Source organism: Rhodanobacter sp. OK091 (assembly GCF_900142825.1).
Classification (GTDB): domain Bacteria; phylum Pseudomonadota; class Gammaproteobacteria; order Xanthomonadales; family Rhodanobacteraceae; genus Rhodanobacter.
Genome location: NZ_FRCH01000001.1, coordinates 112,064 through 226,010 on the forward strand (window position 1 = coordinate 112,064; position 113,947 = coordinate 226,010).

Annotated in this window: 107 protein-coding genes and 1 pseudogene (2 of these 108 cut by a window edge); 43 read left to right on the forward strand and 65 right to left on the reverse strand. The window is 62.5% G+C overall.

Annotation, left to right across the window (positions count from 1 at the left end; genetic code table 11):
* From BUA26_RS00600 to BUA26_RS00615, 4 genes are all read right to left on the reverse strand, one after another.
* A protein-coding gene (locus BUA26_RS00600; protein WP_083572820.1) for a Dyp-type peroxidase crosses the window boundary here: on the reverse strand, positions 1–557 show its 5' portion. The gene continues 367 nt to the left of window position 1, outside the view; 557 of the gene's 924 nt are visible here — the first part of the coding sequence; it begins with the start codon at positions 555–557; its stop codon lies beyond the left edge, outside the window.
* Positions 558–605: 48 nt separating this feature from the next.
* Positions 606–1,631 carry a class A beta-lactamase gene (gene bla / locus BUA26_RS00605; RefSeq protein ID WP_343124220.1) on the reverse strand — a complete coding sequence of 342 codons (1,026 nt, stop codon included), beginning with the start codon at positions 1,629–1,631 and terminating at the stop codon, positions 606–608.
* Positions 1,632–1,680: 49 nt separating this feature from the next.
* Positions 1,681–2,085 (reverse strand): DUF779 domain-containing protein, encoded by a 405-nt coding sequence (locus BUA26_RS00610; RefSeq protein ID WP_072757013.1) that lies wholly within the window; start codon positions 2,083–2,085, stop codon positions 1,681–1,683.
* A gap of 61 nt (positions 2,086–2,146) precedes the next feature.
* Positions 2,147–3,634 (reverse strand): aldehyde dehydrogenase family protein, encoded by a 1,488-nt coding sequence (locus BUA26_RS00615; RefSeq protein WP_072757014.1) that lies wholly within the window; start codon positions 3,632–3,634, stop codon positions 2,147–2,149.
* A 297-nt stretch (positions 3,635–3,931) separates the two neighbouring features.
* On the opposite strand from BUA26_RS00615, the gene adhP reads away from it, so the two are divergent.
* Positions 3,932–4,957 carry an alcohol dehydrogenase AdhP gene (gene adhP / locus BUA26_RS00620; RefSeq protein WP_072757015.1) on the forward strand — a complete coding sequence of 342 codons (1,026 nt, stop codon included), beginning with the start codon at positions 3,932–3,934 and terminating at the stop codon, positions 4,955–4,957.
* 278 nt (positions 4,958–5,235) lie between these two features.
* Positions 5,236–5,592 carry a DUF1428 domain-containing protein gene (locus BUA26_RS00625; protein WP_072757016.1) on the forward strand — a complete coding sequence of 119 codons (357 nt, stop codon included), beginning with the start codon at positions 5,236–5,238 and terminating at the stop codon, positions 5,590–5,592.
* A 366-nt stretch (positions 5,593–5,958) separates the two neighbouring features.
* Here BUA26_RS00625 and soxR read toward each other — a convergent pair whose 3' ends face one another.
* Positions 5,959–6,438 (reverse strand): redox-sensitive transcriptional activator SoxR, encoded by a 480-nt coding sequence (gene soxR, locus BUA26_RS00630; protein ID WP_072757017.1) that lies wholly within the window; start codon positions 6,436–6,438, stop codon positions 5,959–5,961.
* Positions 6,439–6,525: 87 nt separating this feature from the next.
* Between soxR and BUA26_RS00635 the strand changes: the two genes are divergently transcribed.
* From BUA26_RS00635 to BUA26_RS00655, 5 genes are all read left to right on the forward strand, one after another.
* A complete protein-coding gene (locus tag BUA26_RS00635; protein WP_072757018.1) occupies positions 6,526–6,858 on the forward strand; it encodes an antibiotic biosynthesis monooxygenase in 333 nt (110 codons plus the stop codon).
* 103 nt (positions 6,859–6,961) lie between these two features.
* Positions 6,962–8,407 (forward strand): MFS transporter, encoded by a 1,446-nt coding sequence (locus BUA26_RS00640; protein WP_072757019.1) that lies wholly within the window; start codon positions 6,962–6,964, stop codon positions 8,405–8,407.
* The gene (locus tag BUA26_RS00645; protein WP_218587760.1) at positions 8,404–8,856 is read left to right on the forward strand and encodes a MarR family winged helix-turn-helix transcriptional regulator; all 453 of its coding nucleotides are present in this window, start codon (positions 8,404–8,406) and stop codon (positions 8,854–8,856) included. Before BUA26_RS00640 ends, BUA26_RS00645 begins: the two co-directional genes overlap by 4 nt.
* 281 nt (positions 8,857–9,137) lie before the next feature.
* The gene (locus BUA26_RS00650) at positions 9,138–9,602 is read left to right on the forward strand and encodes an NUDIX hydrolase (RefSeq protein ID WP_072757020.1); all 465 of its coding nucleotides are present in this window, start codon (positions 9,138–9,140) and stop codon (positions 9,600–9,602) included.
* A 170-nt stretch (positions 9,603–9,772) separates the two neighbouring features.
* Positions 9,773–10,366, forward strand: a complete 594-nt coding sequence (locus tag BUA26_RS00655; RefSeq protein ID WP_083572821.1) for an ester cyclase — start codon at positions 9,773–9,775, stop codon at positions 10,364–10,366.
* A 50-nt stretch (positions 10,367–10,416) separates the two neighbouring features.
* Here BUA26_RS00655 and BUA26_RS00660 read toward each other — a convergent pair whose 3' ends face one another.
* Positions 10,417–11,028 (reverse strand): TetR/AcrR family transcriptional regulator, encoded by a 612-nt coding sequence (locus BUA26_RS00660; protein ID WP_072757021.1) that lies wholly within the window; start codon positions 11,026–11,028, stop codon positions 10,417–10,419.
* A 61-nt stretch (positions 11,029–11,089) separates the two neighbouring features.
* Between BUA26_RS00660 and BUA26_RS00665 the strand changes: the two genes are divergently transcribed.
* Positions 11,090–11,494, forward strand: coding sequence for a hypothetical protein (locus tag BUA26_RS00665; protein ID WP_072757022.1), 405 nt, complete (start codon positions 11,090–11,092; stop codon positions 11,492–11,494).
* Between the two features lie 56 nt (positions 11,495–11,550).
* Here the strand turns inward: BUA26_RS00665 and BUA26_RS00670 are convergent, their stop codons facing one another.
* The gene (locus BUA26_RS00670; protein ID WP_072757023.1) at positions 11,551–12,222 is read right to left on the reverse strand and encodes a hypothetical protein; all 672 of its coding nucleotides are present in this window, start codon (positions 12,220–12,222) and stop codon (positions 11,551–11,553) included.
* Positions 12,223–12,492: 270 nt separating this feature from the next.
* Between BUA26_RS00670 and BUA26_RS00675 the strand changes: the two genes are divergently transcribed.
* From BUA26_RS00675 to BUA26_RS00700, 6 genes are all read left to right on the forward strand, one after another.
* Entirely contained in the window at positions 12,493–12,972 is a 480-nt protein-coding gene (locus BUA26_RS00675; RefSeq protein WP_072757024.1) for a VOC family protein, read from the forward strand.
* Positions 12,973–13,142: 170 nt separating this feature from the next.
* Complete coding sequence (locus tag BUA26_RS00680) at positions 13,143–13,796, forward strand: glutathione S-transferase family protein (RefSeq protein ID WP_072757025.1); 654 nt, start codon at positions 13,143–13,145, stop codon at positions 13,794–13,796.
* 420 nt (positions 13,797–14,216) lie between these two features.
* Positions 14,217–14,639, forward strand: coding sequence for a hypothetical protein (locus tag BUA26_RS00685; protein ID WP_072757026.1), 423 nt, complete (start codon positions 14,217–14,219; stop codon positions 14,637–14,639).
* Positions 14,640–14,666: 27 nt separating this feature from the next.
* Entirely contained in the window at positions 14,667–15,095 is a 429-nt protein-coding gene (locus BUA26_RS00690) for a hypothetical protein (protein ID WP_072757027.1), read from the forward strand.
* A 33-nt stretch (positions 15,096–15,128) separates the two neighbouring features.
* On the forward strand, positions 15,129–17,036 hold the full coding sequence (locus BUA26_RS00695; protein ID WP_072757028.1) for an alkaline phosphatase family protein: 1,908 nt from the start codon (positions 15,129–15,131) through the stop codon (positions 17,034–17,036).
* 360 nt (positions 17,037–17,396) lie between these two features.
* On the forward strand, positions 17,397–17,807 hold the full coding sequence (locus BUA26_RS00700; protein WP_255368224.1) for a VOC family protein: 411 nt from the start codon (positions 17,397–17,399) through the stop codon (positions 17,805–17,807).
* A 106-nt stretch (positions 17,808–17,913) separates the two neighbouring features.
* Here BUA26_RS00700 and BUA26_RS00705 read toward each other — a convergent pair whose 3' ends face one another.
* Positions 17,914–18,510, reverse strand: a complete 597-nt coding sequence (locus BUA26_RS00705; protein WP_255368107.1) for a glutathione S-transferase family protein — start codon at positions 18,508–18,510, stop codon at positions 17,914–17,916.
* A gap of 348 nt (positions 18,511–18,858) precedes the next feature.
* On the opposite strand from BUA26_RS00705, the gene BUA26_RS00710 reads away from it, so the two are divergent.
* A complete protein-coding gene (locus BUA26_RS00710; RefSeq protein ID WP_072757031.1) occupies positions 18,859–19,425 on the forward strand; it encodes a DUF1579 family protein in 567 nt (188 codons plus the stop codon).
* A gap of 194 nt (positions 19,426–19,619) precedes the next feature.
* On the opposite strand, the gene BUA26_RS00715 is transcribed toward BUA26_RS00710, so the two are convergent.
* The 5 genes from BUA26_RS00715 to BUA26_RS00735 form a co-directional block, all read right to left on the reverse strand.
* On the reverse strand, positions 19,620–20,201 hold the full coding sequence (locus tag BUA26_RS00715) for a dihydrofolate reductase family protein (RefSeq protein ID WP_072757032.1): 582 nt from the start codon (positions 20,199–20,201) through the stop codon (positions 19,620–19,622).
* Positions 20,202–20,231: 30 nt separating this feature from the next.
* Positions 20,232–20,585: a YciI family protein gene (locus BUA26_RS00720; protein ID WP_072757033.1), complete on the reverse strand. Its 354-nt coding sequence runs from the start codon at positions 20,583–20,585 to the stop codon at positions 20,232–20,234.
* Between the two features lie 555 nt (positions 20,586–21,140).
* A complete protein-coding gene (locus tag BUA26_RS00725) occupies positions 21,141–23,732 on the reverse strand; it encodes a S53 family peptidase (RefSeq protein ID WP_083572823.1) in 2,592 nt (863 codons plus the stop codon).
* Between the two features lie 54 nt (positions 23,733–23,786).
* Complete coding sequence (locus BUA26_RS00730) at positions 23,787–24,008, reverse strand: hypothetical protein (protein ID WP_143154128.1); 222 nt, start codon at positions 24,006–24,008, stop codon at positions 23,787–23,789.
* Between the two features lie 168 nt (positions 24,009–24,176).
* Positions 24,177–24,728, reverse strand: coding sequence for a YdeI/OmpD-associated family protein (locus BUA26_RS00735; RefSeq protein WP_072757036.1), 552 nt, complete (start codon positions 24,726–24,728; stop codon positions 24,177–24,179).
* Positions 24,729–24,875: 147 nt separating this feature from the next.
* Between BUA26_RS00735 and BUA26_RS00740 the strand changes: the two genes are divergently transcribed.
* Positions 24,876–25,388, forward strand: coding sequence for a discoidin domain-containing protein (locus BUA26_RS00740; RefSeq protein ID WP_072757037.1), 513 nt, complete (start codon positions 24,876–24,878; stop codon positions 25,386–25,388).
* Positions 25,389–25,569: 181 nt separating this feature from the next.
* Here BUA26_RS00740 and BUA26_RS00745 read toward each other — a convergent pair whose 3' ends face one another.
* Positions 25,570–26,619 carry a sterol desaturase family protein gene (locus BUA26_RS00745; protein WP_072757038.1) on the reverse strand — a complete coding sequence of 350 codons (1,050 nt, stop codon included), beginning with the start codon at positions 26,617–26,619 and terminating at the stop codon, positions 25,570–25,572.
* Between the two features lie 218 nt (positions 26,620–26,837).
* On the reverse strand, positions 26,838–27,833 hold the full coding sequence (locus BUA26_RS00750; RefSeq protein ID WP_218587762.1) for a sigma-70 family RNA polymerase sigma factor: 996 nt from the start codon (positions 27,831–27,833) through the stop codon (positions 26,838–26,840).
* Positions 27,834–27,976: 143 nt separating this feature from the next.
* Between BUA26_RS00750 and BUA26_RS00755 the strand changes: the two genes are divergently transcribed.
* Complete coding sequence (locus BUA26_RS00755) at positions 27,977–28,558, forward strand: dihydrofolate reductase family protein (RefSeq protein ID WP_072757039.1); 582 nt, start codon at positions 27,977–27,979, stop codon at positions 28,556–28,558.
* A 166-nt stretch (positions 28,559–28,724) separates the two neighbouring features.
* On the opposite strand, the gene BUA26_RS00760 is transcribed toward BUA26_RS00755, so the two are convergent.
* The 4 genes from BUA26_RS00760 to BUA26_RS00775 all read right to left on the reverse strand — a co-directional run bounded on the left by BUA26_RS00760 (position 28,725) and on the right by BUA26_RS00775 (position 31,119).
* Positions 28,725–29,147 (reverse strand): YybH family protein, encoded by a 423-nt coding sequence (locus BUA26_RS00760; RefSeq protein ID WP_083572939.1) that lies wholly within the window; start codon positions 29,145–29,147, stop codon positions 28,725–28,727.
* A 358-nt stretch (positions 29,148–29,505) separates the two neighbouring features.
* Positions 29,506–30,054 carry a DUF922 domain-containing protein gene (locus tag BUA26_RS00765; protein ID WP_072757041.1) on the reverse strand — a complete coding sequence of 183 codons (549 nt, stop codon included), beginning with the start codon at positions 30,052–30,054 and terminating at the stop codon, positions 29,506–29,508.
* 180 nt (positions 30,055–30,234) lie between these two features.
* Positions 30,235–30,501 (reverse strand): XAC0095 family protein, encoded by a 267-nt coding sequence (locus tag BUA26_RS00770; RefSeq protein ID WP_143154129.1) that lies wholly within the window; start codon positions 30,499–30,501, stop codon positions 30,235–30,237.
* A gap of 192 nt (positions 30,502–30,693) precedes the next feature.
* Positions 30,694–31,119, reverse strand: a complete 426-nt coding sequence (locus tag BUA26_RS00775) for a hypothetical protein (RefSeq protein ID WP_072757043.1) — start codon at positions 31,117–31,119, stop codon at positions 30,694–30,696.
* Positions 31,120–31,394: 275 nt separating this feature from the next.
* Between BUA26_RS00775 and BUA26_RS00780 the strand changes: the two genes are divergently transcribed.
* On the forward strand, positions 31,395–31,715 hold the full coding sequence (locus tag BUA26_RS00780) for a helix-turn-helix domain-containing protein (RefSeq protein WP_072757044.1): 321 nt from the start codon (positions 31,395–31,397) through the stop codon (positions 31,713–31,715).
* Between the two features lie 122 nt (positions 31,716–31,837).
* Here the strand turns inward: BUA26_RS00780 and BUA26_RS00785 are convergent, their stop codons facing one another.
* From BUA26_RS00785 to BUA26_RS00800, 4 genes are all read right to left on the reverse strand, one after another.
* Positions 31,838–33,187, reverse strand: a complete 1,350-nt coding sequence (locus tag BUA26_RS00785) for a 3-keto-alpha-glucoside-1,2-lyase-like domain-containing protein (RefSeq protein WP_143154130.1) — start codon at positions 33,185–33,187, stop codon at positions 31,838–31,840.
* Positions 33,188–33,432: 245 nt separating this feature from the next.
* Positions 33,433–33,780, reverse strand: a complete 348-nt coding sequence (locus BUA26_RS00790; RefSeq protein ID WP_072757046.1) for a DoxX family protein — start codon at positions 33,778–33,780, stop codon at positions 33,433–33,435.
* Between the two features lie 116 nt (positions 33,781–33,896).
* Positions 33,897–34,526, reverse strand: a complete 630-nt coding sequence (locus BUA26_RS00795) for an NAD(P)-dependent oxidoreductase (RefSeq protein ID WP_072757047.1) — start codon at positions 34,524–34,526, stop codon at positions 33,897–33,899.
* A 140-nt stretch (positions 34,527–34,666) separates the two neighbouring features.
* The gene (locus BUA26_RS00800; protein ID WP_072757048.1) at positions 34,667–35,539 is read right to left on the reverse strand and encodes an NmrA family NAD(P)-binding protein; all 873 of its coding nucleotides are present in this window, start codon (positions 35,537–35,539) and stop codon (positions 34,667–34,669) included.
* Between the two features lie 180 nt (positions 35,540–35,719).
* Here BUA26_RS00800 and BUA26_RS00805 point away from each other — a divergent pair, with 180 nt between their 5' ends.
* Positions 35,720–36,109, forward strand: coding sequence for a winged helix-turn-helix transcriptional regulator (locus BUA26_RS00805; RefSeq protein ID WP_343124221.1), 390 nt, complete (start codon positions 35,720–35,722; stop codon positions 36,107–36,109).
* Between the two features lie 110 nt (positions 36,110–36,219).
* Here the strand turns inward: BUA26_RS00805 and BUA26_RS00810 are convergent, their stop codons facing one another.
* Positions 36,220–37,071: a LysR family transcriptional regulator gene (locus BUA26_RS00810; protein WP_072757050.1), complete on the reverse strand. Its 852-nt coding sequence runs from the start codon at positions 37,069–37,071 to the stop codon at positions 36,220–36,222.
* A gap of 155 nt (positions 37,072–37,226) precedes the next feature.
* Between BUA26_RS00810 and BUA26_RS00815 the strand changes: the two genes are divergently transcribed.
* A complete protein-coding gene (locus BUA26_RS00815) occupies positions 37,227–38,228 on the forward strand; it encodes a zinc-dependent alcohol dehydrogenase family protein (RefSeq protein ID WP_072757051.1) in 1,002 nt (333 codons plus the stop codon).
* An 89-nt stretch (positions 38,229–38,317) separates the two neighbouring features.
* Positions 38,318–38,620 (forward strand): tautomerase family protein, encoded by a 303-nt coding sequence (locus tag BUA26_RS00820; protein ID WP_072757052.1) that lies wholly within the window; start codon positions 38,318–38,320, stop codon positions 38,618–38,620.
* Between the two features lie 439 nt (positions 38,621–39,059).
* Here BUA26_RS00820 and BUA26_RS00825 read toward each other — a convergent pair whose 3' ends face one another.
* The 3 genes from BUA26_RS00825 to BUA26_RS00835 all read right to left on the reverse strand — a co-directional run bounded on the left by BUA26_RS00825 (position 39,060) and on the right by BUA26_RS00835 (position 41,346).
* Positions 39,060–39,887, reverse strand: coding sequence for an alpha/beta fold hydrolase (locus tag BUA26_RS00825; RefSeq protein WP_072757053.1), 828 nt, complete (start codon positions 39,885–39,887; stop codon positions 39,060–39,062).
* Positions 39,888–40,133: 246 nt separating this feature from the next.
* Positions 40,134–40,424 (reverse strand): muconolactone Delta-isomerase family protein, encoded by a 291-nt coding sequence (locus BUA26_RS00830; protein ID WP_072757054.1) that lies wholly within the window; start codon positions 40,422–40,424, stop codon positions 40,134–40,136.
* Positions 40,425–40,527: 103 nt separating this feature from the next.
* Positions 40,528–41,346, reverse strand: a complete 819-nt coding sequence (locus tag BUA26_RS00835; RefSeq protein WP_072757055.1) for an oxidoreductase — start codon at positions 41,344–41,346, stop codon at positions 40,528–40,530.
* Positions 41,347–41,443: 97 nt separating this feature from the next.
* Between BUA26_RS00835 and BUA26_RS00840 the strand changes: the two genes are divergently transcribed.
* Together BUA26_RS00840 and BUA26_RS19955 are read left to right on the forward strand one after the other, a co-directional pair.
* Positions 41,444–42,346 carry a LysR family transcriptional regulator gene (locus BUA26_RS00840; protein WP_072757056.1) on the forward strand — a complete coding sequence of 301 codons (903 nt, stop codon included), beginning with the start codon at positions 41,444–41,446 and terminating at the stop codon, positions 42,344–42,346.
* Between the two features lie 23 nt (positions 42,347–42,369).
* Positions 42,370–42,507: pseudogene (locus BUA26_RS19955) on the forward strand (transposase); the annotation flags it as partial.
* A 917-nt stretch (positions 42,508–43,424) separates the two neighbouring features.
* On the opposite strand, the gene BUA26_RS00850 reads toward BUA26_RS19955, so the two are convergent.
* Together BUA26_RS00850 and BUA26_RS00855 are read right to left on the reverse strand one after the other, a co-directional pair.
* Positions 43,425–44,564, reverse strand: coding sequence for a YncE family protein (locus BUA26_RS00850; RefSeq protein ID WP_178368509.1), 1,140 nt, complete (start codon positions 44,562–44,564; stop codon positions 43,425–43,427).
* A gap of 491 nt (positions 44,565–45,055) precedes the next feature.
* Positions 45,056–46,282 carry an SGNH/GDSL hydrolase family protein gene (locus tag BUA26_RS00855; protein WP_072757059.1) on the reverse strand — a complete coding sequence of 409 codons (1,227 nt, stop codon included), beginning with the start codon at positions 46,280–46,282 and terminating at the stop codon, positions 45,056–45,058.
* Positions 46,283–46,593: 311 nt separating this feature from the next.
* Between BUA26_RS00855 and BUA26_RS00860 the strand changes: the two genes are divergently transcribed.
* Positions 46,594–47,964: a glycoside hydrolase family 27 protein gene (locus BUA26_RS00860; protein ID WP_218587763.1), complete on the forward strand. Its 1,371-nt coding sequence runs from the start codon at positions 46,594–46,596 to the stop codon at positions 47,962–47,964.
* A 277-nt stretch (positions 47,965–48,241) separates the two neighbouring features.
* Here the strand turns inward: BUA26_RS00860 and BUA26_RS00865 are convergent, their stop codons facing one another.
* The 7 genes from BUA26_RS00865 to BUA26_RS00895 form a co-directional block, all read right to left on the reverse strand.
* Positions 48,242–49,792 carry an alpha-N-arabinofuranosidase gene (locus tag BUA26_RS00865; protein WP_072757061.1) on the reverse strand — a complete coding sequence of 517 codons (1,551 nt, stop codon included), beginning with the start codon at positions 49,790–49,792 and terminating at the stop codon, positions 48,242–48,244.
* Between the two features lie 94 nt (positions 49,793–49,886).
* Complete coding sequence (locus BUA26_RS00870) at positions 49,887–52,307, reverse strand: glycoside hydrolase family 31 protein (protein WP_072757063.1); 2,421 nt, start codon at positions 52,305–52,307, stop codon at positions 49,887–49,889.
* Positions 52,304–52,474, reverse strand: a complete 171-nt coding sequence (locus BUA26_RS20375; protein WP_178368510.1) for a hypothetical protein — start codon at positions 52,472–52,474, stop codon at positions 52,304–52,306. Before BUA26_RS20375 ends, BUA26_RS00870 begins: the two co-directional genes overlap by 4 nt.
* A gap of 635 nt (positions 52,475–53,109) precedes the next feature.
* Positions 53,110–53,586, reverse strand: a complete 477-nt coding sequence (locus tag BUA26_RS00880) for a DUF4262 domain-containing protein (RefSeq protein ID WP_072757066.1) — start codon at positions 53,584–53,586, stop codon at positions 53,110–53,112.
* 224 nt (positions 53,587–53,810) lie between these two features.
* On the reverse strand, positions 53,811–54,554 hold the full coding sequence (locus BUA26_RS00885) for a hypothetical protein (RefSeq protein ID WP_143154132.1): 744 nt from the start codon (positions 54,552–54,554) through the stop codon (positions 53,811–53,813).
* A gap of 153 nt (positions 54,555–54,707) precedes the next feature.
* Entirely contained in the window at positions 54,708–55,058 is a 351-nt protein-coding gene (locus tag BUA26_RS00890) for an HVO_A0114 family putative DNA-binding protein (protein WP_072757070.1), read from the reverse strand.
* Positions 55,055–55,420, reverse strand: coding sequence for a toxin-antitoxin system TumE family protein (locus tag BUA26_RS00895; RefSeq protein WP_072757072.1), 366 nt, complete (start codon positions 55,418–55,420; stop codon positions 55,055–55,057). The genes BUA26_RS00890 and BUA26_RS00895 overlap by 4 nt, the downstream gene beginning before the upstream one ends.
* A gap of 203 nt (positions 55,421–55,623) precedes the next feature.
* Here BUA26_RS00895 and BUA26_RS00900 point away from each other — a divergent pair, with 203 nt between their 5' ends.
* A complete protein-coding gene (locus BUA26_RS00900; RefSeq protein WP_255368108.1) occupies positions 55,624–55,881 on the forward strand; it encodes a hypothetical protein in 258 nt (85 codons plus the stop codon).
* Positions 55,882–56,155: 274 nt separating this feature from the next.
* Here the strand turns inward: BUA26_RS00900 and BUA26_RS19960 are convergent, their stop codons facing one another.
* Both BUA26_RS19960 and BUA26_RS19610 read right to left on the reverse strand, forming a co-directional pair.
* On the reverse strand, positions 56,156–56,452 hold the full coding sequence (locus BUA26_RS19960) for a hypothetical protein (protein ID WP_143154133.1): 297 nt from the start codon (positions 56,450–56,452) through the stop codon (positions 56,156–56,158).
* Positions 56,453–56,577: 125 nt separating this feature from the next.
* A complete protein-coding gene (locus BUA26_RS19610) occupies positions 56,578–61,260 on the reverse strand; it encodes an RHS repeat-associated core domain-containing protein (RefSeq protein WP_083572825.1) in 4,683 nt (1,560 codons plus the stop codon).
* 493 nt (positions 61,261–61,753) lie between these two features.
* Between BUA26_RS19610 and BUA26_RS00920 the strand changes: the two genes are divergently transcribed.
* Entirely contained in the window at positions 61,754–62,128 is a 375-nt protein-coding gene (locus tag BUA26_RS00920) for a DUF6572 domain-containing protein (RefSeq protein WP_072757077.1), read from the forward strand.
* Positions 62,129–62,269: 141 nt separating this feature from the next.
* On the opposite strand, the gene BUA26_RS00925 is transcribed toward BUA26_RS00920, so the two are convergent.
* The 7 genes from BUA26_RS00925 to BUA26_RS00950 all read right to left on the reverse strand — a co-directional run bounded on the left by BUA26_RS00925 (position 62,270) and on the right by BUA26_RS00950 (position 70,625).
* Entirely contained in the window at positions 62,270–62,941 is a 672-nt protein-coding gene (locus BUA26_RS00925; RefSeq protein WP_072757079.1) for an XAC0095 family protein, read from the reverse strand.
* Positions 62,942–63,296: 355 nt separating this feature from the next.
* Entirely contained in the window at positions 63,297–63,764 is a 468-nt protein-coding gene (locus BUA26_RS00930) for an RDD family protein (RefSeq protein ID WP_083572826.1), read from the reverse strand.
* Between the two features lie 137 nt (positions 63,765–63,901).
* The gene (locus BUA26_RS00935) at positions 63,902–64,315 is read right to left on the reverse strand and encodes a hypothetical protein (RefSeq protein ID WP_072757081.1); all 414 of its coding nucleotides are present in this window, start codon (positions 64,313–64,315) and stop codon (positions 63,902–63,904) included.
* 143 nt (positions 64,316–64,458) lie between these two features.
* Entirely contained in the window at positions 64,459–65,004 is a 546-nt protein-coding gene (locus BUA26_RS19965) for a hypothetical protein (RefSeq protein ID WP_143154134.1), read from the reverse strand.
* A 365-nt stretch (positions 65,005–65,369) separates the two neighbouring features.
* The gene (locus BUA26_RS00940; RefSeq protein WP_072757083.1) at positions 65,370–67,097 is read right to left on the reverse strand and encodes a P-loop NTPase fold protein; all 1,728 of its coding nucleotides are present in this window, start codon (positions 67,095–67,097) and stop codon (positions 65,370–65,372) included.
* Positions 67,098–67,258: 161 nt separating this feature from the next.
* Complete coding sequence (gene hutU, locus BUA26_RS00945; protein WP_072757085.1) at positions 67,259–68,929, reverse strand: urocanate hydratase; 1,671 nt, start codon at positions 68,927–68,929, stop codon at positions 67,259–67,261.
* A 58-nt stretch (positions 68,930–68,987) separates the two neighbouring features.
* On the reverse strand, positions 68,988–70,625 hold the full coding sequence (locus BUA26_RS00950; protein WP_072757087.1) for a tetratricopeptide repeat protein: 1,638 nt from the start codon (positions 70,623–70,625) through the stop codon (positions 68,988–68,990).
* Between the two features lie 275 nt (positions 70,626–70,900).
* Between BUA26_RS00950 and BUA26_RS00955 the strand changes: the two genes are divergently transcribed.
* From BUA26_RS00955 to BUA26_RS00965, 3 genes are all read left to right on the forward strand, one after another.
* Positions 70,901–71,269: a response regulator gene (locus tag BUA26_RS00955; protein WP_178368511.1), complete on the forward strand. Its 369-nt coding sequence runs from the start codon at positions 70,901–70,903 to the stop codon at positions 71,267–71,269.
* Positions 71,270–72,072: 803 nt separating this feature from the next.
* A complete protein-coding gene (locus BUA26_RS00960) occupies positions 72,073–73,161 on the forward strand; it encodes a catalase family peroxidase (RefSeq protein ID WP_072757091.1) in 1,089 nt (362 codons plus the stop codon).
* The gene (locus tag BUA26_RS00965; RefSeq protein WP_083572827.1) at positions 73,158–73,775 is read left to right on the forward strand and encodes a cytochrome b; all 618 of its coding nucleotides are present in this window, start codon (positions 73,158–73,160) and stop codon (positions 73,773–73,775) included. The genes BUA26_RS00960 and BUA26_RS00965 overlap by 4 nt, the downstream gene beginning before the upstream one ends.
* Positions 73,776–73,864: 89 nt before the next feature.
* Here the strand turns inward: BUA26_RS00965 and BUA26_RS00970 are convergent, their stop codons facing one another.
* Positions 73,865–75,172, reverse strand: coding sequence for a PAS domain-containing sensor histidine kinase (locus tag BUA26_RS00970; RefSeq protein ID WP_072757093.1), 1,308 nt, complete (start codon positions 75,170–75,172; stop codon positions 73,865–73,867).
* Positions 75,173–75,276: 104 nt separating this feature from the next.
* On the opposite strand from BUA26_RS00970, the gene BUA26_RS00975 reads away from it, so the two are divergent.
* The 6 genes from BUA26_RS00975 (at position 75,277) to BUA26_RS01000 (ending at position 80,947) form a co-directional block, all read left to right on the forward strand.
* Positions 75,277–75,669: a response regulator gene (locus BUA26_RS00975; RefSeq protein ID WP_072757095.1), complete on the forward strand. Its 393-nt coding sequence runs from the start codon at positions 75,277–75,279 to the stop codon at positions 75,667–75,669.
* A gap of 207 nt (positions 75,670–75,876) precedes the next feature.
* Complete coding sequence (locus BUA26_RS00980) at positions 75,877–76,440, forward strand: hypothetical protein (protein WP_083572829.1); 564 nt, start codon at positions 75,877–75,879, stop codon at positions 76,438–76,440.
* A 181-nt stretch (positions 76,441–76,621) separates the two neighbouring features.
* On the forward strand, positions 76,622–78,127 hold the full coding sequence (locus tag BUA26_RS00985; protein WP_072757097.1) for a DNA-3-methyladenine glycosylase 2: 1,506 nt from the start codon (positions 76,622–76,624) through the stop codon (positions 78,125–78,127).
* A complete protein-coding gene (locus tag BUA26_RS00990) occupies positions 78,124–78,672 on the forward strand; it encodes a methylated-DNA--[protein]-cysteine S-methyltransferase (RefSeq protein ID WP_072757099.1) in 549 nt (182 codons plus the stop codon). Before BUA26_RS00985 ends, BUA26_RS00990 begins: the two co-directional genes overlap by 4 nt.
* A gap of 300 nt (positions 78,673–78,972) precedes the next feature.
* Positions 78,973–79,554: a TetR/AcrR family transcriptional regulator gene (locus BUA26_RS00995; RefSeq protein WP_072757101.1), complete on the forward strand. Its 582-nt coding sequence runs from the start codon at positions 78,973–78,975 to the stop codon at positions 79,552–79,554.
* On the forward strand, positions 79,538–80,947 hold the full coding sequence (locus tag BUA26_RS01000; protein ID WP_072757103.1) for a nitrilase-related carbon-nitrogen hydrolase: 1,410 nt from the start codon (positions 79,538–79,540) through the stop codon (positions 80,945–80,947). Before BUA26_RS00995 ends, BUA26_RS01000 begins: the two co-directional genes overlap by 17 nt.
* A 12-nt stretch (positions 80,948–80,959) precedes the next feature.
* Here BUA26_RS01000 and BUA26_RS01005 read toward each other — a convergent pair whose 3' ends face one another.
* Complete coding sequence (locus BUA26_RS01005; protein ID WP_072759902.1) at positions 80,960–81,355, reverse strand: hypothetical protein; 396 nt, start codon at positions 81,353–81,355, stop codon at positions 80,960–80,962.
* Positions 81,356–81,405: 50 nt separating this feature from the next.
* Here BUA26_RS01005 and BUA26_RS01010 point away from each other — a divergent pair, with 50 nt between their 5' ends.
* Complete coding sequence (locus tag BUA26_RS01010) at positions 81,406–82,686, forward strand: alkaline phosphatase family protein (protein ID WP_072757105.1); 1,281 nt, start codon at positions 81,406–81,408, stop codon at positions 82,684–82,686.
* A gap of 74 nt (positions 82,687–82,760) precedes the next feature.
* On the opposite strand, the gene BUA26_RS01015 is transcribed toward BUA26_RS01010, so the two are convergent.
* Together BUA26_RS01015 and BUA26_RS01020 are read right to left on the reverse strand one after the other, a co-directional pair.
* Positions 82,761–84,047, reverse strand: a complete 1,287-nt coding sequence (locus BUA26_RS01015; protein ID WP_255368109.1) for an MFS transporter — start codon at positions 84,045–84,047, stop codon at positions 82,761–82,763.
* Between the two features lie 49 nt (positions 84,048–84,096).
* Positions 84,097–85,092 carry an alpha/beta fold hydrolase gene (locus BUA26_RS01020; RefSeq protein ID WP_218587764.1) on the reverse strand — a complete coding sequence of 332 codons (996 nt, stop codon included), beginning with the start codon at positions 85,090–85,092 and terminating at the stop codon, positions 84,097–84,099.
* A gap of 145 nt (positions 85,093–85,237) precedes the next feature.
* Here BUA26_RS01020 and gcvA point away from each other — a divergent pair, with 145 nt between their 5' ends.
* Entirely contained in the window at positions 85,238–86,113 is an 876-nt protein-coding gene (gene gcvA, locus BUA26_RS01025) for a transcriptional regulator GcvA (protein WP_072757107.1), read from the forward strand.
* A 25-nt stretch (positions 86,114–86,138) separates the two neighbouring features.
* Here gcvA and BUA26_RS01030 read toward each other — a convergent pair whose 3' ends face one another.
* The 4 genes from BUA26_RS01030 to BUA26_RS01045 all read right to left on the reverse strand — a co-directional run bounded on the left by BUA26_RS01030 (position 86,139) and on the right by BUA26_RS01045 (position 92,785).
* The gene (locus BUA26_RS01030; protein WP_083572831.1) at positions 86,139–89,153 is read right to left on the reverse strand and encodes a glycoside hydrolase domain-containing protein; all 3,015 of its coding nucleotides are present in this window, start codon (positions 89,151–89,153) and stop codon (positions 86,139–86,141) included.
* 101 nt (positions 89,154–89,254) lie between these two features.
* Positions 89,255–90,256, reverse strand: coding sequence for a DMT family transporter (locus BUA26_RS01035; RefSeq protein ID WP_072757109.1), 1,002 nt, complete (start codon positions 90,254–90,256; stop codon positions 89,255–89,257).
* A gap of 943 nt (positions 90,257–91,199) precedes the next feature.
* Positions 91,200–91,637, reverse strand: coding sequence for a GlcG/HbpS family heme-binding protein (locus tag BUA26_RS01040; protein ID WP_072757112.1), 438 nt, complete (start codon positions 91,635–91,637; stop codon positions 91,200–91,202).
* Positions 91,634–92,785, reverse strand: a complete 1,152-nt coding sequence (locus BUA26_RS01045) for an aldo/keto reductase (protein WP_072757114.1) — start codon at positions 92,783–92,785, stop codon at positions 91,634–91,636. Before BUA26_RS01045 ends, BUA26_RS01040 begins: the two co-directional genes overlap by 4 nt.
* A gap of 97 nt (positions 92,786–92,882) precedes the next feature.
* Between BUA26_RS01045 and BUA26_RS01050 the strand changes: the two genes are divergently transcribed.
* Both BUA26_RS01050 and BUA26_RS01055 read left to right on the forward strand, forming a co-directional pair.
* Complete coding sequence (locus tag BUA26_RS01050; RefSeq protein WP_072757116.1) at positions 92,883–93,818, forward strand: LysR family transcriptional regulator; 936 nt, start codon at positions 92,883–92,885, stop codon at positions 93,816–93,818.
* Positions 93,819–94,010: 192 nt separating this feature from the next.
* Positions 94,011–95,813 (forward strand): sensor domain-containing diguanylate cyclase, encoded by a 1,803-nt coding sequence (locus BUA26_RS01055; RefSeq protein ID WP_072757118.1) that lies wholly within the window; start codon positions 94,011–94,013, stop codon positions 95,811–95,813.
* 45 nt (positions 95,814–95,858) lie between these two features.
* Here the strand turns inward: BUA26_RS01055 and BUA26_RS01060 are convergent, their stop codons facing one another.
* Both BUA26_RS01060 and BUA26_RS01065 read right to left on the reverse strand, forming a co-directional pair.
* A complete protein-coding gene (locus tag BUA26_RS01060) occupies positions 95,859–97,235 on the reverse strand; it encodes a HAMP domain-containing sensor histidine kinase (protein ID WP_072757120.1) in 1,377 nt (458 codons plus the stop codon).
* Positions 97,232–97,918: a response regulator gene (locus tag BUA26_RS01065; protein WP_072759909.1), complete on the reverse strand. Its 687-nt coding sequence runs from the start codon at positions 97,916–97,918 to the stop codon at positions 97,232–97,234. The genes BUA26_RS01060 and BUA26_RS01065 overlap by 4 nt, the downstream gene beginning before the upstream one ends.
* A gap of 440 nt (positions 97,919–98,358) precedes the next feature.
* On the opposite strand from BUA26_RS01065, the gene BUA26_RS01070 reads away from it, so the two are divergent.
* Positions 98,359–98,865, forward strand: a complete 507-nt coding sequence (locus BUA26_RS01070) for a Spy/CpxP family protein refolding chaperone (RefSeq protein WP_072757122.1) — start codon at positions 98,359–98,361, stop codon at positions 98,863–98,865.
* Positions 98,866–99,026: 161 nt separating this feature from the next.
* Here the strand turns inward: BUA26_RS01070 and BUA26_RS01075 are convergent, their stop codons facing one another.
* Positions 99,027–99,194, reverse strand: a complete 168-nt coding sequence (locus BUA26_RS01075) for a YXWGXW repeat-containing protein (RefSeq protein ID WP_178368512.1) — start codon at positions 99,192–99,194, stop codon at positions 99,027–99,029.
* 109 nt (positions 99,195–99,303) lie between these two features.
* Positions 99,304–100,674, reverse strand: coding sequence for a formimidoylglutamate deiminase (locus tag BUA26_RS01080; protein WP_072757126.1), 1,371 nt, complete (start codon positions 100,672–100,674; stop codon positions 99,304–99,306).
* A gap of 90 nt (positions 100,675–100,764) precedes the next feature.
* On the opposite strand from BUA26_RS01080, the gene BUA26_RS01085 reads away from it, so the two are divergent.
* The 3 genes from BUA26_RS01085 to hutI all read left to right on the forward strand — a co-directional run bounded on the left by BUA26_RS01085 (position 100,765) and on the right by hutI (position 105,270).
* Positions 100,765–102,324, forward strand: a complete 1,560-nt coding sequence (locus tag BUA26_RS01085) for a bifunctional GNAT family N-acetyltransferase/carbon-nitrogen hydrolase family protein (protein WP_072759911.1) — start codon at positions 100,765–100,767, stop codon at positions 102,322–102,324.
* Positions 102,325–102,503: 179 nt separating this feature from the next.
* On the forward strand, positions 102,504–103,982 hold the full coding sequence (locus BUA26_RS01090) for a chloride channel protein (protein ID WP_072757128.1): 1,479 nt from the start codon (positions 102,504–102,506) through the stop codon (positions 103,980–103,982).
* 25 nt (positions 103,983–104,007) lie between these two features.
* Positions 104,008–105,270 carry an imidazolonepropionase gene (gene hutI, locus BUA26_RS01095; protein ID WP_072757130.1) on the forward strand — a complete coding sequence of 421 codons (1,263 nt, stop codon included), beginning with the start codon at positions 104,008–104,010 and terminating at the stop codon, positions 105,268–105,270.
* On the opposite strand, the gene lpxK is transcribed toward hutI, so the two are convergent.
* From lpxK to BUA26_RS01135, 8 genes are all read right to left on the reverse strand, one after another.
* Entirely contained in the window at positions 105,207–106,208 is a 1,002-nt protein-coding gene (lpxK, locus tag BUA26_RS01100) for a tetraacyldisaccharide 4'-kinase (protein ID WP_072757132.1), read from the reverse strand. The genes hutI and lpxK overlap by 64 nt on opposite strands.
* A 9-nt stretch (positions 106,209–106,217) precedes the next feature.
* Positions 106,218–108,008: a lipid A export permease/ATP-binding protein MsbA gene (gene msbA, locus BUA26_RS01105; RefSeq protein ID WP_072757134.1), complete on the reverse strand. Its 1,791-nt coding sequence runs from the start codon at positions 108,006–108,008 to the stop codon at positions 106,218–106,220.
* Entirely contained in the window at positions 108,005–108,436 is a 432-nt protein-coding gene (locus BUA26_RS01110; protein ID WP_072757135.1) for an ExbD/TolR family protein, read from the reverse strand. The genes msbA and BUA26_RS01110 overlap by 4 nt, the downstream gene beginning before the upstream one ends.
* A gap of 10 nt (positions 108,437–108,446) precedes the next feature.
* Positions 108,447–109,112 (reverse strand): MotA/TolQ/ExbB proton channel family protein, encoded by a 666-nt coding sequence (locus BUA26_RS01115; RefSeq protein ID WP_255368111.1) that lies wholly within the window; start codon positions 109,110–109,112, stop codon positions 108,447–108,449.
* 87 nt (positions 109,113–109,199) lie between these two features.
* Complete coding sequence (locus BUA26_RS01120) at positions 109,200–111,494, reverse strand: DNA internalization-related competence protein ComEC/Rec2 (RefSeq protein WP_072759914.1); 2,295 nt, start codon at positions 111,492–111,494, stop codon at positions 109,200–109,202.
* A gap of 168 nt (positions 111,495–111,662) precedes the next feature.
* A complete protein-coding gene (gene lolD / locus BUA26_RS01125; protein ID WP_255368112.1) occupies positions 111,663–112,391 on the reverse strand; it encodes a lipoprotein-releasing ABC transporter ATP-binding protein LolD in 729 nt (242 codons plus the stop codon).
* On the reverse strand, positions 112,384–113,625 hold the full coding sequence (locus tag BUA26_RS01130; RefSeq protein WP_072757139.1) for a lipoprotein-releasing ABC transporter permease subunit: 1,242 nt from the start codon (positions 113,623–113,625) through the stop codon (positions 112,384–112,386). Before BUA26_RS01130 ends, lolD begins: the two co-directional genes overlap by 8 nt.
* Positions 113,626–113,736: 111 nt before the next feature.
* Positions 113,737–113,947, reverse strand: partial view of a protein YgfX gene (locus BUA26_RS01135; RefSeq protein ID WP_072757141.1) — the 3' end only. It continues 227 nt past the right edge of the window; only the last 211 of its 438 coding nucleotides appear in the window; its start codon lies off the right edge, out of view; the stop codon is at positions 113,737–113,739.

The following is a 113,947-nucleotide window of genomic DNA, read 5'->3' on the forward strand; positions in this document are numbered from 1 at the left end:
AGATCGTGAAGGTACTTCTGCGTAATCACATAACTTCCACCGGCGAAGGCAGTGTCTTCGTCGCCGATGATCGCAGCGTCGATGGCGTCCTGATCCACGGGATTCTCGGTGCCGTCGACAAAGCCGAGTAGATCGCGTTCGTCGAAGTATTTGAAGCCGTGCACTTCGTCTGCCGTAGCGACGCCATCGCCGAGGCGGGACATGATCTGCGTCGCCAGCTCGAAGCACAGATCCATGCGCGTGGCGCGGATATGGAAAAGCATATCGCCTGGCGTGGAAACGGCGTGGTGCTGTCCCTTGATCTCGCGGAACGGATGCAGATCGCGGGGCCTCGGTTGCCCGAAAAGCCGGTCCCACGCGCCGGACCCGAAGGCCATGATGCAAGACAGGCGTCCGTCGGGATCGCGAAAACCCACCGCGCGCAAAAGAGACGCCAGGTCGCCACAAAGCGCCCGCACTGCCTCTTCGTGCTGAGGTCCGGGATTCAACGTCACCACGAGAAAAATGGCGGCGCTCGTAAGCTTGGCGACAACGGGTTGCGGAACGACGGAAGACACTAGCTACCCCTTATCAATGGTTTTGCCCAGTATGACTGGGCTCTTTCTTCAAAGGTGAAATGACGTTGCCGCGGCACGGGCAATATCCGCGAACAGCGCGTTACGCTCCGCTTCCGACGCGGATGAGTCAGTCAGGAAGGCGGCAACGATCACCGTGTGACCGTTCGGCCCACTGAGAATGCCGATGTCGTTGAACGAAGCCATCCTGCCATCCAGTGAATAGGACGTGCCTGTCTTGTCGGCGAGACCAACTCCCCGCGGCACCCCGGCCCTCAAACGGTTGGGAATGGTTTGCGCGGCCATCAGGTCGAGCAGATGCTGCGTGGAAGCCGGCGTCAACAGCTCATTGCCGTGAAGCTTGCGCAGGAACATGACAGCGGCATCCGGCGTGCTTCGATTGTAGGGAGCGGCAAGAAACGCCTTGAAGCCGCGACGGTGGCGTTCTAGCGATGCCTGCGCGGATTCCTTCGCAGGTACCTCCTGCCCGGGTCCCAGGTTCTGAAATATCCGCCCTACTCCGGCCTCGTCCAGATCGACCCGCATCCCATCGATGCCATGCACGCGTAGAAACGCGGTCACCACCTGCGGACCACCGACGACTTTCACCAACGCATCCACAGCCGTGTTGTCGCTTTCGCTGACCGCGGCCTTCAACAGCTGTTCCACCGTGAACGTCATCCGCTCGCCACGGAAATGCGCACCGATGGATGGCACGGCCGAGCCACTCAGCACGTCCGCGCGGGTCAGCGTCACCTGTTGTTGCAGCGAGAGCTTCCCTTCATCGATGCGCCAAAGCACCGCGGCGGCCACCGGCGCCTTGAACACGCTCATCATCGGAAAGGCCTGACCGCCATTGACACTGGCTTCGGCACCGCTTTGCAGATCGAGCACGGCGACACCGAGCGTTCCCGGACGCGCGCGCCGAGCCAGCGCGTCGAGTGTCTGCTGCAGCCTGACATCCGGCGTTTTCGCCGCGGCAGCATCGAGCGCTTTCGCGGATGGCGCCACGCAGGCGAACGAAAGCGCGAATACCGCCGCAGCCATGATGGAGCAACGAGTACGAGAACGATGCATGGGACGCTTCCTGGTCGAAGAGGGAAACCGACGGCAATCTGGCACACGATTATGGCGAAGTCGTGGCCTGTCGCTGGCCGGGAGCCGGTTCCGCCGCAGCGAGCGCCGCGGCTTCCGCATCGTCGAACAGGCGCGAACGGGCGATGAAACGCACGCCGTCCACCGCTTCGAGCGAGAAGCTGTCACCGCCGCCGTCGACGACGTCGATGCATAACTGGCAACGCGCCACGTACCGGAAATGCGCCACAGCGACATGGAACGGACAGCCGTCTATCACGCCCAGCAGCACGTCCTGCTGGCCGACGCGAAAATCCGCGGCGCGGAAGCACATCGGCGCGCTGCCCTCGCAACAGCCACCGGAGAGATGAAAGATCAACTCGCCATGTTGCGCGCGCAACTGCCGCAGCAGTTCGAGCGCTCTGTCGGTGAAGACGACCCGGTCGGGCAACACCATGTTCTCCAGGAAGGTCCGGCCCAGCCGCCGCGGCCGGACCGGTATGTGAGTGGTGAACCTCTCAGAACAGCCCGGCGGCGTGCGTGTCGTAGCTGACCAGCAGGTTCTTGGTCTGCTGGTAGTGCTCGAGAATCATCTTGTGCGTCTCGCGGCCGAAGCCCGACAGCTTGTAGCCGCCAAAGGCGGCATGCGCCGGATACTGGTGATAGCAGTTGGTCCACACGCGACCGGCCTCGATGGCGCGGCCGACGCGATAAGTGTTATGCACGCTGCGCGACCACACGCCTGCGCCGAGGCCATACACGGTGTCGTTGCCGATCGCGATGGCATCGTCCAGATCCTTGAAGCGGGTCACCGAAAGCACCGGTCCGAAGATTTCCTCCTGGAAAATACGCATGCTGTTGTCGCCGGAAAACACCGTCGGCTGCATGAAGAAACCCTTGTCCAACCTGCCGCCGAGCTGCGCCCGTGCGCCACCGGTGAGGCACTTGGCACCTTCCTGCCGGCCGATGTCGACGTAGCCGAGGATCTTCTCCAGCTGCCCGGCCGAGCACTGCGGTCCCATCTGCGTGGTCGGGTCCAGCGGATCGCCGACCTTGATCTTCGCCACGCGGGCCACGGCGCGTTCGACGAACTCGTCGAAGATCGAATCCTGCACCAGTGCGCGCGAGGGGCATGTGCACACCTCGCCCTTGTTGAAGGCGAACAGCGCAAAGCCTTCCATCGCCTTGTCGAGGAAGTCGTCTTCATGGTCCATGACGTCGGCGAAGAAGATGTTCGGCGACTTGCCGCCCAGTTCCATGGTCTGCGGAATGATGGTCTCGGCGGCGTATTGCATGATCTGCCGGCCGGTGGTGGTTTCGCCGGTGAAGGAAATCTTGGCGATACGCGGGCTGCGCGCCAGCGGCGTGCCGACCTCCGAACCATGCCCGAACACCACGTTGAGCACGCCCGGCGGCAGCAGGTCGCCGATCAGATCCATCAGCACGGCGAGACTCATCGGCGTATCCGACGCCGGTTTGATCACGACACAGTTGCCCGCCGCCAGCGCCGGCGCCATTTTCCAGGCGGCCATCAGCAGCGGGAAGTTCCACGGAATGATCTGGCCGACCACGCCCATCGGTTCCTTGAAATGGTAGGCGATGGTGTCGTGGTCGATTTCCCCGATGCTGCCCTCCTCCGCGCGGATGCAGCCGGCGAAGTAGCGGAAATGGTCGGCCGCCAGCGGGATGTCGGCGTTGAGCGTTTCGCGGATGGGCTTGCCGTTGTCGCGGGTTTCGACCCGCGCCAGCAACACCACGTTGGCCGTGATGCGGTCGGCGATGCGATTGAGGATGGCGGCGCGGTCGGCGGGCGAAGTGCGGGCCCAGCCTTTCCGCGCGGCGTGCGCGGCGTCCAGCGCGCGCTCGACATCGTCTGCGTCCGAGCGCGCGATCTCGCACAGCACGCTGCCGTCGATAGGGCTGATGTCGGTGAAGTAGCGTCCCTTCGCCGGCGCCTTCCACTCGCCGCCAATGAAGTTGCGGCGGGCTGCTTTAGCGCTTCGTATGCCATGGTCGTACTCCGAATCGGTCGGGGGGAAAACAAGCTGCGGCGTGACGGAGCTCCCGCGACTGGGATCGCTCCCTCAGCCTCTCTCGCAGATTCCGAGCGTGCGACGGGTCGGCGACACAGACATTGATCAGGGTCAAGTTCGGAGGCGCATCGATGCAGCCGGCGCCCGACGCTTCGATACGAATCATGTCGATCGCGTTACAACGAGCCGGTAGTTGACCCAAATCATCTTGAGCGGCCGCCTCGCCGCATAACCTCGCACAGACATCTGGTCTGCAACGAGGGACGCTCCATGGCAAAGACGATGAAAGCGGCGGTCGTCAGGGAATTCGGCAAACCCCTGAGCATCGAGGAAGTGGCTGTTCCGATTCCCGGGCCCGGCGAGGTGCTGGTGAAGATCGTGGCTACCGGGGTGTGCCATACCGATCTGCACGCGGCCGATGGCGACTGGCCGGTGAAGCCGACGGTGCCGTTCATTCCCGGACACGAAGGCGCCGGCATCGTCGCGGCAGTAGGCCCTGGAGTGACCCACCTCAAGCGAGGCGACGCGGTAGGCATCGCATGGCTGCACGACGCCTGCGGCGGCTGCGAGTACTGCGTCACCGGTTGGGAGACGCTGTGCGAAAGCCAGCACGACAGCGGCTACAGCGTGAACGGCAGCTTCGCCGAATACGCCATAGGCGCAGCCGACTACGTTGCCAGGCTGCCCCACAACGTCGACTTCGCGCAGATGGCGCCCATCCTCTGCGCCGGCGTCACCACGTACAAGGGCATCAAAGAGACCGAGGCCCGGCCCGGCGAATGGATCGCGATCTCCGGCATCGGCGGCCTCGGCCATGTCGCCATCCAGTACGCCAAGGCCATGGGCCTGCACGTGGTAGCCCTGGACGTCAGTCAGCAGAAGCTCGATCTGGCACGGCAGCTGGGCGCCGATGCGGCCTTCAACGCCCTCGATAGCGATGTCGCCGGCCAGGTCATCGAGGCCACCCGCGGCGGCGCGCATGGCGTACTGGTGACAGCCGTCTCCCCGCCGGCCTTCTCGCAGGCGCTGCGCCTGGTCAGGCGCAAGGGAACCGTGGCCCTGGTGGGTCTGCCACCGGGCGATTTCGCCACGCCGATTTTCGACGTGGTGCTCAAGCGGATCACCTTGCGCGGCTCCATCGTCGGCACCCGCAAAGACCTGGCCGAGGCAGTGGCGTTCGCCGCCGAAGGCAAGGTGCGCGCACACATCCACCACGCCCGCCTGGAAGACATCAATACCGTGTTCGCCAATCTCAAGGCCGGCACGGTCGACGGGCGAATCGTGATCACGCTTTGAAATTTTCGGCATGCCTTGTCCATGGGCAGGCCGAAGCTCGATGCGAAGAAGGAGGCTCGGGCGATCGAGCCTTTCACGGCGCGTGAACAACATCAGCGCACGCACCGGGCGGGATGCTTCGCTGGTACGGCAAGGACGTTCGTCAAGCGGTGGCTGTGTCATGCCCCTGAGCGGCCTGATCCGGCCCAGGCCAATCCTGATGTCGATTCCGCCCATCTCCGTTCGTCGCATACAGGAACGCGGCCATCCTGTCCGCCCACCCCACCGAGGAGATAGCCATGTCCTATATCGATGGTTTCGTGATCGCCGTGCCCAACGCCAATCGCGAGCAGTTCATCAAGCACGCCAAGACCTTTGATGCCATGTTTCTGGAGTACGGCGCCACCCGCGTGATGGAGTGCTGGGGCGACAACGTGCCCGAAGGCAAGCTCACCGATTTCCGCCGCGCCGTGCAGGCAAAAGAAGACGAGTCCGTGGTGTTCTCGTGGGCCGAATGGCCCGACAAGGCCACCCATGATGCCGGCATGGAGAAATTCATGAAGGATCCCCGCATGGCGGCCGCAAGCGACATGCCCTTCGACGGCAAGCGCATGATCTTCGGCGGCTTCGCACCGGTGATCAGCCTGGGGGCGTAGCCAAACCGGGGCGACGCCCTACCTGTTCGCCGCGCCACGATCGCCCGTGACTTCCGCATGCAGCCGGCGGGAGGGAAGATGGGTCGCATAAAAAAAGGCGCCCTTTCGGGCGCCTCCGGCTCAGGGGCGTGAGCTCACCATCACCCGTCCTTGTTGCTCCCACCGAACCTCCGATGTCTGCACCGCTAACATCCTGTCGGCTCGTTATGGCTGTGGGCAGCTAAAAAATACGCCACTGGCATCCCACCCGACACTGGCATTTCCTACAGTAGCCGTCTCCATGGCGTCGTGCCTTCGGTACTGGCTTGGTCACCAAGCGCCACCCAAACCCGGGCCAGCTCATCCGCCCCGGTATCCCGTGGGCACTCAATTGAGGGATCGGCGACCGACCCACAAGCGCTGGGGACCCGCCCCCTGCCCGGCAAGCTTGTCGTAGGGATTGCGCAGCCGGCAGCGATCGATCGACAGGCAACCGCAGCCGATGCAGTCATCGAGGGTGTCGCGCAGCTTCTTGAGCTGCGCCATGCGCTCGTCAAGATCGGCGCGCCACGCGGCGGACAATCGCGCCCAATCGGCGCGGGTCGGCGCGGCCGTGGCAGGCAATGTCGCCAGCGCCGCAGCGATGTCGGTCAATGCAATGCCTACTCGCTGGGCCACGCGGATGAATGCCACGCGCCTCAGCACGTCTCGCGCATAGCGTCGCTGATTGCCCTGCGTGCGATCACTGCTGATCAGCCCCTTGGTTTCGTAGAAATGCAGGGCCGACACCGACACGCCGGCGCGTCGCGCCACTTCGCCTACCGAGAGAGTCGGAGAGATTCCGGCCTGTTCCAGTCTGGTTTTCATGCATCACCTCTTGACCTCAACTTTACATGAGGTTTTACAGTGCATGCCCATCCCGGTTCAAACCCACGCTTCGCAGGAGCCTCCACCATGACCACCCCAGCCAGCCACGCCGCGTCGATCTTCCGCATCGACCGCTTCGTCGTCCCCGCCGAAGCCTTGCCCGCCTTCATGGAACGGCTGCGCTTCACCCAGAAAACTCTGGATACCGTGCCCGGCTGCAAGCAGAACCTGGTGCTGAAACAGGACGGCAGCCCGGGCGTGTTCAACATCATCACTCTGGTCGAATGGAGCGACGCGGAGGCAGTCACCGCCGCCAAGGCCACCATGCAGGCGAAGTACACCGAAGAAGGTTTCGACCCTGCAGCGTTCATCCAGAAGCTGGGTGTGCAAGCGGATATGGGCGTCTATCGCGACGCTTGACGATCGCCCGCGACAACGCGGTCGATCCTTTTCTTCGGTCGGCGCAGACGCCTCAGCATGGATAGTTGTTGACGTACAATAATTGTATTCATACAATCATTTCATGAAAACGACTCATGCGCCCGCAAGACAGCTCAAGCCGCACCCAAGCCTGATCCTCGCCATTTGCTGCCTCAGCCTGCTGATGGTTGCGATGGATGTCACGATCGTCAACGTCGCGCTCCCCTCGATTCACCACGACCTGAGCGCATCGATTTCCGGACTGCAGTGGGTGATCGATGCCTACACGATGGTGGTGGCCAGCTTGTTGATGATGGCCGGCTCCATGGCAGATCGCTTCGGGCGCCGACGCGTCTTCCTGATCGGCATGGGCGTCTTCATGCTCGGTTCGCTGCTGTGCAGCCTGGCTACCAACATCCACGGTCTGATCGCCTTCCGCGTGTTGCAGGCCTTGGGGGCCACCATGCTGAACCCGGTGGCGATGTCCATCATCGTCAATACCTTTCATGAACCGAAGGCACGCGCCCGCGCGATCGGCATATGGGGTGCCGTGGCCGGCGTCTCGATGGCGTTGGGGCCGCTGATCGGCGGTGCCCTCACGCAAAGCATCGGCTGGCGTTCGATCTTCTGGGTCAATCTGCCGATCGGCGCGGCAGCGATGGTGCTGGCAACGCTCTATATACCCGAGTCGAAAGCGGCGCAGCCGCGACGGGTGGACCCGGTCGGGCAGACGTTGGTCTTTGTCGCACTCGCCATGCTGACTTACGCCGTTATCGAAGGGCCGCATATCGGCTGGAATACGCCGATCATCGCCGGTGCGTTTACGTTGGTCGTACTCGCCATCGTGTCCTTGCTGGTCTACGAGCCGCGACGGGATGAGCCGCTGATCGACCTGCGATTCTTCCGCAGCACCCCTTTCAGCAGCGCCACCGTGATCGCCATCTGCAGCTTCTCGGCCTTCTCCGGCTTTCTATTCCTCAATACCCTCTACTTGCAGGAAGTGCGTGGCTACTCCGCGTTTCAAACCGGGTTGTGTACGCTGCCGATGGCTCTTGCAACCATCCTTTGTTCACCTCTTTCCGGAAGGCTGGTCGGTACCCATGGCACGCGGCCCTCGTTGTTGATCTCCGGTACGGCGACCACCATCAGCGCGTTAATGCTCACGCCATTGACCGCAACGACGCCGCTGGGTGTGCTGCTGGTGAGCTACGTGATCTTCGGCATCGGTTTTGGCATGGTGAACGCGCCCATCACCAACACCGCCGTTTCAGGCATGCCGAAGGCGCAAGCCGGGCTGGCCGCTGCAGTGGCATCCACCAGCCGACAAATCGGTGCATCCCTTGGCGTGGCGATTGCCGGTACCATTGCCGGAGCCCGGGGCGTGCTGCACAACTTCCCTCAAGCAACGCATCCGTTCTGGTGGCTGGTCGGCGGCGGCGGTGTAGCAGTGGTTTTTCTGGGCTGGCTTTCCAGCACATCCTGGGCTCATGGCACCCGGCGCCACGCTGCGCATCTGCTGGAAGAGGTGCCCACGGGAGCGGCGGTGTGAAAAAGGCAGTACCGAAACAGAGTGACACCGATTTCATCTGGCAAACCCTGGTCGCCTGGGTGATGGACAGCCGCGGCGACTGGCGCCGCAAGGTCACCGACGCCACCGGATTGCCCTTCAGCCGGATACGCGCACTCAAGCGCCTGGGCGCCGGCCCGATGACGCTCAAGGATCTCGCGGACGCCATGTCCACAGACGCCCCAGCTGCGACCGTCGCCATCAACGATCTGGAAAACCGCGGCCTGGTCGAACGTTACCCTCATCCTGAAAACCGGCGTGCGAAGCTGGTGGCGATCACGGCCGCGGGCCGTAGCGTCGTCACCACTACACACCGGGTTATCGAAACAACCCCCTCTGCCCTGCAGAATTTGTCGACCACGGATATCAAGACCTTGCGAAACATTCTGGACAAGATCGTGGCGCATCAGGAATCTCGAGCCGAAGACTGACCGAAGTTCGAAAAAACCGGACAGAGTGGACTGGCCAGGATTTGACGGACATCTTCGACGCCACCCTCTGGAGGTCGGCGCTACGCGCGTGATGAAGTGCTGATGCGATGGCGTACCCGACGGCAGCACATGACTCTCGGCGCCTTCGCGCAGGTGGTCAGCCGACCGGCGTAGTCGTGAGATCAGGCAATTGCAGGCGCTTCCGACCTCATCGGCTTTGCTCGCGGATCGCCAGGTTTGGTGCTATTGCTGCCGTGCCCACTTCGCTATTGGGAAAAGAGATGCCGGACCTTCCCTTGCGCTGCTCCATGGTTTCGGTGGTGGTCGTCAGGGGCGCCGGCGAGAACGCCCGTACTCTGCTCGCGCATCGGGCCGTAGCGCACCTGCAAGGGCTGTGGACTTACGTGGCCGGACACATCGAGCCAGGCGAAAAAGCCTGGCAGACCGCCCTGCGCGAACTGCACGAGGAAACCGGCCTGCAGGCCACTGCCCTGTATTCGGTCGACCGTTGCGAAATTTTCTACGACGTGCGCGACGAGTGCATCGCCATCGTGCCGGCCTTTGTCGCCTTCGTGGATACCGCCGCCGAGGTCCGCCTGAACCACGAACACGACGACCACGCATGGATGACGTTCGCCGAAGCGATCGCGCGGCTTCCCTTCAGTGGGCAACGCGACATATACGCCGACGTCCATCGCGAGTTCGTACTGCGGCCACCGCCGGATGCACTGCGCATGCCCTGCTGACACCCGGCAGGCTTGTTTGGCAAGTGGCTCTGACCCAGATGTTCGCGCAGACATTTCAGACCTGGATATTTACGAGCGCTGCACACGTCTGGTGAAAACATCGCTCTGTTAAGGTCCGAACTGGTTGTCCCAGCGCGGCGCGTTTCACGGTCGACAAAGAGGAACGAATCATGACGAAGCAAACACGCACACCGTCGCTTGCGCTTGGCGCCGGCCTTGCCGCTGGACTTCTGATCTCGGTAATCCCTGGCACAGCCGCCGCGCAAAATAGCTGGCCAGGCAGCAAGGTTGGCGAGCCGACGCCCACGGTAGCGGGCATGCCGCCGGAACTGGCCAAGAACCTGGCCAACTTCGACGACCTCGACTTCCACGTTTACACCGGGCAGCAATGGGAAAACCTTCATAAGAGCCACGGTCAAAACATCGTTGTGCACTACCCGGATGGCCACACCACCAGGGGCATCCCGGATCACATCAAAGAACTGAAGTTCATGTGGACCTTCGCGCCGGACAATCGCATTACCGAGCACCCCGTGCGGTTCGGCACGGCGGACGCCCAGTGGACAGCCGTCATGGGATTCCTCGACGGTACCTTTACCAAGCCCATGGTCATGGCGAACGGCACCGTGATTCAGCCCACCGGCAAGGCGTACCACCTCCCGATGGCGACCCTGGGGCATTGGAACAAGCAAGGTGTCATGGCCGAGGAATATCTGTTCTGGGATAACGCCACACTCATGAAGCAAATCGGGGTTGGCAAGTAAACCCGGGCCATCTCACTCCGACCCAGATATTCGGTCAGTTCCCGTTCTTCTCAGCCCGCCCTTCGCACCGCGTCCTCGGCGGCCGCCTCGATCAGCTTGCGCACGGCGGCCTTGCGGCGCTTGCCGACCGTCAGCTGGGTGAATACTGCGAGACTGGTGAGCACGAAGAGCATGTCGACCAGGTCGGCCGAGGCGCGGATACGCACCGCCCCCCGCTCGACCAGCCGCCTCACCACGACCGACATCGTCTCGCGCCGCCGTTCGTTGCGGGCGCCAAGGCTCTCTGCAAAATCGGCGTCGCCCGAGGCAGCCCCATGCAGGCTGGCCATCGACCCCAGGTCGAGACCCCAGAAGTCGCAGAAGATCCCAATCAGCCGGCGCAGGCTCGCCATGGGATCGGGATCGGCCAATGCCGCGCCGATGCGATGCAACCCGCCACGCGTTGCCAGCTCGTCAAACACTGCCTCAAGCAGGGCACGGCGCGAGCCGAGCTGGTTGTAGACGGTCAGCCGGCTCACTCCGGCTGCATTGGCCACCGACTCCAGTGAAAACCCCGCCACGCCAGCCTCACGCAGCAGCGCGGCGGCTGCCGTCACGATGCGCGCACGAGTCTGCTCCGCCGCCTCTGCTCGCGCAGCGCCGCGATAGGTCCGCGCGGTCATCTTGTGCACCTCGATAATTCACTATACATTTCGTATACCCAATATCCGATGTGAGGCCGTCATGCAAACCCTGCTGGTTGTTCTCATTGTGCTGCACGTATTGACCGGCGTGTTCTGGGCCGGCTCGACCTTCGTCCTGGCGCGCACCGGGGGCGCCAGCGCGGAACACCTGGCCTTTCCGCAGTTCGGCGCCGCCATCGCCACCATGCTGATGGGTATCGCCGTCTGGGCGCTCGCGCTGCGCACCGTCCCGCCGATCCCGTCGCTCCACGTGCTCGGTGCCGGCGTGATCTGCGCCGTGCTCGCCGCGGTGGTACAGGCGCTGGCCCTGCCGGCAGTGCGGCAGCTGCGGACGCGCAGCCCGGATGAGATCGCGCCACGCCGCCGCATCGCCATCCATCAGCGTATCGCTGGCGTACTGCTGATGATCACCGTAGTGAGCATGGCGTTGTGGGGACATATTTGAAGAGATGTTTATAGCGAACAAATGAACCTGAGCCACCCCCTTTCCCCGACCTATCCCTAGTTGTCGTGTGCCGCATGCATGCGACGGATGCGCACCGTGCTTCCGCCTTCGTAGATCACGACGTAGGTGGAGCCTTCATGCGTCTGCTGCGTCACGTGCACGGGGTCGGCCTCGATGGCTTTCTGCAGAGCGTCCTGGTGAAACGCCGCCAGATCGCCTTCCGGAATCAGTATCAGGGGTGGGCTGATCTGCTGGAAGCTGCTGAAGTGGCTGCTGCACCCGGCTGTTGTGTTGAACAAGCCCTGGCCGCAGCCCACGGCGGATACTTCCGGCAGGCGCTTGAGCCAGATGAAATACTTGTTCTCGTGGGTGATCCAGACGCGATTGTGTCGAGCATCGTTGCCGCCGATATCGTCCGACTTCCAGAAGCGGACCAGCGAAGCCTGGTGGCAGTCGGCTGATGCGCATTCCTGCAGCACCAGATATTCGTTGTCCTGCAGACGTATGGGCTCGATGCTGAGGATGTCGTCCTTCACCAGCGCCTGTGCCGGGAACACCACCGCAGGCATGCGCGGATCGACCTTGAAGTCGCCGGAGATCAGATAGCCGCCGTGTTGCGACGAGTACGCCGGCGCGGTGACCTTGACCGCAGGCAAAGTGGTTTGCGCCCGGGCGACGAGACTCGCCAGGGCCAGGCTACCTAGCCATAGGGTGCATGCGGATTTCATCGGGCCTCCTAGCCATGGACGAAACAGCCGCCGCTATGGCACATGGCGGCGAATGACGTTGCCATCGTAGCAAACACCTATTGCCACAGAATGGCTACCCATGAACCCGGTCCGATGAGCGGAACGCGTGTTCGCCCAGAACAGCCCTTCGACATTGCCGCCCGCAACTTAATTCACCCACTCCTTTCAGGCGTGTCGATCTGCGCACCCGTCGTTCGTCGAAGAGAATGAAGGGCACATCCCCGCTGCCCTGAACTCAGGAGAATCCACATGGCCAGCAAGAACACGATTTGCCTTTGGTATGACGGCACCGCGCTGGACGCCGCTACTTTTTACGCCAAGACGTTCCCGGATAGCGCCGTGGGCGCCGTCCATCGTGCACCGGGTGACTATCCCGCGGGCAAGCAGGGCAACGTGCTGACGGTGGAGTTCACGGTCATGGGCATCCCGTGCCTGGGCCTGAACGGTGGCCCCGGGGTTCCGCACACCGATGCGTTCTCGTTCCAGGTGGCGACCGACGACCAGGCCGAAACCGACCGCCTGTGGAACGCGATCATCGGCAACGGTGGCCAGGCAAGCGTCTGCGGCTGGTGCAAGGACCGCTGGGGCCTGTCGTGGCAGATCACCCCGCGCGCCCTGGTCGCAGCGGTCACCGATTCGGATCCTGTCGCGGCCAAGCGCGCATTCGACGCCATGATGAAGATGACGAAGATCGACATCGCCGCGATCGAGGCCGCCCGCCACGGCTGAGGAAGCCGAAGGACATACCGGCGATGGCTTGGCCACGCCGGGCAGCGCTTCGACTCCGCACGCGGCGCGGGCTACGCTCAGCGCGAACGGTTCGTGAGTCGGGTTATCCAAGTCAGTGCCATCCACTCCCTTTTTTTTCATGACGCCATGCCATCCCCTGGAGCCTTCCCATGACCCCCACCATCACTGCTTTTGAACGGTCGCCCGATCGCGGCAAAGGACTCGCGCGCGACATGCGCGTTCGCTGGGCGCTTGAAGAAGCGGGCCAGCCTTACGAGGTTCGTCTTGTTTCATTCAGTGCGATGAAAGAACCCGCGCATCGGGCGCTTCATCCTTTCGGGCAGATACCCACCTATGAGGAAGGCGATCTCGCCCTGTTCGAGTCGGGGTCCATCGTGTTCCATATCGCGGAGCGCCATGCAGGCCTGCTGCCGGACGATGCGAATGCCCGGGCGCGTGCGATCACATGGATGTTTGCCTCGGTCAACACGATAGAGCCACCTATCCTCGATCTCCAAACCGCCAAGTTTCAGGAGGGCGACAAGCCCTGGGCCGAGCAGCGCCTGCCTCTTGTCCTGGATCGCATCCGTCACCGGCTGGGCGACCTTTCCGTTCGTCTCGGCGATGCCGAATGGCTCGATGGTGCGTTCAGCGCGGGCGACCTCATGATGATAGGCGTGCTGCTCAGATTGAGAGCATCGGGCCTGCTGGACGAATACCCGAACCTCGCCGCCTATGTCGCCCGCGGCGAAGCTCGGCCCGCGTACAAGCGCGCCTTCGCCGCGCAATTGGCGGTGTTCACTAGCCAGGCTCAGGTCGGCTGATAGAGACACAAGGCACATCCAAACCATGATCCCGGCGTCCAGCGACACCATCGCAGACGCCGGGAAGTGAGACGGGAATCTCATTTTCACAACGTGGTCCGCATTACGGTCCGCAGCACGACATCACGCTTTAGGGGAAGCGTATGCAAGGGATCTGCAGACCTCCGTATTACCCGCTTGCGACAGGCGATCTGCCTGGCCCGCCGACACCCGCACCCCCTCGTTGAACCCGCTGCCTCACTGATCTGCCCAAGGCGGATTGCGCCCGCACGTCATGCGGTCGCCAAACGAACCATGTATCTGGACTGACAGGTCCGATCGTCCGGGGGTCCGACAGCACGCGAACAGGCCTGCGCATGAAACGCGGCGGCAGTGCCCGGGTTCGCCATTTCTCGACCATCACCAACATCAGGGGAACACATGACCACCAACGTGAACATTCAAAACGGCTTCAGTGCGGGGCTGACTCTCGACTCGTCGGTGCAACCGACCCTCGACGGCAGCTACTGGGGCATCAGCTCCAATGTCGCCAACGGAAACCAGCTGACGCAGGTCCTGTGGATGAACCGGGACGAAGGCATCACCAAGGGTGATACCTGGATTTTCACCACCAGCTTCCAGTTGGCAGGCATCACGATCCAACTGCAGGAATCGCTCACCGGCACAACCTTCAGCAGCGACATCCAGATCCAGATCATGGCGGGCACCCAAAGCAGTGGCTGGAGCGACGCGAACACCTCGCTGCAGTTCAAGGGCAACGACGGCAACCTGTATCAGATCGATGGCAGCTTCTTCCCCAACGGCACCTACGACGACGTGACCTACACCCTCCTCAACGTCTGACCTTTCTTTCCGCAAGGACCACATACCATGCCTACCAATGTCTATGTCCAGAACGAATTGCCCGTCAGCGTGACCGTCGATACGTCGGTGACGCCGGCACTCAGCGACAAATACTGGTCCAATCCGTCAGACCCTGTCAGCGCGCCCCCGGGCCAACCGGTCGAAATATGCTGGATGGATCGCGATATCGGCATCACCAACGGGGACACCTGGGTATTCACCTCCGCCGCGAGCGTCGGCGGAAGTCCCGTACAGATGCAGGAACAGGTCACCGGCACGGCGGTCAGCAGCATCATCGCCATCCAGGTCACCGCGGCCGGCCGAAGCACCGGCTGGCAAGACGAAGGTGCGGCCCTCACGTTCACCGCGGCCGACAACAACACCTATCAGGTCGTCGGCAAATTCGTCTCCGCCTCTACCTACGACAACGTGATCTATACCGCCATCAAGCTGTGACCCCTCACGGCGCCGAGCAAGGAGCACGAAGCGATGCCATCGAACATCTACGTCCAGAACAATCTGTCTTCGACACTGTCCGTCAGCACGGCGGTGTCGCCCGCACTCAGCAGCGACTACTGGTCCGACCCCACCCAGGCCGTGAATGCCCCCAATGGCGCGCAGACGGAAGCCTACTGGGTGGATCGCAACGAAGGCATCACCAACCACGACATCTGGATATTCACCTCCACCATCACGGTGGGCGGATCCACGGCCTTGTTGCAGGTCCAGCTCACCGGCACCTTCGCCAGCAGCGACATTGCCGTGCAGATCAGTGTCGGTAGCCAGAACACCGGCTGGCAAGCCAGCAACACGGCGCTGACCTTCACCGGATCCGACACCAATACCTACCGCATCACCGCCAGCTACGTCGCGGACGGCACCTACAACGACGTGGTCTATGCCGTCACCCTGGTTTCGCAGAACGCCATCCTGCCGCAGATCGACCACGTCGTCGTGCTGATGAACGAGAACCGCTCGCTCGACAACCTGCTCGGCTGGATCTACAGCGGCAGCAACTCGCCATCGCAGTTCCTGCCGGCGGACTCGCCGCAAAGCTACGACGGCCTCGCCGCCAATACCTATTCCAACAGCGACCCCAACGTGAATGGCGGACAGCCGGTGTATGCCAGCAACGGCACCACGTCGTGGAGCGAAGGCAGCACCACGATATCGGAGTGGTTCGTACCCAGCCCCGATCCGGGCGAGGAGTTCGATCACGTCACCACGCAAGTGTTCAATGGCCAGTCCAGCGCGAACATGAGCGGGTTCCTGACCGACTACCTCACCCAGTACAACGGCACCAGCGCCGAACAGATCATGCAGTCGTACAGCACCACGCAGTTGCCGATCATCAGCACGCTCGCGCAATCGTTCGCCGTTTCCGATGCATGGTTCGCCTCCGTGCCCACCCAGACCTGGCCCAATCGCGGTTTTGTCCAGACCGGCTCGTCGGATGGCTATACCAACAACGACTACTACATGCCCTGGGACATCAACACCGTCTTCGACGTATTCACCAACCAGAATCTGTCCTGGGCGGTCTACAACGATGGCACCTTGCAGTCGCTGACCAAGACGATGTTTCTGACCAAGTACTTGGGCAACGAAACCAATTTCCTCGGCATCAGCGAGTTCCAGGCCGCGTGCGCCCAACCTGCCAGCGCACCGGCAAACCAGAAGCTGCCGAGCTTCAGTTTCGTGGAGCCCAACTTCGGCGTCTCCGGCAACGACGAGAGCTACCATCCACCGCATGACGTCCGCCCTGGCGAGCAGTTCCTGGCGACCATCTACAACGCCATAGCCGGAAGCCCGTACCGGGACAGTATCTTGTTCATCGTGCTGTTCGACGAACACGGCGGCACCTATGACCACGTGCCGCCACCGAACGGCTCGAAACCGCCGTATCCGGACCCGGTCGCCACCGACGGTTCGAATTTCACCTTCGACCGCTTTGGCGTGCGTATCCCGGCGATCGTGATCTCGTCGTGGGTGACTCCGGGTACCGTGTTCCGCAGCAACACCAGCGTGCCACTGGACCACACCAGCGTGCTGGCCACCCTGCGCGACTGGCTGGGCCTGTCGGACGCGTTCAACAACATGCTGTCCAGTCCACGCATCGCCGCCGCCCCCAATCTCGCCTACGTTCTGACCGAGCCTACGGCGCAATCTTGGCCGACCCTGCCCACCCCGCCAGCGAGCATGCTGTCCATCCCGGAGCCCGGCGACGACGAACCGCTGAACGATGTGCAGAAAGGCATCCTGATCGGTGCCGCGGGACTGGCCAGCGGCAGGCCATTCACCGAGGAGGAGAGCCGACAGGCGCTCGTCCGGCTGAAGACCCACGGCGATGGCCGCTCGTGGCTGATGGCGCTGCACTTGAAACAGCCTCTGAAATAACACCGGCACAACCCGTCGGCGCGCATGGGTCGCCGACGGGTTGGCCGCCGTGAATAGTCTCAACCTAAAACATGGCGGTCGGGTCCGGTCGCAACTGCAAACCGACCGCCCCTCGGCGGCGCAAACCTGTCGTGCGGGCAGTGCCCGCTGCACCGTCGGAGGAACCGGCAGTCATGCGAAGTTCCGGCGGGCCTGCCTGGTTGCCCGATGCGCGACTGACTTCCGCTGCTGTAACAGAGCGGATTTCAGAATATTCGTTCGCCCTGTCGAAAACGCCGGATGCCATTCGTCGCACCAGAGGCAACACCCGTCCCTGCTCCACCCTCTCAACCCAGCTGAAGGATATCCCCCGTGCCGCGAATGATTTTTGTGAACCTTCCTGTCGGCAATCTCGACGCGTCCATGGACTTCTACAAATCCATCGGCTTCGAGATCAACCCGCACTTCTCCGACGAAACGGCCGCATGCATGGTGTGGAGCGAAGCCATCCACGTCATGCTTCTCACGCATGCCAAGTGGCGCACCTTCACGAATCGCCCGCTCCCACCCGCAGGCTCGAGCGAAGTCATGCTGGCGATCTCGCACGTCGAGCGCGAAGCAGTCGACGCCATGAGCAAGGCGGCGGCGGCCAACGGCGGAACAGCCGATATCAACCCCGTGCAGGACCTTGGCTTTCTGTACAGCCGCAGCGTGGCCGACCCCGATGGGCATGTCTGGGAGGCCGTGTGGATGGACCCGGCGGCGATTCCCTCGGGCGATCAGCCAGGCTGAGCAAGCCAACCGCCGATCAAGCTGCGGAAGCGGCAAAGTAACCAAAGGGGGCATGGCTCATCTGCCAAAAATGAGCCAGCCCCCTTTTCGTTTTCCCACCTCAAACTCAGGCGGCGACCGGTGTGTTGCGCGCGTAGTCCGTCATCTGGCTGCGCAAGGCCGCCTGGAATGCCGGCCGCGCCTCGCAGCGCCTGACGTAGGCATCGAGCGGCGGAAAGCCGGCCACCAGATCCGTATGCCGGATGAACCTCAGTACGGTGGTCATCAGAACGTCGGCCGCCGTGAAATGGCCCAGCAGATAATCGCGACCGTCGAGCCATTGGGAAAGCGCCGTCAATCGAGCCTTCACCTCGTCGACCGCCCCGGCGCGCCGCAGGTTTGCCCATGCTTCGCCCTGGTGCAGCTGATCCAGCACAAAAAGATTCCACAGCGGCGGCTCGACGGTATTGAGCGCCGTGAACATCCAGGTGAGCGTCTCGGCACGCTGGCCGGCAGGCATCAGCGCATCGCACTGTTCGGCAATGGCATAGACGATGGCACCCGATTCGATCAACGTTCCGTCGCGGGATTCGAGAACCGGCACCATGCCGAAAGGATGTTTGCGCCGATAGGCCTCGGAGCTGCGCTCCTCGGTGTCGATCCACCGGCTCTCATAGGCAAGCCCCGCTTCTTCGAGCGCCCAGCGCACGCGCAGATCGCGCACAAGCCCTTGGGCAAAAGGCGGCACCCAGCTGAAACCCCACACAGCAATCTTTTCCATCTCGCTTCTCCTCGCGTTCACGTCTGTCGATGCCGGTGCTCCCCGGCGCGTTGGTTGGTGATCGTGAGAAAGATTGCGACCGGGCCATCGCAAGGTGGGAGTGACAAGTGTGGCGCGATTGAATGGGGATCACGGCCGCAGTGCATGCGCTCGCAGCGGGTGACTCCGTCGGCGCATGGAAGCGGGTCGCCTTGCGCGACCATTATCGGGATCGCCATGACCTCACAGGTTATTGAGCGTCTGCGGCCGGCCAACCATCCTTGGTGCTTCTTGAACAGTCGGAATAGTCAAATGAACAAATGTTCCATCGCGGCATGGGGATGGGTGCTGGCGATCGCCATGTCGCTCGCTGCGGGATCGGCCACCGCCGGAACCGCCACTTTGGCGGCAACGCCGCACATCGGTCCGCCGTACGCGCAGCTCGCCACCTTGTCCGGACATTGGACCGTGCGGCAATCGATATGGACCGATCCGAAGACACCGCCTGCCATCGACCATGGCACCGCCACCTATACGATGGTGCTCGGCGGCCACCACCTGAGGCAGGATCTCCGCATCGCGTCGAGCAAGCCCTTCGAAGGCTTGGGCTACATCGGCTACGACGACGCCACCGGCAAGTACTACAGTAGCTGGATGGACACCAATTTCTCCGGAATCATCCTCGCGCACGGCGACTACGACGCGGCGAGCCGCACCTACACCTTCACTGGCGAGATGCCCAGCAACAGTGGCGCGCCAGTACCGACGCGCCAAGTCTTGCGCATCGCCGACAACGGCCACTTCGTCTACGAGTACTACGAGACCCGCGACGGCAAGGAAGCCCTCGCCGTCAGCCTGCAATACACGCGAGTGGACTGAAGGAAGCCTGTTTTGCGGAGTCCGCAAAAGAGGCGGAGGTCATTAGTCGAATTCAACTTCCTCCGCCCTCTATCGGGCTTGCGATGAGCCGTGGGGACTCGGTCTTCCACACGGCATCAGTCGCCTCAGGCACATCTTTCATGGCTGCTGGATGACGGCGTTCCGGTATTCACTGGCGATGTCGCGTCGTCGAGCTATCCGGCCTTCAAAGGTCCGGCGACCTTGTACGTACTGAGGATGACGCCGGACGGCGTTGCTTGCGTGCTGACGAGCTCGAACGAGCGTGCCGGGGTTCCTTCCGCAAAGAAGCGGTTCCCCGTGCCCAACAGGACTGGAGAGACGATCAGCACCACTTCATCCGCAAGGCCGTGTTCGAGCACCGTCGACGTCAGCGTGGAGCTGCCCGAGAGGACGAGGCCCGGGCCATCCTGCGACTTGATGCGGCGAATGCCCTCGACGAGGTCCGGTCCAAGGGCCTCGAACGGGCCCCATTCGAGACTTTCCGGACGATGGGTAGCGACATACTTCGTCGCGGCATTGAGGCGGTCCCCCATCGGACTGCTCGGCGCCTTTGGCCAGAAGCCCGACCAGAGATCGTAGGTGCGACGGCCAAGCAGCAGATCGAAGCTCTCGCCGTGCGCGGCCAACACCGCGTCCCGGCCGACGGGGGTCCGATAGGGCGCGGTCCAGTCGCTGTAGGGAAAATCGTCGCCATCGTCGGAGTGCTGTATCACGCCGTCCAGCGAGATGTGCTCCATGATTTTCAGCTTTCTCATCTGAGTCTCCGTATTCCGTGGTTAGAGTTTCTATTCCGTTGGCATGGCAAGGAACTCGCGCACCTCGACCGGTGCGCGGCAGGCGACCACGGCTTTGCTTCCCCACGCCAGGGCTTCATCCATGTTGGCTGCGTCGAGTATCCAGAAGCCGCCAATGTGTTCCTTGGACTCAATGTAGGGTCCATCGGTGATGACCACCTTTCCATCGGCCTGTTTGCGCAACGACTTCGCTCGGGGCGCCGATTGCAGCCCGCCGGCGAAGAACCAGGCACCGGCAGCCACCATTTCGTCATTGAGCGCCTGGATGTCGCGGACCATCGCATCGTCTTCAAGAGACGCGTCGTAGTTGTCGGGGTGGTGGATCGCAACCAGATATTGCGGCATAGCTCTTCTCCCATGATCTGCATGGCTGGCTGATCGCCGGCCTTCCCTACAGCGACGAACAGCTCGAACCGATTTCGACAACCGTTCGAAAATTTTTGGCTCGACCCGAGCTTTTGCCTGGAAGCATAAGTGGCCCTTCTCGCTTGCCTCCAGGCATAGGGAGACTTCCGCCACTCTCTGCGATGGGCAATCCGTCTTGTGCAAGCAGCTCGCTCCACGTCGCGGATGCCCCAAAAGAGGAACGGAAAAATTTACCGAATTTAATCGCTTCCGTCCCCTTGTCGCGCACCGACGTGAGCGAACACAGGAGACGTGCGTCTAGAAGTAACGGAACAGTCGACGAGACGGCATCACGCTCGGCGCTTCATTGATCAAAGCCTATGAGCGGTGCTCTTGCGAGTGCATTCTCAGCCGTTGCTAGGCGCGAGCTTGCGGCCTGATGGGGCGCGAGGTCTTCACACGGAAACGCCCCGGTCTTCACCGGGGCGTGCCGTTTTCTGGATGGCTCGGGCGGAGCGGACGAAGTATTCCGGCTATGCGCCGTTGCCGATCACGCTAGTTCCAGGGATTGGCAGGCTGGTCGTTGATCGCCGTCCAAAACCGCGTGGTGCCGGCAGGGATCGCGCCGTAGCCCCAATAGCTCCAGCCGCCGCCGCCGTCGTGGAACTCCGCCATCCGCCAACCGCTGCCGAAGGTGGCGGAGCATTTGCCGTCCGCCACCGTGCGGCTGGTCAGCTGCGATCCCTGTACCGCCCCAGTGAACGCCAAATTGCCGCTTGCCCAGCCATCGGAGGAATCGGTGGTGATGCCTGCAGGAAGCGCGCTCCCGGTCACGTCGATGCACAGGATGGGCAAAGACGCGCTGGGAGGTGTATCCCCGTTGTACGGATTGGTGGTGCTGTCGCGCCCGACATGAATCACCGTGGATGTTCTCCCCGTCCAGGTCATCGCTTTTCCAGTCGTCGTATTCCACGGGTTGGCCGGCTGGTCGTTGATGGCGACCCAGAAACGGCCCAGCCCGCCGGGAGTCTTGCCGTAGCTCCAATAACTCCAGCCGCCGCCACCATCATGGAACTCGGCCATGCGCCAGCCGCTGCCGAAGGCGCTGGCACACTTGCCGTCCGCCACCGCCCGGCTGGTCAGCTGCGATCCCGGCGTCGCCCCGGTGAACGCGACCGTACCGCCCGTCCAGCCATCGTAGTAATCGGTGGTGATGCCGGCGGGCAGTGCGTTGCTGCCGACGCTCACGCACATGATGGGCAGCGCCGTGCCGGTCGCGGTATCCCCGCTGTAGGGATTGGTGGTGCTGTCGTTGCCTACATGGACCAGGCCCGCCGTGTTGGCCGGAAAGAAGCTGGTCCAAGTCATGCCCAGATGGGTAGCGCCGCCGGAGCCACCCGAAATGAAGCCCGGATTGGCGGCGATGAAAGCCTTGGCGGCCTGGATGTCGAAGCTGCCCCAACCCGTCGCATCGTCGCGCCCCGCGGCGGCCGCGTAATGGCCATTGCTGCCGGTCGTCACGTCGTGGAAAGGAAACGTGCTGGCATAAGCGTAAAGCGATGGCGGGGCGAAACCCAGCGCATTGCTGTTGGCCGTCTCCAGCCGCGCCCAGGCACCCACGAACAACGGCGAAGCCAGGCTGGTGCCGCCATTGGTGTAGTAGCCCGACGAGGGAATTCCCGATCCGGAGCTGGCTGTGAAGTAGGCGACGATCGGCGTATTCGTCCAGTCCGCGTCGAAGGCGAGATCCGGCAATTGGCGATAGGAACCAGACACCGCACTCTGCCAAGTGGGCTTGGCTTCATGCGCGCTGATGCCGCCGCCGCTGTACGCCCAGGACGACTCGGAGATGTAGCCGTCCGCGGTGCTGGTGTTCAAGGTCGTGCCGCCAACCGTCACGACATAGGGCGAAGAAGCCGGATACCCGACGCCCAGGGTGGTGCCGTAGCTGCCGTTGCTGGAAGCGCCGCAGGAATAGGCGCCGTTGTCGCCACTGGCCGCGGAAAAAGTCTGGCCCTGGGCGATGCCCAGCTCAAACGCGGAGTCCGCCCAGCCGGTGCTGGAGTCTTCGCAGCCAGGCCAGCCCCACGACATGTTAGTGACCCTGGCTGCGTTGTCGCTGACCACCCGGTTGATCGTCTGCAACATCAGGCCTTGGTCTTCGGCGCCGCCCGCCGTATAGAAGATCAGTTTCTGCACGCCGCCGCTGATGCCGACGATGGCTTGCGCATCCATGCCCCACTCGCCCTGACCGGAATCGTCGCCATTGTCGCCGCCGAGGATCACCACCTGGGTCGGCACGGCGGCAAGGCCCTGGCCGCTCTCCATCTGCGCCAGGTCGTTGACCGAATTGGTCATGCTGCCCCAGCCAATGATGGCTGCGGTCGTATTGGTCGCGGCGGCTGCGCTGCCCGCGTCGTACACGGTGGCGAATTCCTGGGGATAGTAGCCATGCGCATTAGGATTGCCGTCGGGGCTGGTGACGATGTGGTAGCCCGGGCGCGGGTTCGAAGTCGCTACGGGCTGCATCCGGCCATGCCAGGACAACGTCTGCGCATGATCGAGCGTTTGCAGGCCAAGTACGCGGTCGACCGTATCGCTCAGCGCGGTGGGCACTTGTACATCGAGGATGTTGGCGATGCCGGCGCGTCCATCGCGACTGAAGTGGCCGATCTGCGTGCGGAACGCCGAGCGCGCATTGCCGACGGTGCCGTCTGCAGTGACCAGCATGCGGTTCGGCGCGATCCTAACGTTTGTGTAGCCCTGTTGCCGCAGGTAGTCCACCACCGCCTGGGCCTGTTGCTCGGTCGGCGCAAATGTGGCCGTGGTTTGCGCACTACTGAGGAACTGGTGATAAGCCGGACTGCCCGGGCGATGCAGCTCGCGAATGAAGCTGTCCAGCACATCCTTGCTGCGCAATTTCAGTGTCACCGTGATCGAGACCGACTCCTGGTCCGCCGCCAGGCCGCCGAAGGCGGCATTGCCGGTCGCGGCGACGCGCGTTTGCGTCGTCGCCCATGCGGCAGTGTTCGGCGCCTGCGCCGACACCTCGTACGTCACGGTTTGCGTACCGAGCGCAAGTATCAGCGCGACCGCCAATCGCGATCGTACCGAAGCGGGTGGCAAGGCAAGTTTTAATCTATTCATGGCCAAATACTCCCTTATTTGCGAATAATCGGATGGCGACTTTGCGTCGCCCACTTATTGCTGTCGAACATCGCTCACGGCGCCTTGCGGCAACGATTTTCCGTATGAGAGGCCGATGTTCTCGCCGAACAGATGCGTACCCAGCTGCTGGATGTCCTGATCCACTTTGATCAACTTCTTGTATTCGTCTTCCGGGGTGACCGACTGTGCGTGACACAGCGCCCCGAACGAGAACAGCAGCATTGCCGACAGGCAGATCCCTTGCCAAACACGCATCCATGTTCCCCTTTACCTGGCATTGCGCTCAGGTTGTGGGTCGGAGATTCCGACTCAGGTGGATCCATTGTCAACGAGCAAGTTCTTGCGGGCCGTCTGAGGCCGGAACTAGAACGTATACGGTGGGACTGATCCGCGCCTCGCCAAGCGCAACGCCCCTGTTCTGCCCTACTCCGCCGCTTCGGGCGCGCCCATGCTGCCCTTGCTGTACATCCCGGAGCGATCGAAACAGCAGGCATTGCGCTTGCCGCATGCGAGCTTGTCGCAAGCGGTGGCGATGCGCTTGCCGCGCGTCTCGGCCTTCTTGCCGGAGGTGATCCAGTGGATCCAGTCGCGTCGCGCCACCGGCGTGATGTCGGCCCATGTCGCCTTGGCGTCCGCGTTGGACGCCAGCGCCTTGCGCAGGTCGGCGGGCACCTTGGGTTCGGGCTCCTTCTCCACCGGCGCGATCTCCAGCGCGACGCTGTCGCCCGCAGCGACCCCGGCGGCCTCGCGCAAGGCCTGGTCGATCTTGAGCCAGTGACTGCCCTGGCCATCCGGTTCCAGCGTGGCCTGGAAGGGCTGGTCTTCAAAGCTGCCCTCGACGGTAACCATGCTTCGCGTCGGCAGCTTCGCGCTCGCGACCACGGGCAGCACCAGGAAGGTCCACGCCGCGCCCTTGGGCGTTGCGGGTCGCGACAGCTTCGCCTTGAACTTGATCATTGCGGTAGGTTTGACCATGGCGGAACGTTAGCACCGGTCGTCGTGATCGCCGAAACTGGGACGGAGCGAGCTACTCCTGTTTTGGCGACTGGGTGGGTACACCGTGCATCGAGCAGCGCTTACCATGCAGCATCCCTCGTCCCCTTGTTTCGCAGGAGTCTTTCGATGAAGCCGTTCTCTCACCTCGTGCTTGCCGGGCTGCTCGTCCTTGCCGCCGGCACACTCGCTGCCCAGACGATCGACGACGCCGCGCAGGGGCGGACGGATCTCGCCCTGGGCAAGCCAGTCGTCGGCGCCCCGATCTGCAAGCCAGGCGAAGAAGCGAGCAAGGCGGTGAATGGCAAGATTGCCAGCAAGACCCAGGACAAGTTCTGCACCCAGCAACGGCCCGGCTGGTTGCGGGTAGACCTGCAGCGGCCGACCGCAGTGAGCGGTTTCACGATCAAGCACGCCGGTGCCGGCGGCGAACCGGTCTCGATGAACACGCGCGCGTTCAAGCTGCGCGTGTCCCCTGACGGGAAGGCCTGGAAAACGGTGGTCACCGAGGACCGCAACACGGCCAGCGTGACCCAGCATCGCATCGCGACCCAGCAGGTGCGCTACGTGGAACTGGATGTGAGCGAACCGACCCAGACCGATGATCCGGCCACCCGCATCTACGAGCTGGAAGTCTGGTAGCCACGGATCGATCGTCGACGCCGGCCGCGTGGCGTAGCGTCGGTACCGGGCGGCTCGATGCACGCCGGCGGGATCGGATCCAAAGTCGTCGTTCCCATCGGCCGGCCACCGCGATGACTTGCCCATGGGGAGCACGCGATGCCCATGACACGGTTGCTCGGCGGGTCGGTGCGCCGGCCGATCAGGCCGCCGGCGAGGTGCCTGAGGTCAGCTCGTCGATGGCCAGCGGATCGGCCGGCTGCGCCATGGACGCCGCCTCGAGCAACGCCTGCTTGGCGGCTTTAGCGGTCTTGTGGTTGCCGTCGTGGCTCCAGCCTGGCGGCATTACCAGGTAGAGCAGCTTGTTGCGCAGGCCGGGCGCCTTCCATACATCCTTGCCCAGCAGATAGAACTCGCCCAAGTAGGCGTCGAGCACGCTATAGGGCTTCACCGGCCGGGTGATCCCGTATTCGATCCGGATATCGTCGCGCTGCTCCAGGTAGGTACCGAACACGCGGTCCCAGATGCTGAGCAGATTGCAGAAGTTGGTATCCATGTAGAGCACGTTGCGCGCATGGTGCACGCGGTGGTGCGAGGGGGTGAGGATGATCCGGTTCAGCACGCCCAGTCGGCCGTCCTTGAGCACGTTCTCGCCCAGGTGGATGAACTGGCCCCAGAAGCCGTCGATGATCATGATCAGGATCAGCAGCGGCGGGCTCACACCCAGCACCATGCAGATGCTGGTGCGCACGAAGTCGGCGTAGACGCCTTCCAGAAAGATATGCGCGTAGTTCACCGACAGGTTCATCGCCACTGGCGCGTGATGCGTCGAATGCAGGCACCACAGCAGCCGGACCTTGTGCGCAAGAAAATGGTAGACGAAGTGCGACAGCTCCCAGGCAACATAGCCGTAAAGCAGTCCATACCAAGTCAGTCCGGCCTGAAACAGCGCGAAGCGCTGGAACAGCCCGATGCACAGACCGACCATGGCGATGGTGATGAAATTGCCGATGAAGCGGTTGAGCACCATCAGCAGCAACGGAACCTGATAGTCCTCGCGCTTGAACGTTTTGATCGCGACGCTGCGCAGCAGCTCGAACACCAGCAGCGGCGGGATCAGCGGACTGAGCAGGTTGCCGAAACCGTCCACGGTGAGCAGCGCGCGGTAGTCGCCCTTGGCAAGCATTTCCAGCAACGGCCCCAGGCCGAAGAACTGGATCAGCTGGTCATGCATCCACTCCAGTACACCCATCGCAGCCTCGCTTACCAACGGTCTGGATTTCGCTCATCGAACGGGACGCCAAGCGAAGAGCCGGACACCGCTGCAAGTTCCACGGATAGGATTTATCACGATCTAATTTCAGCGACAAGTTGCGCTGCAATAGCGGCCGGAGGCGCGCTCAAGGGACAAAGTGGCTACTTCTTCGCCCCCAAAATGGTCTCTGACACCTCTTCCATAAGGCGATCAGCCTAGTCATCCACGGGGTCCGGCAGCGAGCGAGGCAGGCCGAACCACGGGAGCAAGCTGTTTTCGAAGCGGACCATGGCGCTGATGTGGTCGCCGGCGAGCGTCAGGACGAAGAGGCCGACTCCGTGGCTGATGCCGGCGGGACCGCGCAGATATACCCCGAAGGCCGGCTGCCCGTTGGCGCGCGTCGGCACGAGCCGGAACCGCCGACCTGCGGCGAAGAACAGTCTGCAGAACTGGGCGACGACGTCTCGACCTTGGTATTCGAGGGGCATCGGTGGCATCGACATGAAGACATCGTCGGTCAGCAAAGCCACCAGCGCATCGACGTCGGCGGACTCGTAGGCGCTGACGAACTTCGCCACGATCGCATCCTCGGCCGCCGGTTCGCGGCCCGCGTCGACCGGCATCCGGTGGCGCTGCAGGCCGGCGCGGGCCCGCTTGAGGGCACTCTTGATCGAGTCGACCGTCGTGTCCAGCATGTCGGCTACTTCCTGCGCATGAAACCCGAGGACGTCGCGCAGAATCAGCACCGCGAGCTGGCGCGGGGGCAGGCCCTGCAACGCCGTCACGAAGGCCAGCGAGATGGATTCGGTCCGCTCGTAGCGAGCCTCCGGGCCGAGTGACACGGCCTCATCGAGCAACACATCGGGATACGGCTCGAGCCAGACGATTTCGCCGAGCCGGGTCGGCTCGGGCGGTTGGACTCCCGGGACGTCCCACTCCTTGGCCGGGCGTCGGCTCGCCGCGCGCAGCAGGCTCAGACACCCGTTGGTGGCGATCTTGTAAAGCCAGGTGCGCAGCGACGCGCGTCCATCGAATCCGTCGAGACCGCGCCACGCCGACACCATGGTGTCCTGCAGCGCATCCTCGGCGTCCTGCAACGATCCGAGTATCCGGTAGCAATGCACCTGCAGCTCGCGGCGGAATGGCTCGGTTATCGCCCGGAACGCTTCACCGTCCCCGGCCCGCGCCTTCGACATCAGGTCGGCTGCCATCAACTTCACCTCTCCGCTCATCACTCACGTTCCCATATGGACGCCGGCCGCACATGAAAGGGGGCGCTCGCCGAGCGCCCCCTTTTCCAAGGCTGCGGCATCTACCCCAGTGATAGCAACACCATCAACCAAGGAGCTAGAAAATGGGAAAGATCATCATCACTACGAACATGACGCTCGATGGCGTAGTCCAGGACCCGGACGGCAAGGAGGACACCGCATTTGGCGGCTGGTTCCGCCAGTACGTGGGTCAGGACTTCGATGCGTGGAGCGAACGCGAGATCGACGAAGCGATGCGTGCCAGCGCTCTGCTTCTGGGCAGGCACAGCGATGCGTGGTTCGCCACCCGGATGCCGACAGCTTGGTCCGCCGAATGGGCGGCCAGGGTCACCAGCCTGCCCAAATACGTGGTGTCCTCGACCCTCGGCCATGCCGAATTGAGCAACGCGACGGTGCTCAGTGGCGATGTCGTGAAACAGGTTTCCGAGCTGAAGCGGAAGCTGGACGGCGACATCCTCGTCTACGGCAGCGGCCAGCTCGTCCGCACGCTGATGGCACAAGGCTTGGCCGATGAACTCCGGCTGGTGGTGTTCCCCGTCGTGCTCGGCACCGGCAAGCGGCTGTTCGACGAGGCCGGCAACACGAAGCCGATGCGCCTGATCAACACCGAGCAGCCCGGCGACAGCCTGGTCTTCTGTTCCTACGAATTCCTGCCTGCCGCGTAGTCATTCCCCGGTGGGGCCCGGTCGACAAGGCCGGGCCCCATGACTCCGGCGGGTTACACCTAACGCATCCACAATCCCCGAATGCAACGCAGAACCGCGACTCGCGATCGGGCCTTCACGGCCTTAACTCAACTGTCCGCGAAAACGGGGTAGAACCCACGCTGCACTAACCGCGCAAGATCGGCTCCCCGGTCCGCGGGTTTGTGAGGGTCACATTCTCGAGCGCTCGAATGCGCCAGATCTCGTTCTGCCTCGTCAGTACCGCGAGGATCAGCGTATCTACCTTATGCGGTCCAGCCGGGTGAGCGGCGCCGGCCGCCAGGCGACTCCAGAAATGGATGACCACCGCTCCGTCAGCGATGTGGACGACATCGATCAGCTCATTTTTCAGCGTAGAGTCGCGATAGATTGTTTCGTGGATGGGCGCGTGGAGCGCCACGATCTCATTGATACCTTGGACATAGTGCCCAAAGCGATTTACGAACGTAGCGTCCTCATCGAACAAGCTGCCGAGGGCAGCCATGTCGTGAGCGTTCCAAGCAGCTTGGAATGCAGCAGGCGCATCTTCTGGTCTTTTCATTTCAGTCATAGAGGTTATGGTCATAAGTCTCTTGGATGACCACGGCGCCTAACTCCAGAAATTCCATTGCGCGATCTCACTTAGTGTGGCCGCTCGCGTCAAGTAGCCCGCGCAGATCGCCGCCATGGCCAACAAAACTCGCCTCATGCCTGCATCCTTATTGGCCGTTGTCGCTGATCAAAACAACTCTGCAGGTCAGAGCCACCTCGTTCACGAGCGCGGCAGCATGGTGAGCGGATAGATCGGCTCCATGAGCCTTCCCCTTCGTGTTGCACCCTACTGGGCCAGCCTGCCATCCAAAGGGGGACATAAGCAATCACTCGAATTCAACTACCTCCATCGCCTTATCCGATAAGGCCTCTTTTCCTCACCAGCTCAGCGCCACACCTTCCGTTGCTCCGTGCCCTGTGCGCTCGTCCAGTTCGGCACTGGCCGTATCGGCCTTCCCCGTGATCGCCCTCCCCTCTGTCTGCATGTAAGCGTCGAGGCCACTGCAGGAGACGTCGCTGTGATGCTTTCGCATCAACACGACCAGCTTTCGGGCCTCGTCGCGGGCTATCTGTGCATGCTCTCCCTCATGGTGATGTATCGCCCGATCGAACGCGCGCCACTTGGCCATCATGGCTGCAGACGTGCTGGATGGTGGCGTCCATGCTGGCAATGTGGTTGTGATGATCAGCACTACCTTCGGATCGACCAATTTGCAGCGACCGTCAACGAGCTTTACGCCGAAACTCCATTTCAGCTCCGGCGAGGTATAACCCCAGTAACGGCCATGCTCACCCAGGTAGCCCTTCGCGTTCATCTGCGCAACCAGCTCTGGCTCGCTTCGACCCTCGATCACGTAGTAGCGGACATCTTCCAAGACGACCGGGTCTGGGATAGTCGGCGGCAGCGGTGGCGCTGTGGCGAACATACGCACGTTTCCAGGTTATCGAGACACGGTGCTCCAAGCACATAGCATTCCAACGCGTACTGCCGCGCCCTGCAAACGCATTGGCACTGTCCGCGGACAAAGAACACTGTCCGTGCGGACGCCAATCCGAGGCCAGTTAAGAGCTGATCCGGATCGAGCGAAGCCCTGCTCTGCTTGGCGTTATCCGTGCGCCCCGCCCTCGCCCGGCGTCGGCGGCACGCTCTCACGCACTACGTCGGTCAAGGCCTCGTCGAGACGGTCGAAGCAGAGGAACAGCATGTGGGGTGAGAGCTGGAGCGGATCGGGGTGGGCGTCGAGGCGCGCGGTGAGCTCGGCCAGAAAGCGGATCTCGTCGCGGGTGTTGCACAGTCGCTCGTACGCCGGTTCGGGGAGCTGGTAGTGCAACTCGCGTGCTGATGAAGCGGTAGAGGAAGATTGACCTGCCATGGCGACTCTCCTACGTGTGAGTAAATCCTCGCAGGGACGTTCGAGGCGTCACCGTGAGGTGTGGGGAGGCTAGAAGCCGCACGTAGACGGCCGGCCAAGAATGCCCTCGCCGTCAGCCTGCAATACACGCGGGTGGATTGAAGGAAGTCTGTTTTGGGGACTCTCCAAAAAGGATGGAGTCCTCTTACGACATCAATGACTCACCTCGGGCCACTCGCCGACGGATCGCGCCCAGGTCGCGTAGCGGCTGGCAATGTCGCCGGCCACGCGCCGGTTGTTGAGCAAGCCGGCGGCATTCGTCGCCAGTTCGCGCCAGCGCTCGATGGCGTGCAGTTGCCCATGGAAATGCCAGACCACGTCGGTCAGCACGGTCGCGGGCAGCTCCGCCTGCGGATGTCCCAACGCCACGCCCAGCACGTGCGCCATGCCTTGCAAGCCATGCAGGCACTCCAAGGCCTGCGCCTCGGCGCCGCTCTGGATCGCCGACAGACGTCGCGGGCAGAAACGGGACAAGCCCGCATCGGCCAGGACGCGCGTGCCGCCGCCCAGCAGATGGTCAAGCAGTTCATTGAGGCCGGTGGTGGCGAACTGGTCGCCGCCGAAAATTTCGTCGCTCACGCCCGGCGCCGTAGCCTCGCTCGAAGATGCTTCTGCTTCGCACATAGAACCTCCATTCCCTTGTTTGCCGTGACATCCAAACTCCTATCCCAGGCGGCGACCACCTGCGAATGCGCACGGACGCTGCAGCTACCCGGCCTGCCGGCCATCGGCCGCCACTTCCCTTTCGTGGCACGGAACCGTAGGGCCTTGCGAAGGATACTACGAAACTCGTAGTATCCTTCGCAAGGGAAAGTTACGAATCTCGTAGTCACTTCTGCTACCTGGTTCGGGCGATGCCTCGAAAAACAGATATCCGACAGACATTCCAGCGCCGCCTCAAGGAAGCGCGTGAGCGGAAACAACTGTCACAAAAGGACTTGGGCATCCAGGCAGGATTGGACCAATTTGTGGCCAGCACACGCATCAATCGTTACGAGCTAGGTGTCCATGAACCGGACATGGCAACGATCGAGCGGATGGCACAGACCCTGGACGTGCCCGTTTCTTATCTGTTCGCCGACGACGAACGCCTGGCCCGAATGATCCTCGCTTTCAGCCAGCTATCCGTCACCGACAAAGATCGGCTGTTGAAAGACATCGAGCCGAAATCGTAAGGGAGCCAGGCGGAGCAGAACTGAAACTCTGAAAAAGGTGTCAGGGATCGACCTTCCAAGGCATTGTCCCCGTTCAAAGGTGTCCGTCAAACCCGGGCCATCTCACCCTGACACCTTTTCTACTAGCAGCAGGGAGCGACAACATTGGCGCGCTTGCCTGCGGCCCGGCACTGCCGAGTGCGGGACCGGGCACTAACAGGGCCATCGCGGCCATGCATCGCTTGTGCATCAGAACACCCAGTAACATGTGCCCGTGCATCACGCCCATCAATCTGATCAATGCCATCCACATTAGCCAAGCGCATCTTCAAACCCCATCCGAAATGTTGCGCACCGCCCCCGAAGTTATCGTCAAGCGCCACAACGATATGATTGGCGCCTTTGCGAAGTGGCAGATCGAACGAGCCGTTCGTCAGTGATAGGCGTCCGTCAGGTTCTTTGCTAGCGCCCTCGATGCCGTATAGATTTTTGTTCGCGAACACAAGCTTGCCGTTTACAAAGACCCAGACTTCCCGCGTCCAGCCAATGTCGACATGCTTGATCTGGGCGTGGTCAGCGTTGATCGTGGTCTTCAACCAAATGCCGATGATGGCGTGCCCGGTCTGTGCATCGCCATACCATCGCGTTAAATTGACCAAGCCACCCGGGTCTAGCGCGATGGGCTTCCACGACGCTGCCTCTTTTGGCACAGACGAATAAACGGGATCGATGCCGGTGTTTTCCTGAAACGTGGCATCCATCCGACTGGGCATGACGAACGGCTTCGAAGCGAGCCAGTGGCGAACGTATCGGAGGTCACTCTTCGCGGGATCGCTGGAAGCCGCTGCAGGCAAGCCATCAACGACATTGGGAGCGATGCTCAGGTGTGCATAGGACGCAGGTCCATGCAATCTGATCGAGCCGTCGGGGAAGCCGCCGACCAGCGTTCCGACCGCCAGCGTTGGCGAACGCGCACCGTTGATGAAAACACTCATGCGCGCGCCGGAGAGCACCAGCTTTACATGATTCCAGCCATCAGGATCAATGGGCGCGTGCGTTTGATACTGCCCGTACAAATCCCATTCGAACAAATGATGCGCTGTAGGCATGTATTGGATACATTCGTCCGAGACAGCACAGTCCGCGCTGGGTCGAAAATACAACGCGTCTGCTTCGTCATCATGCTGGCGAAAGGTGATGCCGGTAATTCGCCCTCCTACAAATTTTGTGTCGAATTCGATCGTGCCATTGCTGAAGTTGGTGTTCTTCAGCTCCGCATAGCCCTTGTTGACGACGAGGACATCCTGCTTGGCCTGATCGTGCTGAAACGACACATCCCCTTTCGTCCGCCATTGCGCAGGTGCCATCGATATCTGGGTTAATTCGAACGCAAGGACGGGCTGTGAGAGCCCGATGATGGAAGCAAAAAATAGCGAGCTCCGTAGCCAATAGAGAACCTTTGCCAAATTTGCGTACTTGGATATCGTAGACACGTGTTCTTCCTTTCGCTTCGCGCGGCATTGGGCAACGCCGTATTGACCATGCCCTGTTCGCTCTACTGAAATGATCCGAAATGGATCACGATGTTTTAAAGCGGCGTCCTATGAGGCCGAAGCCACGTTAAGCAGCCACCGACCCGATAAGGTTTGGATAGAACGTGCGGCGTCCCGGGCAGTCCGATTGAAGACCACCATGATCTATATGCCGGGTACCGCCTGTACTGATCGATCGCTGGCAACTACACCCGCTTGCGCCAACTCATCCAGCCGACCACAACTGCCCATGTCGCCGCGACGAGTGGCGGCACAGCGTGCCCGTATTCGCCGTGGATGATGACGGTCGCGAGGGCGGCACACATGACAACGCAGCCGAGCGCCGCGCCCAACAGGCGACTCCGCGCCCGGAGAAGCAGAATGGCGGCAGTGAGTTCCAGCGATCCGGTCACGAAATGGAACCAGTGCGGGTACCCCCACTTCAGGTATTCCGTGTAGATGGATCCCGGGGCGATGATGTTGCTGAGGGAACCCACGACGAAGAAGGCGGCAAGAGCCAAGGGCAGGATTCGACGCCAGGAGATTTTGGACATTGGTGCGATCTCGGATGATGAGTTTACTGCCGAGGAATCGTGTGACCGCCTGCCTCCGAGCTGGCTGATTTCCGACGAATGCCGCGGCTGGAAAAGGTGACCCACGCGACCACTCCTCACCACAGGAGTAAGGGTGTGCGCTTCAACCAGGTGTCAGTCGCCAGTTGCTCCACCACGAACCGAGCGACATCGGCGCGTGCGATCTTCCCGCCGTTGACGCCGGCGAGGTCAACGACGGCCCTGAGGCTTCCGCGAGCGGGGTCGTCGGTGAGCCTGCCGGGCCGGACGATGACCCAATCGAGTGCGCTGGCGCGAATCGCGTCTTCCTGACGCTGCTTGTCCTTGTAGGCATGGCGAAGCAGCAAGGGCATGAAGATCCGGTCGAATACGAAGCCGCCGTGGCCGCGGCTGTCCCCGACCCCCAGGGCGGAGATGCAGACCAGGCGGCGCACACCGCTGCGCCCCATCGCCAGGACCAGCGCGTTCGTCGCTTCGGTCAGCAAGCTGACCTCGCTGAAAGGGCTAAGGCCCGTCCCCAGCGAGCTGACGACGGCATCGCAGCCCTCCAGGGCGCGCATTAGAGCGCCTACGTCGCGAACATCGCCCTCGACGATGTCTGCTCCCGGGAGATCGGGGGCGCTCGCCTTCGAGCGAACCATCGCCACGACCGAATGGCCCTTCTCCAGGGCGTCGTGAACGATCAGCCGCCCGGTTCCGCCCGTTGCACCCAAAACAAGAACCTTCATATTCGACCTCGACCTTTGTTGGTATGAACGCCGCCATTCACAGGGAAAAGGGCTGTTCCGGCCTCTCTGCCGGAATCGCGACGGAATGCGAATTGCCGGAGTGGATTCCGAAACTCGTACCCCATCGCCGATCCGCGGACTTACGCCGTAGCGGCCTTCTGGGCCGCCGCGAAGACATCACGGGCGGACGTGGTGCCAGGGACATGCTCCGTACCCTCGACCCCGAGAGCCATCCAGCCTGCGTTGACGGCGTCGAACATCGCTTCGGCCGATCCGGTCTGGCCCTTCGGAATGCCGAGCTGCTCGAACGCTTCCGGCCACCCGGCACGCGGGATAGCGAAAGCCTTGACGTCGACCTTCAAGACTTCACCCAACTGTGTCGCCACTTCATCCGCGCTGACCATCGAACCGAGCTCGATGACCCGTTGCCCCGACCACGCCGGCCCGGTCAGAAGCGCTGCGATCTCGGCGCCGACATCGTCGGTCGCGACCATGGCCGATTTCTGATCTGTCGGGTTGTAGTAGACGGGGAGCGTGCCGCCCTGAGCGACATGCAAGCCGTAGAGGAAGTTTTCGAAAAATCCGCCGGCGCGCACATAGGCGATCGGCAACGGCAGGCCGCGAAATCCCTGCTCCAGAAGCGACAGGGCCGTGATCATCCCCAGCCCGCTGGTTCTGTTCGCACCCATGGATGAAAGCGCTACCACCCGCGGCGGAGCTGCCTTGGCCAGCGCACGGACGTAGCTTGCAATCACCGCCTTCGCTTCTTTGTAGTCGGGCGAAGGCGCCCATACCGGTGGCAACATCACAAACGCGCCTTCGACATCTTTAAGCGCCATCTCGATGGCCATCGAATCATTCCAGTCGCCGTCGACCAGCTGCACGCCTTCGTCGGCCCATTTCGCCGCGTTTTCGCGATTCCGCACGAGCGCGCGTACTTCTTTGCCTTGCGCCAACAGATGTTTTGCCGTGGCGCCGCCAACTTTTCCCGTAATTCCCATGACTAAAAACATGAGCGTTCTCCTGATCTGTGAGATTTCTGTATGTAAAGGCCAACTAACAGGCCTGGGGAGGTCTACTATAGAGACCGCCTTCGCGTGTCGTAAGGAGGCAGTTTTTTGTAACCAGCAGATTTCGAGGAATTCCGCATGAGCAACGCATCGAGCGCCATCGAAAGATTCAGCCGATATCCGATGGGCGAGTCCCAGTCCGTCTGCTGCCCCGTGCGCGACGTGCTCGACCGTATCGGCGACAAATGGAGCATGCTCATGATCATGGCTCTCGCGACGCGACCGCACCGCTTCAGCGAGCTTCACCGCGCTGTCCATGACATTTCCAAGCGCATGCTCACCCAGACCTTGCGCGATCTGGAGCGCGATGGACTGATCACCCGCCATGTCTTTCCGACCAAGCCGCCGGGCGTTGAATATCGTCTGGCCCCGCTGGGCCACTCGCTGCTGGACCCGATGGCGGGCCTCATCGATTGGGCGGATCGTTGCTATGGCGACATCCACGCCGCACGCGCCCGCTTCGACGGTACGCATGGTGATGCCCCACGTCAGGCTTTTTCTAATCGATCGTAGGTGCGCCTGACAGCATCAACCGGCAAGGGTGACCCACTCGAACCGGCACGCCGATCAGACGTCCACCAAATCCCGGCAACTCCGGAGGCGATAGGTCGGCCGTAGCGGTGCTAATTTGCCAGGCGCTCGACGACCATATCCAGCAGTACGCGAAGCCTTTTCAAGCCGCGTAGATCGCGGTGATACCCGACCCATGTATCCCGGGATGGCGGCTCTTCACCCAAGTCAACCAGCGCTAGGCTATCAAGGCTGCTAGCCAAGGGAATGGGCAAGACGGCTAGTCCCGCCCCATGTGTGCAAAGTTGTGCCTGCACGTCGCGGTTGTTGCTTCGAAAGGTGACGGTGGCGTTGGGTAGCATTCGTTTCAGCCAGCCGGCATCCGGCATCGCCGAGAATGCCGTGTCCATCGTCACCAGCGTGGAACCGGTCCCGTCACCCGCCTTTGGGTGATCCGCGCCTTTCGCCATGTATAGACCGTAACGTATACGCATGAGCTTTCGGGAGACTACATCGGGCTCGTCAAAGGGTCTGATGCGGAAGGCCATGTCCGCTTCGCGTCGGGACAAGCTGTAGAACCGCGCGTCTGTCAGAAGTTCGATCGTGACATTCGGATTTGCCCGAGCATATTCGGCGAAGACGGGTGTTAGTAGGTGTGTGCCGAACCAGTCTGATGAAGTGATTCGTAACATTCCCTCTAGCCGTTGACCTTGGCCGGCAAGTTGCCGTTGAAATGCGAGCGCCTCCTCCTCGATGCGCTCCGCGTGCACCAGCACGCTGCTTCCCTCGTCGGTAAGCACAAACCCTTCGCTCGTCCGCTGGAAGAGTTTCTGTCCGACTGACTCCTCAAGAACATTGAGACGTCGGCCCATGGTCGGTTGGGTCTGCCCCAACTTACGGGCAGCAGCGCCTAGCGTCCCCTCGCGGGCAATAGCGAGAAAAACTCTTACATCGCTCCACTCCATTCGATAGCTCCTGGTGGTGGCGCTCGGACACTGCTTGTGTCTTCGCCGATAGCGCATGCATTTTTGCATGCACGACGTGCAATCTCTTTGGTTTTCATGCGTACACCACGGGTATAGCTTGAAGCCTCACCTCATCGCCAACTTAGGATTTCGACGTGAATCAAGCTAACTCCATGAAAGCCGCAGTTCTTGAAACTCATGGCGGTCCATTCCGGTACGCAACGGTTGCTCGTCCTGTTCCCGGGCAAGGCCAGGTGCTGGTGCGTATTGCCGCCAGCGGAATAAATCCCCTGGATCTGAAGATTCGCAGCGGCGAAGCCACCCATGCGAAGCAGGCGCTCCCAGCCGTTCTTGGCATTGATCTGGCGGGTGTGGTTGTGTCCGTTGGACCGGGCGTGATCTCTTTTAGCAAGGGCGATGAAGTATTCGGTATGACCGGCGGCGTTGCGGGCGTTCAAGGTTCGCTTGCAGAGTATGCGGCCGTCGATGCGGACCTGCTTGCGATCAAGCCGGGAAATTTCAGCATGCGTGAGGCCGCCGCGCTTCCTCTCGTGTTCATCACTGCATATGAGGGCCTCATAGACCGCGCCAACGTCCGTTCCGGTCAGACCGTGCTGGTGCAAGGCGGCGGCGGTGGAATTGGCCATGTAGCTATTCAGCTTGCCGTGGCGAAAGGCGCGAAGGTCTTTGCCACAGGCTCCGGGAGCCAGTCTGATTTCATCCAGAGTCTCGGTGCAACTCCCATCAACTATCAAACCACCTCGGTCGAGAAATACGTGGCCGAGCACACGGGTGGCAGAGGGTTCGACGTGGTGTACGACACGGTCGGCGGAGCGAGCCTGGATGCGTCATTCAAGGCTGTCGCGCAATTTGGTCACGTGGTGAGTGCGCTTGGTTGGGGCACGCACTCTTTGGCTCCGCTCTCATTCAGGGCCGCAAGCTATTCAGGCGTGTTTACGTTGTTGCCGTTGATCACCGGTGTAGGGAGAGCGCATCACGGAGAAATTCTACGTGAGGCCACGCGTTTGGCCGAATCGGGCGCCCTCCTTCCACAACTGGATTCGCGGCGGTTCGGTCTGCAATCGGTTGCCGACGCGCACGCTCTACTGGCAGGCCGGAAGACACTTGGAAAACTCGTGGTGGATGTCAGCGCGTAGTAGCGCAGTCGAGCACGCGATCTAACGGAGTGGCCTCCGCCGCCCCAACCCATGGTGACTTCGGTCGCCCATTACCAGAGGAAACTACCATGCCTTTTGTTAACGTAAAACTCGTGGACGGCGTCTTCACTAGCGAAGAAAAGCACGCGATGGCGAAAGAGCTCACCGACGTGATGGTGAAGTACGAGGGATCCGAAGCATTCCGGGAGGTCGTGTGGGTGCTGATTGAAGAGCTTCACACCGACGGCTGGCACATCGGTGGCCGCCCATTTGCCGGCCCGAAATCGCTCATGGAGAGCCTCGGAAATTCGAAGAAGGTCTTCGAGATGATCGACGGTGCCCCGGCGAGCCGCGAGGAGTTCGCCGCCATCATGCCCGCTCACACCAAGTAAGTCGTTGCGAGTTACGGCGCCAAGCGCATTGGCTTGGCACCGCGTCGATCGAGCCGTCAGAAGCTTCGAAATTGGCGAAATAGTGTCTTTGAGGAAGCATTCTGACGACTTATTTCCACATGACGTTGACGCTGCGGCAGATGGCCGAACTGCCGACACCGCGCGTCCGCGAGTCGATCGAACAGGCGCTTCGCGCGATCGCCGCATGATGCGGCGACGCCATCTACCCGCCTTCGCCGCGCTTTCTCTCGACAGGCGAACGGCACCAATGTCGCACATGAAGCGAGCACCGGCTTCCATTCGAACCGGAACAGCTGCGGCATCGACACCATGCATCTGAAAGACCTTTTGGCCAGATCAAGGCCGTCGTAGTCTTCACGATGGACGCTGCCGCTCGGAGCGCCGCATCGAACGCATCTGTCATCCGACCCGGCGCGGACTACGCCTTGAAGAAGGCCAGCAGATCCGCGTTGATAACGTCCGGGTTCGTGGCGCACATGCCATGCGGATAGCCATCGTAAAGCTTCAACGTGGAGTTCTTGACCAGTTTTGCGGACAGAACGCCGGCATCCTGGTACGGCACGATCTGGTCGTCGGTGCCATGCATCACCAAGGTTGGCACGTCGATCTTCTTCAAGTCTTCGGTAAAGTCCGTCTCGGAAAAGGCCTTGACGCCCAGGTAGTGCGCCTGGATCGAGCCCATCATGCCCTGCAGCCACCAGTGCTCGCGAATCCCTTCCGAGACCTTGGCGTTGGGCCGGTTGAATCCGTAGAAGGGCATCGTGAGGTCTTTGTAGAACTGCGGACGGTTGGTTGCCACACCGGCGCGGATGCTGTCGAAAACGTCCAGCGGCAGGCCACCGGGATTGGCCGCGGTCTTCAGCATCAGCGGAGGTACCGCGCTGATCAGCACGGCCTTGGCGACACGCTTGGCGCCGTGCCGGGCAATGTAGTGCGCCACTTCGCCTCCCCCGGTGGAGTGGCCGACGTGGATCGCGCGGTGGAGATCCAGATGCTCGGTCACTGCCGCCAAGTCGTCGGCGTAGTGGTCCATGTCGTGGCCGGTGGAGATCTGGCTGGAACGACCGTGGCCGCGGCGATCATGCGCGATCACGCGGTATCCCTGTTGGAGGAAGAACAGCATCTGGCCGTCCCAATCGTCTGCGCTCAGCGGCCAGCCGTGCGAGAAGACGATCGGTTGGGCGGCCTTGTCGCCCCAGTCCTTGTAGAAGATCTCGTTTCCGTCTTTAGTCTTGATCGAGCTCATTGCGTGATTACCTCTCTGGTTTGATGGGTGAGAATCCGCGCCATCGAGCACGGTGGCACGACATGAGCATGATCCTTTGTGTGTTGTCGAAACCCTTGCCGATAACCTCACTGACAGCCTGGAGCCGCGCCGCCGTTGATGAAGAATCGTCGAGACGTGGGGAATGTAGTGGGCGTCCTGCCGGCTTCGATGTTCGATGTCTTCGGGAGGGAGCAGGATCAACCTGTTCAGGTGTCCGAAGAGGCGCTATCCGGCCGCAAAGCCGCGGTAGGGCACCAGTGGCACGATGGAGACCGCCTCTTGCATGCCCAAACCAAACAACGGAAGCCTGCCCAGGGCAGACTTTACGCCGTCTTCGGATTCGACTTCGAGCAAGAGGCATGCACCCCCCACATCGCCACGGTGCCAGATGTGGCGTACGACGCCTTCGCCATAGAGTTTGCGAACGGCGGCGGTTTCGGCTGCGAGCCTCTCGGGGCTGTATTCGGATTCCGGGAATACTTCGCTGCGTCGGCGGGTTATCACGATGTACTGCATTTGATTGCTCCTGGTGTGTTGCCTCGATGGCAAGTCGAGCTTCGAACGCACCTGCCACGTTGACTACGCATGTCGGCTATCGCAGGTAGAACGCAGGCAAGCCTCAGGATTCGAACGAGGTTGCGGTGGCCAACTCGCGCCACGCCGCCATGTCGGCTCTTACTTTCGCGATCTTTTCATCAATCCTGGCAAAGGCATCGGCGCCCAGCGGCAGCCGCAATGGAGGGGCCTCGGATTCCGCCGCCTGGATGATCACCTGCACAGCCTTCGCCGGATCGCCGGGCTGGCTACCATCGCGGCTTCCGACGTTCGCGCGTGTCATGCCGGCGGTCGACGCGTAGTCCTCGATCACGCGCTCGGCTTTGGACATGGATTGCGACGACAGGAATTCGGTGCGGAAGTAGCCGGGCTCGACGATCATCACGCGAATGCCGAAAGGCTTCACCTCCAGGGCAAGCGCTTCGGACATGCCTTCGACCGCAAACTTGGTCGCGTTGTAGATCCCGAACCCGGCCGAACCCGCCATGCCGCCAACCGACGAGAAGTTGATGATCAGGCCGGAACGCTGCTCTCTGAGGGAGGGTAGAACTGCTTGGATGACGTTCAGCGTTCCAAACACATTCGTTGCGAACACATGTCGCGCTTCATCCGGTGAAACCTCCTCGACCGCTCCGACCATGCCGAAACCGGCATTGTTGACCACGACATCGATTGGCCCGACGGTCTCGATGATATCGAGGACGACTGCATGCACATCTTCCGGGTTCGTCACGTCGAGCTTGAATACGGTCAGATTGGGGTGGCGAAGATCGCTGAGGCCGTTGCGTGTCGTGCCAGACACACAATGTCCATTCTTCAGAAGCTCTTCCGACAATTGTTTCCCGAAGCCTCTGGAAATTCCGGTTACCATCCAATGGGACATGGTTTAGTTCCTCGGCAATGATCTAGTGCGACAATCCTAGGATTGCCCACACGCACCGTCCAATTAACTTTTACCGGCTCTGTGATTAGATAAATTTATGAGCCCGATCGACATCAAGCACCTTCGCTATTTTGTCGGCGTCGCCGACGAATTGCATTTCGGACGCGCGGCAGCAAAGCTCATGGTGACGCAGCCAGCGTTAAGCCAGCAGATCGCGGCGCTGGAAGCCATTCTGGGTGTGCAGCTTCTGATCCGTGATCGCAGAGGCGTCGTACTGACGGCCGCAGGAGAGGTCTTTCGAGGACAAGCGATCGAGGTCTTGGCCCAGATGGAAACGATGGTGGAGGTCACGCGCCGCACCGCGTTTCAAAACGAACAGCGGATCGCGATCGCCATGGTCGAATACACCGACCTGCCCTTTATCGTGCCGGCGTTGACGCAACTGCAGAAGCTCTATCCCAACCTCAAGATCAGCCGCAAGGAAATGGTATCAACGCAGCAAATCAAGGCCCTCATCGCCCATCAGATCGACATTGGCATAGGCGTGCTGTTGGCGAATGAAAATCAGGCGGCGAAGATTTCGACTCGATTTGTCATCGACGGACGATGGCTATTGGCCGTGCCGAGCATGCATCGGCTGGCTCAGGCCAAGGTTATTCATCTCACCGATCTCGTAGACGAAAACCTGATCATCTTTTCCCGCAATGTTAACGAGCCGCTCTACGATGCTGTTCTCGCGAGCTTTCAAGGCGCCAAGATTGAGCCAAACTTCGTTTACGAGACCACTCAAGCGCAGATCGGGCTGCGCATCGTCAAGGATAGTGGCGGGCTGATGCTCGGCGCCGATTACGTGTTGAGAGAGAGGCACGATGGCATCGTCTATGTCCCGATCGAAGGGCTCCCGGATTTGAAAGTGCATATCTTTTGGCGGGAGCAGGAAAGCTCCGGTCTCGTCCTGGACTTCGTGGAGTTTCTGGCCGAGGCGGCGCTGCAAGAGTGAAGTCACACGGCGCTTCGCCTGTGATGTATTCAGGGCTCGCCGACAGCGAGGTGACATCAGCAACGCTGAAGCAGGTCGAAGGCGGTCGGCAAGTCAAGGATGTGTGCCGCGAGCTGGGCATTTCTGACGCCACGTACTACGTCGAAGAATCGAAGAATGGTGTCAGGGACCATTCGGGCGACTTGGTAGACGATCAAAATTTGTCCCTGACACCTTTTCCCCTGCTGGCTAGCCTCTCCGAGCTGACCATTGCTCGCATAGCGAGAGCTCAGCCTCACCCGTTCTTCGGGCAACAACCGTGTCCGCGTCAGCACGTCCTTGTGCCGCTGCCCCGACTCCCCAAGACCTCCCTTGACCGAACAGCCCGCCGGCGAACGGCTTAACTACTGCGTTGTAACCCGCGTCAGGCGAGTGATATAGGGCAAAGACCACCGAGCCTTCCCAGGGATACCAGCCAGTCACACCGAAGGGCACCGTGCCTGCATACCCGATATATCCCGGAACGCCACCGGGGTGGACCGGTTCTAGTTCATAGCAACCGTTTGGTCGCTCTCCGGCCGTCGTCGGGCCATAGGCATCGTCCAACCTTTCCACCGTCCGGCGGTCTAGCGCTTGAGCAAAGAGCACGACATGGCCACGTACCACGACGTTTGGGCTCGTCGCAGATGCACACAAGCCGCGGCAAATGAGTATCTCGTATGTCCCCGGAATCGGCGGTTCGGATAGCTGCACCGCTTCAGTACGACTCGTCCCGGCCGACCCCAGGATTCCGAGCGCGAGCGCAAGAAGACGCATCCACGGTCGACTTGTTAGGTCATTTGCGACAACTTTCATATGTGGCACCCCTCAGCCAACTTTGACCACGGACGCCTTGCCCCGGTCGATGACGTTCGCCACGTTGCAGATCTGCATGGCATCCTGGATTGATTGCTTCTCTACTGACGTGTCGAGCAGTAGCCGCTCGCATCGAGCTGATTTCGGTACGATCCCTGGGTGGTCCACTGCATTAATGACCGAACTCCAGATATCGATGACTCATCGCCAATCGGCAGACGGAAGCGCTTGAGCTTCCATCTCTCTACGGCGGCGTCCGCAACATGACTATCTGATTGGAGTCATACAAGGTCGCTACCAAAGTATGTCCATCCGGGAGAAAGGTCAGTTCGCGTGGAAACCCCGGCGCCTTGACAACCAGTTGCTTAAGGGGAGCGCTCGCATCGACATTCGCCAGCCCGACTATTTCGCCATCGCTACCCTGACCGAAGCGCGCTGACAAGGCCACCCACACCTGCTTGTCATCCGGGCGTACCGCGACCCCAACCGGACTGGTGCCGATGGCGTAACGCATCGACTTCGGATGCTTGTTGCCGGCGAGCCATTCACGAGCATCAATATCAAACAGAGCATTCTCACCGCGTGCGCTTACCCATAATTGGCTTCCGTCTGGCGATACCGCAACCCGAACCGGGTTACAGCCGGCGGCCAGCGCGGCGATCGGCACACGACGTGGATCAGTGATTGCCTTGGCGATATCAATGCGTAACAGCAGACCGAAGGGATGCTTGCGAGAGCTGCCCTGCTCGTCTGCACAGGAACTCGGCATGCTTTCCGGGCCACGCTGGCTGGTGGCGTAGAGCCACTTTCCATCCGGCGACAAAGCTAGGCCAACTGGACTGGCCACTACCGCAACGCTTCCAACCAGCTGGCCCATCACAGATGCGGGGGTCTCGCTCTGCCCCAGATCGAACACGTCGATGCGCGCCTTGTTTTCATCGCTGACGAAGACATGCCGATTGTCAGGAGCTATGGCCGCATAAACTGCACCGGCACCCGAACCATCGTCGAGTTCACCGAGCACGGCACCTTCGGCATCCTGTTCAAGCTTTGCCACACTCAGCACGCTGGTGGACCGCCCACCTGTCACCACCAACAAACGACCATCGGGAGACAACGCTTCGCCAAAGGCGTAATGCGGAAGCGCCACAACATGATCAACCACGAATACGCCATCATGATTCCTCATGGCCACCACTGCCCCGTGTTTGGCCTGCTCAACTGAAACGAATAACCAGCAGTTGTCAGCAGTAGGCAGAGCGGAAAAAGGGTGCCCTGGCATCGCCGTCGTCATGTCCCGCGTGGGGGCAGCGCACTCCGCCGCCTCGACGTTGAAAGCGAGCGCCAGAATTAGAAGACATAGCACGCGAACTAAAAGAATCATCCCTCTCTCCATAGCCTAAATGGGCCTGCGAATGCTCGCGAGCTTAGCCTTAAAAATGGGCAGGCTGTTCAATGGACTGAGAGATGGGCAGTATCGCCCCAGGGGGCGACGCAGAGGCAAGTGACGATGCTACGGCGCAAGCCGAGGCGAGTCAGATCCCGATAAGCCGGTGGAGATTCTGCGAAACCCGACCTTGCCACCCTACCGAGTCCCACCGCACCCCTCATCCAAGTCTGCGAACGTACGAGGAGCTGGATTTCGACAGGCAGGCTACGAGGGGCCGAGCGCTTTCGTCGTTTACGCTCCAACCTATCCTTGGCTCAGCGATGGCCTGAGCTGGAGCATGCCACCGGAACCCGCTCTTCGATCCTGGTTCGACATGTCTCAGCTATACGATCCGCTCCCTTTCCTGCGAAGCAAGAGAGGAAGCGGATCCAGCGAGCCGAGACTCAACGCTGATCAGCCCGCCTGGAGAGGGAGCATTCCGCCGCCTACGGCTTATCAGCGAACAAGCTCAAATCCACCGCATTGGCCATGGCCCGATAGCCCGCACTGTTGGGATGCAGGTGATCGCCACTGTCATAGGCGGCAAGCATTTTTTCCGGCGCAGCCGGATCGCGGACCGCCTTGTCGAAATCCATCACGCCATCGAACGCGCCGGGGCTGCGGATCCATGCATTCACCTGCTGGCGAGTCTTCTCGCCGGCCACGCTGTGATACGGCCAGCCGCTGCCGCCGTAAGGCGTCAGAGTGGCACCGTAAACCTTCACGTGCCTGGCGTGCGCGCGAGCGATCAATGTTTTCATGCCGTCGATCAGCTGCTGGGCTACGACCTTGTCCTTCAATTCCCAGGCGTAGCCCGAACCACCGATGTCATTGATGCCTTCCAGCAACACGATCCAGCGCACGCCGGGCTTGTCCAGCGCATCGCGATCGAAGCGTGCCGGCGCGCTGGGGCCGTAGTCGTCGTGCAGGATGCGATTGCCGCCAATGCCGGCGTTCGCGACCCCGATCGACTTGAGTTTCGCATCGGCCTGCAGGCGCGCGGCAAGGTAATCCGGCCAGCGCTCGTTCGCATTCTCCTTGGAGCCCACGCCGTCGGTGATGGAGTCGCCAAAGGCAACGAGCGTGTGCTTGGTCGCAGGGCCGGCTACTTCCACGTCGGTGAGGAAGAAGCGGTTGCCGCTGACCTCGTCTCGCGGGTACTGCACGGCGGCAGTGGCGTCGCCGGTTTCGGTGATGTAGGCGGTGGCAAGGGCGGCGTTGTGGATGGTCGATGCGTGGTATCGCGCGTCGGCCGGCACGTAGATGCTCACTGCGAGCTTCTGCAACGCCTTCACGTCCATCGTCACCGGGTCGCTCAGCACGCTTTCGCCCTTGGTGATGGTCACGATGGGCTTGCCGTTGAACAGCAGTGCGTGATCGCTGCCCGGCACCGCATCCGCTTCCTCGGCGCCAAGCGCCACATGCACCGGGCCCAGCGTGATGGGCACACTGCCGAACAGATTGGAAAGACGGACACGTACCTCCGAACCGCCCACGCTCGTGCGTACGATCTGCCGCACGGTTTGCGCATTCAAGGCGGGGCCGGCAATATCCGGCGTCGCCGTCCATGTATCCACCCATGCATGACGATCCGCGCCGGTGGCGGTCATCGCGCAAGTCGCGACTATGCAAACCGATCCGGCGAACATCCATTTCAATACCCGTTGACGCATGCCGCTTCTCCCATGTGGTCTTTGCCGCGGAACGTATAGCAAAAATCCCATTAACTTAATCGGGATCGGTGATTACAAAATTTATCAGGCAAGCGATGCCCGTAGCGTGGGCAACCATCGGAGACAGGCTTTGTTGAAGGTACCAATTTTCATAATCTCCACTGGCATTCTTCGCAATGCCAATCATGATGGATCGAACGGTAGAGTGATTTTTGTGGGACGTCCTCGAATTGACGCCTGAAGTTGGCATGCACGCATGTCCCGCCACCTTTATCGACAGAAAGTAGCAGGGCCCAACGGGAGTGAACTTCATGCTGGAGTGGATGAGAGCCGCGTTGCTACTTGTTCTGCTGACCATGGCAGGCGCCGCTGCGGCACAGCACATCAGCCCTACACCGCCCATGGGCTGGAACAGCTGGGATGCTTACGGATTAACCATCAGTGAGCCCGACTTCAAGGCCAACGCGGTGGAGCTCGCCAAGCTGCGCGCCTATGGCTGGACCTACGCGGTGATCGATCAAGGCTGGTACATGAGCAATCCGTTCGGCGACAAACTGCAAACCCGCGGCTACACGCTGGATGCGAACGGCCTACTGATTCCGGCAATCCATCGGTTCCCCTCTTCCGCCGATGGACAAGGTTTCAAGCCGTTGGCCGATTGGGTGCATGCGCAAGGACTGAAGTTCGGCATCCACATCGTGAGGGGCATTCCGAAGCAGGCCGTGGCGGCCGATCTGCCGATCGCCGGCTCCGGGTTTCGCGCAAAGGACGCTGCCGACACGGCGGAGACCTGCCCTTGGGACGACAGCAACTACGGAGTGCGAGATACACCGGCCGGACAAGCTTATTACGATGCCATGCTGGCGTTATACGCAGCCTGGGGGGTGGACTTCCTCAAAGTCGACTGCATTGCCGACCATCCCTACAGGATCAGCGAGATCCGCCAGATCGCCGAAGCCATCAAGAAGACCGGACGACCGATCGTGCTGAGCCTATCGCCCGGTCCTACTCAGCTTTCGCATGCCACGGAGATCCGCCGATTCGGGCAGATGTGGCGCATCTCCAACGATATGTGGGATGGCTGGTCATTCGTCCATGAGCATCGTGATGACGACTTCCCCATGGGCATACGCGACGTCTTCGATCGCCTGCCGCCATGGGCCGGTCAGGCCCGCGATGGCCACTGGCCCGATGCCGACATGCTGCCGTTCGGCATGCTGGCGCCCCACCCGGGCCTGGGTGTGGCACGCCGATCGCGCTTGACCGTGGATGAGGAGCGCACGTTACTAAGCCTGCTCGCCATGGCCCGCTCGCCGCTTATCCTGGGCGCCAATCTGACGAAGCTGGACGAGACCACACGCCGACTGATCACCAACAAGGATGTCATCGCGGTCAATCAGCATAGCCACGACAACCACCCGGTCGTCCATTTGCCAAAAGGATTCGATCACGCGCGCGTCTGGGTAGCCTCCGGCAGCAGCGACGAGCGCTACCTGGCTATATTCAATCTGGATGACAAACCAGTTTCGCTGAAGGCGTCGTGGGACGGACTGGGGTTAGGCTCCGGCATGTACAGCGCCCGCGATCTATGGAGCGGCCACCCGTTTGACGCGTCCAGTCGTCTCGAGATCGACTTGCCCATGCACGGATGCGCGCTATTTGCAGTGCGGCGAATCCACTGATGTCGTCGCAGCGCGCGGTTGGTCGACAAGGATTGAGCGAGCTCTAAACCGTCCAGCTACTCAAAGCGGGGGGCGTCGGATGTGCAATGGGCCGACAAGGCGGTGTTGAAAAACGATTCGCACGGTCACTACGCCCTGGGCTTCGCTTGCCAGTATGGTGACGGCAAACCGGTGGATCCGGCGCAGGCGTGGCGTGTGCTACCGCCGGATACGGAGGGCGCACATGACGTGCTGTGCTGCTCTGGCGCATCAGGCGGAGCGTTCATGGTCCGAACGGCTATTTCTGATCGATGGCGACGACCGCAACCGACTTGGCCGGCAGGTCGAAAGTCAACCTCCCGCGCTCGCTTCGCCCCGAATAGGCGACCGGGTGGATCGTGTCCGGCGCAGCGAAATTATTGTGGGTATCCATCTTCGGCCCGGTCAGGATCTGGCCGCTCGCCGTGCCGGTCAGCCCGGTCACGACCTGCGCGGCGCGATCGGGATCGAGATTGACCAGCGCGAGGTAGAGCTTGCCGTCGGTGCTGCGCGCGGCCGCAGCATCGACCATCGGCAGGTCGTACTTGCCCTCCACATACTGGGGGCCGCTGATCGTTGCCGGGTAAGGCGTTGCGCCCTGGAACGGCACGTACATGTGGAAGACGTGATAGGTGGGCGTCAGCAACATCTTGTCGCCATCGGTCAGCACCATGGCTTGCAACACGTTGACCATTTGCGCGATCGCCGCGAGCTTCACCCGGTCGGTATGGCGGAAGAAAATGTCGAGGGTCAGCGCCGCCACTTCGGCATCGCGCAGCGTGTTCTGCTGGTAGAGGAAACCGGGATGGCTACCGGGTTCCTGGTCGTACCAGGTACCCCATTCGTCGACGTAGAGCGCGACCTTCTTGTCGGGATCATATTTGTCCATGATCGCCGAATGCTTGACGATCAGCGTGTTCATGTAACGCGCCTTGCTGAGCGTTGCCGCCCACTCGTTCTCGCTGAAGCCGGTGGCCGATCCCTTGTGCTGCCAGGAGGGGCCCGGGATGGTGTAATAGTGCAGGCTGATGGCGCCCATCTGTTTGGCCGCATCGCGCATCATCGTGTCGGTCCAGGCGTAGTCCGCGTCGCTAGGCCCCGAGGCGACCTTGACGAAGGCGGGAGCGCCCGGCGCCGGATTGACAAACGTGGCGTAACGATTGAACAGGTCGGCGGCGTAGTCGGCTTTCATGCTGCCGCCGCAGCCCCATAATTCGTTGCCGAAGCCGACATACTTCAGGTTGCTCCACGGCTTGTCGCGGCCGTTGGCGCGCCGCTCCTGCGCGAGCGCGGAATCGCCGCTGGCGGTCATGTACTGCACCCATTGCCGTCCATCATAGGCCGGCAGCGAGCCCAGGTTGAGCGAGACATAGGCTGCCGCGCCCAGCGCTTCGGTGTAGTCCATGAACTCGTTTGTGCCGAAGCTGTTGTCGTCGGTGACGCCACCCCAGTTGGTGTTGATCCCCTTGGGCCGCCTGGCGGCAGGACCGATACCGTCGCGCCAGTCGTAGGTGTCGGCGAAGCAGCCGCCGGGCCAGCGGATCGCCGGTACGCGGAGCGCCTTCAGCGCACTCATCACGTCGGTTCGATAACCGTTCCGGTTCGGAACCGACGAATGAGGGCCGACCCAGATGCCGTCATAGATGCCGCGGCCGAGATTTTCCGCGAATTGTCCCTCGACCGCGGGCTCGATGACCGAGCCGGGGTGGGCCAGGTCGATGGTCAGCGTGACGTGGGCCGGGGCGATCTGCGCGATCGCCGGTGTCGACAGGACCATGGCTGCAACAGCGGCAACAAGCGTTCGTTTCATTCTTTGATTCCTGGCTTGAGTAGAAACAGGCAGCGATTGCAGACAGGAGTCCGCCGGCCTTTGATCGGCCGGTCTGCGGACCCGTCTGCTCGGTCTACAATCCACTGCCATCTATCACGGTAACGACAGCCGAATCCGGTCCACTCCAGGCCGGCGCTCCCTGATGTTTCAGTTGATGGGCGGCATCATCCCAAGTCAGCTCGGAGAGCGAGTATTTGCCCTGCTCGTAGCCGTAGGACTTCCCGTCATCTCTGAAGAGCGTAAAGCCGCCATCCGCGCCCGGATATACCTTTACCGACACGATTCGCTGCGCTTGCTGGGCGCTGCCATCGTCCTGCCCCAGCGGCACGATGCTTCCCGCTTTTACAAACAGCGGCAGCGTATCGATGGGCGCATCCACCTCGATCGTCTGCCCACCGTGCAGGCGCTGATTCGTCCAGTAGTTGTACCAATCGCAGCCTGCCGGCAGATACACGCTTCGACGGGTGGCGCCCTGCTCTGTAACCGGAGCGACCAGGAAAGCCGGCCCATACATGTATTCATCGGGGATATCCGCAACTTTTGGATCATCCGGAAAATCCATGAACAGCGCGCGCATGTACGGCGCGCCGGTCCGGTAGCTGCGATAGGCCACCGAATACGTGTACGGCAACAGCTGGTAGCGAAGCTTCAGGTATTTCGCCAGGATCGGTTCGGCTTGCTTGCCGTAGGACCATATTTCGTTGTGATTCCTTTCCCCGTGTGCACGCATCACCGGCTGAAACACGCCCCATTCAAACCAGCGTACGAACAGTTCGGGATAGTCCTCGTAGTTTCCGATCGTATCGCGCGCGTCGGAACCGTCGATCAAAGGCCTATGTGCCTCATGGTAGTCGGCTGGGATGATCGGCGAAAAAAAACCCGCGATATCGGTGTCCCAGTATGGCAAGCCCGTCGCGGTAAAGTTGAGCCCTGCCGGAATGGATCGCTTGAGCATGTCCCAGGTCGCGAAAATATCGCTCGACCAGAAGACGGTGCCGTTGCGTTGCGCGCCCAGATAAGCCGCGCGCGCGAGAATCATCACTCTTCGGCTATTGCCGAAATCACGCCGGAATCCTTCGTACACCGAAGCGGTATGAAACAACGGATACACGTTGTAGAAGCGTGTGCCCGAGCCGATCCAGAACACGTCCTTCGCCGGATCGATGTCCGGCTCCGTTTCATCGAGCCATACATAATCGAAGCCGTACGGCTTGATGTAGCGATCGCGGATTTCTTGCCAGAACCACTTTGCCGCAGCCGGATTCGTGGTGTCGATATTCGGCCCGATGATCGCCTTGAAGCCGCCCGGGTCCGGCACGCCATCCCGCGTATGCACCAGCCAGCCCTTGCTGGCGAGCATGTCATAGAACAGCGATTCCTTTGAGAAGTGCGGCCATACGCTCAGCAGCGTGTCCACACCCATCGCATGCAAGCGGCGGTTCATGGCGGCGGGATCCGGCCAGCGCGTCGGGTCCAGGTCCAGGTTTCCTTGCTTGGTCATGTTGAGAAAATCGACCACCATCACACCCAGCGGAAGATTTTTTCGGCGGTACTCGTCGGCAACGGCCTGGATCTGCGCCTGCGTCGAGTAGATCGCCTTGCTTTGGATATAACCGTAGGCCTTCCTGGGCAGCAGGTGGGTCACACCCGTCAGCAGGCGGTAGCCTTCGTAAATCTCGTCGGCGCTGTTTCCCGCGATGACGAAATAGGAGACGCGATCACCCACTTCCGATGACCAGACGTTCTGGTCATTGAGGCCGAGCTGTATGGTTGTTTTCGAAGGGTTGTCCCAAACCAGGCCATAGCCAAGGCTCGACATCATGAAGGGAACGCAGACGTTCTCGCCGCCCAGCGCGGAATAATCGTGCCAGCAACGGATCTCATGATCGCGCAGGTCCATCCATCCCTTCTGCTGCTGCCCGAGCCCAAAGTAGTGCTCGTCGGCAGGCGAATCGAACGTGGCGGCAACGCGAAAACCCCTTGCGCCAGCGTCCGCCTGCGCTACCTCCGGCTGTTCGGGTGCCATGGTCCACGTGCGCATGCGCAACAGCGTCTTGCCCTCGGCATTGGTGATCCTCAGCGCGTCGTTGAACGTACCTCGATCATTCCATCCTCCGAAGTACTTTTCGCGCAGTTGCTGGTTCAGCGCGTCCAGGGGCATGCGCTTCGGGAGTTCGTCACGCGTAAGGTCCCCGGACGCCACTCGCACGACCATCTTCGCCGAACGAAAAACGTCGTCGCCTGCCGCATCGCGCGTATGCGCCCATCCTTGGGCCGAGGGTTTAGCCTCAAACCCGTATCCAGGCGAACTCACCACAGCCGCCCGATCTACGCTCAGCGTTACCCGCAAGACGTTCGGCGCATACGGTTCGAGTGAAATGGTTCTTCCGTCCCGCTGCAGCACGAGAGGAGCATCCCGGGCGACCGCAGTGCCGTTCAGCGACACGCTCAAGAGCAACGCGCAGAGTCCGCCCGGGAGTAGTTTCCTCATCATGCAATATCCCACCCAATCATTCGGCCGATGCCGTTTTGAAAATCCATCACGCTTGAGCTTCGCACCGAGGTTTTACCTCCGATGTTCTTCCTTCTCTCGTGCCCCGTGGGAATGCCCTGAACTGTTGCTGTGCGCTTGAAATTGACCAGGGTGGGCTGACCGAACATGTCGGCACCCGGTCAGACGCGCACCGCTCGCGGTCGACCTGCGCCAGCGGCCGATCCTTCCGGTGTCGACGGCGCTGCCGCCGCCGTCTTCGGGTTCATGCTGCGGCGATGGCTTAGAGTGTGCAATTACGATATTGCCTAGAACGACTGACGTTTCTTCATTTGCACTCGCCGCAAATGCCCCTGTGAGGTGGCCCCATTCACTCGTGCTAGCCCCGGACAGGAAACCCGGAGTAGTCCGGGCGATGTTTGACTTGTCTTGGATCAGACGTGACGGAATGACTGCCGCACTTCCCGGCAACCACATGGGCGGATGACATGGGCACTCCACACGGCGTACACCGCTTTGCTCTGCTGTTCAATGCGAACAAGGTCTACGATCGCCAGATCATCACTGGGGCCGGTACCTACCTGACTTCGACCCGGGGGAATCCGATGGTGTGTAGCGCCCGCGGTGTCTGCACGCGGAGCTCAAAAGCGGCAATTCGCGACCGGCAGTTATGGGTCGGAAGCAGACCCCGTCCTACCCTCGATAACAGCGGCTAATCGCCCTGCCCTGGGTCCGAAATCGGCCAGAAGCGGACGATCAACGCTGAAGTTAAGCGGCGGCGAAGCCGTCCGCCTTGAACAAATGGTTAGGTGCCTTCCGGTGCCTGCGCGATAACAGGTTGGGAGGCCCTGAACTCCGGTGTGGCCTGATGATGCCATGGGAACAGACCGGACCGAGACGGCCAAACAATCTGGTAGAGCGGAAAGTCATTGCCTTGGTAATACCACTGGCAATAACCAACGTGCTCGTAGTACTCAGTGAGAGGAACCTCAGCGAAACAGCACTGGTAGTTGTTGAGCAGCGCGTCGGTTGGCTGAGTGAGGTCTAGCGGCGCGCCAGACTTTGCTGCGTCAGCGGCAATGGCAAGGATCTGATGGGCCACCTGGGACGGTAGGCCAAAGATGATGAGCTCAGGATGCCCGTAGCTTTGGAACAGCCCCACAGTAAACGAGTATGCGACCTGCTCATCCTCGGCGACAATGTTGATGCAATGCCACCCGAAGTTAGCAATGTCATCAATGACCTTTTGCTCGCTTTTGTCTTCGCCGATCGTGCGAACCATGCAGTGGCACCTAACTACCTGATATACGGACCCGTGGGCCCAGTTATGCATCCCCGATCACGTTCGGTAGTTCCGACGCAAAGCCGTGATTCACTTAGAGCTTATCTGCGCTGGGTCCGGCTAACAACCGGACGTATAACCGGATCCAGCGCGCCGGCTTTGTCGCGGCATATCGAGTGCCATGCAATGTCTGCCACGGGTCGGTAGCGGGCGCCCTACCCTCACTATCCTCCAGCATGAGACGCGGGTTTTGTCATGCGGTAGATGGCTGAAGGTGGCGCGGACGGCGTGACTAGCATCACCTTGGCGTCGAACTGGTTCTTTCCGTTGATCACCAAAGTTTGAGTGAACTGGTTGAACTGATCGACCAACTTTTGAGTGCTTAACCGTGGACTGTAGACGCCTGTCGTTTGCCCCTGCTGGGAGGCCTGCCCAGCGATGGTCAGCAAGGAAAGCCCTTCGGACTTGTCACCACCCAACGGAAACTCGAATACTTCTTCTACTCCGTAGCCGTCCCGCATGCCGACGCGGTAGAGGGTGATTGTCCTGGCGCCGTTTTCCCGGCCAGTGAATGCGTAGGTCCGCCAGTGTGGACCGTCGCTAACCTCGCAGAACTCCGTTCCTCCGGCAGCCCCCTGCCTAGCAAGAGCATCCACGTCGACATTGCTCATGTCGCGCCCGTGATCCAGTTTGTAGGTTTTGATCATCACAACGGGTCTACTGCCCGCACCAGCGTCGCCACCTATCTCGTAAACGACGACGTGAGCGCCAGTTGCATCTCCCAGCTCCCGGAAGAGTTTCCACGAGTCCGGCACTCGGTAGCTAATCGGTGAATCGCCAACCGCCAGCGCACTACTCCAGCCAACGAAGAACACCAGGGCCAATAAAAGCGTTGCGCTCGTGCGCGTGATGACTTTCCAAAGCCGCATAAACATCCTTCGGTTTGTAGCTGTCTTCGACAGAATCATGGGGACGTCCAGGCCCCGGGCGGGGCGTCGAGGCTAAACATGTTCAATGTACAGGGCTTCACCTGGGTGATGCTCACTGATCGACTTTACGGCACCTGGCACTGCCTCGTGGCCATTGGGAAAAAGAGGTCAAGTTCATTGAAACCGTCGACCTCACGCTGCCTGAATCACAAATTCGCTGGCCGTGGCGACAGGCTGCACGTTACGTGGTGTGCGGCGCATCTCCACCAGCCCATAGCGCTCCATCGTCTTGAGCGTACGCGAGAGATTGCTGGGCGCACGCCCGGTGAACTCCGCGAGCTGGCTCAACGATTCGGGCTTCTGTTCCCTGATCACCCGCAGCAACGCGCGGTTGTCGTCGGACAACACTTCGGCCAGCGAACGCATGGAGGTGAACCAGACTTTCGGCTCGTTGGGGCGTGGCTGATGGTCGCCACGGGCAATGGCCAACGCCCGGGCACGTATGGCTTGCTGGGATGCGATGCCGATGACCAATTTTTTCATGACTTCGTTTTCTCGAGTACGCGGTCGACTTCGTTGAAGAAATCTTCGAGCAACTGCTGCGGGCTGGTGAATTCGTAGGGCACGCCCTTGTCGCGGACGTGACGATGGCGGTGGTCGTAGGCCAGACGCCGACCTGCATAAAGCTTGCGCTTCGGTGGCGTGACAGCATGCGCATTGTCGAAGCCGAGCAACCGCGTGCCGTAGCGATCATGCAATGTCAGCGCATAGCGTACGCCGTGAGGCACATGCTCATTCGCCTCTATACGCCACGCCTCGATCTTGATCCAGTAACCGTCGCCCTGGTCGTAGATCTCGCCGTTGAGCAACAGCAGCGTCTCCAGTCCTACGTCTTCCGTTGACATGACTATATATCATCCGATGATAACTTCAATGGAACCGGCTAGGCGTCGTGAGCGACGGATGACCGGGAAAACGAGGCCGAGTTCACTTCCGTGCCTTTACCAAGTGAACTCTGGCCCGTGTTTCCCGTTTCACCTGACCAGGATCAAGACGACCATCGCGCTGCTCGGGGAACATGCGATATCGCGACACCACAACGATATGCATGAAACGAGGTCATACGATGGAATTCCAGATCGCACTCACCGATGCCTGCCCCGGCCCCGACGTCATCCAGGACATCATGTTCGAAGTCGATCCGAGCGCGGTAGTCGATCTCGACATGAGTGGCCTGGTGATGCGGATATCCTCCTGCGTGACCGTGACGGACCTGATCGAGGTACTGCGGCGAACCGGCTGGACAGTGGCGCCGGAACAGGTGGCGCAGTTGCCGACCATATGTTGCGGTGGCTGCTCCGGATGAAGTGGATCTTGGCCGGCTGCCCTCCGGACCAAGGTCCATACGGCGTGGCGCTCCGCACGAAGAATGGTGTCAGGGAACATGAAAAGTGCACTCTGCCCCCTGTTTTGGATTTCTGTAACTGTTGACCAGAGTTCCCGCCGCGCAGTGACACCAGCGGCTGGTGAGCCAACTGCGAACCATCGCCCGGCGCTTTGCGGTCGCGCAGTGAGCGCCTAGCGTCCGTCGCTGCCTCAGCGCTTCCGAAGCAAAACCATACAAGATCTGATCTTACGGTTCATTCTTGGGCTTTCGGCCCGGTCACTTGATTTCTGGCAGCTGGATCAACTCCTCGGCTCCAAATCAACCAGAAGACAAGTCCAGCTAACGCGCCTGTGAGCGCCATCACCAATAAATCTTCAACACGTGGTTGGTTAGGTAGTCGGATGACGGTCGCCATCAAGGCACCAACTAGAAGGCCTATAAACAACGAGGACCACCATCGCACCAAGTTCTTTCTTCTCAAAAGAAAGTATGCCGGCACCCCAAAGAGTGCCATCAATCCACAAGAATAAACGTAGACGATCGCACCCATAACTACGAATATCCCGAGGTCCGCTGGTTTGGACGGCGGACTGATTGCAGTGCCGACGACCACGGGTACCAAGGGAGCGATCAAGAATCCTAAGACGGTGGTTATTCTACGTTTCATGGGCAATCCTAGTGCGTGCAGCCACATTGTTGTTTTGACTGGGCGATGATTTGGCTCATTTGGCCGCCCCAAATGTATTGGTTAGCGGCCCAGTTTGGCCCTATTCCGCCGCCGAGCGCGGACTGTGTCCAAGCATCGCCTTCACCATAGGTATGAGCCACGCCATCTGTAACCGTTCGGGCGACGTACCCAGGACCAAAGGCACTATTGGCCCCAGTGATGTTTACGACAATCGGGGCGCCCGTGTTCAGATCGCTTGTAAGGTAAGACGTCACGGGATTGTTCGGTGCGACAACGGGCACCGCGGCATTGTTGGGTGTCCCACCGGGAGTGGCGGGATTCGGATTCCCAGGCGTCGGATTGTTGATAAGGCCTTGCATGACGTCGTTTGGATCAGCACAGCCGATCGGGCGTGTGACGTCATATTTGTGATACCAAAAATCGTTCGGACCGAGACTTGCCGGAAAGGCGGACGGCGCAGGAAGTCGAAAGGCTGGCCCACCACCTGGATATGCGCACGTAACAAAGCCGCCACTTACTGAACAACCGAGCCCTGACGGGTCAATGTTGCTGAGTGGGTCGTTGTTGCCGTAGGCATAAGTACTGATCTGCCCACCAAACAACCCCATTGGATCGCTTTGCGGGAACCGTCCTGTTCCCGGCTCATAGTAACGGGCACCGTTGTACATCAACCCGGTTTCCACATCGTAGTACTGACCCGGATAACGCAAGTTGAGCACATAGCCCGTCGTTGAAGTCGGCGGCAGCTCCCCGAATGGATTGCCCTGATAGGCCCACGACCAGATCATCGTGCCCGCACTGTTGCTCACCGCCCGCGGCGTGCCCAACTCATCGGCAATCACATAGTTCACCGAGGTCACAGGTTGCCCATTTGATACGCTGAAAGTTCCTGCTGCCACAGGCACATCGCCGAGCCAAACGTAGAAGTTATCGTTGAGCACGCCTGACGTTGGCGGCAGATAGTCACCGATAAGATGGCCGGCTTCATCGTAAGCGAACAGTCGTGCGACTCCCCCTGCTGACTTGTACACCCGCTGCCCTAATGCGTTGTACAGGTAGCTGCCCACGGTAGTGCCTCCAAGCTGCGCGACCGTCATGCGATTACGACCGCTATACCCAAAACCGTAGGTACCGCTCGCGTCTGTCACCGCCGTAGTATTGGCATTCGCGTCAACCGTGCGCGCGGCATTTCCTGTGGCAATAAGCTGATGCGTTCCGGTGTTGTATTGGTATGTACCCGTGGCTGACCCGCTGCGGCTCTTGCTTAGGCGATCCCCAGTTTGGTTGTAGGTAAGGCTTTCTAGCACTGTACCGCTTGCTTCCGTGACGGCAGTCAGTCGACGCAGAGGGTCATAGCTATATGCCTCCGTCGCCGGGTTCGCCCCAGGGTTGCTGCCGATGGCCGTGATATCGCCGAGCGCGTCTCTGGCCACGTGCAGATTGAATGCCGAACTGGTCAAATCGGTGAGTCTGTAGTTTGCATCATAAGTGCGAGCCACTACTTGCCCGTTGCCCAAGGTATAGCTAGCCAATGGGCCGAACGGCAGCCAGGTCACGCTGCTCACCTGAACACCCCAATTGCTCGTAATCTGGTTAATCCGTCCGTCGGTGTCGTAAGCGTAGCTAACCGTCATGCCCGGCGGCACGGTGACGCTCGCGAGACGACCGGCGGCGGTGTAGGTGTAACTGATGGTGCCGCTCGTCCCATTCACGTTTTCGATCTTGGTGATAACGTGCCCTCGAGTGTCGTAGCAGTACGCTGTGGTGACGGTGTTTTCGAGGATGCGCGTGAGTCGACCGATCGGGTTACTGCTGTTGCAGAGGGTGATGCTGTTGGGATCGTCGTAGCTGTACGTAATGTTCTGAGTGCTATCTGGATAGCGGCTGGTGATGAGGCGATCCAAGGCGTCGTAGGTGTTGATGGCGACGACGCCCTTGGCATCCGTCTTCGTTAGGACGTTACCGGCGGCATCGAAGGTGCGACTTGTCGTGCCGGTATCCGGGCTATGCAGCGCCGTGCGGTTGCCCAGGCCGTCGTAGTCGTAGGTGGTGCTGAGGCCATCCGGATCACTGATGCCCTCCACGTGGTCGCGGGCATCGTAGGCGAACACGCTCTGGGTGTTCTTGGTGGCCGGGTCGGTGCCGTTGTAGTTGGCGATCGTGCTCTGCAGCCGATTCAGCGCATCGAAGCCCTGATGGCTCTGGATTCCCAGCGCGTCCGCGGACTGCACGAGGTTGCCGTTGGCGTCGTAGCTGCCGCTGGTGCCGGCGTTGAAGACGGTCTGGTTGAGGCCATCGACGAGTGCGGTGAGCTGGCCCAGCGTGTTGTAGGTCCGCGACAGGCTGTGCACCACGGTGCCGGAAGCCGTGCGGATCTGCTCGGCCGTCTTATTGCCCGCGGCATCCAGCGTGTAGTGGATGACGTTGCCCTGCGCATCGGTGATGTCGGTCAGGCGATGCGCGGCATCGTAGGTGTAGCTGGTCGTGATGCCGTCGGGATCGGTGATCGAGGCGATCGCACCGAACGGGGTATAGCTCAGGGTCGTGGTGGCGCCACCGACGCTGCGCGAGGCGAGCCAGCCGCGCGGGGTGTAGGTCAGATTCGTGACCACGCCGTTGGCGTCCTGGAGGCGGGTGACGCGGCCGGCGCCGTCGTATGTCAGAACAGCGGTGGTGTGGCCCAGGGCATCGGTCACCGACTGCAGGTCGCCGTGATGTGCGGTGCTGCTGTCGGTCAGGTAATACGCATAGGTGGTGACATCGGACACATCGGTGCGCGGACCGTCCACGGCAAGCAGCAAGCCCACGATCGGGCACTGGGTGGTATCGACGGCCGTACAGTAGCTGTAGGTCCAGCGGCGGACACCGGCCGGCGGCGTGCCGGTGGTGGCGCAGGTGTAACTACTGGCCTGGGCCGGATCGATCTCGCAACGTGCCAGCGGTTGGCCGAGGGTGTTGTAGACCCAGGAAGTTTTGGTGACCGCGTTGCCGCTGGCATCGAGCACCGTGCGCGTCAGTGGAACACGCAGCGTGGTGTCCCAGGTGGTGTTCGTCGTGCGCTGTGCGGTGCTTCCCGAGCCGTCGACCTGCTGATCCAGCAGACCGTTGGCGTCGTGAACCATCGTCGTGACGTTACCGTTGAAGTCGGTGGTCGACGCGGCATAGCCGTTGCTGTCGAACGTGGCCGCGGCGTTGGGTTGACCGCAGCCGGGGCCGCAAGGTGCGCTGACGGTGCTGGCGTGCATCGAGCCGTTAGGCACCACGAAACTGAAGGTCGCTTGTGCGCCGGTGGGATACGTCACCGATGTCGTGCTGTTGCTGTTGTAGACCACTTGGGTGAGGTCAACGCCGCCCGGCAAGGTCGACATCGTGGCTTGCCCAAGGCTGTTATAGCCAACGCTTGTGAGGCGGTTGCCCGACTCGTCGATGTCGCCAGTCAGCGCGTTGCGAAGGCTGGTACCGCCAGTGAGTGTGCTTTCGTTATAGACGTACTGGCGTGTCTTCGTATCGGGATACGTCACGGTGACCAGATTGCCGTTCGTGTCATAGGCATAACCAAGTACACCGCCATCGGGCTGTGTCGCGGTAGCCACGTTACCTTGTGCGTTGTAGGTGAAGCTGAGCGAACGCCCGCGTGGATCGGTCACCGTCAGCAACAGTCCGGCCGATGGCGCCATGCTCGTCGGTGTGGATGCCGTGCTGTAGGCCAAGGTGGTGACTTGGCCATGCGTGTCTGTGATCGAGAGCAGGTTGCCTTTCGCGTCGTAGGCTTCCTGATAGCGCGTTCTCGCATCGGCATACAGCCATCCGATGATCACCCCAGTTCCATTGGTTTGTGTAGTCAGGTGATCGGCGACATCAGGGTCCGTCGTCCATTGGCCATTCTGCAGAGTAAACACCACCTGCATGCCATCCGGTCGGAACACAGTCGCGATCGACGTGGTGCCGCTGCTCAGATACTCCAGGCTTCGATCGAAACTGTGCCGCCAATGAGCGCCGATGTGCGAAGTAGCCACGGCTGCATGACTGTTGTAGTAGCGATGGAAGCTCAGCGAGCCGAGATCGTTGTCCGCTTCGTCACGGTATTCGTTACCGGTACCTAGATTGATCGGATCGCCTGCGCAATGGCATGTGGGGCCATTGTTTTTGCCTGGAATATAGGGATAGGCCGTCCCATAAATACTGCCACCGCCACCGCATGTGCCCTGAAGGTAAAAACTGGCGAAATGCCCGGTCTGTGGGCCAGCACCATCGTATGAAGGAGCATATGAGCAGCCGGGGAATGCATATGCCCAATCCAGTTGATACTGTGCCCACCACTTAGCAAGCGCCGCTTCTACAGATTCCGAATATCCATCATTGTGATAGGCGTAGTCGTCGTGAAACGGAGCTCCGTAATAGCTAACTGTGCTCGACTGAAAGTTCGTGGCCGTTGTTGCCGCCGAAGGTGATAGAGGGACACCGACACCTACCGCGGTAGGCGTGCCATGCGAACTCGATGTTCTTGCCGGCCCCGGTTGTGGACTTCCATTTCCCGCGTGTTCGCCGGCAACCGATGCCGACCCGACACCACACACGCTAACGCACAACACCAGCAACACGCACCGAACGAAGTCCATTTGATTCCCCTGTGACGTGGATTGCTGTGTGGACGGAACGTCCTTTGCCATCGAAAGCTCATCCCGCGACAGGCGTTATAGCAAATCAGGGTGACGTCTGCTGCGACCTGTGTCGTATGGGTCTTCCTGCAGTACTTCGCGAGATCGCCATCTGCAGTCATTCCAGCTTAGGCCCGCGTCCTTCCGGGTATACCCAAAAAGCGATCTCATCGTCTATGAAGGGTCGCTTGGCCCAGGCGCTCATGGACGAGCCACCGGGTCAGCACCAGCAAGGCGATCAGCGCCGGAACGATGTTCAGCGATTACCGAAACCGTCAATCAGTCAGACCGGAATACGCGGTTATCCGCGCGCCCCGCCCTCGCCTGGCGTCGGCGGCACGTTCTCGCGCACCACGCCGGTCAAGACCAGGTAAGGTTGTTTGATGATATCAATGCGGGCCGAGAGGTTACCCCTGTGGGTAAGAACGCGACGAATGCGGGACTTGAATCAGGGAAGCCCACTGTCCTCAAGTCATGCACCATCGACCGCTGTTAGGCTCACGACATGAACAAGGGACAAACTTTCGTGGTGGATTTCGTCGTCAAGGGCGACTCCCCGGACGTAATGAAGATGGTTCTTGTCGAGGAGGGGGACTGGTCGGACATTGATGAGCGTCTGCGACGCCTCCAGCAGCGGATGTACGGGTGCATCGATGCAGCGATTGACGGTCAGCTGACCGAGCAATTTCCTGAAACCAAAGGAAAGAAGATCATCGTTTCAGTTGACTTCTACGATGCTCCTCAGAAGGAAGCCGCTGAGTTCTTCGACAGGTTCTCAAAACAAGTGCTCTTGATCCCGTCGTACAGCGCTGCGTTGAAGCAAAGCAAGTTCGTGAATGAAATCGCTTTTGAAGCGAATTTTGAAACACTGCCGATATAGGCCATCCATGGCCTGCCATCAGTCGTTGTCGTAGAAGTTCAGCGCGGTCGGTTTGTGTCCGAACACCGTCTCGGCGAACTTCGCGTACCCGATTTTAATTACCTCCGTTCCATCATAGGCCGCTCTGTTCCCCGTCTCCCGCTACTGATAGGTCGGAAGCTGCCGCACGATGTGTAACGTGCTGGCCATGGGCAAATGCGCGGGTAGTGCGTGGTAGGTGGCACGTTCCTCGCGCACGCCGGGTTTCGCTCCGTGCGATGGTCCCAGCCGCTGCGCATTCACGTCGCCGATGATGTCGCGCAGCTTCTGCGCATCGCGGACGATGGCATCACCCATGATCGACAGCGTGACGTCGGATAGCTCGGCGTGATCGCTGCAGGTCACCACATTGCCAAGGGCCCGCAGGCTGCTCAGCAGCAGGTTGATCTCGTCGAGCTGATCCAGGGTGACGCCGAAGAGGTAACGGTTGCCGGCCGCATCCATCACCGGCTCGGCGGCGTCCGGTTCCGCGGCTTCCGTGCAAGCCTCTGCTTGCGCGTCGGCCTCGCCTGCTGCCGCCCTTTCGCCACGCTCGGCCGGCCAGGAGAGTTCATTCAGCACCTGGGCGATCTGCTCCTCCAGCAGTTCCAGGCAGATCGCCACTTCGCCTGGACGAATCTCCGAGAACCACTCACTATCCTCGTCCGGCCTGCGCGGTCGCGCCAGATTGGTCAGGAACCCCACGTATTCGCGTAGCTGCTTCAGCCGCAGCTGGCTGTCCTCCGGCAGGAAATAGCCCATCGTTTCCAGATCATCCGAATCTAACGTCGACATGGTCGCCTCCTATTCCACGAAGTGCCCGTCCACGGCATGACGACGGACGGGGTGTCGGGAGGCTAGAAACCGCAGAGAGCCGGCGGGCGTATTCCCCTTGCGGGTGTTGTATTAGCCGCCCTCCCGACGCAGGAATCACGTCGGCTTGCACCTGCGAACAGGTACAAAAAACCCACCGGTTTGACGGAGGTGGGTACCGCTCTCTGCGGAGTTTCTAGGCTCCTTGAAATCGAGTCTGCTACGGCAGTGAAGGGGTGTCAAGAAAGCACAAGGGCTACGCCCTCGGGTAGCCTAACCCGCGAAAAATAATCGTCACCGTCTGCATGATTCAAAAAAACGAGAAACAAAGGGGGACCTACTTAACTGGGCTTCGAACGAGTACGACTTGGGTCTTTGGAATAGAGTCGTGCCAGCCCGCCTCGCCGAAGAAGGAAAGCCCATCAAACGGGATGAAGCGGCACAGCGTACGACCGACCACCTGACCAAATGACGGCTTGTCACCTTGCTGGCTAACCACCATTGTCCCGAGCACCAACTTTCCTGGCGTGCGCGCCCAGATGCCTTCGAAAAAACAGTAGTAGGCAAGCATCAACATTAGTCCGAGCATAAAGTCCGGGACCCTTCTGAGCGCAGCGACGCCAGCCTGGCCGAACAACAACCCAACCAACGCGCCGAACAGCGCCATCACTAATACCAGGCAGACATAGTCGATCAACCATGTTCCAAATCGGCGCCAATTGCCTGCCAGTTCGCGTCGCTGCTCTGCCACCGACTCGGTCAACGCGCTGTCGGGAGGCATATAAGGATTGAATTCGTTAGTCATTACGTTCCCTCTTCATGGATTTCATCGAACGGACTCAGATTAACTTCCATACATGCGATAAGCCAAAAAAGGAGACGGAGGTAATTACCGAATTTAATTAGCTCCGTCCCCTTATCTCGGTCCCGTTTCCGTGTTCTTCATCGGGTCGATGAGCTCAGGCTGATGCTCGTCAGGGAAGGGACAGGATGGCCATGCGACAGAGCGGGTGACCAGGTGGTGCTCATGAGAGCGGCGCGCTCTTTGGTGGTGAGTCGGACGCCGGCGGGATAGGAAATCTCGGCAGCTTCGGCTTTACCGCTGGCATCCAGCGCCAATACGAAGCAGACGAGCGTAGTGTGGGCGCGGTTGAACGGCTCACCGCCATAGAACCGGGGAAATTGCGAAGTGATATGGGGAGGCGTATCCGCCTCGGTACCCAGCACGTGGTCAGGTAGCTGCTTCTCGAAGTTGGACAGCAACGGCGCCTTATCGCACGAGAGAATCGGCCTGTCCCCCGCATGGACCGATAAGCAGCCAATGACGCCGAGTGTTGCAACAAGTAGTCGCTTCATCTTGTTTCCCCTATCAAGTGAATATCCAACAAGGACTAGGTAAGAGCCGGCCGCGATTTGACCGCCCTGCCCTTACCCGCTGGACGACCTGTTTTAATTAGCCACGCCACTTTAATGGCCCTTTAATGGAATATTCAGAGGCATCACCTTATCTCCAGGTCGACCGTATAGCTATTGGCTCGTGCTTTCTGAGCGTCGTTTAACTGATCCGTTAAGACGCAGATGCCGGTAAAATTATTTGACTGTGCTAAACACGTGATATGCCGAGAACGCCCCTGCATTAGCTCATTTAGAGCCACGGAATAGGCGGCCATGACCTTTTTACCCTTGATAAAATCAATCCCGACGCCGCCCAGCTCCCAGCGGCAGTTCGCCGATGAAAACCTGTCTAACAATATTTCACCTTCAAAATGTCCGCCAACCCTTTTTACTTGTTCCGCCTGTGAATAATGTCCAATATTTAAGTTGCCAGCGGGGAAATTAACTTTTGCGCATTTCAATGTTTCCATCTCCCATGCTGAGGATAAATTTACTTGTTCGACACCACCACCTCGGATAAATATACTAATATTTAGTGTCTTATGCGCGTCCTGATTTAGCTCAGGGGTTTCCCCGGAATTTTTTCCGCACCCACATATCGTGAGCATTAATGACATGTAAAAAATACATTTTAGCAAGGCAAATTTCATGACAAGCTCATTATGATCAGAAAGGAGGTTAGAGACATTTCACAAGAATGAAAATGTCTCTGACCCCTTTGTTTGTTCGCACACTCCGCAGCAATCTCGTACCCCGCATCCGCATGCCGCATCACGCCCGTCCCCGTATCGTTTCGATTTGAGCGCGCCCATTAGATCAAAGAAGCAGACATCAAAGGCTGTAAGAAAGCACTAGAAGACATTCCCTTTTTTGCCGTGAGTTTCATGCCATACAACCACGCGCAGTTCGCGGGCTACTTTTCCGAGAAACTCAAATACGCGACGCCGGATGACTGGATGGTTACCCCTACGTCTACAAGAAAGAAACGAGGCAACCCACCAAAAAAGACACCGACTTAACCTTCATCCTTGGGCAAGAAACGCGAGACACGAACCGCATTGAGATGGCTCTCAGCTGCAATCCGCCTCAACGCCTCGGAAGCAGCAGCGTAGATTTTTTGATACCGCTCATCGTCCTTGTAGCCGCCAAATTGTAAACATGCCTTGACGTAGGCGCCTAGATGCCGATCTCCTTTGATTGATATGAAGAATGTATAGTAATCATCCGATGAAGCCTGTGACATCACCTCTATTTGATCTACACCCCATCCGCTTTTTACAGAAATATCAATGATGGTTTCGCCCAAAGCCGGCAATGCCCTATCCTCGACATAAGCATGTTTAACTGCATCTTTAAACTTCTCGTCAATACTTCCGGAAAATAAATGTGCATGGCGCAAATCAAGAAGGTCTTTATTTTCTTTTTTGGCCATCTCAATCCAGCACAGCATCAACTCATCTCCAACATCGTCGCGCTCGAGCTCCCTCATCAGCTTGACCGTAGCCATGGCATTGCCAAGACTGATCCACTTTGCATCCTCCATAAAACGCTTTCGTAACGTCTCAACTAATTCTTTCTCATTATTCGAAAAAGTATCATGAAATAGCTCCCAAGCTTGGGTAAAGCTACCATCGTGATTGTTTTTTAATGCCATCTCTTGAAATGAGTCGACGACTTCAACGAAGTCTTTCTCTACAACATAACCTTGCTCTAGGAATTTGCATATATGTAGATCAAACTCATCCGATCCGCTATATCCATAATCGTACATAACCTTTTCCACGAACTTATCTTCCTTGCTTTGTTCTCCCTCCTTTCCCGCTTTCGCGATACCCCATACCGCAAACCCGTCACTTTTAACAAAATCATATGATGGAATACCCGTCCCCCGACTGTAGTAACACCACGTCAGCAAGACAGATGAGTGGATAAGTTGTCTGGTCAGCGCAATGTCTTTATCGTTCACATAGGGGAGGAGTGTTTCAATCACCCAGCGAATTCGCTGCATAATGCGAATGTTCTTGATCCCAAGGCTAATGACCTTGCCTGCGACTTCCCTGGAGTGCTTCCATTCATCAGTGAAGACCAACTTCGCGCACTCTTCTGCCGATGGCGAGAAAACAATTTCTCCATCAAAAACCTTCTCTTTCAACGCGTCTAGAGTGACCTTATCACCCTCAAGCTCGTCCATATTTAAAATAGCAGCTATCCGGCAGCCTCTCTGCTCTTTAAGCATGGACACAAGGCCTAAAATTTCCTTAAGGGGAAGCTCTGCACCTTTTCTCTCTATATCATCAAGACATATCACATAATCTTTTATTGCGAAGTAAGACAATGACCTCGCCACACTGCCCCAGACCCCAAGGAGTGGCGTCACTTGTGAAATGTTTTTTCTACTAAAATTCAGTAGTCGACGACCGGGAGCCTTGACCTCTTCGATGGAGGAAGATCGCATCACCTCTTTGGCATTTTCTGCCCACGTCAATGAGCTTGCGCCCGCATCTACATCTTTGGCGGATACGGCATTATCGAAGATGGCGGACTTCAGTTCCGCGAGATTGCTTGTTCCGAACAGAGAGACATACGAGTACTTCTTGACCAGACCTTTGGACGAAGCATCCTTGATGACTTGGTTCCAAAAATAGGTCTTACCGCTTCCCCACTGACCACTGATAGCGATGGCTTGCGGCCGGTCTAATTTCAGGAAATTCTCTACGGCAACCTGTACATCCTTCAGTGACATGTCATCCCCCTGATGATTCACGTCGGTGGTGAAAGCAGCCCTACAACCTCTTCTTGTCCTTGCGTTTGATGCGCATTGCAGATTCGGTCTTCTCATCAAGCCGCTGTCTATCGAGCATGAAAAAACAAAGGGGTCAGGTTAATTTCCCGACCCCTTCTCTTTCAAACCATCGGCAACTTCAATCCCCGCTCGTTGGCGCATTCGACAGCAATCTCATACCCCGCATCCGCATGCCGCATCACGCCAGTCCCCGGATCGTTCCACAACACCCGCGCAATCCTCTTGTCGGCGGCTTCGGTGCCGTCGCAGACGATCACGATGCCGCTGTGCTGCGAGTAGCCCATCCCTACCCCGCCGCCATGATGCAGCGACACCCACGTCGCGCCACCTGCAACATTCAGCATCGCGTTGAGCAACGGCCAGTCGGACACGGCGTCACTGCCGTCCTTCATCGCTTCGGTTTCGCGATTCGGTGACGCCACCGACCCGGAATCCAGATGATCGCGCCCGATCACCACCGGCGCCTTCAGCTCGCCGTTGCGCACCATCTCGTTGAACGCGAGCCCGAGCTTGTCACGCAACCCCAGGCCCACCCAGCAGATGCGCGCCGGCAGGCCCTGGAAGCTGATGCGCTCTTTCGCCATGTCCAGCCAGTTGTGCAGGTGGGCGTCGTCGGGGATCAGCTCCTTCACTTTCTGATCGGTCTTGTAGATGTCTTCCGGGTCGCCCGAGAGTGCAACCCATCGGAAAGGTCCGATGCCGCGGCAGAACAGCGGGCGCACGTAGGCGGGTACGAAGCCGGGGAACGCGAACGCGTTGGCGAGACCTTCGTCTTTCGCCATCTGGCGGATGTTGTTGCCGTAGTCGAAGGTGGGGATGCCTTGGGCGTGGAACGCGAGCATGGCTTCGACGTGGGTGCGCATGGAGTGCTTGGCGGCGTCGCGGGTGCCTTCCGGATCGCTCTTGCGGCGCTCCAACCACTGCTCCACCGTCCAGCCCTGCGGCAGGTAGCCGTTGACCGGGTCGTGCGCGCTGGTCTGGTCGGTGACGGCGTCGGGGCGCACGCCGCGCTTGACCAGCTCGGGCAGGATGTCGGCGGCGTTGCCCAGCAGCGCGATGGATTTCGCTTCACCTGCCTTGGTGTATTTCTCGATGCGCGCCAGCGCGTCGTCGAGGTTGCTGGCCTGCTCGTCGACGTAGCGGGTCTTGAGGCGGAAGTCGATGCGGCTCTGCTGGCATTCGATGTTGAGGCTGCACATGCCGGCCAGCGAGGCGGCCAGCGGCTGCGCCGCGCCCATGCCGCCGAGGCCGGCGGTGAGCAGCCATTTGCCTTTGAGATTGCCGCCGTAGTGCTGGCGGCCCATCTCGACGAAGGTTTCGTAGGTGCCCTGGATGATGCCTTGCGAGCCGATGTAGATCCACGAGCCGGCGGTCATCTGGCCGTACATCATCAAGCCTTTCTTATCGAGCTCGTTGAAGTGCTCCCAGGTGGCCCAGTGCGGCACCAGGTTGGAGTTGGCGATCAGCACGCGCGGCGCGTCGGCATGCGTGCGGAACACGCCGACCGGCTTGCCGGACTGCACCAGCAAGGTCTCGTCGTCGTTCAGTTCGCGCAGCGATTTCAGGATGGCGTCGAAGCACTCCCAGTTGCGCGCCGCCCGCCCGATGCCGCCGTACACCACCAGCTCGGCCGGGTTCTCCGCCACCTCGGGATCGAGGTTGTTCTGGATCATGCGGAACGGCGCTTCGGTGAGCCAGCTCTTGCAGCTCAGTTCGGTGCCGCGCGGCGCACGGATGGTGCGGGTGGTGTCGATGCGGGTGGGTGCGGTCATGGGCTAGGCCTCGGGTAGGACAGACCACGAAGTATAGGCCAGCCGCCACGCGCGCCCGTCAGCCATGCGGCGGCGCCTTGCCGGCCAGCACCTGCTTGCCGGAATGGGTCTGCAGGATCAGCGCGGAGCGCATCTGCGTGATGATCTGAGCCATCTGCGGATCGCCGCTGAAATGGGCTTCGACGTAGTCGACGGTGTCCTTCAGGCCGGCACGCGGCTGCTGTTGCTGGATGTTGGCGCGCAGTATCCAGCCGTACGGACTCTGCGGCTGCACCTTGATCAGCTGGTTGGCGACGTCCCAGCCCCCGTTCCAGTCGTGCGTCCAGTACACGAGCAGTTTGCCGAGCTCTGCCAGCGCATGCGTGTCATTCGGGTCGAGCGCAAGCATGGTGCGATAATCCTGCTCGGCATGCGCATAGTCGTTCAGCGATTCATACGCGTTGGCGCGTGCCTCGAGAAGCGTTGCATCGCCGGGCTTGGCGGCGATCAGGGTGGTGGCCTCCGCCACGGCCCACGCGGCCTCGTCGAAATCGATCAGCGCATCGATGCGGTGCAGCCGGGCGTCGTCGAACTCGGGCCCGAAACGCAGCGCCTCGGACAGATAGATCGCCGCCACCGCCGGATGCTTGCTGCCTTTCGCCGCATCGCCGGCGTCCATCAGGTCAGGGACGCTGGCGACCTCATCGAGTGCCGCCGGATACGAGGCCAGTTCGATGTTCTGCTCGCAATTGCAGTTGCTGACCTCATAAAAAGCCCGCTTCGACAACATCAGCTTCAGCGCCGGGTTGTCGCCGGCGTGAGTCTGCGCCTGCGCGGCGAGGCGGCTCATGTCATCCAGCGACCCGCCCCACTTCGGCTCCTTGGCCCATATCGCCACGCCGTAGATCGTGTAGTTGTCGGGCGCCGCAGCAATGGCGGCCGCGATGGCATCGTCGGTGTACTTGCGGCCGAAACCCAGGGCGCCGGCGTTGATCAATGCGGCATGGGCCGGCGTGACCTTGGGGTCGAGCGCGATCGCTTTACGGAGGTCGCTGTCGGCTTGAGCCAGCAGCTTGTGCATGGAGTCGATGCTGTCCTGCGGCGTGTCCTTGATGTAGTTGCTTCCCCGCGCAGCGGAGGCCATGGCCACATAGGCCACGCCGCTGGCCGCCCACGCAAATGCGCTGTTCGGCGAATCGCGCTTCCACGCGTCCAGGGTGGGACGCACGTCGAACGAGCTGTTTTCGAAACTTTCGTGATAGATGCGGTCGAGCAGGCCGGGAGAGTCCGGCTGGGTCTGCTGCGCGTGCAGCGCCGCGGCGAGGCGGCGGTCGAGTTCGGCCGACTGTCCGTGCTGGATCAGCGTCTGCGCTTCGGCAAACGACAACGGCAGCGGCTGCAGGCCATAGTGGCAATACGCCACCGCCGCGTCATGCGACCAGTGACTGCCGGGCGGGTCGGGATAGGCGATGCAACGCTGGAGCGGATCCTTGATCGCCTCGGCGCGTTTCGCCGCGGTGAGAAACGCATACGCCTCATCGCGCGTGAACATGTGGGTCTTGGGCACCGGCACCGGCGGGCGCGCATAGGGCCGCCCCGACTCGGCATGCATACGTGCGGTCAACTGCGTCATCGCCGAACGGATACCCCACCCCCATTCGACGATACCAAGCAAAACGATCGCTGCAATCAGCAGCCAACGCGGACCGGAACCCATAGCGCCTCCCCCAGGCAGATGGGTCAGACAGTATCACCGCGCTCCGCCGATGTCAGGGCGCGCCGGCATCCCGGCGAGTGCTGGCGGTGTGACGTGCATCAACCGCCGCATGCATTTCCTTCGCTTGGCCTTCGCCTCGCCTTCGCGCGGCATGGGCCGTACTGAAGCCGATCGTTGCGGTTGTCGCGGCGGCCATACCCGGAGGATCAAACGACATTGCTCACTCCCCGCGCCCCGGCATGGCTTCCCTGCAGAACCTCGAAGGATGGCAAGACATGAATGCCCTGACCCTGAAGTGGCCGCAGATCATGGTGGTTGAAGACGACATGCTGGTCTCCGAGGCGCTGGGCATTGCGCTCGAATCGAAGCATTGCCGCGTGCTGGGCCCGGTCGCCACCCTGGAGGATGCGTATGAGTTGCTGGAGGCGTCGAATCCGGATTTCGCCCTGATCGACTACCAGCTCGCCGCGATGACCACGGAAGGCCTGCTGGCCTCGCTCAACGCCAGGCATATACCGACGTGCGTGCTCACCGGTGTCCGCGCCAGTGAATTGCCGCAGGCGTATGCGAAGTGCGCCGTGCTGCAAAAGCCTTGTCGGCTGGACGCGTTGCTGCATGTGCTGAAGCAGGTCAGGCTGGGTTGATCGGGGGCTTGGGGAAATCTCGAAAAACGGGCCATTAGCTCGTCATCCCAGCGAAAGCTGGGACCCAGGGCCCTTGGGTTTCAATGAATTGAGAGTCACTGGGTCCCAGCTTTCGCTGGGATGACGGGTGGTGTTCGAGGCCACCTGCAAGCGAACCGCACGTCTGCATCGGTCCAAGAAACACCAGGTGTTCTGCGCCACAACGTCTGAACAAGCTTATGCTCGTCGCCGAGATGCCCGTTTGCTTGTGGGAGCGACTTCAGTCGCGATTGTGCAGGCCGCTGCCGCGGCCATCGCGACTGAAGTCGCTCCCACAAGACAGGCCACGGCCGGTGTGCACCTTTCTCCGGACCGCAGTGGACTTTCGGGCTATCCCAAGGCCAACCTCGAAGAATCCGTGATTTGGACCGTCATCGCAGCTTGACCCGCTTCGCTGTCGTAAAGCGCCTCGCTGGGATGACGGGTGGTGTTCGAGGCCACCTGCAAGCGAACCGTGCGTTTGCATCGGTATCCGAAACACCAGGTGTTCTGCGCCACAACGTCTGAACAAGCTTATGCTCGTCGCCGAGATGCCCTTTTGCCCGTGGGAGCGACTTCAGTCGCGACTGTGCAGGCCGCGGCCATCGCGACTGAAGTCGCTCCCACAAAATAGGCCGCCTCGTCTGCGTCGCCTGATCGGCGGTCACCTCATTTGATCGAAGCGCCGCCGCAGGTAACCGGTCGCGGCCGTACAGCGAATGAGCTGACAGGTGCGCCCTCCAGGCTTGCGCCATCCATCGTTGCCATCACACGCGGAGCTGGACATGCACGACCCCACCTCACCTCATTCGCCGCCGCGCCGGATCGGATCGTGGACACTGATCGCCACCGCCGTGGCCGTTGCCGCGGTGTCGTTCGGCTACGTCGGCGGCTGGCTGGCGCCGCACCGGCTCACGCCGGAAAAACTGGTGAATCAGCTGCAGGACAACGCGGGCACGTTTGCCGGCTATCGCCGCAACCACGCGAAGGGCGTCTGCGTGATGGGCTATTTCGACAGCAACGGCGGCGCCCAGCCGTATTCCGTAGCGCAGGTGTTCGAACCGGGCCGCACGCCGGTGGTCGGCCGCTTCGCGATCCCCGGCGGCAACCCTTACGCTCCCGACAGCAGCGTGCCGATTCGCAGCATGGCGCTGCGCTTTGCGCAGGCGAACGGACAGCAGTGGCGCACCGGCATGAACAGCATGCCGGTGTTTCCGGTCGCCACGCCGCAGGCGTTCTATGCGCAATTGCAGGCGCAGCAGCCGGACCCTGCCACCGGCAAGCCTGACCCGGCGAAGGTCGGCGCGTTCTTCGCGGCGCATCCGGAAACCGCGGCGTTTCTCGCCTGGGTGAAGACGGCGAAACCGTCCGCCAGTTTCGCGACGGAGAACTACTGGAGCCTCAACGCCTTCGTGTTCGTCGATGCGAACGGCCGACGCCAAGCGGTGCGCTGGCGCATGGTGCCGGAGGCGGCCGATGCCGGCGGCCATGCCGGCAAGGCCGGCGACGCGGACTATCTGGCGAGCGACCTGGCCGCGCGCCTGGCGCAGGGGCCGTTGCGCTGGCATCTGCAGGTGACGCTGGCGAACCCGGGCGATCCGACCAACGACGCGACGAAGACATGGCCGGACGACCGCCGCACGATCGATGCCGGCACGCTGGTGCTCGAACACACCGAGCCGCAGGACAGCGGCTCCTGCCGCGACATCAACTACGACCCGCTGGTGCTGCCGGCCGGCATCGCCGGCTCCGACGATCCGCTGCTGCCCGCCCGTTCGGCTGCCTACGCCGATTCGTACCTGCGCCGCACCAGCGAGGAAGCCCACCTGCCCGGCACGGCCGCCGCACACATGCCGCCGGAGAAGACGCGATGAAGACCGACCCGAACACGTTCACGCTGGCGGCGCGCGTGCTGCACTGGCTGATGGCGGTGTTGATCGTGGCGATGCTGTTCATCGGCGTCGGCATGGTCGCGTCGGTGTCCGAACGGCACGAATGGCTGCTCGCGATCCACAAGCCGCTCGGCATCGCGATCCTGATCCTGGCGATCGTGCGACTGGCCGTGCGCCTGCGTCATCCGCCACCGCCGTTGCCGGCGGATCTGCCGGCGATACAGAAACTGGCGGCGCTGGCATCGCACTGGCTGCTGTATTTCCTGATGCTGGCCATGCCGCTGATCGGCTGGGCGATGCTGTCGGCCGGCGGCTACCCAGTGATGCTGGGCACGTCGCTGCGGCTGCCGCCGATCTTTCCTGTCAGCCCGGTTGCGTTCGCGGTGCTGCGCCAACTGCACGGCGGGTTCGCGATGCTGCTGTTCCTGACGTTTCTGGCGCACATGGCGGCGGCGCTTTATCACGGCCTGATACGCCGCGATGGCGTGCTGCCCAGCATGCTTCGCGGCCGGAAAACGGTGCCGGCCTTGATCGGCTACACCGACCCGCCCGCGGCGGAAGGGACGAATGAGGTGGACACGGAGCGTACGGACTAGCGCTGCACGCTCGCGGCCCGCGGTGTTTCGATGCCTGGTCGGTGGTCACGCGCGCTGCGGGTCGCCTCGGCGTCCGTGCTGCCAGCTGGTCAATGCAACGACGGCAGCTTCAGCCGGGGGAACGCCAGAGTCACCGTGGAGCCCTGCCCCAGCGCGGATTCCACATCGACGAAGCCGCCGGCGTGGCGCACCACGCCGTAGACCTGGGCCAGGCCGAGGCCGGTGCCGATGCCTTCGTCCTTGGTGGTGAAGTACGGCTCGAACAGCCGCTCCCGGGTTTCCTCGCTCATGCCCGCGCCGTTGTCGGCGACCGACACGGTCACGTAATCGCCGGCCGCGCGCTGCGTGCTGGCCTGTTCGCCATCGATCAGCATTTGCCCGAAGTGGACGCGGATCGCGCCCTGGCCGTTGCAGGCATCGCGCGCATTGATGCAGAGGTTCATGAACGCCTGCTCGATGGAGTGCTTGTCGCTCAGGGTCGGCGATGCGCCGCCCGACGGGTCGATGCTGAAATCGATGGTGGCGCCGAGACTGTGGCGCACGAAATCGCCGATGCCGCCGATGATGGCCGTCAAGTCGACTTCTTCGGTCTTGTAGCGGTGCACCCGGGCAAAGGCCAGCAGGCGCTTGGCCACGACGGAGGCATGATTGACGCCGTCCATGCTGTATCCGACCAGCCGGCGCTGGGTCTCGGTGAGGTTGTGCGGATCGTCCTGGATGGTGCTGAGCGCGACGATGGCGATCTGCAGCATGTTGTTGAAGTCGTGCGAGATGCCGGCCACCAGCTGTCCGATCGCTTCGTTCTTCTGCGCCTGCCGTGCGGCATGCTCGGCTACCGCCTGAGCGGCGCTGGCAACGCCCAGGCGCACCTTCAACGACAGCTCGCGGTTGATCACCTGCTGCTGCGAGAGCCGCACGCTGGCGAGCTGGCGGGCCAGCTTGTGGTTGCGGGCGGCTATCGTCTCGCCTTCCGACTGGCTGATGCTCAGCCGGTTCTGCAGGCGTTCGCGGATCGCATCCAGCGCCTCGGTGGCCTGCACGTCCTCGGTCACGTCGCGGCTGATCGCGGCAAGGCCGTCGACCCGGCCGTCGGCATCGACGAATGGATGGACGTTGACCAGCCACCAGCATTCCTCTCCATCGGGGCCCGGCGCCATGCAGGTGAACTGCGCCGCTTGCCCGCCGCGGGCGATATCCAGCGCCGCCTCGATTTCAACGCGCACGTCTTTCGGCCAGAACGCGACCCAGGGCTTGCCCCTGGCCGCTTCGCTGTCGGCGACGCCCAGTGCGTCGCAACCGCTGCGATTGATGCGCACGACCAGCCCGCCGGTGTCGAGCTGCTGGATGCCGTCTACCGAGAATTCCGCGAGTTGCCGGTAGTGTTCGAGATCGTTCATGGTCCCGCATCCGGCTGAGATATTCGCCAGCATACGGAAATAAGCGTCACTATAGGTGCACGTTCGTGCAACTATGCTTCACTTCCCTCTCCCCGGCCCCGCCCATGACAGCCCCGCAGAGCCGGCGCATCCTCCTTGCCGAGGACGATGCGCGAGCTCGTGAAATCAGCGCTCTTGTCCTCCAGACCGAGGGGTATAGCGTCAGCATGGCGTCCAACGGCACGGAAGCGCTGGAAATGCTGATACTCGATCCCGCCGTCGAGATGCTGGTCAGCGACATCAACATGCCCGGCGGCATCGACGGCATCGAGCTGGCGCGGCGCGTGCAGCAGACCCTGGCGCCGTTGCGCATCATCCTGCTGTCGGCGTATCCGCAGGACAGCTTCACGGATTTCCCGGACAACGTCGCGTTCCTGTCGAAACCGTACGATCGCCGTGCCCTGCTGAACGCAGTAGGCACCTCGTTCCGCATGCCTGAAGACGACCCGATCAACTAGGCCGGCCACGCCCCCAGGCGACCGCTGCAGCGCCCTGCATCGATGCCCGAAAACGGCCCGGCGGGGCGGCGGGCGGAGGCGACCCGGCGGCGCTTTCCGGCCTTCCGGATTAGGCCGTTTCACCGATTGACCGGCCTCGGGGAGCAGCCCAGACTGCGCTTGGGGAACCCGGCGGTGACTGTCTCACGTCATCTTGGGGAAGCAGTCATGCATACGAGATCGATCCACCGGTTCACCGTTGCCGCGGCGCTGCTCGCTGTCATCGGCGCAGTGCAGGCAGCCGACAAGAGCACACCCAGCGACGCGCAATTGATCGCCAGCGCGATGCGCGCGGCGCCGATGCGCGTGGCGAAGGACGCGACGATCATCGCGATGGGTGCGGATGGCCAGATGCGCACGCTGCGCAAAGGCAGCAATGATTTCACGTGCATGCCGGACAACCCCGCCACACCGGGGCCGGACTCCATGTGCATGGACAAGAACGCGATGGAATGGATTAACGCGTACATGGCGCACAAGACGCCGCCGGCCGGCAAGCTCGGCCTGATGTACATGCTGGAAGGCGGCACGGATGCGAGCAACACCGATCCGTACGCGAAGAAGCCGGACAGCAGCAATCACTGGATCAAGACCGGACCGCATTTCATGATCGTGGGTGCGGACCCGGCGTTCTACGCGAGCTATCCGAAAAGCCCGAGCCCGGATACGGGTGCGCCTTACATCATGTGGGCCGGCACGCCGTACGAGCATCTGATGGCACCGATCCACTGATCGCGCGGTTCGCTCGCACGGAGTGATCGTGTGGATGGCTTTGGCTGGCCGATTGGCGCGTTACGCGCCAGTCGGCGCTTTCGTGCGCATGTGAACCTCATGCAAACGGGCCGGGGCACGGCACGGTATTGATGTCCGAAAACGGCGAGTCCGTCTGGCCGGGCGGTGCTAGCCTGCACCCATGAACGAGCTTCCCACCCTGCCCGACCCGCATATCTGCGAACAAGCCCGGCTCAGCCGCGACGCGCGTTTCGACGGGCTGTTCTTCACTGCGGTGAGCAGCACCGGTATCTACTGCCGGCCGGTGTGCCCGGCGCCGCGGCCGAAACGCGAGAACGTGCGTTATTACGCGAACGCGGCGGCGGCGGAAGCGGCCGGATTCCGGCCATGCCTGCGCTGCCGGCCGGAGCTCGCGCCGGGCAACGACCAGTGGCAACGCGGCAATCATGTGGTCGCGCGTGCGTTGAAGCTGATCGAGGCCGGCGTACTGGCGGAACAATCGCTGGACGAACTCGCGAGCCGTGTCGGCATCGGCGCGCGGCAGTTGCGCCGGCTGTTTGTGGAGCGTGTCGGCGCGCCACCGATCAGCGTGCACACGACGCGGCGTTTGCTGTTCGCGAAGCAGTTGCTGACGGAGACCGCGCTGCCGGTGACGGAGGTCGCGCTCGCATCGGGCTTTCGCAGCCTGCGCCGGTTCAACGCGGCGTTCCTGCAGGCGAACCGCATCCCGCCGCGCGAATTGCGCCGGCACCCGCGCGCGGCAGCCGGTGCGGCGCTGGTGTTGCGGCTGGGCTATCGGCCGCCGTATGACTTCGACGCATTGCTCGCGTTCCTGCGCACGCGTGCTCTGCCGGGCGTGGAACGGGTCGACGAACACAGCTACGCGCGGGTGTTCGGCCCGGCCGACGCGCCGGGCTGGTTGCGCCTCAGTGCATGGCCCGGCGGCGAGCATGCGCTGCAGTTGGAGTTGCATTGCCCGCAGCCGACGCAACTGCTGGGCGTGGTGAGGACATTGCGGCGGATGTTCGACCTGGATGCGAATCCCGAGGCGATCGCGGACACGTTCCGGCACGACGCGATCCTGGGCCCGTTGCTGGCGCGCCGCCCGGGCCTGCGCCTGCCCGGCGGCTGGGACGGTTTCGAGATCGCGGTACGCGCGATCCTCGGCCAGCAGATCAGCGTGGCGGCGGCGCGCACCTTGGCGACGCGCATCGTGCAGCGCTGGGGCGAGTCGTTGCCGACCGCACCGATGGCGGGACTGGAACGACTGTTCCCGACACCGGCCGCGCTGGCGCAGGCGGACCTGCGCGAGATCGGCCTCACCACGACGCGCGCCGCGACGATCAGCGGGATGGCGCAGGCGCTGCTGGATGGCCGCGTGGATTTCAGCGAGGACCAGTCGCTGGACGAATTCGTGGCGCGCTGGGTCGCGCTGCCCGGCATCGGCGAATGGACGGCGCATTACATGGCGATGCGTGCGTTGAGCGATCCGGATGCGTTCCCGGCGGCGGACCTGATTCTGCGCCGCGAGGCCACGAGCGACGCGACGGCACTCAGCACGAAAGCGCTGACGCTGCGCGCAGAAGCATGGCGACCGTGGCGCGCGTATGCCGTGATCCACTTGTGGCGCGGCGCCTCCGATGCGCTGCCGCTGCCACGCCGCAGCAAACGGGAGGCGATCGCATGACAACCATGTCTGACACCATTTACTACGACGAGATGGACAGTCCGGTCGGCACGCTGCGGCTGGTGGCGGACAGCCACGGCCTGCGCGAGATCTGGTTCGAGCGCGAGCGTCATCCGAAGAAGGCCTCGCCAAACTGGATCCGTGCCGCGGAACCGCTCGCGTTCGCCCGCGTGCAACTGGAGGAATACTTCGCCGGCGAACGCCAGCACTTCGAACTGCCGCTGCATCCGCACGGCACGCCGTTCCAGCTCGCGGTGTGGGACGAGCTCGGGCGGATTCCGTACGGCGTCACGATCAGCTACGGCGAACTGGCGCGGCGCATCGACAAGCCGCAGGCGGTACGCGCCGTCGGCGCCGCGAACGGACGCAACCCGCTGCCTATCGTGCTGCCCTGCCATCGGGTGATCGGCGCCGACGGCAGCCTCACCGGCTTCGGCGGCGGCCTGCCGACGAAGCGCTACTTGCTGATGCTGGAAGACAGCATCGCGCGGGGCGATCTGTTTGGCGGCCCGCCGCCGTCCGCTGATACGCGTCTCGATAGCTGACTCTCTCCATCGTCATTCCGGCGAAGGCCGGAATCGCTTTTTTCGGCTGAAAGTGCGATTCCGGCCTGCGCCGGAATGACGGCTAGGTGGTACGCGGCTGCTCATCGCACTTTCAGCGCCGTACGCCTCGAGTCGTCGTCGAGGGATGACCCGCTTCACGGCTGAAAAAGCGATTCCGGCCTGCGCCGGAATGACGGCTGGGTGATGCGCGGCCGTTCGATGCTGTTCGAGATTCAGGCCGTTCGAGATCGATGCCATTCGAGATTGACGCTGCGAAAATCTTATGTATACACTGTATACATGAAGAAACTGACCACGCCAGAAAAGATCCTGCGCGCCGCCCACAAGCTGTTCGAACGTGAGGGTGCCGACGCCGTCAGCATGCGTCGGGTCGCCGACGCGGTCGGCATCACGCCGATGGCGATCTACCGGCACTTTCCGAATCGCGAGGCGCTGCTGAAGCGGCTGTCCGACGACAGCTTCAACACCGTCGCGCATGAATGGGAAGCACGCGCGACGCATCCGGACATCCTCAAGCGCCTGCACGCGTTGCTGGAGCCGTATCTGCAATACGCGCTGGAGCATCCGCACCTGTTCGACCACGCGTTCTCGGTGCGCCGCGACGATGCGCGGCGCTTTCCCGAGGACTTCCGTGCGCGCCAGTCGCCCACGCTCAACGTCATTGCCGATGCGGTCGCCGAGGGTGTGCGGCGCGGCGTGTTGAAGCAGGACGACCCGTGGGACGTGGCGATGTCGCTGTGGGCGCACGCGCACGGCCTGGTCGCGCTGTATCGCGCCGGCCGTTTCAGTTACGACGAAGCGCAATTCCGCAAATTTTATTTCGAATCAATAGGGAGACTGATCGATGGCATCAAGGCTTGATCGTTCCGCAATGCCCGCATGGCTGGCGGCGACTGCACTGACCGCGCTGGGCTGGTGGTTTGGCAGCGGCGTGCAACCGCTGTGGTGGCTGACCTGGCTGGCGCCGCTGCCGGTGCTGTGGCTGGCGCCGCGGGTTCGCGCCCGCTGGGCGGCGCTGGCGGCTTTTGCCGCGTACGCGATCGGCGGGATCAATCTATGGGGCTACCTGCACGGGTACATCGGCCTGCCGGTAGTGGCGATCATCCAGGCCGTCGGCACACCTGCCCTCGTGCTCGCCTTGTGCGTACTGCTGTTCCGGCGCCTGTTGCTGCGCGGCTACGCGCTCGCGGCGGCGTTGGCCCTGCCGGTGACGTGGGTCGCCGTTGAATACGTCAACAACCTGATTTCGCCGCACGGTACGTTCTTCAACGTCGGCTACACACAGATGGATGCGCTTGCGGTTATCCAGATCGCCGCCATCACGGGCCTCTGGGGTATCGGTTTTCTGGTGCTGCTGTTGCCGGCTGCGATCGCCGTGCAGACCGCCTACGTGGCGTCGAAGCGCAGCCGCATGACGGCTGCCGCGACCGCTGCGCTGCTGATCGTGGTCACCTTCGCCTATGGCAGCTGGCGATTGCAGGCCCCGGCCACGGCGACGATCCGCGTCGGCCTGGTGTCGTTGCAGGAGCGGGCACGGTCTGCCGCAGACCTACAGGCACGGGATGCGCATTACGCGGACGTGATCAAACGTCTTGCGGATGCCGGCGCCCGCATCGTGCTGACCCCGGAAACATCCTTCGCCAGCGACGATGCCTACCTTCCCGCCTTCGCGAAGTTGGCGAATCAACGCGACCTGACCGTGGGCATTGGCGTCGATTCCACCAGCGATCCCCGCGCCGAGCGCAACATGCTGATGGTGTTCCGGCCGGGCGCCATGTCACCGGCCACTTACAACAAGCGTCATCTGCTTGTCGGCTTTGAACATTACGTTCCGGGCGACAGCTACACCTTGCTTGAAGGTACGCCACGGATCGGACTGGCGATCTGCAAGGACATGGATTTCCACGACACCGGCCACGCCTATGCGGCGCGCCACGCGCAACTGCTGCTGGTGCCCGCATCGGATTTCACCGTCGATGGCTGGCTGCACAGCCGCATGGCGATCATGCGCGGCGTGGAAAGCGGATTTGCCATCGCGCGTGCCGCCCATTCCGGCCGCCTCACGCTGAGCGACGACCGCGGCCGCGTGCTGGCCGAGGCTTCCAGCGAGCAGCACAACGCCGAGCTGGTGGGCGACCTGCCGCTACGCGAGACGCATACCCTGTACGCGCAATGGGGCGACTGGTTCGCGTGGCTGGATCTGGCTGGCCTGATCGGGCTGCTGGGCCTGGCCTTGTATCCGCTGCCCCGCTGATGAAATGAACGATCAGCCGCTGCGCGGGGATGCAGGAGAATCCTTCGGCACCACGCGCGGCAACGGCGGGACGTCGCGTTCGCGATCGAGCAGGTCCTGCTGGGCCGCGCGATCGCGCTGACGCTGGGCGCGATCGGCTGCGTCCAGCTGCCGTTGGATGCTGGGGTTGTTCGCGGTCGGGCGCTTCGCGTTGTCCACCACACCTTGATGCAGTTGCTGTTCCAGCTGGCTTTTCTGCAGTTGATCGCGCGTCTGCTGCTGTTGCGCATTCTGCTGGAACTGCTGGCTCGATAACGGCTGCGAATTCGACTGCCACGCGCAGGCAACACCGAGCGGCGCCAGCGCCAGTGCACCGATCAGCAGTGCATGCATGCCCGGGCGGTGCGAAGCAATACGTGTAATGGTCATGATGATCGGCAATCATGTGGGGATGGCTTTAGCATCGTAGGACCCCACATATGAAAATCCTGTTTCGCCTGCTGCTGTGTACATGGGCGGCATTCAGCGCCGGTTGCGCCACCCGCCCACCGGCAGCGCCGGCAGCAGCCGCGACGACCGGCCGGCCCGCACCGCTGCTGCTGATCTCGATCGATGCGTACCGCTACGACTACCTCGAGCGCGGGCTGAGCCCGACCCTGGCGATGCTGGCGAACGACGGTGTGCGGGCGGCGTCGATGCAGCCGTCGTTTCCGTCACTGACGTTCCCGAACCACTACACCATCGTGACCGGCCTGCGCCCGGATCACCATGGCATCGTCAACAATACGATGTTCGATGCCGCACTCGGCAAGTTTTCGCTGGGCAACCGCAAGGCGGTCAGCGACGGCCGCTGGTGGGACCAGGGCACGCCGATCTGGGAGACGGCCGACCAGCATGGGTTGCGCACCGCGACGATGTTCTGGCCCGGTGCCGAAGCGGATATCCACGGCCACCACCCGGATGAGTGGATGCCTTACGACGGCGACGTGACGCCGGATCAACGCGTGGATCGGGTGCTGGCATGGCTGGACCAGCCGGTCGCGCAACGCCCCACGTTTCTCACCTTGTATTTCGACGCCGTCGACCACGCCGGCCACAAATACGGACCGGACACGCCGCAGGTGAACGATGCGCTGCGCGAAACCGATGAAGCGATGACGCGGCTGGTGCAGGGGCTGCGGCAACGCGGCCTGTTCGACCAGATCAATCTGATCGTGCTGGCCGATCACGGCATGGCCAGCGTGCCGGAACGTAACAGCGTGATGATCGACCGGCTGATCCCGCAAGATAAGGTGCAGACAGTGAGCACGGGCATCCTCGCCGGCTTCAATCCGAAAGACGGCAGCGCGAAGGCTGCCGCCGATTTCGCCGCGATCGAACGCCAGCTCGAACAGCCGCAGCAGCACATGCGCTGCTGGGACAAGACCCGCGTGCCGGCGCGTTTCGCTTACGGCGGCAATCCCCGCGTGCCGCGGCTGCTATGCCTGGCCGATGTCGGCTGGCGCATCACCACCACCGACTACGCCGCCAGCCACAAAGGCAACGTCAGTATCGGCGAACACGGTTACGACAACGCCGATCCGCTGATGCAGGCGCTGTTCGTGGCGCACGGCCCCGCCTTCCGTGTCGGTGCGAAGGTGCCGGCATTTCCGAACGTGGACGTCTATCCGCTGATGACCCACCTGCTCGGCCTTCCCGCCGCCGCGAACGACGGCGACTACGACGCGGTGAAGGGCATGTTGAAACCCGCAGCGCGCTGAAGCCATCACCCTGTAGGGCGAGCCGTGCCCGCCCTACAAAGCTCCCCCAATTCCCGATTCCCGATTCCCGGCTCCTACGGCATCGCGCCCTTGCTCATCGGCGTCGGCGGCGTCGCCACGTTCACCAGCGGCGGCAGGCGGAACAGGCGCAGCGCGATCAGCAGGCCTGCCAGCACCAGCGCGCCGACGAACAGCGCCACGCCATTCCAGCCATGCGACGCATAGAACAGCCCGCCGCTGGCGCCGGCGATGCTCGAACCCATGTAGTAGCAGAACAGGTACACCGACGAGGCCTGCGCCTTCGCCGCACCGGCGCGCCGGCCGACCCAGCTGCTCACGATGGAATGGCCGCCGAAGAAGCCGAACGTCACCGCGACGATACCGAGCATGATCAGCAGCAGCGGTTGCATCATGGTCAGCGCCACGCCGGCCAGCATCAGCGCGAACGCCGTCCACAGCACCTTGCGCCGCCCCATCTGGCCGGCCAGGTGGCCCATCCACGCCGAGCTAAAAGTGCCGACCAGATAGATGCCGAAGATCAGCCCGACCGCCGTCTGGCTCAGGTGGTATGGCGGCGCCAGCAGGCGGTAGCCGAGATAGTTGTAGACGGTGACGAACGCGCCGAGCAGCAGAAAACCCTCGACGAACAACCATGGCAGGCCGCGGTCGCGGAACATGCCGACGAAGCGTCCCAGCACCACGCGCCAGTGCAGCGGCTGCGCCACGAAATGCCGCGACGGCGGCAGCGCACGCCAGAAGATCAAGCCGGCCAGCACACCGATCACACCGACGACGCCCACGCCGAAACGCCAGCCGAAGAAATCGGTCAGCACTCCGGTGATCAAGCGTCCGCCCATGCCGCCGACCGCGCTGCCGCTGATGTACAAGCCCATGCCCAGGCCGATCGAATCGACCGCCATCTCCTCGCCGAGGTACGTCATCGCCACCGCCGGCAAGCCGCTCAAGGTCAGCCCGAGCAAGGTGCGCACCGCCAGCAACGCCGGCCAACTCGGCATCACCGCCGTCACCAGCACCAGCAGCGCCGATGACAGCAGCGACGCCACCATCACCGACTTGCGTCCCCACGCATCCGACAGCGCACCGGCGAACAGCATCGCGAACGCGAGCACGCCGGTGGTCAGCGACAACGACATCGCCGCGCCCGCCTCGCTCACCCCGTAGTCGCGGCTGAACTCCGGCATCAGCGGCTGCACGCAGTACAGCAGCCCGAACGTGGCGAAGCCGGCCGCGAACAGCGCGAGATTGGTGCGGCGGAATGCCGGGGTGCCGTGGTGGATCTTTGCTGCGACCGCCTCCTCATAGAGCGGTGCCGGGCTGCTGGAAGCGGTGTCCATCGTCATGCTCGATCGGTTGCTGTACTCACCGCGCAAGCATAAACGCTAGCTCGCACTATTGAATATCTGCAACGATGGCATCGAGGTGCGGCGGCGGCGCGGTAGCCACCGAATGACGGGACAGGAAGCCTGTTATCAAGGACGCTATCTCGTCGGGCACTTCGAGCGAGGCGAAGTGGTCCGCATCGAGCAGATGGACCTCCGCGGCGGGTACGTCACGTTTATAGGCAAGCGCACCGGGCGTGGTGAAGAACGGATCGCGGCGGCCCCAGAGCACCAACAGCGGCGCCTTCATCTTTCTCAGCATCGCCTGCCACGTCGGATAGCGCAGAACGTTGTTGCCATAGTCGAACCACAAGTCGTTGCGCGCGTCGATCACTCCGGGCCGCTGCTCGGCGGCGACCATCAGCAAGGCCGCATCGGGCGTCACCCCGTCATCGGGAGCCCAGCCGTCGGCCTGCGGATACGCCAGCCTGGCCACATAGCCGGCACGACGCCGATCGAGTGCGGCGTTGCGCGTCTGCCAGTGCTGGCGCAATTCCCCGTGCGGGTCCTGGGCCGAAGGAAAGCCATCGAGATGGATCACGCCGTTCTGCACGACGATCATCGTGATCGCGTTTGGGTTCGCCTGCATCAGGCGAAACCCCACCGGCACGCCGTAATCCTGCATGTACAGCCCATAGCGTGCGATGCCGCGCGCGGCCAGGAATTTTTGCACCGTATCGGCGACATGATCGAAGGTGTAGCGATAAGTCGCATGATCGGGCGCATCCGAGTAGCCGAATGACGGGTAGTCGACTGCCAGCACATGCAGTTTCCCGGTGGCGGCCAGATCCTCCATCAACTTTTCGTACATAATCGAAGACAAAGGATTGCCATGCAGGAACACCAGGGTCGGCGCGTCGCGCGGACCGCCTTCGCGGTAGAACAGATGGAGGCCGTCGACCTTCTGCCAGCCGTAGCTGAGCGTCTCCGCCTTCGCCGGCATGCAGCCCAGAGTCATCGACAGCCCCAGCGCCATCGACAGCATTACCAAACAAAGTTTCCTCACGCGTTTCTCCCACTGGTTCAAGCGTCCCGCACGCCGACCTGGAAAATTTCCGGATCGAGGCCGTGCTGGCTTGCAGTTAGTATTGGGCGCCCGGCGCAAGCGGTGAAGTCATGATTTTTCACAACACGGTGAATGCATTTCATCCATGAAATACCTGTTGCCGCCCATGCAAACGCTGCGTACGTTCGAGGCGCTGGGGCGTCTGCGGAACTTCTCGCGAGTCGCCGAGGAATTGCATCTGACGCCCAGTGCGGTGAGCCATCAGATCAAGTCCATCGAGACGTTCTACGGACTCGCGCTGTTCCAGCGAAGCCGGCGCGACGTCGCGCTGACGCCTGCCGGCGAACGCCTGATGGCAGTGGTGCAGACCACGCTGAGGCAACTTTCGGACGCCGGCGATCAGCTGCGTCGGCGCGATGGCAACCGGCTTTCCGTCAGCGTGCCGCCATCGTTGGCGAGCCGCTGGCTGCTGCAACAGCTCGGCGCCTTTCTGCGCGAGCATCCGGCGATCGACTTCAGGTTGCATACCACGACGTCGCTGGTGGACCTCGACGCCGATGAGGTCGATCTCGCGATCCGCTTTGGCGGCGGCCGCTGGCCGGGCGTGCGCAGCGAGAAGCTGTTCGACGAGGAACTGTTTCCGGTGGCCGCTCCCGGTTACGTCACCCGCATGCGATTGCGCAAGCCAGCCGATCTCGAACGTTGTGTGCTGCTGCGGGACGATTTCGGGGCATGGCCGGAGTGGCTCGAGCATGCCGGCGTCGCCGACGGCAAGCATGTGTTCGGGCCGCTGTTCAACGATTCCGCACTGCTGCTGCAGGCCGCCGAGGCCGGCGCAGGTGTGGCGCTCGCGCGCAGCCGCCTGGTCATGGACTCTATCGCCGCCGGTACGCTGAAGCGCATCGGCAACGTTGCCCTGCCCTCGCGTGGCAGCTATTACCTCGTCACGTCTTCGCGCCGGCCAAAGACGACCAGCGTCGTGGACTTCAGCCGCTGGCTGAGCGGATCAACGGATGCCTGAGACGGCGGCGCTTCACCCGTGAACGCTATTCGAGTACCAGCAACCACCCCTTGCCCGGCTCCACCGGAATCGCATCGCCCGGCTTGAACTCGGCAGCCGACTGGAAGCCTTCTATGGCGGGCGCTTTCAACGTGGCGTTACCGGATCGCAGCCCGAGTGCTTTCCAGTCGATCTGCAGCTTCACCGCCGTGCTCTGCGGCGCCCATGAGGCCAGCGCGATCAGCGTCTTGCCGTGGCGCACATAGCTGGTGGCCAGTACATCGTCGCGACCGGTTTTCACCGGTGCCTCGTGAACCCACCAGCCGATCATGTCGGCTTGTTCGATGCCGAAGCTGTCCCATAGCCGCCACAACGGCCGCGGGTCGCTGCCCTTGGACCAGCCGAGCCGGCTGGTCATGCCGAACAGCATGCCGCGCCAGGGGTTGCCGTCGTTCTGCAGCATCTCGCCCATCAAGCCGTACGGGATGCCGGACATCTCGGTGAGCCAGTAACCGGGCGAGGTCTTCTCGTAGTCGAACTCCTCGCCGAACCACAGTCGGTCGATGTACGGAAACAGCTCCATGTACAGCAGCGCACTGTTGATATGGCCGTCGCGCGGATTGAACTGGTTGGCCGAATGCAGGTCGATCAGCGGATGCGACCGATGCGCCTCGAGCACCTTGCGCACACGCTTCATGGTGGTGCGGTCATAGGCGACGTCGTCCAGGTACAAGCCGTCGATGCCGACGTTGCGGGCGAGCCAGTCCAGCCCTTCGATGTAGTAGTTGTGCCAGCGGCTCTGGCCGGCGTTGACCACCGCCGCGTCGCGGTTTTCCGGCACGTGCCAGGCGGCGATGTAGTCGCCGTCCAGATGCTCCTGCAGCCAGGAGAAGCCGCCGCCCTTGCCGGCGCTGATCACCTCGTGCCCCAGCGATTCGAGCATCGGCAGCTCGGGCGCGCGGTCGGAGACTTCGCGGATGGTGTCGTAGATCTTCACCTTCATGCCGCGCTGGTGAGCGGCGTCGATGTAGGCCCGCATCGCATCCGCTTGGAGAAACGGGTAGTTGATCCACGGATTGATCGGCGTGGCGTGATGGATGTTCACCACGTTCGCGCCGTCGGCCTTGATCGTGTCCAGGTCGTCGTACTTGTGGAAGAAACGCTCGGCGAAATGCTCGGCCGGCTTGATCGTCTTGAACGGTGTGACGCGCATGACCACGTCGTAACGCAGCACCTGTCCTGCCGCCATCGTGCGCGGGCCGCTGAACGCGTTGACCAGATAGCGCGCGCCGCTGCGCTTGAACGTGACACCGCCCTGCCCGGCGTTGTCCCATGAGGCCGGCATGCGCAGCGGTTGCTGGTGATAGAAGTTGGTGTTGAGCGGGCGCAGGTAATTTTCATCGCGCAGGTGGAATTCCAGTCCGGCATTCACCGCGCCGATCCATGCGCCGTCCTGATTGTTCTCGACGTTCCACTTCCAGCTGAAATCCGCCGGCGCGTGGTCGCCGGTGCGACCCAGGCCCAGCTCGTACTGTGCCGTGTCGCTGCGCATTGGAATTTCCAGGCGGATGTCCTTCAGCGTGACCGCTTGGATGGCCTTCAGCGCGATCGCATAGCTGAGCGTGCCGTCCGCTTCGAGACTGGCCGTCACTTCGCCTTGCAGGGGACCGGCATCGGCGGCGACTTGCCAGTGCACCTTGGCCGGGCCGTCGGCCTGCACGGTCGGCAGCGCTGTCGCATGCAGCGCGTGAGTGCCGTTCGCATCCTGCACCAGCAGTTGCATCGGCGCGGCGAGCAAGGCGCGCGGCTGCTTCACGAAGCCGGTCATGCGTTCGTCGAAGCGGCTTTCGATTTGCGCCGGCAGACCGCTGTTGGCCAGTTGCACCTCACGCCCGAGGATGCCGAGCTGTGCGCCGTGGACCGTCACCGCGGTGAACGGTTTCACCAGTGCGTGGTCCTGCGCCAGCGTGGAGTTGAGCCAGCGCAGCCGGGTCAGCTTGAACGGATCGTCATCACCATGCGCGACGGCGTTGCCTTCGCCCACGGTAATGGCCAGCGGTACAGCTTGCGCCGCCACGCCATCGGCACTGACTGTCACCACGCCGCGATACACGCCAGGCTTCGCATCCACCGGTATATCCAGCCCCATCCACAACGGCTGCACGCGCCCCTTCGCCACGTCGACGCGGGTGCTGAATGGCTTGCCGGTGAAATCGACGCCACCCTGGTTGAAGCTGGTCAGCGCGCTGGCCGGCAGGATCGCGCCGTCCGGGCCGTGCAGATCTGCAAACGCCACCTGCACGTGATCGAGCCCGGCACGCGGTGCCCACAGCCCGACCTGGAAACTCAGGTACTCGCCACGCAACGCCTTGTCGGCCAGCTCGCCGCCCGGTCCGCGCTGCGCCCAGCGCTGCGGCAGCTGATCGAACATGCGCACCGGATAGGCGCGCGTCTCGGGAAACAGCCACAGCACCTGCGTGGGGTGCGCGGCGAGCTGCTGCTGCACTTCCGCCGGTGTCGCCACCCGCTCCATCGCGGTATACGCATCGAAATCGCTGACACCTTCGTAGCGCAGCACTGTCGCCGATGGCAGCTTGCGCCAGTGCGCAGCATCGTGGCCGGTCTTGCGGATCCAGCCAGCATCGGCCGTGTCCTTCGGCGTGGCGTAGCTCACCGTCGGGTAATTGCTGCGCCCGTTACTGAGGTACGGCTGGTAGTACACCGCATAGATGCCGGGCTGGCGCGCCTCGAACACCAGCTCGCCACTGGCCTGGTCGATCGCGCCCCGCAACACGTTGGCGATCATCTTGCTGTCCGGCCCGGTGACGATCACCGCCACCTGTTCCGGATGAACATCGCGACGACGCCAGGGGACGACGACGCGCACCGCCTCAGCGGGCTTGTCCACCTGCACGAGGTAGCGATGATTGCCATAACGATCCGCATCCCAGCGCAGATTCGTACCGGTACCGGCCCCGGAGGTCGGTGGCTGCGCCCACAGCGCACTGCTTGCACCCAGCAGCGCACACGCCAGCAGGCATGAAAATCGTCGTTTGCTCATGGTGTGCGGAAGCTCTCGCGGCCCTGATCGAAACCAATATGTAACTTGATTGATCGAATTTCACAAGCAAACGAACATATTCGAAATAAATTGAAGGGCCATCAGGCGCTGCGGTCGCTGCGCAAGGCGCGCACCGCCTCGTCGTCGCCGGCGGCGCCGCGGCCGCTGACCCAGCCGAACAGCGCAATGCCGGCGATGATCGCGAGCGCGCCGAACAGCGCATAGCCGCGCGGCCATGCCTCACCGAGAAACAGCACGCCGAGCAGCGTCGCGAACAGCAATTCGGCCGCCTGCATGGCTTCGACCGCAGCCAACGCGGTCGGCTCGCGCCGCACCATGTCGGTGGCGCGGAAGAACATCACCGTGGCGATGGTGCCCGACGACAGCGCCACGCCGCCGGCCAGCAGCGCCTCGCGCAGGCTCGGCGGCCCGATCGTGCGCCAAGCGATGACGGCGAACAGCAGCCACAGCGGCCAGCTGCACAAGGTCATGCCGAACACGCGCTGCACGGCGGTGATACGGCCTTCGCCCGGTTCCATTTGGGCATGCTCCAGGTGCAACAGCAGCTTGCGATTGCCCAGCGGATAGGCGAACGCGGACAGCACCACCGCACCGATCGCCAACCAGTCACCCGCATGCAGCCGGCCTTGCGCATGGCCCCACTGCAAGGCGAACACGCCGGCGACAATCAGCGCGCCGATCGCCAGCGTGCGCCACGCCAGTCGACGCCGCTCATCGCGATAGATCAGCGGCGCCAGCAGCGGCCCGGCCAGCACGGTGGTCTGGAAGCTGCCGGCGATCAGCCATGATGGCCCGCTGTTCGCCGCCCAGGTCAGCGGCACGCCGAACAGCACGAAGCCGACGCTGCTCCATAACAACCACGGCCGCGCATGCCGGCGCAGTTCGCGCGGCAAATCACCGAGTCCGCCCTGCATGGGCACCACCGCGGCCAGCAACGGCAGCGTGAACAGGTAACGCAGGATCACCGCCCACGCCCAATGCCCACCGCCGGCGACGAGGCTGCGATTGAGCACGTAGGTAAGCGTGAAGAACAGCGCGGAACACAACGCCAGTCCCACCGCGGCGAGAGCATTCGAACGCATCGCTATCGATTGGCGAAAGATCCGAGTGTGGCAAATCGCAACGGGTTTGCGTAGCGCCTGGCTGCTCGACTGGCGGGTTTGAAGCGAGGCGCTTTCACCTTCCGGGCATCCCGCCTTATTTGTGGGAGCGACTTCAGTCGCGATGGCTTTGCTCTTTGGTGGTTTGTTTGAAGCGAAGAGCTTTCGTGCGCCATTGGCGCCCGAGTCACTTTCTCTTTGTGTGGCCAAAGAGAAAGTAACCAAAGAGAAAGGCCACCCCGCTTGGCGCTTGCCGCCCATCCGTGGGCGGCAAGTCCGTGAGCCGGGGCCGGGCTTTTCGAACGGGCATCCTGCCCGTGCGAAAAGGAGTCGACCTCCCTGTCGACTCCCGCTGTGCGGCCTGTCGTCCCCGTCTCACCGCCGCACAGGGGCCCCGGGTAGAGCAGCAGGCCATCGTGGCCTGCACTTTTCAGAAGAGCCAGGTCAACGGCCAGAGCGACGCTTCGCTTCGGCTTTTCATCGAGTGCGGGCCAGGAAGGCCCGCTGCTCTACCCGGGGCCCCTCTGAAGCGGCGGGTGGGTGGAGGAACAGCCCGCAGGGTGGTTCGCAAGGATGCGAACCAGTTTGGCGTCAGGGCAGGATGCCCTGTCGACAAACCCCGTAACCCGCCCGCGGACTTGCCGGGCAGGATGCCCGGCAAGCGCGTAAGCGGGGTGCTCTTTCTCTTTGGTTACTTTCTCTTTGAGCACGCAAAGAGAAAGTGACTCGGGCGCCAACGGCGCACGAAAGCTCTTCGCTTCAAACAAACAACCAAAGAGCAAAGGCATCGCGACTGAAGTCGCTCCCACAGGTGTAGCAAGGCCTTGGCGGCTTTTTGTAGGAACGGCCTCGGCCGCGATGCTGTTGCTGCGGAGCGAAGGCGAAGGGCATCGCCCGCCAGCGGGCTCCTACCTACAAGATGGGGCTAGGCCCGATCGCCGGCGAGTGCGGCGACACCGGCTGCAGCCACCTGCGCGTCCTGCGTCGACTGCATGCCGGAGACGCCGATCGCGCCGATCACCTCACCGTCCACGATCAATGGCAGGCCACCGTCCAGCGGCAGCAGGTTGTGCATGCCGAGCAGGCGCAGGCCGAGGCTGCCGGAGGCCACGGCGTCCTCGAAGATCTTGCTGGGCCGGCGGAAGTTCACCGCTGTCTCGGCCTTGGCCTGCGCCACCGTCACGCTGGCGTGCTGCGCCTGGTCCAGCGCATGCAGCATCACCAGATGGCCGCCGCTGCCGACCACGGCGATCACCATCGGCCAGCCATATGTCTGCGCCTCGGCCTCGGCGGCGGCCATGACGCGGCGCGCCCGATCGAGCGTGATGGGTGCGCCGTAACGCGCTACGACGGGTGCGCTCATGGAGCCGTCTGCGCGGTTGCGCCCGGCCCGAAGTCCGCGCGCGGTGCGGCGTCGGTCCATACCCTGGGCGCATAACCGGCGGGCTTGTCGCCGACACCCACACCACCGTGCAGGCTGCTCTGTTGTGCTGGCTCGAAGAAGCTGTAGGGAAACTGCAGCGGCAATGCGGAGACTTCATCCAGCTGGCGCATGGCTTCGTCCGGCAACGGGCGTTCGAGCGCAGCAAGATTGTCCTCGAACTGCGCCATGTTGCGTGAGCCGAGGATCACCGCGCCCAGCCCCGGCTGGCGCGCGGCCCACTGGATCGCGACCTGCGACATGCTCAAGCCGCTCTCGCGCGCGACCTGCTCGACCACACCGACGATCGCCCAGTTGCGCGGCGTGAACTTGTCGGCCAGCGATGGCAGGCCCATCGACTTGACCGCCTGCAACCGGCCTTCGCCCGCACCGTCGTGGCCGGCCTCGCTGGGCCGGTATTTGCCGGACAGCAAGCCCATCGCCAGCGGACTCCACGCGGTGATGCCCATACCGAGCTCCTGCGCGAGCGGCACGTATTCGCGCTCGATATTGCGTTCGGCCAGTGAATACTGCAGTTGCAGGTTGACCAGCGGATGCAGGTGATGCGCCCGCGCCAGCGTCTGGATCTGCGCGGCATACCATGCCGGCACGTCGGACAGGCCAGCATGGCGGATCTTGCCGGCGCGAACGAGGTCGTCCAGCGTCTGCAGCACTTCTTCGGCCGGGGTGATCCGGTCCCAGGTGTGCAGCAGGTACAGGTCGATGTAGTCCGTGCGCAGGCGGCGCAGCGAACCCTCCACCGCGCGCAGGATGTTCTTGCGGCCGTTGCCGCCCGCATTCGGGTTGCCGTGCTCGGCGTTGTAGCTGAACTTGGTGGTGAGCACCACGCGGTCGCGGCTGCCGCTGTCGGCGATGAACTTGCCCAGCAGCCGCTCGCTGCTGCCTTCGGTATAGAGGTCGGCGGTATCGACGAAATTGCCGCCGGCAGCGAGGTAGCGGTCGAACATGGCGCGGGCAGTGTCTTCCGCCGCGCCCCAGCCCCAGTCGTCGCCGAAGGTCATGGTGCCGAGCGCGAGGCGGCTGACGCGCAGGCCGGAACGGCCGAGGGTGTAGTACTGATCGAGCGGCATGACGGGACTCCAGCGGTGGGGACGGCATCAGTCTGCCTCTTGTCATTACGCTGAAAAATACCGATTCTCTGCATGCTTCTTGAAGCAGGACTAATCAATGCGCGACGACCACACCGCCGCACTGCGCGCGTTCCACATGATCGCCCGGCATGCCAGCTTCACCCGCGCCGCAGCCGTGCTGGAGGTGACGCCTTCGGCTCTGAGCCAGACCATGCGCCAGCTGGAGCAGCGCCTGGGCGTGCGCCTGCTGCAGCGGAGCACACGCAAGGTGGGCTTGACCGAAGCCGGGCAACTGTTCCTCGAACGCATCGCGCCCGCGCTGGCCGACATCGACAGCGCGGTGGAAGCATTGCGCCAGCACGCCGACCACCCTGCCGGCACGCTGCGCATCACCTCGTCGCAGAGCCTGTTCGACCAGCTGATCGCACCGATGGCCGGGGATTTCCTGCGAAGGTATCCCGATGTGACGCTGGACCTTGTGGTCGACAGCGCACTCACCGACCTGGTCGCCGAAGGCGTCGACGCCGGCATCCGTCTCGGCGAACGGTTGGCACGCGACGTGGTCGCCGTGCCGCTGGGCGGGCCGGTGCGCGCGGTCGTGGCGGGTTCGCCGGCGTACTTCGCGCAACATGGACGGCCGCAGCATCCGCACGAGCTGCAGCATCATGCCTGCGCACGCTTCCGCTACAACGGCAGCGGCGCGATCTACCGCTGGGAATTTGCCCATAAAAGCGGCGCCCCCAAGGCCGGCGCACAACGCGGGCGCTGGTTCGAGATCGACGTGACCGGCCCGCTGATCACCAACGAGCCCACCTTGCAGATCCACGCCGCACTGGATGGCCTGCTGCTGGTACACGCGCTGGAACCGATGGTGCGCGAGCACATCGCGGCCGGCCGCCTGCAGACCGTGCTGGACTCTTGGCTGCCGCCATTCGAAGGTTTCTATCTGTATTACCCGAGCCGCCTGCAGGTGCCGCCCAAGCTGCGCGCGTTCATCGATTTCCTGCGCGAGCGACTGGAGCCGTCGGCCTGAATGGCTCCCTGAAACACGGTCAGCGTGCTTTACACCATGCGAAGCATCTGTGGCGCGGCAGCGGCATAGGGGTGCGGGGCCCGTAAGAGTCAAAAAGGCCCGATAAGGCCGACAAGCGATGTATAACGGCTGCCGGGGTCGACAAGCATCATTTGTGTACTCACGAAGTGGTTGTTGCCAGGGGTATTACCTATGAGCAGCGCGGCAGTAAGCGAGATGAGCAGGCTCGAGCGGCTTCGTCATCTGCATGTCCTCGATACCGAGGCCGAGCCGCTATTCGACTCGCTGGCGAGGGCTGCGGCGGCAGTCGCGGGTACGCCGATCGCGTTGGTCAGTTTGATCGACGAATCGAGGCAATGGTTCAAGGCAAACGTAGGCCTGGACGGCGTCAGCGAAACGCCCAGAGAGGTAGCCTTCTGCGCGCTCACCATGAGCCATGGCGGCATCCTGGAGATTACCGACGCCGCCAAGGACATACGATTCTCCAAAAACCCCCTGGTAACCGGCGATCCCCATATCCGGTATTACGCAGGCGCTCCCATCGTCCTCGACGATGGCACACCGCTCGGCTCTCTATGCGTCATTGACAGGGTTCCCCGAAAACTTTCGTCCGAACAATTCGACGTACTTCAGAAACTCGCAGCAGCGGTGGTTCAAGCTTTGGAGCAGCGCTCGCTTCTCCTTGCGAGAAATGAACAAATGAAAACGGAGGCCGATGAGGCTCGTCGCCAATCCGAGATTTCTGCGGGGCTGGAGAAAAGACTGAGAGACAGCGAAGCGTTTCTGGACCGGACGGGACGCGTGGCTGGCGTGGGCGGATGGGAGTTCAACGTCGCCACGGGCGAACTGTTCTGGTCCGATGAAACATGCCGGATTCACGACAGGCCGGCCGGTCACAAACCGACCTTGGATGAGGCGCTCAACTACTACTCGCCCGAAGCACAGGAAGCCATTCGGGCTACCTGGAAAAAGGGCATGGCCACGGGAGAGGGCTGGGATCTCGAGCTGCCTCTCGTTACGGCCAAAGACAGGAACATATGGGTGCGTGCGGTCGGCTCGACGGAGTTTCGCGATGGCCATCCGTATCGCCTGATTGGAGCGTTCCAGGACGTCACCGTCCGTCGCCGCGTCGTGGCATCCCTCGAATCCAGCGAGCGAAGGTTCCGGAAGCTCTTCCAATACAGCCTTGGCCTCATCTGCACACATGACCTGAGCGGGACTCTGTTGTCCGTGAACCCCGCTGCTGCAACGTCCCTGGGCTACAGCATGGCCGAGCTTCTTGGTTCGTCGCTGGATTCCCTGATGCCTGCGGCGCGACAAGCCGACTTTCAGAAGTACCTGGCAAGAATCCAGGATCGCCACGTCGACTCCGGACTCATGGAACTTATCGCGAAGGATGGCACCACCCGGTGCTGGCAGTACCACAACGTACTGGACGTGGAGGATGAGGACCCTTACGTGCTTGGTCACGCCCAGGACGTCACGGAGCAGCACAGGTACGAGAAAACATTGCTGGAATGGTCCGTACACGATCCGCTTACCGGCGCATTCAACCGGCGATACCTCGGCAAGATCGAGCGATCGTTGAGAGATGCGCGGGCATGGTCATGCATCGCGATCGATCTCGACCATTTCAAGGAGATCAACGACACCCACGGTCACCAGCGTGGCGATGAGGTTCTCATCGAGGTGGTCAGTTTCCTGAACTCGTGTATTGGGAAAGACGACATCATCGTTCGCATGGGCGGAGACGAATTTATCGTTATCGTGAAGGACACGGCATTGCTGGCTGGTTTGTTGACCACGCTGGAAACGAGGAGCTCGAATGCATCTATCCACCTTTCACTGGGGTCCGCGACGAGCACCGATGGCGAGCCGCTCGATAGCGTCATTGCACGTGCGGACAAAGGCCTTTATGCCAAGCGGGCGATAGTCAGGAAAACGGCACGACCCGAAATCACACCCGCTGAGGATGAGGTGGCAAAACGCTCATAGCTGCAAGGCTGGCGGCGGCATGAAGGATACGAAGGCGTTTCAACATCACATTTCCGCCTTTGTGGCCGGCGCCAGTGGCAGGCGCAGATCGACGTCCAGTCCGCCACCGTCGCGATTTGCCGCCCGCAGCGCGCCGCCGTGGATTTTCACCACCCGCTGCACGATGGCCAGGCCCAAGCCATGGCCGTCGGCGCGCACGGCGTTGCTGCCGCGGAAAAACGGCCGGAACAGCGATTCCAGTTCGGCCTTGGGCACGCCCGGACCGCGGTCGCGGATCGAAACCCCGGTGTATCCATCGGCCACCCGTGCCAGCACCTCCACCTCGCCGCCTTCGGCGCTGAACTTGATCGCGTTGCCGATCAGATTGTCCAGCGCGCGCTCCAGCAGCGACGCGCTGCCGAACACGATGACTGGCGCGCCAGGCGACGTCAGCCGCAGCTGCACATGACGGGCTTGTGCTTCGAGCTCCGCCTGCTCCACGCATCCGCGCACCAGCTCGACGAGGTCCAGGTTTTCGCGGTTCATGCCGGGAATGCTGCCTTCCAGTCGCGACAGCGCGAGCATTTCGCCGGTCATGCGATCCAGCCGCACGATCTCCAGCTCGGCCTGATGGAAGTACGCGTCGGCCTCGGCCGCATCGCGACTGCGCTGGGCGAGGTCGAGTATCAGGTGCAGCCGCGCCAGCGGCGAGCGCAACTCGTGCGACAGATCCTGCAGCACGCCGCGATCGTGCGCGACCAGCGCCTCGATGCGTTCGGCCATCGCATCGAAATCCCGGGCGAGCTGGGCCAGCTCATCGCGCGCCATGCCGCCTTGCCGGCCCACCCGCGTGGAAAGCTCGCCGGCGGCCATGCGCCGCGTGGCATCGCGCAGCGCCTCTACCGGCTTGGCCACACTGCGCGCCACCCACCAGCCGACCAGTCCGATGAACAGCAACGACAGCGTCAGCTGCACGCCCAGCAGGATCTTCGCGCGGGTCTGCGGACGCAGCCGCGTATGCGTGCGGCTCAGCGCCACCAGATACCGGACCTGACCATCGCTGCCAGCCACCTGCTGCACGGAAACATACAGGCCCGGCCGGGGCTGCAGCAGGAGGTTGCGTCCGGCATCGAACCAGGCCGGCAGCGATTGCCGGACCGACGGCGGCAGCCACACCGGCGACAGCGCCTGCCCTTTCTCGTACAAGGTGGCGTCGATGCCTTCATGCCGCTGCTGCACTATCCAGTTGCCGAGCGCCGGGGCACCGCCGCTTTCGTAGCTCTGGTTGGCGTCCTGCGCCAGCGCGGTCCAGTTGATCTCCACCGCCGTGGTGTATTCGATGAAGCGCTGCGTGAGGAAGCTGCCCAGAAACAGTACCAGCAGGTTCGCCAAGCAGAACCAGATCAGCAGGCGCCAATAGATCGAACTCTTGAACGGATTCACGGCGTCCCCGCAATCATCAGATAACCGGAACCGCGTACCGATTCGATCCGCGGAGATTGCTCCGACGCTTCCGCCAGCTTGTGACGCAGGCGGCTCACGTGCACGTCGATGCTGCGGTCGAAACGCTCCAGTTCGCGCCCCAGTGCGATGCGTGTCAGCGACGACTTGTCGACCAGCTGGCCGGCACGCTGCGCCAGGGCCAGCAGCAGCATGAACTCGGCCCCAGTCAGCACCAGTTCCTGTTCTCCGATAAAAGCCCGGCGGTCCCCGGGCTGCAGCCGCAACACACCCACTTGCAGGTTGGCGGCAGTGGCCGGCGTATTGCGCCGCAGTTGCGCGCGTACCCGCGCCAGCAACTCGCGCGGCAGACACGGCTTGGACAGGTAATCGTCGGCGCCCAGCTCCAGGCCGATCACCCGATCCACCGGCTCGCCTTTCGCGGACAGCATGATCACCGGCAGGCGGTGCTGCATGCGCAGTTCGCGCAGCGTGTCCAGGCCGTCGCGTCCAGGCATCATCACGTCGAGAATCAACAGGTCGGGACGCAAGGCCGGGTTGCGCAGCTGCGTCAGTGCCGTCTCGCCGTCGTGCGCGAGATCGACCACGAAACCTTCGCGCTGCAGGTACTCAGCCAGCAGCCGGCACAACGCGCGGTCGTCATCGACGATCAGGATACGGGGCATGGCGGCTGGTTGCATGGCTTCCATTCAAGCGGTGCGGCGGAACGAACTCCATGAGCTTTACGCATCTTTACCTTCCGGCAAAGAACATACACATCGCATTGTCGTCAAATAGGTTGCGAGGGACGTCCCGATCGATTCAACACAGGCGGCATGATATGCAGAAGGTTCGCAGGTGGTGGTGCGTGGCGCAGCCAAGGCTGGCTGCCTTGGCAAGCCGCGCGCTGCCGCCTGCGGGCCTTCTGCACATCACCCCGTCATTGGTTTTCAATCAGCTGGGGCCGGTTCTGTCTGCCCACATCTCCGCGGCGCACCTCCTCGACAGGCGGCCAGCCTGCCTTCGTCGGCGCACCTTGATCTGCGGGCAGACAGAACCGGTGACGCCTGCGTTGAATCGATCGGGGCGTCCCTTGTCCCCCACCCCAACGACAGAGGTTCCATCCATGCGCAAGAACATCACCCTAGGCCTGATCCTGAGCTCGGCCATGGCTCTCACCACGCTCGCCTTGGCGGCTCCTTCAGGCCAGGCCGACGGCATGCATCAGGGCCGGTTTTCACACCAGCACGGTCACGGCATGGGCTTCGAGAAGCTCAACCTCACCGATGCGCAGCGCACCAGCATCAAGCAGATCGTGCAGAGCAGCTTCGCGCAGAACAAGACCCAGTGGCAGGCACTGCGCCAGCAGCGCAGCGCGTTCGAATCGATGACGCCGGATCAGGTGGGCTACCAGGCGGCAGCAGCCAGCCTGGCCCAGGCCGAAGCCGACGCCACGCGCGTGCGCGTGCAGCAGAAGGCCACCGTGCGTGCGCAGATCTATGCCTTGCTGACGCCGGCGCAGAAGGCGCAGTGGGCGTCGATCAAGCAGGAGAAGCAGGCACGCCGACAGCAGTGGCAGCAGTTCAAGGCGGAGCATCCGGCAACGTCATCGACAACGCCGGCAGCGCAGTAGCCGATTCATAAAGGAGCATCGAAAAACCCGTCCTAGCTCGTCATTCCTGCGCAAGCAGGAACCCAGCGACTTTCAAGCTTTTGAAAAGCTAAAGGCGCTGGGTCCCAGCTTGCGCTGGGATGACGGGTACGCTGCGCCAGCATCGGGAAGCCTTTAGCCGATCAGCGCCAGTGGCCACCCACCCAGACATGCCCCGATGCCCAATACCCGGGCACCCAGACACCGGCGTGATAACCACCGCGCGGCGCCACCACCACGCAGCCGGTCATGGCGAGGCTGCCGCCGATCACGGCGGCGGCGATGAGACAAGCGGACATGAATCGACGCATGGGGCACTCCTTCGAGAGATGTGCCGTGAAGAACGTCGATGCCGGTTGTGCCGATGACCGCAGCCGCCAGCCACGATGGCTGGCGTTCATGTTTTTCGGCAACGCGATGTCAGCGTGCTGCCAGCGCGTCCACGGTGGCCCGATAAGCCGCGGCGATGCGCATCTCGTCGCGGTGCCGGAAATCGCGCACCACCCACTCGCCGCCGCACATCACGTCGCGCACCAGCGGCGTATTGCCGGCAAACAGGAAGCTGTCCAGCATGGAGCGGGCATCCCGCGCTGCCAGCAACGGCGAATTTTCGTCCAGCACGATCAGGTCGGCGCGCATGCCGCTGTGCAGTCCGCCGACAGGCAGGCCCGAAGCCTGCGCGCCGCCATGCAATGCGGCACGCCATAACGTCTCGCCCACGCTGACGCCCTGCGCACGCGCCGCGATATTGCGATGGCCGCTGGTCAGGCGCTGGCCGTATTCCAGCCAGCGCAGCTCCTCCACCGGCGAGACCGAGATATGCGAGTCCGAACCGATGCCGAGCGTGCCTCCGGCGTCCTGGTAGTCGGCCAACGGAAACAGGCCATCGCCGAGATTCGCCTCGGTCGTGGGACACAGCCCGGCCACGGCGCCGCTGCGCGCGAGCTGCAAGGCTTCCGCTTCGGTGAGATGAGTCGCGTGCACCAGGCACCAGCGCGCATCCACGTCGGCATGTTCGAACAACCACTCCACCGGGCGGGCGCCGCGCGTGGCGAGGCAGTCCTGCACTTCGCCGACCTGCTCGGCGATATGGATGTGGATCGGGCAGGCTTTCGCGATGTCGCTGGCGAGCACTTCACGCATCGCCGCCTCCGGCACGGCGCGCAGCGAATGCAGTGCGATGCCCACACGCAGATGGTCGCTCTCGTGTTGACGCAATGTTTCGAGCCGGCGCAGATAACCGTCCACGTCGTGCCCGAAACGGCGTTGCCGCGCGGTGAGCGCGCGGCCATCGAAGCCGCCGCTGATGTACAGCACCGGCAGCAGGGTCAGCGCGATGCCGGCTTCGCGCGCGGCCTCGATCAACGCCAGCGACATCGCCTCGGGCTGCGCGTACGGCGTGCCATCCGGCTGGTGATGCAGGTAATGGAACTCGCAAACCTGGGTGTAGCCGGCCTTGAGCATCTCGACGTAGAGCTGGGTGGCGATCGCCTTGAGTTCATCCGGACCGATCGCGGCGGCGAACGCGTACATCGTCTCGCGCCAGCTCCAGAAGCTGTCGTCGCTACGCCCCTTGCGCTCGGCCAGCCCGGCCATCGCACGCTGAAATGCATGTGAATGCAGGTTCGGCATACCCGGCAGCACCCAGCGGCCGATCGACTCTCCGGCGCCGCCTGTCGCGTCCAGCAACCGACCGCTCGCCGTGACGTCGAAAGTCGCGTCGGCTTGCCAGCCCTCGGCACACCATAGTTGATCAGCCCTGAGGCGGCGAATGGCGGCGCTGTTGCTCATGGTGCGTCTCCGGACAACGATACGTGCAGTGTAACCGGTGGATGAAAGCGCCTTCACCTGAAGCTTCGGTGGCCTATGCATAATCGCGCGATGGCCAAGAAACCTCACGAAAACGCGCCGAAACTGCTGCTTCGGCAGGCCGTCCTCGATGACGTGCCGCAACTGGTCGAGCTCACCTCGCGGATCTACACGCCCGAATGGGGCCACTCGGCGGAGATGCTGCGTTCCCAGCAGACGCATTTTCCCGAAGGCCAGTTCGTGGTCGAGTACGAAGGCAAAATTGTCGGCTACTGCGCCACCTTCCGTATCGACGAAGCCACCGCGCTGGCGCCGCATACCTGGATGCAGATCACCGGCGGCGGCATGGGCTCGCGCCACAAACCGGACGGCAACTGGCTGTACGGCATGGAAGTGGTGGTGCACCCCGACTACCGCGGCATGCGCATCGGCCAGCGGCTGTACCAGGCGCGCAAGCGGCTGTGCATGGAACTCAAGCTGCGCGGCATCGTGTTCGGCGGCCGCATCCCGGGCCTGGCGAAGAACCTGGGGCGTTACGGCACCGCCGAGGCGTATGTACAAGCGGTGGTGGAAGGCAAGCGGCGCGACCTCACGCTGAGCTTCCAGCTGTCGAACGACTTCGAGGTGATCGGCTTGCTGCGCGCCTACGTGCCGACCGATCACGAATCGCTGGGTTACGCAGCTCATCTGGTCTGGCGCAATCCGCAACTGCTAGATCAGCCGGACATGCCGCCGATCACCTCGGCACGGCTGCTGCCCGATTCGGTGCGAGTGGCTTCGGTGCAATACCAGCAACGGCGAATCACTTCGTTCGACGAATTCGCCACCCAGGTCGAATATTTCACCGACATTGCCGCCGACTACAGCGCGGACTTCGTCACCTTCCCCGAACTGATCACGCTGCAGCTGCTGTCGATCGAGAACACCGAACTGTCGCCGGTGGAGTCGATCCGCAAACTGAGCCACTACACACCGCAGGTCAAGGAGCTGTTCAGCCGGCTGGCGGTGCACTACAACATCAACATCATCGCCGGCACGCATCCCACCGAGCAGGCCAACGGCGACATCCACAACGTCTGCTATGTGTGCCTGCGCGACGGCTCGATCCACGAGCGCGAGAAGCTGCACCCCACGCCTAGCGAGCGCAATGTGTGGAACATCACCGGCGGCGACAGCGCCGCGACCGTGCTCACCGATTGCGGCCCGATCGGCGTGATGATCTGCTACGACGCGGAATTTCCCGAAGTGGCGCGCCACCTCACCGACCAGGGTGCGCTGATCCTGTTCGTGCCGTTCTGCACCGACGTGCGCGAGGGCTACCTGCGCGTGCGCTACTGCGCGCAGGCGCGCGCGATAGAGAACCAGTGCTACGTGGCGATGTCCGGCAATGTCGGCAACCTGCCCGGCGTCAACAATTTCGACATCCAGTACGGCCAGAGCTGCATACTCACCCCCAGCGATTTCGGCTTCGCCCGCGATGGCATCGCCGCCGACTCCACGCCGAACATCGAGACCGTGCTGTTTGCCGACCTGCGGCTGGAGACCCTCGCCCGCGCCCGCAACGCCGGCGCCGTGCAGAACCTGAAGGACAGGCGCTTCGACCTGTATGAGACGCGCTGGCGGCCGCGCTGAATCCGCGGAGAGCGGCTTGCGTGTGGATGCATGTCACCATGTGGGAGCGACTTCAGTCGCGATGCTCCTAGCTGGAACCACATAAGAGCATCGCGACTGAAGTCGCTCCCACAGCGTCGCTCCCGCAATGAGGTCTCCGTTCCCACATTTGTGGCGGTGACGTCTGCGATAATCGCGCCATGTCCGAATCGGCCGAGCCTGCATCGAAATCACCGAACCCGCGCCTGCAGGCGATGCTCGGCCATGAATTCTTCGCCCCGCATCACTGGAAACGCCGACTGGTACTGTGGGTCGGCGCCGTGCTGGTGGCGCTGGCGGCGATCCTGTTTGCCAAGGCCAGCGTGTGGTCGTATCAGCTGTTCCTGCGCATCCTCGGACACGGCAGCTGGATACCGTTGATCCTCACCCCGATCGTGTTCGGCCTGCTCGCCTGGATCACCGAGGGGCGTTTGCGCGCCACACGTGGCAGCGGCATTCCGCAGGTGATCGGTACGTTGCATATCGAGGACGCGGGTTTTCGCGCACGCATGCTGTCGCTGCCGATCGCCGCGGGCAAGATGGCCTTGACCTTGATCGCCCTCGCTGTCGGCGCGTCGATCGGACGCGAAGGGCCGACTGTGCACGTCGGCGCCGCACTGTTCTACTCGATCGGCAAACGTTTCGGCTTCGACGACCCCAAGGCCGCCTCGCGCTTCATCCTCGCGGGCGGCGCCGCCGGCATCGCCGCGGCGTTCAACACGCCACTGGCCGGCGTCATATTCGCGATCGAGGAACTGGCCGGCACCTTCGAGCACCGCTTCAGCGGCCTGCTATTGACCGCGGTATTCATCGGCGGCGTGGTTTCGCTCGGCATCATGGGCAATTACTCGTACTTCGGCCAGGTACAAGCCAGCCTGCCGCTGGGGCATGCGTGGCTGGCGGTGTTGCTGACCGGCATCATCTGCGGATTGCTCGGCGGCCTGTTCGCGCGGCTGATCCTGCTCGGCCGGCACGGACCGCTGGCCTATATCGGTCGCCTGCGCGCGCACGCCCCGGTGCTGTTCGCCATGGGCTGCGGCCTGGCGCTAGCGCTGCTCGGCCTGTGTTCGCACAACAGCGTTTACGGCACCGGTTACGACCAGGCCCGCGCCATCGTGCAGAACGCGGCTGGCATGCCGGGCGAGGGTTTCGGCGTCGAAAAACTGCTGGCCAACGTGGTGTCGTACTGGGCCGGCATTCCGGGTGGCATCTTCTCGCCGGCACTCGCGGTCGGTGCCGGCCTGGGCCAGAACATCGCGCACTTCCTGCCGGGCGCGCCCACCGCATCCGTGGTGCTGCTGGGCATGAGCGCGTACCTGGCCGGCGTGACCGGTGCGCCACTGACTTCGGCGGTGATCGCGATGGAGCTGACCGATAATCAGGCCATGGTGATTCCGATCATGGCGGCCTGCCTGCTCGCCCGCGCCGCGGCGTCGCTGTTCTGCCCGACTCCGGTTTACAAGGATTTCGCCGAGCGCATGGTGCAGGACTTCGAACGTCAGCAGGCCAGCCGCACTCGTGCGGACGCCCCGGCCGATGAGTCGACCGATCAGGATGAGCTCTCGTTGCCTGGCAGCCGCACCAGCGCATTCGACGAACCCGCCACGCCAGCCGATACCGATCCACCCCATCCGCCATGAACACCGTCACGGAGTCAGCGCAGCCATGAGTGAACCACGCTGGGATCGACTGCTGTTGAATGCCACGCTGGCGACGTTTGTCGGCGGCACGCCGTATGGGCTGATCGTGCATGGCGCCATCGCGCTGCATCACGGCCGCATCGCCTGGATCGGCGGCATGGATGCGTTGCCGGATGCCCCGGATGCGCTGGCCGGCGTCGTCGAATCGCTCGATGGCGCGCTGGTTACGCCGGGACTGATCGACTGCCACACCCACCTGGTCTTCGGTGGCGATCGCGCACATGAATTCGACTTGCGCCTCAACGGTGCCAGCTACGAGGAGATCGCTCGCGCCGGTGGCGGCATCGTCTCCAGCGTCAGCGCGACCCGCGCGGCCAGCGAGGAACAGCTGTTCGCGCAATCGCTGCCGCGCGCGCGGTCGCTGCTTGCCGATGGCGTGACCAGCCTCGAAATCAAATCCGGTTACGGCCTGGATCTCGACAGCGAACGGCGCATGCTGCGGGTCGCGCGCCGCCTCGGCCGCGAGCTGGGCATCAGCGTGCGCACCAGTTTTCTCGGCCTGCATGCGCTGCCGCCGGAATATCGCGACAGGCGCGCCGACTATGTGGCGCTGGTCTGCGACGAGATGCTGCCCGCGCTCGCGGCCGAAGGCCTGGTCGACGCGGTCGACGCGTTCTGCGAAAACATCGGTTTCACCCGCGACGAAACCCGTCGTGTATTCGAGCGCGCAAGACAGCTCGGCTTGCCGGTAAAGCTGCATGCGGAGCAATTGTCCGATCAGGATGGTGCCGCGCTGGTCGCCGAATACGGCGGCCTGTCCGCCGATCACCTGGAATACCTCAGCGAATCGGGCATCCACGCGATGGCCGGTGCCGGCACTGTCGCCGTGCTGCTGCCCGGCGCGTTCTACGCGCTGCGCGAAACGAAACTGCCGCCGGTCGCCATGCTGCGCGAACATGCCGTGCCGATCGCGATCGCCACCGACTGCAACCCCGGCACCTCGCCGCTGCTGTCGCTGCGGCTGGCAGCCGGCATGGCCTGCACGTTGTTCCGGCTGACGCCCGAAGAGGCACTGCTGGGAGTGACCGTCAACGCCGCCCGTGCGCTGGGCCTGACCGATCGAGGCACCCTCGCTGTGGGCCAGCGCGCTGATCTGGTGGTATGGGACGCGCGCCGACCGGCCGACCTGTGTTATTGGATAGGCGGCAGCCTGGCCCGCAAGATCTATGTGGCCGGCGAAGCCGTCTCGCGGCGCAAGCCTTCCAGGCGCACATCCAGCGCTTCGTAAAATGCCTGTGGCAGATCCGCCTGCACCGGCACCCGCCACCAGTGCGACTGGGTGAAACGCCGGCATTTGACGGCGTCCTTGTCGGTCATCAGCACCGGCAGGCCATCCGCGAAATCCAGATCCGCCGCCGCAAAATCGTGATGGTCCGCAAAAGAGTGCTCGATCGGCGCGATACCAGCCGCGCGCAGACTGTCGAAGAATCGCTGCGGATTGCCGATCGCAGCTACCGCGTGCACACGTTGACCACGGAAGCTGGCCAACGGTTGGGCTCGCCCGTCATTCAGCGCGATGACATCGCCGCCGCGCAATTGCATCAGGTACTCGCCGTCTTCGGCGATGCCGCCGTTGCAGACGCGCAGATCCATCTGCCGCAGCCGGCTCGGCGGCTCGCGCAACGGGCCGGCCGGCAGCAGCCGGCCATTGCCGAAGCGGCGCACGCCGTCGATCACGCAGATTTCCACGTCGCGCGCCAGCCGGTAATGCTGCAGTCCGTCGTCGGCGACCAGCACATTGCAACCGGCGTCGAGCAGCAATCGCGCCGCGGCGGGGCGATCTCGCCCTACCGCCACCGGCACGCCGCTGGCGTGGATCAGACAGGGCTCGTCGCCAACCTGCGCCGGGTCCGGCGCATCGCCGAGCAGCAGCGGCTCGCGCTGACTGCCGCCGTAGCCGCGACTGACCACGCCGGGGCGATAGCCGCGCGCGCGCAAGGCAGCGGCCACGGCGATCGTCAATGGCGTCTTGCCGGTACCGCCTACGCTGAGGTTGCCGATCACGATGACCGGCGCCGGCAAGCGCACACTGCGCAAGACACCCACCCGATAAAGCTTGCCGCGCAGACCGATCGCGGCGCCGTACAGCGCCGCCAGCGGCTGCGTCCACCATGGCGCGCGGCCATCGGCGTACCAGGCTGATTCGAGCGTATCGATCAGCGCCATGGGTGACCCTCAGTCGCCGGAGCGCTGATCGGGGTAATCGTGGAACTGCATGCGATGCAGAGCGGCATAGTGGCCGCCCAGCGCCAGCAGTTCAGCATGCGTGCCGCGTTCGACGATACGGCCCTGATCCATCACGGCGATCTGCTGCGCGCCTTCGATGGTGGACAGGCGATGCGCGATAACCAGCGTGGTGCGGTCCTTCATCAGGCGTTGCAGCGCCTGCTGGATCAATCGCTCGGATTCGGTATCCAGCGCGCTGGTGGCCTCGTCCAGCACCAGGATCGGCGCATTTTTGAGGATCGCGCGAGCGATCGCGATGCGTTGGCGCTGACCGCCGGACAACGTATTGCCGGCCTGCCCGATCTGGGTGTGTATCCCTTGCGGCATGCGCGCGATGAATTCCATCGCGTTGGCCGCCTCGGCGGCGGCGATGATGTCCGCTTCGCTGGCGCCGGCCAGTTCGCCGTAGGCGATATTGTCGGCCACGCTACCGTCGAACAGCACCACGCTTTGCCCCACCCAGCCGATCTGCTTGCGCAGCGAGGCCAATGTGTAAGCCTCGTAATTCTGGCCGTCCAGCATGATCTGCCCGTCGCTGGGTGCGTAGAAGCGCGGCAACAGGCTGACCAGGCTGCTCTTGCCGCTGCCGGAGCGGCCGACCAGGGCGGTCACCGTGCCCGGCGCGCAATGCAGGTCAACGCCGCGCAAGGCTTCGGCCTCGCTGCGTGGATAGACCAGCCGGATGCCGTGCATCGACAACTCTCCGCGCGTGCGATCCAGCACCAGCGTGCCGTGATCCGGCTCGGGCGGAAGGTCGATGATCTCGAACAGATCCTCGGCCGCGGACAGGCCGCGCTGCATATTCGCCTGCACATTGGCGAGCCGACGCAGCGCGGGCAGCATCATGCCCATCGCGGTCAGCACAGCCAGGAATACACCCGGCGACATGTCTTTCAGAACTTGTGGCCGCGTACCCAGGAACACCAGCGCGGCCAGCGCGCAGGCTGCCACCAGCTGGATGGTGGAGCTGGACGTGGCATTGGTCGCCGCGATCTTCAGGTTCAGCCCGCGGGTGCGCCGGGTAACCTCGCCGAAGCGGCTGCTCTCGTGCGTCTGACCGCCATAGATGCGCACCTCGCGATGCGCACCGACCGATTCTTCAACCGTGCCGGTGACCGAACCCATCGATCCCTGAATGCGCCGGCTGATCCGCCGGTAGCGCCGACTCACCATGGCGGCGATCAATGCGATCGCAGGCACCATGACCAGCAGCGCCGAGGTGAGATAAACACTGTTGTATAGCATCACCGCCAGCATGGCCATGACGGTGAATCCGTCGGTCACCACCGTTTTTATCGAGTCAGTCGCTGCCGCGGCCACCTGCTCGCTGGTGTAGGTAATGCGGGAAATCTGCTGCCCCGACGGCTCGGCACCGAAGAACGCGGCCGGCAGCCGCAGATAGGCATCGAAGACATCTTGCTGGATCGCCTGCACCACGTGCCGCCCCATATAGGAGATGCCGTAATTGCTGACGAAGGTGCCGACAGAGCGCACGAAAAAGATGCTGATGATCCAGATCGGCATCCAGAAAATCAGGTAAGCATCCTTCTTAGCGAACAAGTCGTCGGTGATGAGCTTCAACAGGTTCGTGAAAATCGCCTGACCGGCGCCATCCGCCAACATGCCGAACAGCGAGATCAAGCCCACCACCCAGTAGCGCCAGGTATAGCCGAGCAGGCGCTTGTAGATCCGCCAGGATTCCGCATCCCAGATCGTGACCCTCTTGCTCGCGTCGCTCACTGCGCTGCGCCCGGCTTGCTCGGTGTCGTGGCGATCGAGAGCTTGGTGAAGCCGAGCTGGCCCAGTGCGTCCATCGCGGTGACCACGTCCTGGTGCGGCGTCATCGCATCGGCGCGGATCGTCACCTGCCGCTCGCGGTCGTCGCCGGCATTGCGCGCGATGGTCTGCTTGAGCGGCTCGATGCCCTCGCCCAGCACTTCGTCGCTGCCCACATAGAAGTGACCATCGCGGTCGATCATGATGGTCAGCGCCGGGGCGTTCATGTCGCGGTCTTGCGCGCTCGCCTGCGGCAGGGTCACCTGCAGGCGCGAATGCTGCACGAACGTGCTGGTCAGCACGAAGAACATCAGCAGGGTCAGCAGCACGTCGATCAACGGAATCACGTTGATCTCGAAATCGTCCTGGCGGCGGTCGTTGCCGATACGCATCGGTGCGCGCTCAGCCTGGATCCGGCGTGGCGGACGTCGGCATGCGCCGCGGCCGCACCGGTGACGCCACGGCGGGCGCCAGGGTCAGATCGTCGAGCAAGGCAGTGGCCTGCTTTTCCATCTCCACGCAATAGCCGGCCACGCGCGAACGGAAATAACGGTGCAGCACATACGCCGGAATCGCCACGGTCAGACCCGACGCGGTGCAGATCAGCGCCTCGCCGATGCCGCCGGCCATCTTGGCCGGGTCGCCGATGCCGCCGGCCATCACTTCCATGAACATGCGGATCAGGCCGATCACGGTACCGAACAGGCCCAGCAACGGACCGATCAGCGCGATCGTGCCCAGCGTGTTGAGGTAGCGCTCCATCCGGTGAATGACGTGCCGGCCGGTGTCCTCGATACGCTCCTTGATCAGGTCGCGCGGCTGGTTGCGCACGGCCAGAGCGGCGGCCAGCAATTCGCCCAGTGGCGAACCGTTCGACAGTGTGTCGAGATGGCTGGGGTCGAGCTGGCCGGACCGCGCCCATTGGCGCACCTCGTCACCCAGACCCGGCGGCAACACCGACTTGCGGCGCAGGGTCCAGCAACGCTCCAGCACGATCGCCAGGGCAATCGCCGAACAGATCAGGATAGGCACCATCGCCCAGCCGCCAGCCATCAGAATTTCCAGCACTTTTCGACCCACCGCACTGCCTGACAAGAAGCGCGCATGATAGCAGTCTCGCTCCGCCGTACTGCGGCAGGCGTGGCATTCCTCATGTCACTCGCGCCAGTAGCGCGTCTGCCGCTGGCGCCAGCCCGGCTCCCGCCGTGGCGCGGCATCCACAGGGAAATCCAGCGGGATCGCGCCCTGCTCGGCCGTATTGAACAGCGGCACATGGGCCTCGGCGTAGCGCGCCAGCACCTCCGGCCTGGGGTGCCCGAAGCGGTTGTGCCATCCCGCAGACACCAGTGCCAGCGGCGGTTGCAATGCCTTGATGAAGGCCGCGCTGGACGAGGTCTTGCCGCCGTGATGCGGCACCAGCAACACCGGCGCCGGCCCCGCGTCGAGCGCGGCGGCCACTTGCGGCTCCACTTTCGAGGTGATGTCGCCGGTCAGCAGAAGACGCCCGCCGCGGCCCTCGACCAGCAGCACGCAGGAGCTGTCGTTGTCCCGATGGCTTTCGCCGGGCGCCGGGCTCAGCATGCGAAAGCGCACACCGTTCCACTGCCACGATTGTCCGGCCGCGCACTGGCGCATCGGCAACGGCATTCGTGCAGGTTCGCCCGTATAGCGCAGCGCCTGCGGGAAAGCCGCCGCCACCGCCTCCGTGCCACCGGCATGATCGTTGTCGCTGTGGCTGATGATCAGCATATCGAGCCGGCGGATGCCCAGGGCATGGATCGACGGCAGCGCTACCGCCTCGCCCAGATCAAAACCCGACGGATAGCGGGCGCCGGTGTCGTACAGCAGCGCATGGTCGCGGGTGCGCAGCAGCACCGACAAGCCCTGCCCCACGTCCAGCACCCATGCCTGGAAAGCGCCTTCGGCCGGCACCTGGCGCGGCGGCCACAACAACGGCAGGAACAGCAACAAACCCAGCCAGCGCAACGGCATGCCACGCGGCAGGAACAGCCACAGCGCGCCAGGCAAGGCCAGCAGCAACGCATACGGCTGCACCGTCGGCAGGTACCAGTGCGCGCCGGGCCAGGTCGACATCCGCACCAGCAGCCACCATTGCGCATGCGCCAGCTGCGCGGCCAGCCACAACACCGGAGTCGCCAGCGGCGGGCACAACCCCAGCAGCAGCATGCCGAACAGTGCGCACGGCACGATCAGGAAGCTGACCAGTGGCACCGCGATCAGGTTGGACAATGCACCCACCAGCGAGGCCTGACCGAAAAACCACAAGGTCAGCGGCAGCAGCGCCACCGTCATGATCAGTTGCCCCACCGACAGCTCACGCAGGAATGCACGCCAGCCGCGCCCTTGCGCCTGCAGGCACAGCATCAGGAACAACACCCCGACGAACGACAGCCAGAAGCCGGCCGCCAGCACCGCCAACGGGTCGAACAGCAGGATCGCGATCAGCGCCAACGCCAGCGATGGCGCCCCGCTGCTGCCGCGCCGACCGCAGCGCGCCAGCGCCACTACCGCGATCATCAGCAGCGTGCGCACCGTGGGCAGGCCGAAGCCGGCCAGCGCACTGTAGAAACCCGCGACCAGCAATGCAGTCGCCGCCTGCGCCTGCGGTCGCGGCAGCCGCAAACCCAGCTGCGGCCACAACGCATAAGCCAGCAGCGTCAGCCAGACTCCGAACACCGCTGCCACGCCCACATGAAAACCGGAAATCGCGATCAGATGCGACACGCCGTTCGCACGCGCCACCTCCCAATCCTGCGGCGCCAGTCCGCGCGTGTCGCCGACCGAAAACGCCTGCAACAACGCTGCGTCATGCGGATCATTCACGCGTGTCGCTATGCCGCGGGTGACGGCGTCTCGCACGCCATCGACGCACCAGCGCGGGCCAGCCAACCGGGTATTGCCGGGGTCATCGCGCACATAGCCGGTAGCCACGATGCCGCGCTCCAGCGCCGAGCGCTCGCTGTCGGCCACACCCGGATTGAGCAGGCCGCGCGGCCGCTTCAGCCGCAGCAACAGCTGCCAGCGGGTACACGGCTGCAGCACTGGCGCATCGTCGTACCAGGACACCGTCACCCGGCCATGCAACGCGACCGGATGGCCATCCAGCGTGGCCTGTTCCACCCGAAACGTGAAACGGCTGGCGTCGCTGCCGGCTTGCGGCAGGTCGATGACGCGGCCGATCACCGCGACGTCGTGGCCTTCCAGCGCATGCGGCAACCGCGCTTCCATCGCCGCAGCGCCGTGCCACGCCGCCCAGACGATGCCGAACAGCAGACACGCCAGCCAGCGCCAAGGTGGCCATCGCCATGCCAGCAGCCATGCGGCGGACAACAGCAGAGCGAGACACCAATGTGGAGGTAGCTGTGGCAACCACTGCACCAGCAATACACCGATCAGCAAAGCCAACGCTGTCGTGATTGCCGCGGGCATGATCGTCACTCGCTCCACGCCGCACGCCCTGCTCCGTCCTGGAAGAAGTCGAGCCTAACGCGGCGAGTACGGTGGCGTGGATGAAAAACGTGTAGGTGCGCGCCGGTGCACTTACCCCTAGATCCCAGATCAGCTCCCTCCCCTGCAAGCAAGGGGAGGAGCCGGAAATCAGACCTTCGGGCTTTCCTGCAGCACGCCGTTGTGCAGCACCAGGGTGCGGTCCATCCGCGCCGCCAGGCGGGTGTCGTGGGTGACCAGGATGAAACTGGTGCCGATCTCGCGGTTGAGTTCCAGCATCAGCGCATAGACCTGCGCGGCATTGCCTTCATCGAGATTGCCGGTGGGCTCGTCGCCGAGCACGCAGGCCGGCCGGGTCACCAGCGCGCGCGCCACTGCGCAACGCTGGCGTTCGCCGCCGGATAGTTCCGACGGCTTGTGATGCGTGCGGCCACCCAGGCCTACCCGCTCCAGCAAGGCCACGGCCTGCTGTTGTGCCTCGCCGATCGCGGTGCCGCGGATCAGCAGTGGCATGCACACGTTCTCCAACGCGGTGAACTCGGGCAACAGGTGGTGAAACTGGTAGATGAAACCAAGCGAGCGGTTGCGTACGCGGCCGCGTTCGGCGTCGGAAAGTTTCGACAGCACGCGGCCGTCCACTTCCACTTCGCCGGCGGTCAGCGTGTCGAGGCCGCCGAGAATATGCAGCAACGTGCTCTTGCCCGAACCGGAGGCGCCGACGATCGCCATCGTCTCGCCGCGCTTCAGGGCGAAGCTGACGTCGCTCAGCACGTCGGTGCGCAGGCCGCCTTCGTCGTAGGTCTTGGCAACGTGGCTGGCACGCAGCACGTTTTCGTTCGACGGCATCGTGGCGCTCTCTTTCCTGGTGGTCTCATTCATAGCGCAGCGCCTGAGCCGGCTGCGTGCGCGAGGCGCGCCACGCGGGATAAAGGGTGGCCAGCAGCGAGAAGGTGAAGGTCAGCAGCGCCACCCAGCCCACGTCGTGCCAGTCCAGCCGGCTCGGCACCTCGCTGATGTAGTAGACGTCCGGCGACAGGAAGGTGACGTGGAACGTGTGCTCGATCCACTTGATGATGCCGGGCAGCTTCCACGACAGCAGCGAGCCCAAGCCCACACCGAACCCGATCCCGACGAAGCCCACCAGCACGCCTTGCACCATGAACATGCCCATGATGCTGCGCGGCGTGGCGCCGAGCGTGCGCAGGATCGCGATGTCGGCCTGCTTGTCGGTGACCAGCATCATCAGCATCGAGATCAGGTTGATCACCGCGACCAGGATGATCAGCGAGAGGATGATGAACATCACCATCTTTTCCATCGACAGCGCCGCGAACAGGTTCGCGTTGGTATCCATCCAGGTCTGCACCCGGTAGACCTGGCCCAGCTGATCGGCCAGCTCGGTGGCGACCGGCCGCGCATTGAACAGATCGTCCAGGCGCAAGCGGATGCCGGTGGGGCCGCTCAGATCGTTGAGTTTCTCGGCGTCGCTGATGTTGACCAGGGCCAGGCCGGAATCGAACTGCTCCATGCCCAGTTCGAACGTGCCGACCACATGGAAACTGCGCATCTTCGGAAAGCTGCCCATCGGCGTGGCGCGCAGTTGCTGCACCGCCATCGTCACCCGGTCACCGACACCGACCCCGAGCGTCATCGCCAGCTCCCTGCCCAGCACGATATTCCAGCTGTCCGGGGTCAACGCGTCGAGCCTGCCCTCGAGCATGTGCTTGCTGATGTCGACGACTTTCGGCTCCTGCGCCGGCTCGATGCCGCGCACCATCGCTCCGCTGGAACGGCGGGCCAGCAACATCGCTTCGGATTCGACGTACGGCGCGGCGCCCAGCACGTGCGGATTCGCTTCGGCCAGCTTCAGCGCGCGCGGCCAGTCCTGCACGCTTTCGCCGATACCGGCGACGGTCGCATGCGAGATCGCGCCGAGAATGCGCGAACGCATCTGGTAGTCGAAACCGTTCATCACCGACATCACCGTGATCAGCGCGATCACGCTGATCGCGATGCACACGATCGATACGGTGGAAATGAAGGAGATGAACTGGTTGCGCCGCTTGGCGCGGGTGTAGCGCAGGCCGATGAAGAGTTCTAGCGGTCGGAACATGGGCGGGTCGCTTGTGGGGATCGCAGGGCGGGCCGCCCGGTCGTCCATTATCAGGTATTCGATCGGACCGCGCTGCGGCGGCGAAGTTGCCGGTGGCGCGGGGTATCGGGGTCAGAGCTGCGGCACGGCGCCGTCTGGCTGCATCGTCGCCAGCCGCATGCGCAGGCGGCGGCGGATATCGGCGTCGCTGTTGTCCGGCGCCAACAGCAATACTTGCACGCCGCGGTCCACAGTTTGCAGACGCAGCAGTATGAAGACGCCGAACACGCGGAATGAGGCCAGCGTGGCCCGCACGTCTTCATGGTCTTTCAGGCGCAGCGTC

Coding starts and splice junctions, on each gene's coding strand:
- bla (WP_343124220.1), bottom strand. CDS start 1,631: ATGCATCGTTCTCGTACTCGTTGCTCCATCATGGCTGCGGCGGTATTC.
- BUA26_RS00610 (WP_072757013.1), bottom strand. CDS start 2,085: ATGGTGTTGCCCGACCGGGTCGTCTTCACCGACAGAGCGCTCGAACTG.
- adhP (WP_072757015.1), top strand. CDS start 3,932: ATGGCAAAGACGATGAAAGCGGCGGTCGTCAGGGAATTCGGCAAACCC.
- BUA26_RS00625 (WP_072757016.1), top strand. CDS start 5,236: ATGTCCTATATCGATGGTTTCGTGATCGCCGTGCCCAACGCCAATCGC.
- soxR (WP_072757017.1), bottom strand. CDS start 6,438: ATGAAAACCAGACTGGAACAGGCCGGAATCTCTCCGACTCTCTCGGTA.
- BUA26_RS00635 (WP_072757018.1), top strand. CDS start 6,526: ATGACCACCCCAGCCAGCCACGCCGCGTCGATCTTCCGCATCGACCGC.
- BUA26_RS00640 (WP_072757019.1), top strand. CDS start 6,962: ATGAAAACGACTCATGCGCCCGCAAGACAGCTCAAGCCGCACCCAAGC.
- BUA26_RS00650 (WP_072757020.1), top strand. CDS start 9,138: ATGCCGGACCTTCCCTTGCGCTGCTCCATGGTTTCGGTGGTGGTCGTC.
- BUA26_RS00655 (WP_083572821.1), top strand. CDS start 9,773: ATGACGAAGCAAACACGCACACCGTCGCTTGCGCTTGGCGCCGGCCTT.
- BUA26_RS00660 (WP_072757021.1), bottom strand. CDS start 11,028: ATGACCGCGCGGACCTATCGCGGCGCTGCGCGAGCAGAGGCGGCGGAG.
- BUA26_RS00665 (WP_072757022.1), top strand. CDS start 11,090: ATGCAAACCCTGCTGGTTGTTCTCATTGTGCTGCACGTATTGACCGGC.
- BUA26_RS00670 (WP_072757023.1), bottom strand. CDS start 12,222: ATGAAATCCGCATGCACCCTATGGCTAGGTAGCCTGGCCCTGGCGAGT.
- BUA26_RS00675 (WP_072757024.1), top strand. CDS start 12,493: ATGGCCAGCAAGAACACGATTTGCCTTTGGTATGACGGCACCGCGCTG.
- BUA26_RS00680 (WP_072757025.1), top strand. CDS start 13,143: ATGACCCCCACCATCACTGCTTTTGAACGGTCGCCCGATCGCGGCAAA.
- BUA26_RS00685 (WP_072757026.1), top strand. CDS start 14,217: ATGACCACCAACGTGAACATTCAAAACGGCTTCAGTGCGGGGCTGACT.
- BUA26_RS00690 (WP_072757027.1), top strand. CDS start 14,667: ATGCCTACCAATGTCTATGTCCAGAACGAATTGCCCGTCAGCGTGACC.
- BUA26_RS00695 (WP_072757028.1), top strand. CDS start 15,129: ATGCCATCGAACATCTACGTCCAGAACAATCTGTCTTCGACACTGTCC.
- BUA26_RS00700 (WP_255368224.1), top strand. CDS start 17,397: ATGATTTTTGTGAACCTTCCTGTCGGCAATCTCGACGCGTCCATGGAC.
- BUA26_RS00710 (WP_072757031.1), top strand. CDS start 18,859: ATGAACAAATGTTCCATCGCGGCATGGGGATGGGTGCTGGCGATCGCC.
- BUA26_RS00715 (WP_072757032.1), bottom strand. CDS start 20,201: ATGAGAAAGCTGAAAATCATGGAGCACATCTCGCTGGACGGCGTGATA.
- BUA26_RS00720 (WP_072757033.1), bottom strand. CDS start 20,585: ATGCCGCAATATCTGGTTGCGATCCACCACCCCGACAACTACGACGCG.
- BUA26_RS00725 (WP_083572823.1), bottom strand. CDS start 23,732: ATGAATAGATTAAAACTTGCCTTGCCACCCGCTTCGGTACGATCGCGA.
- BUA26_RS00730 (WP_143154128.1), bottom strand. CDS start 24,008: ATGCGTGTTTGGCAAGGGATCTGCCTGTCGGCAATGCTGCTGTTCTCG.
- BUA26_RS00735 (WP_072757036.1), bottom strand. CDS start 24,728: ATGGTCAAACCTACCGCAATGATCAAGTTCAAGGCGAAGCTGTCGCGA.
- BUA26_RS00740 (WP_072757037.1), top strand. CDS start 24,876: ATGAAGCCGTTCTCTCACCTCGTGCTTGCCGGGCTGCTCGTCCTTGCC.
- BUA26_RS00745 (WP_072757038.1), bottom strand. CDS start 26,619: ATGGGTGTACTGGAGTGGATGCATGACCAGCTGATCCAGTTCTTCGGC.
- BUA26_RS00750 (WP_218587762.1), bottom strand. CDS start 27,833: ATGGCAGCCGACCTGATGTCGAAGGCGCGGGCCGGGGACGGTGAAGCG.
- BUA26_RS00755 (WP_072757039.1), top strand. CDS start 27,977: ATGGGAAAGATCATCATCACTACGAACATGACGCTCGATGGCGTAGTC.
- BUA26_RS00760 (WP_083572939.1), bottom strand. CDS start 29,147: ATGACTGAAATGAAAAGACCAGAAGATGCGCCTGCTGCATTCCAAGCT.
- BUA26_RS00765 (WP_072757041.1), bottom strand. CDS start 30,054: ATGTTCGCCACAGCGCCACCGCTGCCGCCGACTATCCCAGACCCGGTC.
- BUA26_RS00770 (WP_143154129.1), bottom strand. CDS start 30,501: ATGGCAGGTCAATCTTCCTCTACCGCTTCATCAGCACGCGAGTTGCAC.
- BUA26_RS00780 (WP_072757044.1), top strand. CDS start 31,395: ATGCCTCGAAAAACAGATATCCGACAGACATTCCAGCGCCGCCTCAAG.
- BUA26_RS00790 (WP_072757046.1), bottom strand. CDS start 33,780: ATGTCCAAAATCTCCTGGCGTCGAATCCTGCCCTTGGCTCTTGCCGCC.
- BUA26_RS00795 (WP_072757047.1), bottom strand. CDS start 34,526: ATGAAGGTTCTTGTTTTGGGTGCAACGGGCGGAACCGGGCGGCTGATC.
- BUA26_RS00800 (WP_072757048.1), bottom strand. CDS start 35,539: ATGTTTTTAGTCATGGGAATTACGGGAAAAGTTGGCGGCGCCACGGCA.
- BUA26_RS00805 (WP_343124221.1), top strand. CDS start 35,720: ATGGGCGAGTCCCAGTCCGTCTGCTGCCCCGTGCGCGACGTGCTCGAC.
- BUA26_RS00810 (WP_072757050.1), bottom strand. CDS start 37,071: ATGGAGTGGAGCGATGTAAGAGTTTTTCTCGCTATTGCCCGCGAGGGG.
- BUA26_RS00820 (WP_072757052.1), top strand. CDS start 38,318: ATGCCTTTTGTTAACGTAAAACTCGTGGACGGCGTCTTCACTAGCGAA.
- BUA26_RS00825 (WP_072757053.1), bottom strand. CDS start 39,887: ATGAGCTCGATCAAGACTAAAGACGGAAACGAGATCTTCTACAAGGAC.
- BUA26_RS00830 (WP_072757054.1), bottom strand. CDS start 40,424: ATGCAGTACATCGTGATAACCCGCCGACGCAGCGAAGTATTCCCGGAA.
- BUA26_RS00835 (WP_072757055.1), bottom strand. CDS start 41,346: ATGTCCCATTGGATGGTAACCGGAATTTCCAGAGGCTTCGGGAAACAA.
- BUA26_RS00840 (WP_072757056.1), top strand. CDS start 41,444: ATGAGCCCGATCGACATCAAGCACCTTCGCTATTTTGTCGGCGTCGCC.
- BUA26_RS00850 (WP_178368509.1), bottom strand. CDS start 44,564: ATGATTCTTTTAGTTCGCGTGCTATGTCTTCTAATTCTGGCGCTCGCT.
- BUA26_RS00855 (WP_072757059.1), bottom strand. CDS start 46,282: ATGCGTCAACGGGTATTGAAATGGATGTTCGCCGGATCGGTTTGCATA.
- BUA26_RS00860 (WP_218587763.1), top strand. CDS start 46,594: ATGCTGGAGTGGATGAGAGCCGCGTTGCTACTTGTTCTGCTGACCATG.
- BUA26_RS00865 (WP_072757061.1), bottom strand. CDS start 49,792: ATGAAACGAACGCTTGTTGCCGCTGTTGCAGCCATGGTCCTGTCGACA.
- BUA26_RS00870 (WP_072757063.1), bottom strand. CDS start 52,307: ATGATGAGGAAACTACTCCCGGGCGGACTCTGCGCGTTGCTCTTGAGC.
- BUA26_RS20375 (WP_178368510.1), bottom strand. CDS start 52,474: ATGTTCGGTCAGCCCACCCTGGTCAATTTCAAGCGCACAGCAACAGTT.
- BUA26_RS00880 (WP_072757066.1), bottom strand. CDS start 53,586: ATGGTTCGCACGATCGGCGAAGACAAAAGCGAGCAAAAGGTCATTGAT.
- BUA26_RS00885 (WP_143154132.1), bottom strand. CDS start 54,554: ATGATTCTGTCGAAGACAGCTACAAACCGAAGGATGTTTATGCGGCTT.
- BUA26_RS00890 (WP_072757070.1), bottom strand. CDS start 55,058: ATGAAAAAATTGGTCATCGGCATCGCATCCCAGCAAGCCATACGTGCC.
- BUA26_RS00895 (WP_072757072.1), bottom strand. CDS start 55,420: ATGTCAACGGAAGACGTAGGACTGGAGACGCTGCTGTTGCTCAACGGC.
- BUA26_RS00900 (WP_255368108.1), top strand. CDS start 55,624: ATGAAACGAGGTCATACGATGGAATTCCAGATCGCACTCACCGATGCC.
- BUA26_RS19960 (WP_143154133.1), bottom strand. CDS start 56,452: ATGGGTGCGATCGTCTACGTTTATTCTTGTGGATTGATGGCACTCTTT.
- BUA26_RS19610 (WP_083572825.1), bottom strand. CDS start 61,260: ATGGCAAAGGACGTTCCGTCCACACAGCAATCCACGTCACAGGGGAAT.
- BUA26_RS00920 (WP_072757077.1), top strand. CDS start 61,754: ATGAACAAGGGACAAACTTTCGTGGTGGATTTCGTCGTCAAGGGCGAC.
- BUA26_RS00925 (WP_072757079.1), bottom strand. CDS start 62,941: ATGTCGACGTTAGATTCGGATGATCTGGAAACGATGGGCTATTTCCTG.
- BUA26_RS00930 (WP_083572826.1), bottom strand. CDS start 63,764: ATGACTAACGAATTCAATCCTTATATGCCTCCCGACAGCGCGTTGACC.
- BUA26_RS00935 (WP_072757081.1), bottom strand. CDS start 64,315: ATGAAGCGACTACTTGTTGCAACACTCGGCGTCATTGGCTGCTTATCG.
- BUA26_RS19965 (WP_143154134.1), bottom strand. CDS start 65,004: ATGAAATTTGCCTTGCTAAAATGTATTTTTTACATGTCATTAATGCTC.
- BUA26_RS00940 (WP_072757083.1), bottom strand. CDS start 67,097: ATGTCACTGAAGGATGTACAGGTTGCCGTAGAGAATTTCCTGAAATTA.
- hutU (WP_072757085.1), bottom strand. CDS start 68,929: ATGACCGCACCCACCCGCATCGACACCACCCGCACCATCCGTGCGCCG.
- BUA26_RS00950 (WP_072757087.1), bottom strand. CDS start 70,625: ATGGGTTCCGGTCCGCGTTGGCTGCTGATTGCAGCGATCGTTTTGCTT.
- BUA26_RS00955 (WP_178368511.1), top strand. CDS start 70,901: ATGAATGCCCTGACCCTGAAGTGGCCGCAGATCATGGTGGTTGAAGAC.
- BUA26_RS00960 (WP_072757091.1), top strand. CDS start 72,073: ATGCACGACCCCACCTCACCTCATTCGCCGCCGCGCCGGATCGGATCG.
- BUA26_RS00965 (WP_083572827.1), top strand. CDS start 73,158: ATGAAGACCGACCCGAACACGTTCACGCTGGCGGCGCGCGTGCTGCAC.
- BUA26_RS00970 (WP_072757093.1), bottom strand. CDS start 75,172: ATGAACGATCTCGAACACTACCGGCAACTCGCGGAATTCTCGGTAGAC.
- BUA26_RS00975 (WP_072757095.1), top strand. CDS start 75,277: ATGACAGCCCCGCAGAGCCGGCGCATCCTCCTTGCCGAGGACGATGCG.
- BUA26_RS00980 (WP_083572829.1), top strand. CDS start 75,877: ATGCATACGAGATCGATCCACCGGTTCACCGTTGCCGCGGCGCTGCTC.
- BUA26_RS00985 (WP_072757097.1), top strand. CDS start 76,622: ATGAACGAGCTTCCCACCCTGCCCGACCCGCATATCTGCGAACAAGCC.
- BUA26_RS00990 (WP_072757099.1), top strand. CDS start 78,124: ATGACAACCATGTCTGACACCATTTACTACGACGAGATGGACAGTCCG.
- BUA26_RS00995 (WP_072757101.1), top strand. CDS start 78,973: ATGAAGAAACTGACCACGCCAGAAAAGATCCTGCGCGCCGCCCACAAG.
- BUA26_RS01000 (WP_072757103.1), top strand. CDS start 79,538: ATGGCATCAAGGCTTGATCGTTCCGCAATGCCCGCATGGCTGGCGGCG.
- BUA26_RS01005 (WP_072759902.1), bottom strand. CDS start 81,355: ATGACCATTACACGTATTGCTTCGCACCGCCCGGGCATGCATGCACTG.
- BUA26_RS01010 (WP_072757105.1), top strand. CDS start 81,406: ATGAAAATCCTGTTTCGCCTGCTGCTGTGTACATGGGCGGCATTCAGC.
- BUA26_RS01015 (WP_255368109.1), bottom strand. CDS start 84,047: ATGACGATGGACACCGCTTCCAGCAGCCCGGCACCGCTCTATGAGGAG.
- gcvA (WP_072757107.1), top strand. CDS start 85,238: ATGAAATACCTGTTGCCGCCCATGCAAACGCTGCGTACGTTCGAGGCG.
- BUA26_RS01030 (WP_083572831.1), bottom strand. CDS start 89,153: ATGAGCAAACGACGATTTTCATGCCTGCTGGCGTGTGCGCTGCTGGGT.
- BUA26_RS01035 (WP_072757109.1), bottom strand. CDS start 90,256: ATGCGTTCGAATGCTCTCGCCGCGGTGGGACTGGCGTTGTGTTCCGCG.
- BUA26_RS01040 (WP_072757112.1), bottom strand. CDS start 91,637: ATGAGCGCACCCGTCGTAGCGCGTTACGGCGCACCCATCACGCTCGAT.
- BUA26_RS01045 (WP_072757114.1), bottom strand. CDS start 92,785: ATGCCGCTCGATCAGTACTACACCCTCGGCCGTTCCGGCCTGCGCGTC.
- BUA26_RS01050 (WP_072757116.1), top strand. CDS start 92,883: ATGCGCGACGACCACACCGCCGCACTGCGCGCGTTCCACATGATCGCC.
- BUA26_RS01055 (WP_072757118.1), top strand. CDS start 94,011: ATGAGCAGCGCGGCAGTAAGCGAGATGAGCAGGCTCGAGCGGCTTCGT.
- BUA26_RS01065 (WP_072759909.1), bottom strand. CDS start 97,918: ATGCCCCGTATCCTGATCGTCGATGACGACCGCGCGTTGTGCCGGCTG.
- BUA26_RS01070 (WP_072757122.1), top strand. CDS start 98,359: ATGCGCAAGAACATCACCCTAGGCCTGATCCTGAGCTCGGCCATGGCT.
- BUA26_RS01075 (WP_178368512.1), bottom strand. CDS start 99,194: ATGCGTCGATTCATGTCCGCTTGTCTCATCGCCGCCGCCGTGATCGGC.
- BUA26_RS01080 (WP_072757126.1), bottom strand. CDS start 100,674: ATGAGCAACAGCGCCGCCATTCGCCGCCTCAGGGCTGATCAACTATGG.
- BUA26_RS01085 (WP_072759911.1), top strand. CDS start 100,765: ATGGCCAAGAAACCTCACGAAAACGCGCCGAAACTGCTGCTTCGGCAG.
- BUA26_RS01090 (WP_072757128.1), top strand. CDS start 102,504: ATGTCCGAATCGGCCGAGCCTGCATCGAAATCACCGAACCCGCGCCTG.
- hutI (WP_072757130.1), top strand. CDS start 104,008: ATGAGTGAACCACGCTGGGATCGACTGCTGTTGAATGCCACGCTGGCG.
- lpxK (WP_072757132.1), bottom strand. CDS start 106,208: ATGGCGCTGATCGATACGCTCGAATCAGCCTGGTACGCCGATGGCCGC.
- BUA26_RS01110 (WP_072757135.1), bottom strand. CDS start 108,436: ATGCGTATCGGCAACGACCGCCGCCAGGACGATTTCGAGATCAACGTG.
- BUA26_RS01120 (WP_072759914.1), bottom strand. CDS start 111,494: ATGCCCGCGGCAATCACGACAGCGTTGGCTTTGCTGATCGGTGTATTG.
- lolD (WP_255368112.1), bottom strand. CDS start 112,391: ATGAATGAGACCACCAGGAAAGAGAGCGCCACGATGCCGTCGAACGAA.
- BUA26_RS01130 (WP_072757139.1), bottom strand. CDS start 113,625: ATGTTCCGACCGCTAGAACTCTTCATCGGCCTGCGCTACACCCGCGCC.